Raw genomic sequence first — 113355 nt, 5'->3', positions numbered from 1 at the left:
CGTATGCGTCCGGTGACGGGCGATGCGCTGTTTCGGTATGAACGCATGGTATGCGGAAAATGGGTTTCATGTAACCACAGCCGGGCAACGGCAATTGTGGGGGTCTTTAACCGGAGGGTAAAAGCGTTGTGCGCGAAGTTAACCGAAAGTTCAGAGACCACTATGGCAAGCCCGTCAGAGTCATACGCTGGGAACGTGAGACGAATCGTGTCATTTACCTCAGGGAAGGCTATCCGCACGAGTGTTTTAGCCCACTCGATCAGTTTCAACGAAAATTCAGGGAAGTAGAGGGTAGCCATGAGCAGTAAATTACACGGTCTGGTATGGGAAGCCTGTGCTTTCAAAGGCCTGATCATATCTGAAATAGCGGTCATGGCCCGCCTGGCTGACTTCAGTAACGATGAAGGAATATCGTGGCCTGCGGTGACAACTATTCAGCGACAGATCGGGGCAAAGAGCGAGAACACTGTTCGAAGCGCCATTAAAAAACTTCAGGCGAAAGGGTGGCTGAAGAAGCAGGAGCGTCGCGTAGGCGGAAAGAACAATTCGAACGTCTACAAACTCAACGTCGATATGCTTGAACGTGCAGCAGCTGAAGCAAAACTCTTCTACGCAACCTCGCGTGAACAATCAAAATTTGATGCCTCAGAAATTGAGGGTTCAAAATTTGAGGGGTCAAATTCTGATGCCTCAAATAATGGGTCTGCATCCCCTCAAATATTGCGGGGGGACCCCTCAATGGTTGAAGGCGATCCGTCATTAGATCCGTCATTAGATCCGTCATCTAAAAAACCTTCTTGTCGGGCTCCTGCGGAACCCGACGATAAGCCGGATCCTGAAGTGGTGATCACTAACCATGCGATCGAAGTTCTGACGCATCTGAATCAGGTCAGTGGCTCCCGGTTTCAGAAGTCAAAAACTTCCCTCGAAAACATTCGGGCACGTCTACGTGAGGGGCATACCGTTCCAGATCTGAAACTCGTTATCGACGTTAAGCATGAGCACTGGCATGGCAACGACGAGCAATACCAGTACATGCGCCCCGAGACACTTTTTGGGCCTAAAAAATTCGAGGGCTATCTGCAGAGCGCTATCCGCTGGGATGCCAAAGGGCGACCTCCACGGGAATGCTGGGACAGAAGTAAGCCGCGGGATATCAACCAAATTGGTGCAGTGCAAACGACCATACCGAAGGGGTTTCGTGGATGAACATTACTCAAATGGCCTTTGAATTCATTGCTAAAAACCCAGATCAGAAAATGCGCGATATCATTGCCGCCTTTCCTGATTGCAAACCTGTTTCTGTGAAAAGTGCTGTATATCGCCTGTACACAGAAGGGCGCCTGGAAACCAAAGCAACCTCATGCGGTTTTATTTATCGAGTCATCAATGATGCATCCTGCTGCGATGTACAGGACGACTTTAAGTCCAGAGGCAACCTGGAACAGGAAAAAGCCGCTAAAAAACTCGAAGAGCGCAGCCTGTATCGCCGGGCCGCTACTGTGTGGCACCAGCTCAGTACCTCAAGCTGCAGCCAGAAAACTCTTGAGTATTACATTCGTCAGAAAAATGCCTGCCTCCGGAAAGCACGCATGGGGAAATCACACACTGAGTGTCTGTTAGCCGGGAATTACTGCGGAGGTGATCTGTGCATCGACTGAACGCGACCAGTGAAGGGGAAATGCTGGTGGATGAGGCCGAACTCCCTATCACCAGAAGCCAATACTGTGATGCTCTGGATGCATTACGTGCTGCACCTGCCCACTATCTCAAGGAGGTGGGCGACCAGTGGAGAACGCCCGATCTGTTGTTCTGGGGGGTTAACACTATGTATGGCCCGCTGGTGCTGGACCTCTTTGCAGACGAAAGCAACGCAAAATGCCCTGCGTGGTACTCAGCAGAAGACAATGCCCTGACGCAGGACTGGGCGGGGCGACTGATAGAACTCGGCGGCGCGGCATTTGGAAATCCGCCGTATAGCCGTTCTCAGTATCACGAAAAGCAGGCGATCACAGGCATGACCCACATCATGAGTTATGCATCCGCTCAGCGTGAAAAGGGTGGTCGTTATGTCTTTCTGGTGAAGTCAGCGACGAGTGAGACATGGTGGCCAGAAGATGCGGATCATGTCTGTTTTATTCGCGGTCGCATCGGTTTCGATCTGCCTACCTGGTTTAAGCCGGCGGACGATAAGCAGAAGCCGACCAGCGCCTTCTTTGCCGGGGCGATTGTTGTATTTGATAAGTCCTGGCGAGGTGAACGCTTTAGCTATATCGATCGTGTGGCTCTTGAAGCGAAGGGGCGCGCGAGTATGGCCCTGGCCCAGTACGCCGTGGGTAAACAGGCAACAGCTCCAGTAATGGAACTGCCCCAGACAGAGCAAGCCGAAACTGAAATACCGCTCCTTCAGAACGAAATCCTTGCGAAAAGCGGCATACGATCCTGGGCATGCGTGGTTGCTGCTTTTGGCGATAAAGCCGAGTACACCTTCGCCGAGTCGAAATTCGGTCATACCTGGGCGGCTGATTCAGTGGATAAACCGGAGTTTACGCCGGTTAACTCCGAAGTGATCGCCACAGCTCAATCCCTGATCATCAAACAAACTGCGAAACAAGCGCTGGTGGGCTGGCTAAACGGTATTAATCTCGGATCCACAATTGCACGTGAAGAAACCATAGAACGTATGAATTCGGTGTATGCAGAGTTTGTCGACACATGCTCGGTAACTGAGTTCATCGATATTGTCGGCAGCCTGGATAAAGCGAGCTGGTTCAACAGCAGACTGATCCGCACTCATGTTCGGGAAGCTCTCTCAGTTGCCAAACAGGCCTTACACGAAAGCCGGATATGGCCACTGGAAGTAGGCCTGGTGTTTGAGCGAGTCGAAGGGGTGAACGATCTAAACGAGTCTCAGCAAAATAAGCTGAAAGCACACATCAATCAGCTGTGGCTTGAGCGTACGCCCAGTTCCGAAATCATAACTATTGCCAGCGGGCTGGTCAGCAGCATGCAGGGGGTTAGCCATGCGTGAAATTATCGTTGATAACTTTGCCGGAGGCGGCGGCGCCTCTACCGGGATTGAGATGGCTATTGGGCGTAGTGTCGATATAGCCATTAACCATGACGAAAATGCTGTTGCCATGCACCGTACCAATCATCCGGATACCTTGCACTACTGCGAAAGCGTGTTCGATGTTTCTCCTGTCGCAGCAACAAGCGGTAAGCCTGTTGGCCTGATCTGGTTTTCTCCAGACTGTCGCCACTTTTCCAAAGCGAAAGGAGCTAAACCAGTTGAAAAAGCGATTCGTGGGCTGGCGTGGATCGTTATCCGTTGGGCGATGGATGTTGGCCCGCGGGTAATGATGCTTGAGAACGTGGAAGAGTTTAAAACTTGGGGGCCGCTGTTGGCGGCGGAAATGCGTCCGGATCCGGACCGCGTTGGCGAAACGTTCCTGGCATTCGTCGGCATGCTGACATCCGGAGTTCCAGCAGATCACCCTGCGTTGTTGGAATGCTGCGAATTTTTGGAGTTATCGCCGGATAGCGAACAGGCGAGGCGCTTGATTACCGGGCTGGGCTATGACGTCGATTATCGCGAGCTACGTGCCTGCGACTATGGTGCACCAACTATTCGTAAGCGGTTCTTCATGGTGATGCGCCGGGACGGGCAACCAATAGTCTGGCCGGAAGCAACCCACGGGGATCCGAAATCACCGGCGGTGCTGGCCGGCAAATTGGCTCCATGGCGCACAGCTGCAGAATGCATTGACTGGTCTATCCCCGCGCCGAGCATCTTCGATCGCAAAAAATCTCTGGCAGAGAATACGCTCAAACGTATTGCCCGCGGCATTCAGCGCTTTGTTATCGAAAGCGCTTCGCCGTTCATCGTGAAGTGCAATCACACAACGACACGCGGGAAATATGACTGTTTCCGGGGGCAGGCACTGGACGATCCGCTGCAGACGATTACAAAAACCCACGGCTACGCAATCGCGGTACCTCATCTGACAAAATTCCGCACCGGCGCCACCGGGCAGCCAGTTACCGATCCGGTACCTACAGTGACCGCTGGCACGTCCAGGCGCCCGGGCGGGAATGGTCATGCGCTGGGGATTGTTGAGGCGGGCCTTGTCCCGTTCCTCGCAGGCAACGGTGGCAGTGAGTACCAGGCGAAACCACGGCCGCTTGATAAACCTGCTCACACCATCCTGAAAGAGTCACGAGCCTGCGTCGTCGCTCCAGTTATCGCCCGGCAATTCGGTGCCAGCGTCGGCCACCGTGCCGACGAACCAAGCGCAACAATCACCGCGGGCGGCGGCGGTAAATCGCAGCTGGTTGTGCCAACGCTCATTCAAATGGGATACGGAGAACGGCCCGGCCAGGCACCTCGCGTGCCAGGACTGGATAAGCCGCTGGGAACCGTTGTTGCTGGTGGCGGGAAACATGCTTTAGTTGGTGCATTCCTGGCAAAACACTACGGAGGAAATTATCAGGGTGCCGGAGTGGGGCTGGATAAGCCAGCGCATTCAGTAACGACTGTCGATCACCACGCCTTAGTCGCTTCTCATCTGGTTAAACTGCGCGGTACTTGCCGTGACGGCCAGTCTACTGACGAGCCGATGCCGACTATCACTGCCGGCTGCCAGCACGTAGGGGAGGTTAAAACGACTCTGGCGATCGAGGACTATGACGAAGAACGCGCACAGCAGGTGCTGGCGTTCCTGCAGCAATACTGCGGGGAGGTTAGCACCGGGCTGGTGGATATCGGCGGAGTGACTTACCGCATTGTCGACATCGGCATGCGCATGCTGCAGCCACATGAGCTCTACCGCGCGCAGGGCTTCCCTGAGTGGTACATCATCGACCAGGATTACCGCGGTGTGAAGTATGCGAAGGATAAGCAGGTTGCGCGTTGTGGTAATGCGGTGCCTCCGCCTTTTGCTGAGGCACTGGTGAGGGCAAACCTTCCGGAATTGTGCGTAAACAGAGAGGAGTTTGCGGCATGATGAAGTTAACTATCAGGCAGCAGGAAGTTCTTAACCTGCTCATTGAGTACCAGCGCGCCCATGGATTCCCGCCAACCACCTATGAACTGACCGGCATGTTGGGGTGCCGGTCCCCCAATGCTGCGGCAAGTCATCTCAAAGCGCTGGAGAAGAAGGGCGCGATCAAAATCACCCGTGGGGTTTCCCGCGGTATAAGCATCGTTAATTTTCCCCCTCAGAGGGAACTTGTCATAAATTTTAATACCCTCGTTAAAGTCAAACTTAGTGATGTCGCCCTTGTGTTTTTGGAGCGTCAGCATGAAGAAAACCGTATTCGCCACCCCTCCATTTTTGGTGAGTTTGAACCACCGTCAAAGGATGAAAATGGGTTTACGAAAATGACGCTATGGAGCCTCATGTCCGAACTGGGGCAGATATGTTATTGCGGTGGGGAAGTCCCTTTCGTACTTAAAATTCCCCTGGAGGATGAATGAAATTTATTCTTCCTTTTCCGCCCAGCGTGAACTCCTACTGGCGGTCCCCAAATAAAGGGACTGCAAAAGGTAAATTGCTGGTCAGCGAAGCTGGCCGCAAATTCAAACATGCTGTAAGAGCAGCGATTATCGAACAGCTGAAAGCAGTCCCAAAACCCTCCGCTTCGCCAGCGGAGGTAGTCATTGTCCTGTATCCGCCTGATTACCGCCGCCGCGATCTGGACAACTACAACAAGGCGCTTTTCGACGCACTTACATACGCCGGTATCTGGGAGGATGACAGCCAGGTTAAGAGAATGACGATCGAGTGGGGTGAGAATGCAAAGGGAGGGAGAGTTGAGATCACCATAACGGCATTCAATAAAGTGCTGGATGTTTGTTCAGTGGTAAGTTGAAGACTATGCAATCAGGCATTAATCTCAAGGTGTGTAAACGAACCGGGCGTGCAGGCCCGATCGTCACGTTAAAGTGTATGGAGATAAGTATGGCTAACCATGTTATGGGCTATGGTGCGCCCAAAAACCACTCTCATTTGGCGATTGAAGGTATTTTCGTTCGCCGGGATGCGGCAGGTCGATTTTGTTTAAATGACTTTCAGCGCGCAGCTGGTGGAGAAGAACGTCATAATCCTAACCGCTGGCTTCGGTCCGAGATGGCAGCTCAGTTGATTGCTGAGCTAACGCCAGATATGGCGTTTGCTCCTGTCGATGTTGTGAGAGGAGGGATCAACCCTGGGACATACGCCTGCAAGGAATTGGTGTATGCCTATGCAATGTGGATTAGCGCCGCCTTCAATCTGAAAGTCATCAGAACGTTTGATGCGGTGCAAAATGCTATGACAACGCTGACCTCCGATCGTATTCAGGCTGGTGTCATTTTGCTGGAGTCAGCATCCCGAACATTAAACCTCTCAAATTCTTCCAAACTTGGTGCTTACCAGAAATTGCAACAGGCGGCCGGGCTTCCAGATTTAATGCCTGCTTATGCGATTGATGCTCCAGCCGGCGCCATAGATGGATCCAGTCGGCCAACACTCTCGCTTAGTGCTCTGCTTAAAACCCATGGGATACGGCTAACTGCAAACCAGGCATATCACTTAATGGCGCGTGCCGGGATCGTGGATCAGAAGGAACGGCAAAGCCGAAGCGGATTAAACGGAGTAAAAAAATTCTGGTCTGTAACAGCCAAAGGCTGCCTTTACGGGAAAAATATCACCAGCCCAGCGAATCCCCGGGAGACTCAGCCACATTTTTTTGAATCAAAATTTCCCGAGCTTCTGAGACTGCTCGGCATTGTCACGCAGTAGGGGGTGATCTTGCGCGGATTACTAACACCAGAGATTGTGCCCCGCCTCGGCGTAGTACTCTTTAAACCGGGAAAGGATCTGATGAGCCTCTTTGCTCAGGGGCGCGTTCTAATAACTCCACAGCCCGAGTACATGGCCGGTTTTCCGACGGGGAAAGTACCTGACGCTCGCCAGCCGTTATCCGTAGATCGCAGCCTTGTTCCTTTCTTTACCGATCCGCGTGTCATCGCAGCTGCGGGAGGTATTGAGGGACTGGAGCGATGGCTTAGCCTGGGTGTCAGACAATGCCAGAATCATGACGAGGGATATCACCACATCGAAACAGTCATCTTAAGGAAAAATCCAGGCTCCGTTTTATTATGCTGGCATTGCGACAATAAGCTTCGAGATGAGCCGGATCCGACGATCAAGGAAATAGCATGCCGTAATATTATTGACTGGGTCATCGATATGGTCCTGCTTTCGCTTGGATGCACCCGGGAAAGGACATTATCCCTGGCAGAGTTGTGCTGGTGGGCTGTTCAGTCTGGGATTTCTGATGCGATAACGGAGGCTATGGCTGAAAAGGCTTTGCGGATAGCTCCAGAGCCGCACCGTTCGGTATACAGGGACAGCGACATCATCCCGGCAATACCCGCGGCCGACATACTTAAAAGACGTCTGGATAAGAGGGAAAGCCATACCATAACAGGGGATCTGGAGACGGGAGAGCAGGATGCTGGGAAACCTATTCTCCGGTTGGGCGTGGATCCGGATTGCCCCGAAGCATTCATGTTGCGACCGAAGCGCCGGCGCTGGATTTGCCCTCACTACACCCAGTGGGTAAAAACACAGGAATGTGCCTGCTGTAGGCAACCAGCTGACGATCCACACCATATAATAGGGCATGGTCTGGGAGGTACCGCAACAAAGGCCCATGATCTCTTCGTGATACCGCTGTGCAGAGTGCATCACGATGAATTACATACCGACGTCTCAGCATTCGAACAGAAATACGGCACTCAGTTAGAGCTGTGGGCTCGTTTTCTGGATCGGGTTATGGGTATCGGCGTCATTTTAAAAGCATAAGTGTATGGAGAATATGAATGCGTGACATGCAAAAGGTTTTAGATTTATGGGGCGGCTGGGCGGCAGCTGACAGCTCCGGAATTGATTATTCCCACATTGCGGCAGGGTTCAAGGGATTGCTTCCGCCGGGTGGTAAAACGCGTTTGTGTTGTACCGATGATGATGCTCTGATCATTGAAGGCTGCTTGGCAAGACTTCGCGAAAAGAAACCATATGAACATAGTTTGCTCGTTGCTCATTATCTGTACGGTATCTCGAAACGCAAAATAGCTAAGGCACAAAAGAAAGATGAGAAGTTGATTCGAATAGAGATACAGATGGCTGAAGGTTTTATAGATGGTTGCTTATCTATGTTAGATGTTAAGTTAGACATGGATATTTGATGTGATTTAATCAAGCGGCCATATAGGTCGCTTGATTTATTAAGATGTCAAGGTTTGTTTTTAGTTTGGGTTGCAGTAGAATCAATGCTCTTTTTTCTTCTTATAAGATTTCCATTTTCTGTACTAATGTAAATAAATCCATCACGTTCAACTTCAGCACGACGAATTGCTATATCTTCATTATCTTGAGGTATGGTCTCACTAGTTATTGTTGTAAGTGTTTTATTTATGCTGTTAGGTTTTATATAAACTTCATATTCAAGTTTCCTTATTTTTTGTGTTAGTGCTCTAGTGTTGTTTAAAATTTCAGAAAGAATATCTTGTTCTGAACGGGGAGGGATGACTTCACCTATAGGATTATGTTCAAGAGCTTGTGAGAAATCATTTTCAAACTGAGGCCAATATGTATTGAAAACTTTTTCTAGTATTTTCTCATCAAGAGAGTTATCTGTAAGACTAGTATTTATTGTTCTTGTTAATTCCCATAATCCAGATTTATCTGGAAGGGTGTGGTTAAATTGTGCTAACGGATCTTGTAAATCAGCTGGTTGTAAATCAATAAGGAAGGTACATACTCTATTTGAGGTTAATCCTTTAGCTAATGCTCCGGTTTCAAATAAAATCCAGGGTTTGTCTTTATTTTCTTGTGTTAGAAAAACAACACCAACAGAGACGTCCCTTAATTTATCATTTATTTCAGAAAACCAGATTGCCCCACGGTCAATATCTCTAGTTGAGATCCATGGTTGTGAAACTTGGATAACACACTTTAACCAATCACTAAACAGCTCTGCCACGGCTTTACTACGGTTACCTGACCAACTAACAAATATTTTCACTATAGTCTCAACCTGTTGATGTGATAGTGGGAAACAGATTTTAAAATTAACTCAATACGCAGAAAAAATCTCTATCGCGGTCCGCATTTTTTCATCTATTGTGTTAAGAGTGGTCACTTAGACACACAGCTTAATCATCAAAACCCCGCATCTGCGGGGTTTTGTCGTTTCAGGAGCCTGAAATGTCCCAGCAGAAAACCGAAACATTGAGTTTCCGACCAGCAAGCGAAAAGCTAACCAAAGAACTTGATGGGCGCAGGGTCATTCTTCTGAACCCCTGTGATGGCTGGCATGTTGCCCATATTATTGCGCTTGAGGAAGATGGCGAGGTGTATCATGTTGGCTCATATCAGTTTGCTGGGGATGAGTTTGAGCCTCACGAATTCTATGTTGCATGGGCCTTATTAGCGGATTCTCTTTCCCTGGCTAACAATTTTGACGATCAGCGCTTAGGGAGGCGCGCTGGCGAGAATGGGTGGCGAAAATGAAGCAGTAAAGCGGCCGGACCGCAGCAGTCGATAGGCGGCAATAGCAGGGTAATGACTTGCTCCCGAGTCTCCGAGTAGAGTACCAGCTTTGCATCTGGTGAGGGTTAATAAGAAAAGAAGCACCGGCGTCGCCGTGCGATAGCTAATCGCGCACTGGTTAGAGCCAACGGGGAATAGAGATGAACTGGGGTGACTGACTCAAGGGCATGAGCGCTGACCACTGCGAGAGTGTGGCAAAAATTTGCTGGTTTAGCTCAACAGGTAGAGCACCTGCTTTGTAAGCAGGATGTCGGCGGTTCGATTCCGTCAACCAGCACCAAAATGGCAGCGGGGCCAGCGCCTGAAGCGAATCCCGATCATGATGCGAAATTACATGTCCCAGTCGCGTGCAAAGTGACTTCAAGGCAGGGCCACAATTTGAATCTGCGACAACTAAGGTTGGTCGCTCCGTATCAGTAAGCGGATCCAACAGGCTCGCATTCGCGGGCCTTTTTCGTATCTGCGCCACGCTCGGCGCTACATAACCACAGAGCCTTTCAGGGGTGAGCCATAGGGAATAGTCAGTGTGACTATCTCTGTGGGCTGATCATTCCTGAGCGCTGGCTCACCCGCTAAAAGGAAAGTCACTATGTTTGGTCTCTTCAAAAAGAAAGCACGTAAAGCCGTTGTTGAAGTTAAGAAAATGGAAAATCGCGATGCGGTTGAGGCGACTGTATGGGGCGCTTATTCCATTGCGTATGCCGATGGTACCTGCGACGCTAAAGAAATCGCCACGCTGGAAAAAACCATTTCGGCGCTGCCAGCCTTCGCGCCGTTCGCCGGTGAAGTCGCACAAATGAGCAGTAATATTCGTGCTCGTTACGAAGCTTCACCACGTTCTGCCAACGCTCAGGCGCTGCGTGAACTGGCTGATGTTGCGGGTACAAATGACGCTGTTGATGTTCTTTGCCTGTGCCTTGATGTTGCTGATAACGACGGTATCGGTGAAGAAGAAGAGAAACAGCTGAAGAAAATCGCTCAGGCTCTCCAGCTTCCTCTGGATCAGTACCTGTGATCGGCAAACTGCGCTGGGCGGCCGCCGGGGTTTTGTTGTTCCTGGTGGTTGCCATCGATTTCACCAGCAAAATGATGTCCATCCTTGCTGATGGCGTGCTAGTGGCTGGGGTTATCGCTTTACTCTGGCCGCTTATTAAATCTAGTGATTAACACTGTGCAAAAGGCATCTTCGGGTGCCTTTGACAGAGTGTTACATATTGACTAACACAAAGTTTACAAATTAGATTAACGGCATGGTGAATCCCCCTGTGCGGAGGGGCGACCAGTCACTTACAGTGATCTGTAAATGCAGCGCGGGCCATGTCGGCTGGGACATGCCCACCGGGAGGCACCCGGCACCATATGCAATGCTACTAAGCTATTTGGTAGTGGGGTTGCCGTTTCGGCTTCTCCAGCTATGTTTAAAAGGCAGTAACGGAATAATGATCACTCTCCTGGTAAATCGGTAGCTCGGACTATTAGGTGCGTATCGAACCGTTACAGAATCAGAATGCCTACCTTTCTGCCCGCCCGTTAGAGCGGGCTTTTTTTCGCCTGATTAAGGCACTTCAACTAACCAAAAACATTTAAGGGCTGCGCTATTGGCGGCCTTTTCTTTTTCCCCTCAATTCTGAGAGGACTCACAGCAATAAAGAGGGGGCTAAATGTCCGATCCTGTCTCTGGAACATCAGTTGCGGCCGGCGGCCTGATGGGGGCCAGTATGTTTGGCCTGGCCACCGGAATTGATTATGGCGTTGTGTTTGGCGCTTTCGCTGGTGCGGTCTTCTATGTAGCTACGGCAGCAAACATTTCACGCGGTAAACTGGTGGCATATTTTATGACGTCTTTCATCGTTGGTGTCTTGGGTGCCGGGCTGGTGGGCTCAAAGCTATCAGGCTGGACGGGTTATAGCGACCGCCCACTTGACGCACTGGGTGCTGTGCTTATCTCGTCGCTGATTATCAAAGTGCTGACGTTCCTTAACAGCCAGGACCTGAATAGCCTGTTCAATATGCTAACCCGGTTCCGGGGAGGAGGCTCAAATGGTAAATGATCCTTCAGCACTGGTTAACGCACTCACCTGTACTGTGATTGTTCTTGCTTTGATGTTTTACCAACGCGGCGGATCCCGACACAGGCCGGGAATATCATTCCTGGCTTATCTCATAGTGCTGGTTTACGCCAGCATCCCATTTCGTTTCCTATTTGGCCTTTACGAGTCATCCCACTGGCTGGTGGTGCTGGCAAACATCCTAATCTGCGCCGCCGTGTTATGGGCACGGGGTAACGTGGCGCGTCTGGTCGATACACTGAGGCACTAATGAATCAAACACAATTCCAGAAGGCGGCTGGTATCAGCGCCGGGTTAGCTGCGCGCTGGTTTCCGCATATTACAGCCGCGATGAAAGAGTTCGGCATCATTTCCGCTATCGACCAGGCAATGTTCATTGCTCAGTGCGGCCATGAAAGCCTCGGGTTTAACAGGGTGGTGGAGAATTTCAACTACAGCATCGCCGGGCTGGCTGATTTTGTTCGTTACGGCAGGTTAACGCAGGAGCAGGCCAATTCTCTCGGGCGCAGCCAGTCGGAAACAGTGTTACCTCTGGAGCGCCAGCGGGCTATCGCCAACATTGTCTATAGCAAGCGGTTGGGTAACAACAGGGCAACTGATGGCTGGGTTTTCCGAGGGCGCGGACTTATTCAAATAACCGGACTTTCTAATTACCGGGACTGCAGCGCCGGGCTGAAGGTTGATCTGGTGGCACAGCCAGAATTACTGGAGCAGTCCTCTTACGCGGCCCGTAGTGCAGCATGGTTCTATGTCTCAAAAGGTTGCCTGAAATATCCGGGTGATCTTGTCCGGGTCACGCAGATTATCAACGGCGGGCAAAACGGAATTAATAACCGGCGCGCCCGCTTCCTGAAAGCAAAATCGGTGCTGGTGGGGTGATTATGGGAATCGAAGCTATCGCGGGGCTGGTGGTTGTTATCCTGGCTGCTATCGCTGGTGCGTTTGGCATCGGCCATGCACGCGGAACCAGCAAGGCAGAAGCCAAAGCCGATCTGCAGCGTACTGAAGAGAACGCCGTCGCCACCGTCGCCGCGGCAGAACGTAAGGCAGAGGTCACGAAAGAGGCAAGCGATGTACAGCAGACTGTTAGCCATATGCCTGATGACGATGTTGATCGGGAGCTGCGCGAGCACTTCACCCGCCCCGGTAGTCGTTGATACGGCCTGCAGCTGGGTGCGGATTATCTACCTGACCGACCACGATATCGACGTGCTGGATATGCAGACCAAGCGCGACATCCTGGCGCACAACAAAGCAGTGCAGGCCAATTGCCAGAGCATTACCCCTACTCAGTGAGTTAAAAGAATGGCCTCATCCTTGAGGTCCACGGGTAAGTAAACGCAAGGTCTTTCATGTAATGGCTCTTTTAGCCTAGGAGCCAGCTCAGAAACAACAAGCGTAAGCGGTAGATATTTATGATTTTTTTTCTGCTGCTTATCCAAACCAACCGAAAAGGCTACGCAATGAGTGAAGCTAAACACCACAATAAAGAGTTACTGCAATTAGTTGGGAAGCTTAGCAACAATAAATGCCCGCATAGCGGGCATGAATGATTAGCGATTGTCCGGATGAACTCTAGCATTAAGTGTATCAATGAAAGATTGCATTGAAATTCCTGCACCGTGCTCCCAATTGTTGGCCCGAGCATCCAGGAATACATCCAGCATTCGTTTGTAGATTCCAGCTGAAGGCATGTGAGAGTTTTTTATTAAATCATCACTACCATTAAAACGCCCCATGGTCTTCAAAATACGGCCGATAGTGATATATTTGGTTTCATTGTTCCCATCAAATCCTGGGAAAAGTAGAGAGTTTTTACCATTAAAATTCCTGATCGAAGCAGCAACCTCCGCCTTGTCAGCCTCATTGAAGTTATCGTATGTATAATTGAGGATTTCATACATATCGAATGTATCGACAAAAAACGTGACTTCTTCCGGTGTATCTTCACCGGAGTCTAAGTCTGGGTATTCCCAGTCCAGAGCCCAATACTGGTCCGACTGTATGGCTTTATAAATTAAATCTGGATTAAAAGAATCTTTAATTTCTAATGCTTTGAAGATTTCACAGAGCATCAGGGTTTGAAGTTTTTCTTGCTGTGTATATTTCATTACTTTACCTCTAGAAATTAACCGCTTGAGCGGCTTAATAAGCAAATGTAAATATTCTGCATAAGTAAGTGGGGAGAGTAAAACCAAACCTAACTGGAGAGAGCTTTGGCAACGCTTCCTTTCCGAGCATGCAGCAACAAAAGTAAAGTATTACAGCAGCCATTTGTCGAGTGGCTTCGATAATACTCCTACATCGCACAGAGGTAACAAATGGCAGAGATCACACCAGCAGAACAGATTCGACTGAATCTGCTTTCCACCCTGAACTATGACACCGCGGCTGCTGCTAAGGCGATTGAGTTCGTCCAGGATAGCCAGCTCAAATATCAGCTGTTCATCCAGCAGTACAATCGCGTAACAACTGAATCCGAAGTGGTGGCGCGGACCATCAAAGCGGTTCAGGAGTCGACCGAAGCGCTGGCGCTGTTTGATACCGGCGCTGAACAGGCCAGCTAAGGCATTACAGCAGGCATTCATAGAGTGCCTGTTATAATGTAGCTTGCATCAGCTTGATTTAATTCATTTTCTCGGTTTTTCTGAATTAAATTTTTGATTTTGTTGGTTTAAATGTCGATTTGGCTGTGCTAGTTATGATATCAGTAAAGCCATAATCGAGGTTGTTATGTCAATAAGTACTCTGGTTAAAACGATCGTTGTATCAGACTCAGTCGCGGGTGAATATAAGTTTGAAATTTTTCAAAGTGAGAACGCTCATTTTTATGCTGATATTTTTTGGAAAAACCATGATAGAGTTTGGGTAATAGAAAGGGATGGGTATAGGTTTACGAGGGCTTTAGATATCGAGGATGCAGTGACGGGTAGCATAAGATTCGTCGAGAATCGAGCGACCGATCTTAAAGCAATAGAAGAACGAAAACGTACTTCGTGATTTAACCTATTAGTTAATTATTAAAAAGGCCACCGATGGGTGGCCTTTTTAATGGAGGTAATATGCGCCTGACTGTATTTGACGATGATCCCTGAGAGCGCATAGTTCCGGGACGTGAACGCATCACAATTTTTCTTGATGGTAATGAGGTTATGCACGTCTTCTCGGCTGATGATGATAAAGCCGAAATGATAGCCTCCGTGCTTGACAGCCGGGGTTGCCTCATTGCCAAGAACGGCGAGGTTTAGCGGCAGCCGCTGTTCGGTCAGGTGAGGATCGTACGTCCATCCAAACAATAGGACCAGAGCATGAACAAAGATCCCCGCATCTACGGCAGTAAGTGGGACCATGAGCGTCTTATCTTCCTTCGTGCGCACCCCTTGTGCGTCATGTGCCAGCAGCAAGGCAGGGTGACAGCGGCAACGGTGGTAGACCACATCATCCCGCACAAACTAAAAGAGGCTTTGCGCTCTGGCGACAGCCAGGCAATAGCTAAGGCGCAAAAGCTTTTCTGGAGCCGGAAGAACTGGCAAGGGCTGTGTAAGCAGCACCACGACTCAACGAAGCAGCGAATGGAGAAGCGTGGCACTGTGATCGGCTGCGATGAAAACGGGATGCCACTGGACCCGACTTCTCATTGGTTTAAGTGATAACCATTATCAATACACATCAAAAGTGATTGTCATTTGAAATCATTAGCATTCAAATGATATCGATTCTCATCTGAGGGGGAGGGGCGGGTCAAAAGTTCATAACCTCGAACCCAAATGACCGCCGCCAGTCCTTTTTGTGCACAACCGCGAAATGAAAAGTTTTTTTCCGGGAGGTTCCGATGGCAGGACGACGCCCGAAACCGACCCACCTCAAAGTGGTTACCGGCAACCCGGGCAAACGAAAACTCAACGATAAAGAACCCACGCCAGCTAAAGAAATTCCAAGCCCCCCAGCTCATCTTACCGACTGGGGTAAGGTGGCATGGGGTCGGCTGACTGTGCTTCTCGATGGTATGGGGGTTCTCACCGTTGCAGATACTTTGGCTCTTGAAAGGCTTTGCGATATTTATGCCGATATCCTGCAACTGCGCGACACCATCGCTGTAGAGGGCAGAACTTATACCGTCCAGACCGAGGGTGGTTTTCTGATAAAGGCCAACCCGGCAGTTTCAATGCTGGCTGATGCTGACCGTCGTTTTAAAAGTTACCTGGTTGAATTCGGTCTGACACCAGCGGCAAGGACGAAGGTGAAAGTGAATGGCGAAACCCCCGAAGAAGACACGCTCGACAAGTTCTTCGGTTGATCCGGCAACGCAGTATGCAAAGGATGTAACCTCTGGAAAAGAACTGGCCGGTCCTGACATTCGAAATGCCTGCCAGAGACACCTCAGGGATCTTGAATCTTGCCATGCACGAGGGCTCCATTGGGATGTTGAGGCAGCACAGCGCTCCATTGATTATTTTACGAAAGTCCTCAAACTTAACGGGGGCGATTTTGAAGGTGCGCCTTTTGTTCTGCTTCCATGGCAGTGTTTCATCGTCGGTTCGATTTTTGGCTGGAAAAATGCCAGAGGTTTTCGCCGGTTCCGAATGGTTTACGTGGAATCAGGAAAAGGATCTGGCAAATCCCCCCTTTCTGCCGGGATAGGTCTTTACTGTCTCACTGCAGATAAAGAACCTCGTGCTGAAGTTTATGCTGCTGCAACGAAAAAAGACCAGGCAATGGTCCTCTTTCGTGATGCGGTGGCGATGGTCGATCAGTCTCCGGCTCTTTCCGCACGCATACAGAAATCTGGCGGCGCCGGAAAAGAGTGGAACCTGGCTTTTCTTCAGGCTGGTTCATTCTTTCGCCCAATTAGTTCAGATGACGGACAGTCGGGTCCACGACCACATTGCGCTCTTATTGATGAAGTTCACGAGCATAAAAGCAATCAGGTTGTTGAAATGATGCGCGCCGGCACTAAAGGTCGCCGGCAGGCACTCATTTTTATGATCACCAACAGTGGACACGATAAAACCAGCGTCTGCTATGACTATCACGAATACGGTAGAAAGGTATCTGCTGGTTCGATAGAAGATGATAGTTTTTTCGCCTTTATTTGTTCACTGGATGAAGGTGACGATCCTTTCAAGGATGAGTCCTGCTGGAAAAAGGCTAACCCCTCGTTGGGTCACACCTTTGAAGAAAGCTATCTTCGTGAGCAGGTGACTCAGGCCCGGGGGATGCCTTCGAAAGAGAGTATTGTCAGGCGTCTCAACTTCTGTCAGTGGGTTGACGCGGCTAACCCGTGGATGAGCAGTGATGTCTGGATGGGATGTGAGGAAAACTTTGATCCAGATGAGCTGGAGGGTGAGGAATGCTACGGTGGCCTGGACTTGTCCGGATCCCGTGATTTGACTGCCCTGGCGCTGTTTTTTCCAAAACAACGCAAGTTGCTGGTGGAGTTCTGGACACCCAAAGATACCTTGCTCGAACGGGCTAAAACGGACCGGGTGCCTTATGACGCCTGGGAGCGCGATGGTCACATCCACACTACGCCAGGCAAAGCGGTGAAATACGGCTTTGTTGCCCAGCGTATTGCCGATCTGACGGAGAAGTTCGATATCAAGGCCATCGCCTTCGACCAGTATCGCATTAAATATCTTGAGCCGGAGCTTGAGGAAGCATCTGTTTCTGTTCCCTTAATCCCTCATGGGCAAGGGTATTACAAAGCGAAAGATTCCGGGCTGTGGATGCCTCACTCCATCGAATTGTTTGAAGAGTTGCTTGATGACAGCGTCATTATCATCAGGACGAACCCTTGTCTTCGCTGGAATGCGGCTTCAGCAGTGACGGAGGCTGATCAGAAAGAAAACCGAATTTTTGCCAAGAAAAAAAGTACCGGGCGTATCGATGGCATTGTAGCGGGCGCTATGGCAATCGGTGCCTCCGAAGGCTATGAGGATGATTCTGGCGATATCGACGACTTTTTCAGTAATCCCATCATTGTGTGAGTCACCATGAATAAAGAGAAGAAGCCAGGCCGGATAAAAAGCGCCGTTCGCCGGTGGCTCGGCGTACCCATCTCCCTTACCGACGGTGAATTCTGGGCTGCTTATGCTGGTGGGCAGTCCGCAGCAGGGAAATCCGTTACGGTTGATAAAGCCCTGCAGTTATCGGCAGTGTGGTCATGTGTAAGGCTGTTATCCGAAACCATCGCGACGTTGCCTGTTGGTTTTTACGAAAAAACGGCTGACGGTCGCCAGAATGCAAATGATCACCCGCTTTATGAGCTCCTCCATAATCAACCCAATGCTGATATGACTGCAGTGGAGTTCTGGGAAATGATCATGGCCAGCCTGCTTTTGTGGGGGAATGCTTATGCAGAAATCGATCGAACCGGAAAGCGCATTACCTCGCTGGTGCCTCTCAGGCCAGAAAGGATGAAGGTTGATTTAAGCAAGAGCGGAGATCCAATTTATACCTACCGTGACTGGCCTTCAGGTACATCCCGAAACATTGATGAACGGGACATCATGCACATCCGTGCGTTCAGCACCAATGGTGTCATGGGCCTGTCACCAGTCAGTTATGCCCGACAGACACTTGGTCTGGCAATGGCAACAGATGAAGCCAGCGCCAAAGTTTTTAAAAACGGTATGCGGCCCAGCGGCGTTCTCTCAATGGATCAGATCCTGAAAAAAGAGCAGCGCAATGAAGTACGTGAAAGCATGGTTGAACAATTTTCTGGATCCATGAATACCGGGAAAATGATGGTTCTTGAAGCGGGAATGAAGTTTCAGCCTGTTGACCTCAACCCGGAAGACGCCCAGATGCTGCAGTCCAGAGCCTTCAATATCGAAGAGATTTGTCGGTGGTTCAGAGTATGGCCGGGGTTGATTGGACATACCGCCCAGGGGCAGACGATGTGGGGAAGTGGCGTCGAACAGATGCTGATTGGCTTTTTAACGTTTTCACTTCGTCCATGGCTGACCCGTATTGAGCAGGCGATTCGTAAAAGTCTCCTGGCTCCGGGAGAAAGAAATAAGTACTTCGCAGAGTTTTCCATCGAAGGTCTCTTACGTGCTGACAGCGCCGCCCGTGCAGCTTTTTACTCAACGATGACCCAGAACGGTCTGATGACCCGCAATGAAGCACGGCAAAAAGAAAACCTTCAGCCAAAACCTGGCGCTGACCAACTAACCGTTCAATCCAACCTGCTGCCGATAGATCAGCTTGGCAAGTCCGGCGACAGTGAATCAGCCAAAAACGCACTGCGGGAATGGCTTGGCATTAAATCAGAGGAGACGCCGGAATGTACCGGAAAAACGCAGCCATGAAAGTAAAGGCATTCGACTTCGATATTAAGGCTGTCAACGATGACGGCCTTTTTTCTGGATACGGTTCTGTCTTCGATGTGGTGGATAGCTACAACGAAGTCGTGGCGCCGGGCGCATTCCTCGAAAGCATCGAGGAAACGCGGGCTAAGGGGAGGACGTTCCCTGTTCTCTGGCAGCATCGCACCGGTGAACCCATCGGGAACTGGGATATCTCAACCCTGAAAGAAGATAAGCATGGGCTTTTTGGTGAAGGCGCTTTGTGGCTGGACGACGCCGCCTACGCCAAAACTGCATGGAGAGGCATGAAAACCCGTGCCATTACGGGCCTTTCCATTGGCTATTACGTTCGGGAATCGAATTACGATGAGAAAACCCGGATCCGCACATTAACGAAGCTCGACCTGGTTGAAATCTCCATCGTTACCGTACCAGCCAACGACGATGCCCGCATCGACGTCATTAAGTCGAAATTGTCACACGGTGATCTTCCTTCCTTACCTGAATTTGAGAAGTTCCTGCGAGAGGCAGGTTTCTCGAAAAGTCAGTCCGCTGCGGTCGCCTCCCGCGGACTGTCCTATCTGCTTGACCGGAGTGAGTCCGGGGGCGAAGACGGCGAAACCAAAGCGGCTATTGCGGCGATGCGCCAGCAACTGAGCCAGTTTTCTCTCCCAAAAATTCTCTAAGGGATTTATATGTACCAGAAAAAATCGGCTGATGATCAGCCACAAAGTATTGGCGAAATCTCTACTCAGCTCACCATGGTGATTGATCAGGTCAAAAACTTTGGCGAAGACGTGAAGAAAAAAATGGAGGCAGGAGAAACCGTTTCGCTGGAACTGAAACAACGAACGGACGAAAGCCTTAATCAGATGAACGAGCTGAAAGAACGTCTCACTGAGCTGGAGCAAAAAGGCGCACGCCGCCCGAACGATGCACCTGCACAGCGAAAATCGCTCGGTGAGCTGGTGGTCGAAAGTGAAGAGTTCAAAGGCATGGACAGTTCGGCCCGTAAGAGCATCCGCGTCAAACTGGAACAGAAAGATATTATGAACGTGCCGGCCACTACGGGCACAGGCGTGAGCCCAACCAACAGCCTGGTGGTCTCCGATCGTGTTCAGGGCATTATCGCCCCGCCGGAACGTACTCTGACCATCCGTAATCTGCTTATCCCCGGCACTACCGCATCTAACGGTATTGAATTCGTTCAGGAAACGGGGTTTACCAATAATGCTGCAGCTGTGGCGGAAGGTGCCCTGAAACCAAAATCTGACATTCGGTTTGATCTGAAAAGTGCGCCGGTTCGTACTATTGCGCATTACTTTAAAGCGTCCCGTCAGATCCTGGACGATGCGCCCGGTCTGGCCAGCTATATCAATGGCCGCGCTCAGTATGGCCTTCGTTTCAAAGAAGAGCAGCAACTGCTGAGCGGCGATGGCACCGGTGCGAATATCCTCGGTATTCTGCCGCAGGCAACAGAATTTGCACCAGCCTTAACCCTGTCCAATGCAACGCCGATCGACCGTCTTCGCCTGGCTGTTCTGCAGGCCGTTCTTGCGGAATATCCGGCGTCTGGTTTTGTCCTGAACCCGATTGACTGGGCAGGCATCGAGCTGACCAAAGATAACGAAGGTCGCTATATCATCGCGCAGCCGGTCAATGGTGGTGTTCCTCGTATCTGGGGTCTCCCTGTTGTTGAAACACAGGCCATGGCGCAGAACAACTTCCTGACTGGTGCCTTCAACATGGCTGCGCAAATCTTCGACCGCATGGATATCGAAGTGCTGCTCTCCACTGAGAACGAAGATGACTTTATTAAAAACATGGTCACCATTCGTGCGGAAGAGCGTCTGGCGTTAGCGGTTTATCGCCCGGAAGCATTTGTCACCGGTACTGTAACCGCTTCTGGCGGCTGACAATTCAGGGCCGCTTAGCGGCCCTCTCTTTCTGAGGAGATAGTGATGGCCAGAAAAAATGTGGCTGAACCGTCTGTATCCGACGGTATAAATGCGGCGCCAGAACCCACAGAGTCCGGGACTATTCAGGTTCAGCCTGTCCGGCGTTTTATGGATGGCGACATTTTCAGGACGCCAGCTGATGATCCGTTTCATGTCTCTCGCTTACGTGCTGCCGAGCTCAAAGGTAACGGGCTGGTGACCATAGTTGGTGAAGTCCCTGATAACAAAATGAACCGCGCCCCCGAAGCCAAAGGGTAATGGTTATGACGGTAATCAACACTGAAACAGCCATGGAACATCTCAGGCTGGATGATGAAATCGATAAAACGATGGTGGAGGGGTATCTTGCCGCTGCGGAGGATGCTGCCATGCAGTTTCTCAACCGATGCTTTTTCGCCGACCAGGCTGCTCTGGATAGTGCTGTTGAGAATGAAAGCGCTGGCGATCGTCCGCTTATCATCACGCCCTCCATTCAGAGCGCGGTTCTTCTTATCGTGGGCTGGTTGTATGAAAACCGCGGGGATGATCTGAGTACTGATATTCCAGGGCCCGCACGCTGGTTGCTGAATCCCTGGCGAATTCAAATGGGTGTTTAGCCGGAGGGGATGATGAAAATTGGACCAATGCGGCATCGGATCACCATCCGTAATTTTATTACTACACGAACCCCGAGTGGTCAGCCAACAGAAGAGTGGTCTGACGGCGCCACTATCTGGGCCGAGGTTAAGGGGATAATCGGTCGTGAGCTGTTAGCCGCTGGCGCTGAGCGTGCCGATGCCACCATTCGAGTCTGGGTACGTTTTCGTACAGATATCTCAGCTTCTTCCCGCCTGAAAGTACGCACCGGCCCGTTTAAAGGTGCTGTTCTTAACGTTACCGGCCCTCCGGTTCCGGATATCAAAGGCACCCGGCTGGAAATTCTTTGCAAACAGGGGACCGAAAAATGATTGATGTGAATCTGGATTTTTCCGGGCTGCAGGATATTGCCCGCGATCTGCAAACTCTCAGCAAGGCCGAAAATAATAAAGTTCTCCGGGAGTCGACCCGTGCTGGCACCGAATTGCTCCGCCAGGAGGTTATTGATCGCGCTCCGGAGAAAACCGGCAAACTGAAGAAAAACGTTGTTGTTGTCACCCAGAAAAGCCACCGTCGCGGTGAAATTTCATCGGGGGTGCATATTCGTGGCGTTAACCCACGAACGGGGAACAGCGACAACACCATGAAGGCCAGCAACAAGCGGAATGCGTTTTACTGGCGCTTTGTGGAGCTGGGAACATCTACGGCGCCAGCACATCCGTTTGTTCGTCCTGCCTTTGATACCCGCATGGAAGAGGCTGCACAGGTGGCGATGCAGCGGATGAATCAGGCTATCGATGAGGTGCTGGCTAAATGACAGAAGATGATCTCTATGTCCTGCTGTCGCCGCTGGCAGACGGGCGGGTTTATCCGTATGTGGTATCGCTGGGCAGCGACGGCCTTCCCGATGTTCCCGCGCCTTACATCATTTTCTCGATACCGACTGATGTTGCCGGGGATGTTTTCTGCGGCCAGGCAGAGTCGACACTGCGCATTCAGGTTGATGTATGGGCTGAAACGAATGACGAAGCCCGGGCGTTACGCCTGGATGCCCTGGCACGCCTGCAGGTTCTTTCCCCTGTCGAGGTGACCAAAATTCCTGGCTACGACACGACAACCCATCTTCATCGGGCAACCCTCGAAATAACGGTTATTGCCTGACAAAAACCAATCCAATCCTACCGCCGCTGGCGGTTTTTTCATTTATGGAGGCTGCGATGTCAGCACTATTTGAACGTGCCCAAAAAACGGTAGTAATGATTACCTCTGTGCCGGTCACCGCGGCAGAGCTGGATACGGCAACCTGGTTAAACCTGAGTTGCACTATCAAACAGGCCAGCTTTACCGCTGGTCAGAAAAACGATATTGACGTGACAGCGCTGTGTTCGGATGAAACGGAAAATATCAACGGCCTTCCTGCTCCGTCTGAAATGTCACTTTCCGGTAACTTCTACCGCAACCCGGCGCAGGATGCACTTCGTGCAGCATACGATAACGACGGGGTTTATGGATTTAAGGTTATTTTCCCGTCTGGTAATGGATTCCTGATGCGCGCTGAGGTACGTCAGCACACCTGGGATTCTCAAACCAACGGTGTTGTTGCTGCAACGTTCTCGCTGCGTCTGAAAGGTAAACCCACCAATATTGACGCCCCAGGAGTTATGTCGTTTGCTACTGACCTTCCGGCGTCCCAAACGGTCGCGGCAGGAAGCGCTCTGACTATGGGCGTGGTCGTCCAGGGCGGTACGGCACCTTATACCTACGCCTGGAAAAAGGGCACCTCGACGGTCAGCGGCCAGACCAGCGCAACGTTTACGAAAGCCAGCGCTGTATCCGGTGATGCCGGGGTTTATTCCTGCGTGGTTACTGATGCCGATGGCACTGTGATCACTTCTTCTGATTGCACCGTCACCATCAATTAACGGAGCGCCGGGAGACCGGCGATAAACTTAATGTCAAAACCGAGTCTTAAAGCACTGGCACTGGCACCGATGGCGGGCTTTCGTAAAAAAGAAGTCTCCGTTCCGGAGTGGGATAACGCCAAAGTCATCATTCGTGAGCCATCAGCAGAAGCCTGGATTCGCTGGCAGGGGATCGCCAGCCCGGAGCAACCCAAAGCACCGGAAGGGCAGGAAGCACCAGAGGCGCCAGAACTGACCCCTTCAGAACGAGCCTTCCGCACGATGCGGGCCGACGTCACGCTTTTCATCGATATTTTGCTGGATACCGACCTGCAGCCCGTCTTTACTGTCGATGACACCGAACAGGTTGAAACGATCTATGGCCCAGTGCATTCCCGGCTGTTGAAGCAGGCACTTGATCTCATTCGTGACGCGGATGATGCTAAAGCAAAGTAAAAATGCCTGGCATGCAGTTCCTGATGGCGCTGGCGCTCCGGATGGGCCGCACGCTGGGCGAACTGCGACAAACCATGACGGTCGGCGAATTCAGGATGTGGGCTGAATACGACCGTATCAGCCCAATCGGCGATATTCGCGGCGATATTCTCAATGCTCAGCTGGTATCTGCGGTTTACGGAGCGCAGGGCGGTAAAGTCACCATTGAAGATGCTCAGCTTCAGTGGAGCGCAGAAGAGGTTGAGGTAAACGACGGCGGCGATCCCTTTGCAGGGCTGGAAGCGGCGCTGCTGGCTGCGTCAGCATAGCCAGTAATAATTCGTGTGGATGCCACTCATAACAGGTGTTATGTTGTTTTTTTGACACACGGAGTGCTTTAAATGACTACTACTGGCTGGATATTATTATTTGTTTTTGCTCGCCTTATTGATCTTGTTATCTGGTATTTCCTGAACAGAGGAAGCGTAAGAGCTAATGATCAGATCGCTATGCTTAAAGAAATCTCTGAAAAGCAAAGTGCTCAAATTGATCTTCTGATTGCACTTGCTCATAAAAAAGAGGAACCAGAAAAAGATTATCTGGAAGAAGCAAGGAAAAAAGCTGGTTTAATTTAATAATATTGAAATCATAAAAAAGCCCCACAATGTGGGGTTTTTTGTTTCTGAGGAAATGAAATGGCAACCCTGCGTGAACTTATCATTAAAGTTTCTGCTAACTCTCAGTCATTTCAGACCGAGATAGCCCGCGCGTCACGTATGGGGGCTGATTATTATAAAACAATGCAGAATGGCGGCAGGCAGGCTGCGGCTTCAGTTCGGGAAACTCGCCGTTCTGTTGCTGAGCTTACTGACCAGATGGAGTCAGCAAAGGCTACCGCACTGGGATTAACCGGGGCATTTGCTGGTGCTTTTGCTACGGGACATTTAATATCCCTGGCTGATGAATGGAATTCAGTAAACGCCCGGCTAAAACAGGCATCTCAATCAACTGATGATTTTACCAGCTCTCAAAAACAGCTGATGGATATCAGCCAGAAAACGGGCACATCTTTTTCTGACAACGCTAATTTATTTTCCCGTTCAGCAGCCTCAATGCGGGAATATGGTTACAGCTCCAGCCAGGTGCTGGATATTACTGAGGCTATTTCTACTGGTTTAAAACTTTCTGGCGCGAATGCTCAGGAGTCCAGTTCGGTCATCACTCAGTTTAGCCAGGCTCTGGCGCAGGGCGTGCTGAGAGGCGAAGAATTCAATGCCGTCAACGAGAGCGGCGACAGGGTTATACGGGCGCTTGCGGCAGGGATGGGGGTTGCGCGTAAAGACCTTAAATCTATGGCGGATCAGGGGCAGTTAACCATTGATAAAGTAGTTCCGGCCCTCATCAGCCAGCTTGGTAAGCTCCGGAATGAATATGGTGAGTTGCCGCAGACCGTTTCATCGTCGGCAACAAAAGTTGAAAACGCTTTTATGCAATGGGTCGGTGGAGCTAATGAAGCGAGTGGCGCGACAAATACCCTGACCGGATTACTTGATGGCGTAGCCAACAATATTGATCAGGTCGCCACTGCTGCCGGAGCGCTTGTTGCCGTTGGTGCTGCCCGATATTTGGGAAATATGGCTCTTGGTGCCAGCTCTGCAACGGCTGGGATTATTAACGCCGCAAAAAGCGAAGTAGCTTTAGCTGAAGCCCAGGTCAGAGGGACGCAGGTTTCGACAGCTCGTGCGCGTGCTGCAGTTTATCGTGCCCAGCAGGCACTGGCAGCGGCGCGGGGTACAGACGCGCAGGCCGCCGCAGAAAAACGGCTCTCACTGGCGCAGGAGTCACTTAACCGTAATATTCAGGCCAGAGTATCCGCTCAGACTGCACTGAACTCGGTTACTGCTGTAGGTTCCCGGCTCATGGGGGGAGCATTAGGCCTCGTTGGCGGTATTCCTGGGCTGGTTTTGCTTGGTGCCGGTGCCTGGTACACGATGTACCAGAATCAGGAGCAGGCCAGATTATCCGCTCAGGAATATGCAAACACCATTGATGCTGTCCGTGAAAAGACAAAATCAATGTCCCTGCCCGAAGTTTCTGATAATGAGACCAAAACCCGTCAGGCGCTGGAGGAGCAAAACCGTCTTGTTGATGCCCAGGCATCTAAAGTAAAAAGCCTGAAGGAAGAGATCGCTGGCTATCAGTATGTCCTGTCTAACCCCGGACCAACAACCAGTGGCGGTTTCATGATAAACCACCTGACTTCGGTCGAAACGGTCACCCGTGGTCTGGAAGAAGCGACTTCCGCTCTGGCCGTTGAACAGGAGAGGTTAGCTCAGATGCAGGCTAAGTCTGAGTCGATCCAGTCGGTACTGGAAGGGATAGAGAACAGGCGAATAGCATTAATCCGGCAGCAGGCTGCAGAACAGAATTCAGCATATCAATCGTTATTAATGATGAACGGTGAGCATACTGAATTTAACCGTTTGCTGGGTCTCGGAAATAATCTTCTCATGGCCCGACAGGGGCTGGTAAACGCACCAGCACGCTTACCACAGGTAGACCTGACAACCCAGCAAACGGCTGCACTTGAAAAAAGCCGTCGTGATCTGGCGCTTTCAAAACTCAAAGGTGAGGACAAGGAGCGCGCACGACTGGGTTATGCTGCGGATGACCTGGGGTTAACTAACGACCCACAGTTTCAGACCGGACGGCAGGAGTTGATTAATAACGGCCTGAATGAATGGAGAAACAACCAGGAAAATAAACCCAAGCCAAAAGGAAGGCATGGGAAAACCGAGGCGGAGAAAACCGAAGATACCTATACGCGGCTGATTAAACAGCAACGGGAGCAAATTGCTCTTTCCAGCCAAAACACTGAGCTGGCAAAGATGAAATATCAGGTTACTCAGGGGGAATTATCTTCGCTTGAAAAATCCAAAAAGGAAACGTTGCTGCACAATGCGGCGCTTATTGATCAGAAAAATATCGCTGAACAGTTAAAAACATTCCGCGAAGGTCTGGCCGACAGTAATACTGCCGCCCGGGAAAGGGGGAATATCGATTTCCTCGGCGCGGGACAGGGGGATAAAGCCCGTGACCGAATGAAGGAAATGGCGGATATTCGCGCTGATTTTCTCAGGCAGCAGCGGGATTTACAACGTGATTTCAGTCGTGGGCAGATTTCCGAAGACCTGTATAAAAAGCAAACGGAAGCGCTTAAAGCAGCGCTTGCCGAACGCCTGGATATTCAGGAGGAGTATTACAAAAAAACCGATGAACAGCAGTCAGACTGGCGGGCAGGGATCAGCGATTCCCTGATGAACTATGCCGATCAGGCTTCTGATCTGAGTTCAATGGCTGCTACTGCAACCAGCGAAATTCTGGATGCCACCACTAACTCTATCTCCAACAACCTGACAAACGTCCTGACAGGCGCTGCTTCTTTTAAAGATGGGATGTCGAATATCTTCAGCTCTCTGGGTGAAACGGTGATTAAGACGCTGATCCAGATGGCAACACAGGCGTTGATCACCAAAGCGATTATGGCGTCATTTAGCGGCGGAGCGGGTGGGTTGTTCGGTAGTCTTTTTGGCGGTGCCAGCGGTGCGGCAAGTAGTGGTACCGCTATTCAAAGCGCGGGAGCTAATTTTTCATTCAACGCTCTCGGAGGCGTTTACGATTCTCCGTCACTTTCTGCCTACAGCAATGGTGTTTACAGCACTCCCCAATATTTTGCGTTTGCGAAAGGGGCGGGTGTATTCGGCGAGGCCGGGCCGGAAGCCATCATGCCGCTTACCCGTGGCGCTGATGGTTCGCTGGGGGTCAAAGCTGTTGGGCGGGAATCGCCGGCGGTACAGAACGCTGCTAACCAGATCCAGGCACAGCCACGAATTGCTGTCAGCGTAGATGCCAGAAGTACGTTCACCGGTAAACCGGATGACATAACGATGCAGGCTATTGAGCGAAGGAATGACGCTCTGGAACAGCGGATAGTTAACACCTTAACCGCCGAAGTAAATAACCCCCAGAAGAAATTCGGTCGGGCTATTTATTCAAATCTCCAATCTAAAAAACCAAGATAGACCTGCCCGGAGGGAATATTCATGGCAGATATTTTCTACCCGGATGATTACCTGCCCATGCCGCTTATGGACGGGTACGGGTTTAAGCCCATATCACCTTTACTGCGAACGGAGATGACGTCCGGTCGCGCTCAACAACGAAGGCGATATACCTCAACACCCACCCAGGCATCGGTTAAATGGATTTTTAAAACTGATGCTCTGGCGCAGGTGTTTGAGGCGTTTTTCAGGGATGCGCTTAAAGATGGCCAGTCCTGGTTCTATCTGAAACTCAAGACTCCCATCGGGGTAAAGCCCTATAAAGCCAGGTTCGTGGATATTTACGAAGGGCCGACGCTGGTCGCGCCAAAATACTGGCAGTACAGCGCAACGCTGGAATTATGGGAGCGCCCGTTACCGCCTTCTGGCTGGGGGAGTTACCCGGAATGGCTGGCGGGCCAGTCGTTACTGGATATCGCGCTAAACAGAGAGTGGCCGAAGCATGACAATTCTTGAGCGGCTATATGCCAGCAGCGGATCGGAGGTTATTCACGATACGCTGCAGATATCGGCAGGCGATGATAACTACTGGCTAACCAGTGGATGGGATGACGTTTCCGTGATGCTGGAAAGTGGTCAGCCGGCGACGTTTGAAGCCAGCGCGATAGATATCGCCTTACCAGCCAGGAACGCCGACGGGACACAGGATTTAAAGTTTGCTATCAGCAATATTGACGGAAGGGTTTCTGAGGCGATCGATAAAATCCTGGATGAAATGAAATCAGCCACGCTGACATTCCGGCGGTACATTTCATCCGATCTGTCTGCTCCGGCATCATCACCGTATACGCTCGATATCAAATCCGGCTCCTGGACCCCGACAGCAGTTCAGGTCACGGCAGGCTATATGAATGTCCTCAAAACAGCCTGGCCCCGTAAACGTTACAACCTCGCCGAGCATCCGGGCTTACGTTACTAATCTGAGGCAAATATGTTTAACCCTGATAAATACCGTTCAGTCACCTGGCTGAAGGGCGGGCGCGTATATCCGCAGCTCGACTGCTTCGGCATTGTGAATGAGATACGTCGCGACCTGGGGCTACCTGAATGGCCGGATTTTGCAGGTGTGACCAAAGATGGCGGGGGCCTCGACCGGGAAGCGAGAAAGCTGATGCTTTCGCTGAAACGTTGTGAACCCTGTGAAGGTGCCGGAGTGGCTTGCTATTCGGGCTCAACAGTTTCCCATGTCGGGATCGTTGTGATGCTCGATAACCAGCTGCAGGTCGCGGAATGCAATCCAGGCTCGGGGGTTACGTTTCTGCCACTGTCGCGATTTATCCGTCGCTTTAACCGCGTGGAGTTCTGGCAATGACGATAAAGTTTTACCCGTCCCGGCTTCCGGGTGAACCCCTTGAAACGCACGAGCATGGTGTGCTTACGCTGCATGAGTGGATGAGCAGAAATGTCCCGAGCTATTCACAGGATAAAACTCATCCTGTCGTGATCGAGCTAAACGGCCAGGCAGTCCCCCCGGCGGAATGGCCGTTATGTTTGTTGCGGCCAGACAGCGACGTGCGGATATATCCCATTCCGTATGGCACGGGTCTTGAAATTGCCGCGTGGGTTTCGGTGGCCGTATCCATTGCGTCTACGGCCTATGCATTATTCTTTGCCCCAAAACCAGAGCTGGGCGGTTTTTCATCCAGTAACGCTTCATCGCTGGATCTGTCTCCGGCTAAAGCCAATACAGCGAAGCTTGGCGATCCCGTCAGGGAGGCTTTTGGGCGAAACCGGATTTACCCGGATTACCTGGTGCAGCCGGTAACGCGATTCGACCCCGCTGATCCCACCAGAATGACGGTAGAAATGTTTGTCTGCCTTGGATATGGGCGTTTCTCCTATACCGGTGGAGATTTTCGGGTAGGGGAAACTCCGGCGTTGACCTTAGGCGAGGGCTTTTCATATACCAGCTACGGGCCCGGCGATAATGTGGCCGGGGATCGTCGCAGTGAGATATGGTTCAACTCAACGGAAGTTGGTGGAACGTCGAGCGGCAGCGGCCTCGATATGGCTCAGACTGCCCCTGAAGCCAGTGATATCGTTGCTGATGCCATGACCGTCAGCGGTGCCTCTGTCTCGTTTTCTGGCCTCGATGTCGATGATGATAATGATGAAGACGAGGATGAGAACAAACTTCCTCCTGGCTGGATCGCCGGTGCAATTGTCACTCTGAAAGCGCCAGTGAATTATCAGGTATCCATCGAGGGCGGTTTTAACGTGCTGACAGGAGACGTCGTGTCAGAGATTGCGCCATTCAGCGGAATGCCTGTCACCCTAACGTTTAACGGTACTGACTATGACCTTCAGATCTCCACGTATACCCCTCACCAGGACGCCGTTCCGGGAACAGGGGGAGCGACTGCGGTATTACGCGCCAGTGCGTCGCCGTCAACGTATGACTTTACGATAACCAGCCAGACCTTTGCTCTGACCTGGCAGGGTATCACCTATACCATATCTCTGGTCGCCAACTACGGCACAATGTCTGGCTTGCTCGCAGCGATTAATGGCGGGTTGAATGGTTCGGGGCTCATTGCTCAGGATGATGGCGGCGTGATACGTATCGTCGAGATCTCCAGCCCCTGGCGTGGCGGTTCCATTACGTCATCTTTCCTGCCGGCGTCAGTATTTGGTGACAGCCCGGTATTTACTGCTGGTGCAGCCTCCAGCGGCGGAAGCCCTGCGGTAACAGCCAGCGTCACGCTGGCATACGATTCTGGCACTGCCTTTTCCGGATTGCCGGAAGGCACTCAGCGGATTTCCCTGGCGCATCGTGGCAACGAATACCAGATAGCGTCTACTGATGGCCCCTCTGCCACCGTACAGCGTGTGGTTAACGGTGTCGTTGACAGCACCTGGTCAGGCTTTATGACCCGTACCGTCGTGGATTTTGCCGCGTCTGGTATTAACGATAATGAAACCTGGCTAGGCCCCTTTCTGGCCTGCCCGCAGAATGAAGTTGTGGACGCCTTCGAGGTCAACTTTGCTTTCCCAAACGGAATTTGCGGGTTCCAGAACAACGGGAATAAGCGGGTCCGCCATGTCGAGTATGAAATCCAGTATCGCGTTTATGGTTCCGGATCAGGGTGGACGAGTAAGCCAGGGGTTTACGCGCTTAAAAACATTAATGGCCTCGGTTTTACAGAGCGTTTTGATCTGTCCTCTCCTGGGCTGGTGGAGGTTCGATGCCGCCGCCGTAACGAGCAGGGGAGCAACAACGCGAGAGACAGCATGTTCTGGCAGGCGCTCAGAGGTCGTTTGCTTTCCCGTCCGGCCTCCTACGCTGGGATATCAACAATAGGGATCACGGTTGAAACCGGCGGCCAGCTGGCGGCGCAGTCAGACAAGCGTGTGAGTGTTGTCGCCACGCGGAATTATGATGGCGGTGGTGACAGGACAATCAGCGGTGCGTTCCTGCATCTTGCCCGCAGTCTGGGATATCGCGACGACCAGATCGACATTGCGGCGCTCAGTACGCTGGAGGCGACCTACTGGACGCCAAGGGGCGAATATTTTGATCACCAGGCAAGCAGTGACAGCACGTCAGCAAAGGATATTTTCGACAAAATAGCCGAGGCTGGCATGGGGTATTTTCTGCTGTCTGACGGGTTGCTTTCTGTCGGGAGAGAGGGCGTCAAAAGCTGGACCGGAATCATTACTCCCCAGGATACCGTCGAGGAAATGCAGACGTCATTCAGGGTCCCGTCGGAGGATGATTTTGATGGCGTGGATGTGAAATATATCAACCCTGTGACCTGGGCGGAGGAAACCGTACAGTGCCGTACGCCGGAAAATCCTTTTCCGCGCAAAACGGAGGCATATACCATTGATGTTGCCATGACTGCAGATCGCGCCTGGCGTATCGGGATGCGTCGGTTAATGAAATATCTCCACCAACGCCGAACGTATACGGCTACGACTTCAATGCTGGGATGGTGTCATGACTTCGGTGATCACATCATTTTGTCCGACGACAGTCCAACCGGGAAAACCCAAAGTTGCCTGATTGACGCGATGATTTACGACTTCCAGGAAATCACGCTGCACGTCACGGAGCCACTGGACTGGAGCTACGCGAATCCTCGCTGCTGGATACAGTTTCAGGACGGTCGCCCATCATCGCGAATGCTCACGCCGCAACGGGTAGATGATTTCACGCTGACGGTACCGTACAACGACGACCTGCATCCCGGCGACTGGATTATGGACGACCCAGATATTGATCTGCCGAAGTTATTGTTCTGCGACAGTGAAAAGGGTGCGCGGCATGGGATAGTCCAGGAGGTTGCCCCATCAGGTGACAGCAACTGTCAGATTACTGCACCTGAATATAAAGAAATTTTCTACCAGTACGACGACGCCACATACCCCGGCGACGTCGCCTAAAACCACAAATTCCCCTAATTAACTCTTTTCGCTCAAACCCTCGTTTGGGCGAAGCCTCTTTTTGGAGCAAAAAACATGGCCTTTAACCCGGAGCTGGGGAGCACGTCTCCCGCTGTGTTGCTCGATAACGCCGAGCGTCTGGATAAGCTGGTCAATGGGTCTGAGCTGACTGAACCAGATCGCGCTGGCGATGATCTCGATACCTGGCGCGGAATGATGGCGAAAAACGATGAGATCAGGCAGAACCTGATCCCTCTCAGTAAGCAGTATATGAATGAGGCGGCAGCGCAGGCAGATATCGCGAATATCCCTGTGAACTCCACAACCTACGTGCGCAGTCAGGACGGCAGCGCGCTTGCTGATGAGTACATGAATGTCGCCGGAACGCTCCAGCCTACCGGGCGCCGGATGCCATCGCAGGCAACAATTTATCCTTTCCGGCTGGCAAATATGTTCGATGATGGTGGTTTTCATTCAGGTCAGCCGCCGAAGATGAAAAACGCCGGGTCATCCTATGTAACAGGTAAGCTTGTTGCCATTACGGATACCTACCTGCTCGGAATTGGTTGTAAAAATGGAGTCCGTCTTCCTGATGGTGATACCTATGCCAGCATGCTGGCATCGCCGGTAAAAATTCCTGAGGCACTGTATGGTAAGTATGTGCTGATGTCGGCGCTGGTATTCTCAGCGGATGGTTCTTTTGGTGCAGATTCAACGTGCTCATATCTGGCTGACGCGGGCCTGAATAACATCACCAGCCCGGCGGTTCCTTATGTCAATTTCCGTCGCGACATTTCTGCGAATGTCCGCTGCTATGGCACCCTGGCTTTTGTTCCTGCCGACGGTAGTGCCAGATACCTGCATATTGGTAAAGCAGGATTAGGGGCTCCCTCAGATTCGAGATTTATTACGGGTCTGTGCTATGTGTTCAGTGAATCTACGATGACACTCGACAGCGTGAAATGGGACGCGCCATACCCGGCCAGCGACTTTGCAATCAACCATCGCGAACTGGATAAGAAGTTCAATTACCACGGCAATATCATCAACTTCGGCGACCTCGATGGTGGTTCACTGAACCCGCTGATTCGCTCCGGCTCATCCGTTGTTGCCCTCACTACACAGCAGACGTTAATTGAGCGTGGCTATAAAAATGCCCTGCAAGCCCGTATCGGCGGAACAGAGTTCATTCGCAGCACCGGCAATGCAGACCTGCGCGGGAAAACGGTTTGCGGGTATTTTCTCGTCTATGCTGAGAATGCTGCTGATATTGATAACCTGGACTACGCGAATATATTTCAGAGCAATGATGGGAATCTCGCGCAGATCACCTACAGCAACGATATCGGTAAGCGTAAAGTGGGCGACTACCTGTGGTTGCTCTGGGCAAAGGGCACTGTCACCGCATATACCAACCCCGTTACCGAGCTTTGCCTTGGCTGGGCGACTGCACCAGTTACTGCAAACCGGTTTGCCACCGCCTTTTATCTTTCCGTGGGCGCAACGGACTACGATATTCAGCCGCTACTCTGGAGGTTGACTGAGCGTGGTGTTGCCAAGCGTGTCGTCAACGAACTGGACACATTGAACCAGGTCAGATTTGCAGGCCAGGACGTTCTCCAGTTTAACTTTGAGCGCAACCTGCTGACGTATGGAGACATGGATGGGGGAAGCCTGAATCCGCCGGTTCGTGGTGGGTCGGCTGTTGTATCCCTTACCACGCAGCAAGCGCTGCTGGACCGCGGATATACCAAAGCTATCAAGTGGCGTACTGACGGTTCCGCTACAGAATTTGTTGGTTACACCAGTACAACCGATCTTCGCGGGAAATACGTTGGAGCCTATTTCCTGATCTATGCTGAAAATGCTGCGGATGTCGCCGGTATCGCCCGTGCGCAGATATTCCAGGTTAATGGCTCGACTCTGGCGGAAATCGCATATACCACTGAGCGCGGGATTAGAAATGTTGGCAAAAACCTCTACCTGGTCTGGCAGGCTGGGCAGGTCAGCACCTATACGGACCCTGTCTATACCCTGTGGGTAGGCTCTGGTGTGGCACCAGCAACCTCCGAGCGCTATGCCACAGGGTTCTTCCTGATGGCGGCAGATGCCGCGATAACGATGGACCCGGTGCTGCGCCGCCTGACTGAGCGCAATATGGCCAAGCTGGTCACCGGGCAGTATTCAGTTTCCTCTGCGGAGTTCATCAGTGAAAAAATAACCGTCAAAAACAGCAGTAAAACTGTTTTTGCGGGAGACAGTTATACCGAATCGATGCATGCGCTGAAAGATAAGTCGTATGCCGCCGTGCTGTCTTCGTTGACAGACTGGCGGATCGAGCCATATGGCGTATCTGGGAACACCTATCTGATGATTAACGATCGCATCCTGAATAACAGCAAAACGTTCGGGTGGGGGATCGGAGACATGGGGGCCAGCCACGTGGTGATTATCAGCCAGACGAATGATGCGGCCATTCGCGCAACAAACTGGCGGTACTGGCAGGCCAGCATGGAGCGAGTCGTCCGCTCTGTACGTGCATTAGGGGCTAAACCCATCATTTGTACTGAGCATCCTCAGATCGAGCCGTATGCTTACGCACAGATGAGAGCTGTCGCGGATACGCTGGGCGCAGAATTCTGGGATATCACGACTGAGGCGCGAAATTTTGAGTTTTTCTCAGAACCACGCATATGGGCCGGTTCTCACCCAGGAACACGAACCAACTCCCAGCTCTGGTCTCCGATACTGAAATGTATTAATGCGATGCCGCGCCCGCGCAGTGGAATTAAAATATTCCGGCCACGGCCAGGCGTCACTATCAGCTCAGTGAGCGATCTGGTTTATGGAAATATTCTGGAGAGGGCGAAGAAGTTCAAAGAGATCACATTGGGCCATACCGCCATTCCGGATGCGAAACAGGCCTACTTCGATGATTTGACTGTATTGAATAACGATATCGGCGCAAACCGGACCCGTTACAACTCTGAATACGGTCAGCTGGCGCAGGGAAATTCCTTGTCATTCACGAACTTTGCCCTGGTGGAAGTTATTCTTCCGTCTGCCGGAGAGGGTGTATCGTCCGTGAATCTGGTGACAAAAGGTGATTCAGTGACGGTCTATGCGCTAAATTATCTTGTTGCACCTGACCAGAGCAGCCCGGAAGCCACATTCAACAGCCCGGTAGCTGCCTGGCAACAAATCAGTGGACCGCTGACGGGAAGCGCTGCAGTGAAATTTATGCAGGGGGATAAAATCAGCTTTTTACTGGTGGCTTCCGGGAATTTCAGCCTGTCGGACATCCATGTTGATTACACAGGGCGAGACAGCAAGCAGGTCAATAACTGGCAATCACAGGAAAAACGAGCCGGCGGGAGCGAGCTGCTTTCGCAGACTCGCTTTGGAGATACGGAAATCGCCGCATGGAATCGCATCGGCAGCGTACCGCGTTATGTGCCAGCAGGCGGGAATCCGCCGGCAGGATGCACAAAAGTTGTGGTAGTTGATGATGCAAATTATGTGTCTCAGGACTTTGCCGTACCAGCAGAGCAGGATGCTGTTGAACTGGAGATTAAAGTATGGTGCCGCCGATGGATCCCCTTGTTCAGTTCAGCGTCCGATTTTTCAACCTCCCCAATAACACCAGACTCTCAGGATTTTGCCGAGTTAAAGCTTCTTATCGGGCAGCAGGCTGACGGAAAAGAGATGCTGGCGATGCAGTACAGCCTGCCAGTGGGGCTGGGATGGATGGAGCACAAGGTAAGATACTGGGCTGTCGGCGGGAATGCTGCCGCTACAAAAGCATTGCGGCTTACACTTTTGGGAGAGACGGGAAAGCAGATCGATATAGCGTGGGCTTCCATCAGGGAGGTTTAACCAGTAACGACATAAAGTTTTAGAACATCTATTTTTGGAAATATCTGGAAATGTTTTGAATTATCCAGGAATATATCAACGCGCAAAGACGCACACAGCAATAATGTCATTCAGTTATTTTCCCCCGGCGTGCCTCCGGGGGATTTTTTTAAATGATCTCGTATGTGTCTGTCGCTACTCTCTGCAAAAGCGGTGTTGTACCACCCGCAGAAAGAGTCGCGTCTGCATTCACCGAACATGAAGCCAGGAAGACTGTTGGTGGCGCTCCGCTAAAAGCGATGTAGGTTTTATTGATATATCCTGATCCCTGAATCCTCCCCTGCACACCTGGTGCAATGTTCTCCAGCGCGATGCCTGCAATGGCTGAACGAGTATCGCTATTCGTTGCCCGGCGACCGTTCAGCTTTGAACCATTGAAGGCTACTGCAGTACCTTTCAGAATGACCGCACCACTGGTATTCGTCAGGATCACTTCCCTGTCACTCTGATATACCGGTGCCGAGTAGTTGTATGGCGTGATGACACTGAATGCGCGGCCAGCGCTGTCATTGAGTTGCGCATTCAGCGCCGACACAACAGCGTCATTCGACATTGCGGTGTAGTTTGCAGCCAGCGTCAGCGTTACCGGAGAACCGCCGTCAAATATTACCGTCAGGATTTTGTTAACCACCGTGCAGTCGCCCAGTCGCTGACCGATGAGGCCGCCAGCTACTTCACCTTTCACTGAGTGCGAACTGAGCACTCGAGCCGGATAACCAATCCCACCTTTTATGACCACCGGATTTAGCCCGAACAGTGCAGGAACAGCGGACCCGCTAACGCAAACTGCGCTGGAGGCACTGTCGATACTGATAAGTTGCAGCGCGCGGGCGTCGTTCGTTGAGCGGACAGCGACCGGTGAACAACCATGCAGGTAAATTCGCATTTCTGCATTCCTGTCTGCCAGCTGATTTTCCAGCTTCTCAGCGCGCCATGTGTTGCTGTCGACACTAATCGCCCCCTGGATAGTAACCCCCTCCATGTTCATAAAACTGACCTGACCCGAACCCAGATTCTGCACAGCCAGCGCTGATATCCCGTTAGGGTCACGATTCCGAAGACTACCGCCCCTGATGGTAATCCGGCATGGTGCATCAAAATCTTTATTGCTGTGGGAATAAAACGCCGTCGTCGGGCTGATGAAATCAGTATTCAGGCAGTTGATTTTCTCACCAGAATGTAATCCGCCGCCCCAGGCATGGCACGATGACCAGACGGTAACGCCGCTGGAAACAGAGTCCTGGTACGCCTGAGCCTCGGCATTACCATAATGCTCGATATGGCACCCCTCTAAATTCAGCACAGCGTTTTTTATAGACAGGTCAGGGTAGGCCTGCGCATCTGAGTGAATGGGGTATCTCATGTTTTTACATGTGATTTTCACGTTGCGGATTGTCGCTGTGTTATTCATCCAGATAGTCTGGTTTAGCGGTATCTGGGCCGGATCCACGTCGGCTGGCAACTCCCCTTTTATCCACGGATTTCCTATCCCGTCCACAGTGATGTAGGCCGGGAAATTAATATTCCGCTCCGGGTAAATGCCACTATGCAACTGATACAGGATCTGCGTTAACGCGGTGAACCCTCCACCATTTGCGGCTATAGCTGCCGCCAGCGATGTATAGTCGCCGCTTCCGTCCTGTTTAATCGTCACCGTCTTGTAATACGTTACTCCGCCAGTAGCATCTGATATCTCTTTATCAATAGCCGCTTTCAGCGCAGACAGGCGAAATGACAGCATCTGATCATTCAGGGTATCCCCCAGGGCGGTGATATCCATGAACTCAGCCCGGATGTCTGCCAGCTGGAAAACTGCGTCAGCTGAACGCAGGGTAGAGGATTTTATCTGGAGGTATGGCGCGAGGGTCGTTTCGGTGCCTGTCAGGGTATATACCAGTTCAGCCAGCAGCATTTTAGACGTCAGAGCCTTGACGCGTGTCATTTCCGCAGCGGTATTATTCTGACCTGCCGGGCTGTTTACGCGCAGATTCACCGAAACAGGGCTCTGGACAATCACATCATCTGACGTTGCAAACATTATTGACAGTTTTAGCCGTGCTCCGGGAAATTTCACCAGGCTGCTGTAATCAATAAATGGCTGGATATATGAATTATTCCCGGAACTGCCCGCAGGAACAGACAGCGTTCTGGTTCCCTTATTCAGCACGCCCCCATTAAAAACCTCACCGCCGACACTCAGCAGCGAATTAACCATATTTCCTGACGTTATCTTCCGCTGATTAATAATACGGGCGGAGTCACCACGAAAATCACCGTCAGAAACGAAAAAGTAGGATGCCGACAGCGAGGTGAAGTCACGGGCGGTTGCCGTATAGGTGCTGTCTTTCAGCTGAAAATAGACAGAAACCAGCTCCGATGTAGCGCCTGAAATGACGTAATCAGCACTGATCATGAACGTATTATCATCAATGACACGCAGTCGCTCTGATCCTGCCACCTGCGCACCAGTTGACTGAATACCATCCAGTTTTTTCGCCACGCCGATGGTGTATGAGCTTAGGGTCTGAATGAATTTCGTAGAGCTGTTAAAAATCGCTACCAGGCGGATAGTTTCACCGGCGCGATTACGGTTGTTATGGACGGCATCGAACCGGCCATAGTACGTGTTGTAACCCGTGGCCCCGACTGGCAGTGTAATTTTTCCCGTGGCTGCGTCGCGTGTGGCGCCGTTAAACAGTTCGATGACGGCTGGCATGATCACCACTGACCCACTATCCACCGGTGGAACGGCTTTGCTTCGGGACCATGCATCCAGCGCAGAAATAAAGCTCCGGGCATCCAGCACCCGGTAAAACGCGGAATGTGTAAAAAATGTCAGCTGTGCAGCGGCGGGCGCACTGACTTTATATTGCAGAGCAATAGCAATATCCGTCGTGCCGGAAGTAATATCCGTTTCGAACAGCACCACCGATTCGGTATCTGAGATAGCAATAGCCTGTAAAGCCGGATCAGTAACAGCAACCCCATTGATCCAGGCGTAAGGAGCTAACTTTGACGGGTTCTCAATTGCGCTTCTGAGCGCAGCAGAATGGGTGACGCCAAAAATGAACAACACGCGCTTGCCCGCCAGTCCGCTGGCGAGTGAAGGTGTCAGCGTGATTTTAGGTGAAACATAGGAGTTATATCCCGTCGCCCCGGCAGGAATCGACCACCCACCATAGTACTGGGACGGACAAATATTAAACCCATTCCATCCAGTAGCCCCGTTCAGTAGCTCGCCTGAAAATGTCACCGGAACAGGGGTTTTAAGAGAGCTGGAGGAATCAGCCATCAGGTGTAGCCAGGCCTGTTGTGACAGCATTTTCCGGCCAGTAGGCTGCAATGTCCCGCTAACGTTCATAACCTCAACAGCCAGTGCGCTATCGTCCGGGCTGCGGTAATACGTCGTAGAGCCCACCGGGATATTCGCAATGTCCGCCTGCGCCGCCGCCAGTGTCATGTACTGGCGACTCAGCGGGATCAGATTTTGATGGATTCCACGCCATGAGTACAGCGGATCACCTGCGCGGTCGGGAACGGTGGCCGCATCTCCATTGACCAGCTTATCCAGACGCTCAGCGTTATCGAGCAGCACAGCGGGAGACGTGCTCCCCAGCTCCGGGTTAAAGGCCATGTTTTTTGCTCCAAAAAGAGGCTTCGCCCAAACGAGGGTTTGAACGAAAGCGCGGGGCTTTTTACAATCAGCTATTTCAACGGGTTACAACATGCTGATTGGCTATGCACGGGTCTCTACAGGGGATCAAAATCTCGATTTACAGAAAAACGCGCTGATCCGCGCAGAATGTGAGCTGGTTTTTGAAGACACGGCCAGTGGGAAGAATGCCAGGAGACCAGGGCTAAAACGCGCGCTACGGCGACTCCGGGCGGGCGACGTGCTGGTGGTCTGGAAACTGGACCGGCTGGGCCGCAGCGTGCGTGATCTGATTACGCTCGTGTCGGAGCTGCAGGCTCGCGGGGTGAATTTTCGCAGCCTGACCGACTCGATCGACACTTCGACGCCAGCAGGGCGATTCTTCTTCCACGTCATGAGCGCCCTGGCGGAAATGGAAAGAGAGCTGATTGTCGAGCGTACACGAGCGGGTTTAGCCGCAGCGAGGGAGCAGGGGAGAGTCGGCGGCCGCCGCCGGGTAATGACTGAAGTAGTGGTGGAGCGGTGCCGCAGAATGCTGGAGAACGGCGCTACCCGGCAGCAGGTAGCCGATGTGACAGGGGTGGGAGTGAAGACGATCTACAAATACTTTCCTGCTGCCGTCCGCGATCAAGGATTCCTGCCCTTCCCGTGATATGTAACATTTGAGATAATAAGTTATTTCATTTTTGAAAACAGTTTGGTTTGTTCATGAACGGTAAGAAAACAATAAGTTTTGAGAAATTTTTAACTATTAACAGCAATCTTGTTTCCATCTCAGATACATGGGCTGACTTGTGGGCGTTAATTTTTCACACGGGTTTAAGCGCTGGAAGGCTGCTGAGTATTCGATATGATGATATTGATGGTGACTTGATACTGATACGAAAACAGGGTCACCTGAAGGAGCTACGTGTTGAATCAACCCCTCCAGTGGAGGCGATGATTGCTCGTAGAAGAGAACGCTATCCAGAAGATGTTTATTTATTTCAGAGTCATTCTAACCGTGTGAAGTACCATCGCCGGCCGGTCACTATAATTGCTTTCAACGCCGCTTTACGTCGCGCCGCTAGATCATTACCAGACGTTAACGTAAGCAGTAGTAGCGCGAGAAACATACCGGACTAAGCGCCTGTCCAGTAGCGCGCGGCCGATGTGACAGGCGTGGGAGTGAAGACGATTTACAAATATTTGCCAGTACAATACGGCGATAAAAAATCCCCTTGAGCAGGCACACTCAAGGGGAAAATACTACATAACATCATTGCTGTGTGCGTCTTTGCGCTCATCTATCTTCCAAGAAGATGCCTAAAGCTTCCAGATATTTCTGGTCTGAGCAGTTAAAACATTGGATCGGCGGCCTATGTGATAGGAGGGGGTGAAGACGATTTATAAATATTTTCCAGCCGGTTAAGTTTGCTCACCTGCGAACCGTATGCAAGAGATCGCAGGTGAACAATTTGCTATGAAGGCATTGCCATAGCTGAAAAATTTTAATCTCGCATTGTTCGCAAAACCATCAAACAGCTAAGGCCTGAAAACACTTTCAGACTAACCTTACTCGTTACATCAATGTGTTACGTCAATGGCGTAAATTGATAGCCAGAGCCTATATTGATATGTCGCCCTGTTAAAACTACTGTATATAAAAACAGTGTTAATGTGAGCGAGACTATTATGCAGTTCTACACTCCCGTTGAGTTACGTCAGATCATGCTGCTCCCGTTGTACAGCGACCTTGTGCAATGTGGTTTTCCAAGTCCTGCGCAGGACTACGTTGAGCAACGTATCGATCTGAACGAGTTGCTCGTTAACCACCCCAGTGCGACGTATTTTGTCAAAGCCGCCGGCGACAGCATGAAGGATGCCGGCATAGGGGAAGGTGATCTTCTTGTTGTGGATAGCTCAAGGACAGCAGTTCATGGCGATATAGTTATCGCTGCAGTGGATGGGGAATTCACCGTTAAGAAGCTGCAGCTGCATCCGCGGGTTCAGCTTAACCCAATGAACCCTGCATATTCGCCGATAGTCGTCGGTAGCGAGGATACTCTCGATGTGTTCGGGGTGGTTACGTACATCATTAAATCGGCTGGCTGAAATGTTTGCACTTTGCGATGTGAACTCATTTTACGCATCGTGCGAGACCGTATTTCGTCCTGACCTGAAGGGGCGGCCGGTGGTCGTCCTGTCAAACAACGACGGCTGCGTGATCGCCCGTTCGCAAGAGGCTAAGCCCTTCGTCAAAATGGGTGAGCCTTATTTCAAGCAAAAGGACATGTTTCGCCGGCACGGTATTATCGCGTTTAGCAGCAACTATGAGCTTTATGCCGATATGTCCAACCGAGTGATGACAACGCTGGAGGAACTCTCTCCACGCTGCGAAATTTACAGTATTGATGAGGCATTTTGCGATCTGACTGGTGTGCGTAACTGTCGCGATCTTACCGACTTTGGCAGGGAAATTCGCGAGACGGTACTGCGTAGGACACACCTTACTGTCGGAGTGGGCATCGCCCAGACTAAAACCCTGGCGAAGCTGGCCAATCATGCTGCGAAACAGTGGCAGCGGCAGACCGGAGGAGTGGTGGATCTGTCTAATCAGGAAAGGCAGAGGAAGTTGATGGCTTTGCTTCCGGTGGATGAGGTCTGGGGAGTCGGGCGCCGCCTCAGTAAAAAACTGGAGGCAATGGGCATTAAAACAGTGCTTCAACTGGCGGATACAGATATCAGGTTTATCCGGAAGCATTTTAATGTGGTTCTGGAAAGAACAGTACGTGAGCTGCGTGGCGAGCCATGCCTTGGTCTTGAGGAATTCGCGCCGGTAAAGCAGGAAATTGTGTGCAGCCGTTCTTTCGGTGGCCGCATCACTGAATATCATGAAATGCGACAGGCGATATGCAGCTATGCATCGCGCGCAGCCGAGAAACTTCGCGGCGAGCATCAGTACTGCCGGTTTATCTCCGCTTTTGTCAAAACCAGCCCCTTTGCGCTCAACGAGCCATATTACGGCAACAGCGCATCTGTAAAGCTGCTAACGCCAACCCAGGATAGCCGGGACATAATTACCGCGGCGACGAAATGCCTCGATGCTATCTGGCGAGACGGGCACCGTTACCAGAAGGCCGGCGTGATGCTGGGCGATTTCTACAGCCAGGGCGTAGCGCAGCTCAACCTGTTTGATGACAACGCACCACGAAAGAACAGTGAAAAGCTCATGGAAGTACTCGACCATCTCAATGCAAAGGATGGCAGGGGGACGCTCTATTTTGCGGGGCAGGGGATCCAGACTGCCTGGCAGATGAAGAGAGAAATGCTATCCCCGCGCTATACTACGAGGTTCTGTGACCTGCTCAAAGTTAGATGATTCGGCCATTAATGGTAATGGTGACGCTACTACAGTCCGCTTAGAGCGAATAGCGGAAGTTTACCGTTGATCTCGCCGTCCGTTGATGGCATTACTAATGTTACCATGTGTTAATCAACGTAGTGCAGGTCAGTAAGCTGAATTGAAGACATTGTTCACAAATATTAGCAATTATAGATTAAGGTTTTTTATGGAAAAAAATAAGAGCGGTGAAACTCCAGGTTTCAAACAATTTGAGAATATAGATATTCTCTTATCGCATAGGGAGTGCTACGGTAACCCAAAGACACCTGAAAAAATAATAGGAGATAACGTTAGCTTAGAGACATTATCGCAATTATCTATTTTATCATGCGTGAGTAACGAAGAGCGAAAGTTTAGGGAGTGGTCTAAAACAAATATTCCAGCTTGTAAAGGAAATGCTATCGACGAACGCCGTATATATGGAAGAGCGCAGATTATAGTGTGTTGGAAGCTCATGCTTATCAGCGCAAATAACTCTAACTTGTTAATTGAAAATAATGCAGACCCTACACATTCATTAAGTATACTGCATGAATTATTAACGCATATAAATGATTACAATATCTCAGAGAATGTCCATCAATATGTTATAAAATCGGCTATCATTCGTTCGAGAGATGATTTTAAATTCAAAATGTATCGTGCGTACAAGATTTTTATTGAAGGGGCGAATATCTCTCAGTACGTCCAGTTATTTCAAGAAAAATCAGGATTCTCAATAGAGAGTTATATTAATATCATTTACATGATAATTTGCCGGTACATCGTAAAACGAAGTTCTGTAAGATTTGACATTATGTTATGTAGTGACTGGATCATAGATCTGCGTAAGGCTAGCCAAGAAACTGGGATTAAGTTGCAATTACTAATAAATGTCATGAAATCAGTCTCATTCGACCTCAAGGAAGGCGCAGATTTTTCTGCATCTACCATCAATGAACCAACTAATTGTGATATATTTAGAAATAAACCTTTTCTACGACTATCTGAAACAGAATATTTACCAATAGAAGGTAGATTCATTGAGGAGCTTTTGTTTGACAATTTATTTCATAAAATTCACCTCTACTCAGGAAAAACAAAGGGATTTTTAGATGATTTTGGAGCCGACTTTGAACTATACGTACAATATATATGCAAAGAATCATGCGCTTTAGAAAGAACTGGTTTGTATGAATACATTCCTGAGTTTTCTTATGGTAAATCTAACTCAAAATCACCTGACGCAATGATTTTATGTTCGAAAAACAAAACACTTCTTGCATTTGAAGTTAAAGCGGCAAGGTATTTAGACTCAATACTTTCTTCCGAAAATAACAGTAATGCTATAGAAAAAAGTTTTAATAAGCTCAAATATAACCCTTGGAAACAAGCTCACACTGCAATACACCGGATAGTACTTGAAGGACGCCACCCGAAGATTATAGAAGGTCTTTCTTGTATGTTTGTTAGTATAACAATGAATGAGATTCCGCTCTCTTTGCATGATCACAAAATAACTATAGGAGACCGTGATATAAGTTATTGTTTCTATTCCCTTGGTCTTCATACATTTGAGCTTCTTTTATCTGTTATAACCCAAAAACATGATTATACGGCATATGATATTTTAAGAAATGCCTACGAACAAAGGCATAAAATTTCCACTAAAACGTATTTATTGAGGTTTTACAGAAATCAATCAAATACAAGTAACTTGGATCATAAAGTTGCACAGTTTATAAGTGTAAGGCACCGAAAATTTATGGAAAGCTGTAAGTATTCCACCCAAGTGGACCTAGATCTATGACTCAATAGCACTGCTATGTCCGCTTTTGGCACATTTCGGACGTTATCAAATCTATAGTCTTTAGATAGCCTCAATCAATTCAGGCCCCTGATTCTTCACGTTACCCACTGCGCGGGAAACCGGGTGCCATTTGAAATGATCTGCTGACAGAGCGCCATCTGCAATTATTTCCTCCGCCTCTTTCCCACCAACATCTTGCCGCATCCATTCGCGCGCTGCTTCCGGTACCAAAACCAGCGGCCGGCGGTCATGAATATCGACCAGACCTTGGTCGGCAGCTGCAGTCACAATCAAAAATCCCTCAGCTTCATCGCCGCGCTCGAAAGGCACGCTGCCGATCGCCGCCATAAAAATGGGCTTGCCGTCTTTACGGTGGATGAAATAGGGCTGTTTCTTGTCCCCTTCCTTTTTCCATTCAAACCAGCCATCAGCAAAGCAGATCGCTCGACCGTGCTGCCACAGCGGTTTAAACATTCTGCTTGTCGCCGCGGTTTCTACGCGAGCGTTAATGAGCGCTGGCTTATCCCACCACCCTGGCGCGTAACCCCAGTGAACTGGATCGAGGCGCAGTTGTTCATTACGTTCGCTCAGTAACAGAACTTTGGTTCCGGGCGCGACGTTGTAACGACTGATCGGTTCGGGATCAAAGGCGATATTCCGCTCGGCCTCTTCTACAAGATAAGCCAAGTATTCTTCGCGCGTCTGTGATTGGGCAAATCGTCCGCACATGGTTACCTCCAGTAGTCATACTGAAAGTATAGAAGACAGAAAATTGAGCATTTCTGAGGGAGGAAAATAACCCCGGAGAAGTTGTTATTGATGGGGTTTCACCCCAGTTTCACCCCACTAACTCCCCGCTCGAAAAACAGGCATAAAAAAACCAGCCTTAAGAGGCTGGTTTTACTGGGATTATTTGGTCGGCACGAGAGGATTTGAACCTCCGCCCCCCGACACCCCATGACACTGTTAGTAAAACGTTGTAAATCGCGCTATTGCTGGCGGTAGGTGTCACATGCAGGTATAAACAATCAGTACTTTTTCAGCAAAATCTGCTCTATATACATCAATGAGTTAAGGTGTAGTTTCACCCCATGAAGTTCGATGTTTGAAGGTGGCAACAATGATTGCCATTCATCCATCTTATTACAGTCTTGGAAGTTTTTTGTTCGTTTATGATACGATTAAGGGACAAAATGCTTTTCATCAATTAATCGTATTTTCCTTTACTTAATATGCAAACGCTGCCCCGAATCGTGGACCAAGTCTATGTCTTAGTAGTAGCGTTCGAATTGAACCCAACTGTATAAACGTAAGGTAAACATAAGCATGGCTGGCATCGGGTATTCTGTAAGAAAATCAATAGATGATTTTGAAATAGGTGATCTGGATGGTGCTATGATGCACGCATGTAATGCTTTTGATGGGACGTCAAGAAAGCTGCATCCTGAAATGCGAAAACATCATCGCAGATTCACTCAGTCACTTAGAGAGCATTACGACATTTTTGGGCCAATGGCTCTGCCTAACATAAATTTGGAAACAACGTTCTGGCCCGCCAAGGTGAGTGATCAGCAAAAGGCAACTGATCGACCTGATATTGCTGACTTAGTGTACTGTATACACAGATGCACTCATGGTCATGGGGACGAGCTTCCTGAAGGGTTTGAACTAATTCCTGATGCCACTAATAAGTTAACCACTACAAGTATTATTGCAAGCGCCGGTAAGATTCGCCTTTCTGATAGAACTATTTTTGGATTACTTGGCATTGCAGTTCTTTGCCCAGAAAACAGCGGACTACGAATTCCTGATGGATATAACCTCACATTTGCAGGAGAAGTACTGATGATTAATGACTGGTGGGGAAGGGCTGAAGACTTCAAAATATTAGTTGAAAAACAGAGGCTTATAAGTGTTAAACTTGATTTTGAAGATTGGTGTAATGAACTAAACTAGCTCATATCATCAATCACTGTTTATCAATTTTGAAGCGATTAAAGTTTAACGATAGATAGGATCAGCGAATTGCAGATTTTACGTGTTGGGAACTGAATAAAGGATAAAAAATGGCAGATATTGATGAGGATACTACTCCAGATGGTATCGAGTCTACTGAGCTCAGTCAGGATGTTCTATCTTTAATTAACAATGGATTGGATTTTTTAGATAAAGCCCGTAAAGAGCTTGAAGATTCAAAGCCCAAATACTCTGTGGTGAGTTTCTGGACAGCGGTAGAAATATTGTTGAAAGTACCGTTGGCACACGAGCACTGGTCGTTAGTCTGCAATCCAAAGAAACCAATAAAAAAGCAATCTTACTTGGCCGGTGATTTTCAGTCAGTTACCTACGAAGAAACTCGTGAAAGGTTAAAGGATGTGCTGGAAAAACCTCTTGATAAGGAAACGGATAGTGCTTTTGATAAAGTAAGAAAGCATCGTAACCGTTTGGTTCATTTCTATCATCCAACTTTTACTGCGGATGAACAACATAATATACTCAAAGAACAAGCTGATGCATGGTTTGCTCTTAATCGATTATTAAGGGATGAGTGGAAAGACATATTTCGCGCCAAACATAATTGGAAACTTGCATTTGGCGAAACACGCCTTATTAGGGGGAGTGAGTTTTATGCAAAAGTGAGGCTTAAACAAGTTCAACCTGAACTGGATTTACTTGATAAAGATGGTATTCAAATCGGTAATTGCAACGAGTGCCATCAGGATGCAACGGTAACAAAGACGGACGCTACCAGTAATGAAAACCGTCAACTTCAAGTTACCAGATGTAAGGTTTGCACCAGTATCGAGCGGAAAGTTACATTAATTTGCCCGGACTGCAATGAGTTTCAAATTTTAGCTGAGGGAGATTCTGATTTCGAATGTGGAAAATGCGGCTCGAATTTTAATAGATATGATCTGCTAGATGATGATTTGTTTCATAGTTCTGATGAGCATGTGTATTCCGTTTTACCAGCAGGATGTACCAACTGTATGGCTCATGAAAGTGTTTGTAAGTTTGGAGATGGTTATCTCTGTACTCAATGTTTATTATATTATTCAGAACTTCAAGCATGCAATTGCTGTGGCCATATGAGCGATAGCGTTCCTGAATTTAGCCATATTAAAGGATGTGAGTTTTGTGATGGTGATCAGCGATATATTGATGATTGAGGTCTCATGGTTTTTATTTAAACTATGCAGCTTTTTTGATTAATATTGACTGAGAGATAATAGATATGCTTCTGGCTCAGAGTTGCTTGGCTAATAAAACTCAGCTCTGTGCCAAAGCGTCGATGCTCAAATGACAGACAGCATAACAATGATAATTTAGCATTAGCTAGATTTAATTTCCCCATTAGGTACGACAACCCAATCGATATGGTTTTGCGTATAAATCTTGGTAGACTTCGCATCGCTATGCGCCATTTGCCCTTGTGGAGCTATACCTTGCAGATCGAATAGGTGAGCGGTCAGCGCCCGGATTTCGTGAAAGGCTGGCCTTTCATCCATCGCCAATTTGCCTCATAAACCTAGTTTGTCGCGCATAGCAGAGAATGGACCGACTCAGATAATCCGGCGCAACCTGTGTTGGGTGTGAAACTCAAAGGCTGTTTTATAGTGCAGTTAAACCAGAAACGGTATTTGCCATGCTTCATCCCTCTCGTCTATACGATGCCCAAAGAATTTAACTCAGGAAGCACATTGTACATTGGAGGAGGTATGAGCGAATGTGAATACCGTCAACTTCGTTTCCTAAAGTGCATTCCCCAAAACGAAGACTTAAATTAGCTAAATCAACAAGTTAAACAATGTGGTTTAAGGTAATAAAAATTCGATTAAATAGTGAAATGAACAATAAAATTAGTCACTTAAATACTTATGTCGTAGATATTGCTGCGCCACATGCAGTGGTTCGAAGCCGCAGACCTGATCGTTAAAGGCACCGAAGGCGCAATCGCCGCTAAGACCGTGACCTATGACTTTGAACGTCTGATGGAAGGCGCTAAACTTCTGAAATGTAGCGAGTTTGGCGACGCGATTATCGCGAACATGTAATCCAGTCTCTGGGTTAAACAAAAACGGGAGCCGATGGGTTCCCGTTTTTTTATTCTCCGGGGGGAATCGCGTCCGTTACGCGGGTCTAAAAGGAGGGGTATAGCGGTCTCTCGTCCAGTTTTACGCGGTGGTGTGACTGTCGACTCAATCCGCCTTCAACATCCCAAAGCTCACAATTCTCGACCGCCCCAGCTCTTTTGCCCGGTAGAGCGCTGCGTCAGCCGCGCGCAGCAGGCTATCGCTTTGCGTATGCTGCGGGTAGCTGGCGATGCCGATGGACACATCGACCTGACCAATTTCAGCCAGGCCATAGCGTAGCGTCAGCAGTTGAACGCTGTGATAGATGTCGGTCGCGCAGGCCATCGCGGCCTCTTCATCGGTTCCGCCCAGCAATACCAGGAACTCTTCGCCGCCATAGCGGAAGGCCATCCCAATATCGCGCACCGCACGTTGAATAATCGCCGCGACGTTTTTAATGACCAGATCGCCCGCTTCGTGACCATAACTATCATTAATCGCCTTAAAGTGATCGATATCGATCATCAGGCAGCTCAGCGGCGTACCGTTGCGTACCGCCAGATTCATTTGAGTATGCAGAGCGTCATCCAGGTGGTGGCGGTTGCGCAGGCCGGTTAATGAATCAAACAGCGCCTTTTCCAGCAGCGCGTTGCGTAAACGCTGGTTCGCCAGCGCCAGACCCAGGGCTTCGGCCATCAGTTCAAGATAGGCGCGGGACGGGGCGGTCGCGGAGGTGACGTTGCTGAAGGAGAGCAGACCAATCGCTTCTCCTTGCGCAATCAGCGGCACGCATAGCGACCGTTGAGCCTGCGATTCCGACAGGTGATAACAGGCGATATCCGGCTCACCGTTGACCGGCGGATGGCTCAGCCCGCGCCGCACGGCCCAGCAGTTATCCGGATGGAAGACGTCGGCTTCAAGCGGCGGAGAAAGCCACTGCGCCACGCAGCGCATCTGCCAGGGATCGGTATCGAGAATATACAGCCGGCCCGGGATCTCCGGGGCGATATTTGGCGCGAACAGTTCGGCAACCTTGATCACATCCTCGAACGATTCGCAGCCCTGCAAGCGCTGGGTCATCCTCGCCAGCAGCTCGCGGACCGCCCAGTCCGCATCGCGCTCTTGTTCCAGCCGCTGCCGCGCCAGCCCGTTCTCGCGAAAGATACGAATGGCCTGGGCCATATCGCCAATTTCATCAATCTGGGTAAACTGCGGCGTCTCAACCGCATAATCCTGCGATGCCAGCCGCTGCACCACGTCGCTCAGGCGAACGACGGGATAGAGCACCCGCCGCTTAAGAATAAACCCCAGCACAAACAGGAACATCAGCGCGGTGAGCCCAACCATGATCTCAGAAAGCGTACGCCAGATCCGTGATTTCTCCGTAGCCTCGGCAATGGTTTTATTCACCCGGCCTTCGAGCATCAGGCGAAAGTGATCGAGCTGCGTCTGGACCCGCTCAAGCTCCTGCTCATAGGCAGCGCCGTAAAGCAGGCTGACCGCCGCTTTTTCTTCTCCCCTGGCAACCTGCGCCAGCGCCGTTTGCTGCTCATCCTGAAGTTCATCGGCTATCTGTAAACCCTCGCGCAGCAGCGCCAGCTCTTCAGCGGTTGCGCCATTGTCTTTCAGCTTTTCCAGACGATGTTCAATGGCGGCGGTGGCCTGGGCTTGCTGCCGGTACTCCTGCAGCACATCCTGATTTTTTTGAATGATGTAAAGTCGCGCGAGATCGGAAAGCTCCCAGGCGCCGCTTTCTACTTCTTCGCTTAGCTGGTCAAACGCCTGGCGTTGTTCGACGGCGCGGCGTTCGGCATTATCCGCACTTGAGGCCATCAGCATGGCGATGCCTGAGGCGAGGGTCAGGGCGACGGTGATCCCGTAGGCCCAGTTAGTCATGGTGGCGATTCTCACCGGATATTCCTTGCGTGCAGATGAATTAATTATTTTTTATCGTCACACTCCGGCTTCACCGGAAAAAAAACGGTGATTACGGGTGTAGCGTGTGAGTAATAATAGCGTGCAGCGCTTCGGCATGGTGATGCAAAATGCGGTACACGTCTTTATCCAGCGCGCCATTTATAACATCACTCTCTATCAGCTGTAACGCTTGCTGACGGCTCATTCCGGGGCGATAGGGGCGGTCTTCGGTAAGCGCGGTGAAAATATCCGCGATGGCGATAATCCGATCCGGAAGCTGCAGGTAATGCTCATTGAGATGAAGCGGATAGCCGCTGCCATCCAGCTTTTCATGATGATTCGCGGCCCAGTTAATTATTTCGCCGAGTTCGCTGAAGGTGCTAAGAATTTCGCCGGTCATATAGCTATGTTCCCGCACCTGAAGCAGCTCTTCGTCATTCAGTTCGCCCTGTTTCTCCAGGATTTTCAGCGGAATGTGTACTTTGCCAATATCGTGTAAATAGCCGGCAATCTCAATTTTCTTACACTCCATCTCCGGCAGATTCATATAAGCGGCAAGGGTGCGCGAAATTCGCCCGACCTTCAGACTATGGCTGGCGGTGAAGCTGCTGTAGGTATCGACAATTTTGGCAATTAACAGGCAGATATCTTTCAGACCGTCGATATCGATATAAACATGGTTGATAGGGCCGATGATCTCCAGCATTCGCTGAATATGTCCGGGATTGAGGTGCAGCCAAAAATGCTCTTTTTGTGCGAGCTGGCACAAAGTCTGGCATAGCGGCGGATCTATCGCCTGGTAAAGCGCGCGAAATTTACCAATAATCATATCGGTTTGAAAGGTTGTCGCGTGCTTATCGCCAGCAAGCAGGCGTTCAAACACGTCGGCGAAATAGACGATATGCTGTTCGAGGCTGCCTTTGTGGTGTGGGCTAAAATGGTGATCGCGGATAATCGGCAGGATGGGGGCCAGGGTCGCTAACCCGGCCAGCATTTCTGCTCCCCGGTGCTGATGCGGGTCGTTAAGGTTATCGATGGCGTTCAGCGAGGAGAACACTCGTTTATCGCCCAGAACGCCAATGTCGTGCAGCAGCGCGGCGCAAAAGATCGTCTGCTGCTGCTGACGCGAGAGCCCTGACGCCTGCGCAAGCTCCAGCGCGATCAGCGCCGTTCGTTGCATATGCAGGTGTAATTCAGGGTTAATAATTTGTATGACGCGGGTGGTAAGCATCAATGCTGATTTTAAGGCGATATTATGCATCGTTTTTCTCCATCGCATTACCCGCACCGTTTTGCTCTATTTCGTTGATAGCGATGCCGACATGACAAAATAGATTGAATAAGTCCATTCGGGTTTCGCATTTTTATCCTGCCCATTTTTAGCGCGTCCCTGCACCAAAGTAGCGCTCCGGGCGAAGTAAAAATCCTTTTTTGTCCGATAGTTAATCATTTTTACCGAGTAAAATACATTAAATCCTGGCAAGCTGTTTGCATTCTCTCTGCGCGAATTTATTTAATATCTATTTTGGGATGAGTCATGATGAATTTTAGAGCATTACTGGCAATTACGTTACTGGCGATAAGCGCTTTCGCTTCGAGTGAGACGCGTCTGCCGCATATCGTAATCCTGGCGACCGGAGGGACGATTGCCGGTTCAGCGGCCAGCAATACCCAGACTACCGGGTACAAAGCCGGCGCGATTGGCGTACAGACGCTGATTAATGCCGTGCCTGAGATGAGCAAAGTCGCACGCGTTGACGGCGAGCAGGTCGCTAATATCGGCAGCGAAAATATGACCAGCGACATCATTCTCAAACTGTCAAAGCGCGTCAATGAACTGCTGGCACGCGATGATGTGGACGGCGTAGTGATTACCCATGGTACCGACACCCTGGACGAGACGCCTTATTTCCTCAACCTGACGGTAAAAAGCAATAAGCCGGTCGTTTTCACGGCGGCAATGCGTCCGGCCACGGCCATCAGCGCCGACGGTCCGATGAATCTGCTGGAAGCGGTGACCGTGGCGGCCGACCCGGAAGCGAAGGGCCGCGGCGTGATGGTGGTGCTTAATGACCGCATCGGCGCGGCGCGTTTTGTCACTAAGACCAACGCCACGACGCTGGATACCTTCAAGGCGCCGGAGGAGGGCTATCTGGGCGTTATCGTGAGCGGCAAACCGCAGTTCGAAACTCGCGTGGATAAAATTCACACCGTGCGTTCGGTTTTTGACGTCCGCAATCTTAACGCGCTACCGAAAGTGGTCATTATTTATGGCTACCAGGATGACCCTGAATATATGTATGACGCGGCGATCGCGCACCATGCCGACGGGATTATCTATGCGGGCACCGGCGCGGGGTCGGTCTCCGTACGCAGCGCGGCGGGGATCGAAAAGGCGGAAAAAGCCGGTATCGTGGTGGTTCGCGCCTCGCGTACCGGCAGCGGCGTCGTGCCTGTTGATGACGGCCAGCCTGGGCTGGTAGCCGATTCGCTCAACCCGGCAAAAGCGCGCATCCTGCTGATGACGGCGCTGACGCAAACTAAAAACCCGCAGGTGATCCAGCAGTACTTCCACACCTACTGATCAACTTCGGGTAGGGCGCAGCGCGCCTTACCCGGGTTATTTCACCACGCACATCGGGCGCTGCGACACCGGCTCCGGGTGGATCTCCGCCTCCAGGTGAAAAATCTCCCGCAGCATCTCCGGCGTCAGTACCGTTTCCGCCAGGCCCTGAGCCTGCACCCGGCCCCCTTCAAGCACCACCAGATGGTCGCAGTAGCGGCTGGCCTGGTTCAGGTCGTGCAGTACGGTGACCACGGTCTTGCCCATCGTCTGCAGCTCGCGCATCAGCGTCATCAGCGCCACCTGATGATGAATATCCAGCCAGGTCGTTGGCTCATCGAGCAGCACCAGCGGCGTATCCTGCGCCAGCAGCAGCGCCAGAAAAGCCCGCTGCCGCTGGCCGCCGGAAAGGGCGGTCAGCGGTCGTTCCGCCAGCGCAGCGATGCCGGTTCGTTGTAGCGCGCTGTCGACCTGCTGTCGATCCTGCGCGGAAAGCCGCCCCCACAGCGGTAGCCACGGACTCCGGCCGTAGCCGACCAGCTCGCGTACGGTGACGCCTTCCGGAACGTGATGCTGCTGCGGCAGCAGCGCCAGTCGCCGCGCCAGCTGACGGGCGGAGAGGCGGTTTAAGGGGACATCATTGAGCCAGACATCGCCGGCGATGGGCGTCAGGAGGCGAGAGAAACACTTCAGCAGCGTTGATTTACCGCAGCCGTTTGGCCCCAGCAGCGCGGTAATTTTCCCGCCCGGTAGCGTCAGATCGAGATTGTTGATAACGCGCTTGCCGCCATAGCCAGCGGTTAGCTTTTCTATTCGCAGTTCCATTTAACGCATTCTCACAAGAAGCCAGATAAACCAGGGGGCGCCGATAATCGCCGTCAGCACGCCTGCCGGCAGCTCAAGCGGCGGATGCAGCGTTCGCGCCAGCAGATCGGCGAGCAGCAGAACCAGTCCGCCCGTGAGCGCAGAGAGCGGCAATAAACGGCGATGGCGGCCGCCGAAGAGGCGACGCACAAGATGCGGCACCACAAGGCTGATAAAGGCGACAGGACCGCAGACCGCGACGCCGATCGACGCGAGGGCCACCGCCAACGTTAAGCCGTAGCCGTTAAGCCAGCGCACGTTGACGCCGAGCGTTCCCGCGCGCTCATGGCCTAGCGCCAGCAGGTCGAGATCGCGACTGAGGGCGAAGCTTAAGGGCAGCAAAATCGCCAGCAGGGGCAGGACGATGATGACGAATGCGCCGTCTCTGGCCCACAGGCTTCCGGTCAGCCACAGCAGCGCGTTATTGATCTCCTGCGGCCGCGACAGTAAGAGGTAGTCGGTCACGCTGGCCCAGCAGGCCGACAGCGCGATGCCGGTCAGCGCCAGGCGCATTGGTCGAGAAAAACCGGCAAGGGCGAGCGGTATTACCATCGCCACCATTCCGCCGATAAAGGCCAGCAGCGGCAGCCACGGCAGGGGCAGGGACGGTAAAAACCACAGTGCCGCCACCGAGGTCAGGCTCGCCCCGTGGTTAATGCCCAGAATGTCCGGCGAGGCCAGCGGATTATGCACAATACCCTGAACCAGCGCCCCGGAAACCGCCAGCGCGGCGCCGATAATCAGCGCCAGCACCACGCGCGGCAGGCGATATTGCATAAGGACGTAGTGATACTCGCTGTCCGTATGCCATCCGCTGAGCAGCGCTCGCCACGGCAGCGGGATCGCCCCCATCCGCAGCGAGAACAGGGTTAACAGCGTGAGCGCGAGCCATAAAAACACGATGCGTTGTTTCACCCGCGTCTCCTGACCAGCCAGACAAAACAGGGCCCGCCCGCCAGCGCCAGCACCGCGCCCGCGGGCAGTTCACCCGGCCAGGCCAACGCTCTGGCGAGCATATCCGCCAGCAGCATAAACAGGGCGCCCAGCAGGGCGCTGACCGGCAAAAAAGTACGATGATCGTGACCCGCCCAAAAACGCGCCAGATGCGGGACCAGCAGGCCAACAAAGGCAATCGGTCCGGCGACGCTGACGCTGGCGCCGGTAAGCAGCAACGCGGCCGCGTTGATAAGCAGGCGCAGGCGCGGCAAATTCACCCCCAGCGAATGGGCGGCGGTATCGCTGACGTTGAGCAGATTAAGCGCGTTGGCCAGCAGGAATACGCCGGGGGTGATCAGCGCGACAAAAGGGAAAAGCTGCCAGAACTCGGCCCAGCGTACGTGGGAAACGCCGCCCGCAAGCCAGGTAAGAATGCCCCAGGCGCGATCTTCCGCCAGCAGCAGGGTCATTCTGGTCAGCGCCATGCATAGCGCCGAGAGGGCAATACCGGCGAGGATCAACCGTTGGCGATCCTGCTGCTGACGCCAGCCGCCGCCGGCGCTCATCACCAGCAGCCAGCTTATTCCGCCGCCGCAGGCGGCAATCAGCGCCAGCGAAAAGCCCGCCAGCGGTGCCGGACTGAATGCGCTGGTCAGCGCCATCGCCAGCGCCGCGCCGCTATTAATGCCGAGCAGTGAAGGCGATGCCAGCGGGTTATGGGTAAGCGTTTGTAATAACGCCCCCGACATCGCCAGCGAGGCGCCGAGCATTACCGCCACCAGGCTGCGGGGCAGGCGCAGATTAAGCACCAGCGCCTCCGCAAGCGAAGGAGACTCAGGCGCCAGCAGGGCGTGAAGGGCGTTGAGCGGCGAAATCGGGATGGGCGAATAGCAGAACAGGCTCAGCCAGAACAGGCCGCTGAGGGCCAGCAGCGGCCATCCCCAGATAAAAAACGCGCGACGGAACGGTTTCATGGCGTGATATCAACCGCCCGGTGGTGGACAATTTTAACCATATCGCTGGCAATACGCTCGGCGGCGAAGATCCCGCGCATCCGCGCCCAGCTGTTGCTGTCGACGGCGGCGACCTGCCCTTTCTGCTCGGCCTGCAGCATTGGCCACAGGGAGTCCTGCTGCCATTTTTTCACGATACTTTCAGTACGGTAATGAGCGACCAGCAGCCATTGCGGATTCAGGGCCAGCAGCTGTTCGAAATTTATCGCCGCCATCGGCGCGCCGCCGATTGGCGGCGGAACCTTCAGGCCAAGCGCCGTCAGCACGCTACCGGTATAAGTTTGCGTTGAGTGAAGATTAAACTGCTGTTCGCGAGAGGTGCCAAACAGCACGCTGGCGCCAGCCGGCAGCTGTCGGGAAAACGCCGCCATTTTTTGCCGATGCAGCGCCAGACGCTGCTGCATCTCCTTATCCTTACCCACTACTTTGCCGATAATCGCCGCTGACTGCAGGTTCTCCTCCCAGGTTTCATTGCGCGATTTCAACAGCAGCACCGGGGCAATTTGCCTCAGGGCGGCGTAAATTCCGGCATGGCGACTGCTATCGGCGACGATCAGATCGGGATGCAGCGCGCTGATGGCCTCCAGTGAAGGCTGGGCGCGGGTGCCCACCGACTGCCAGGGCTTCAGACGTGCGCGTACGTCCGCCAGAATACGCGACGGATCGTTGTCATCGGCCACGCCTGTCGGGCTAACGTCAACCGCCGCCAGCGCGTCGACAAAGGAGAGTTCAAGCACGACGATGCGCTGCGGCGTTTTATCAAGCGTAAAGCGACCGCGCTCATCCTGTACGGTGGCGGCAAAGAGCGGGCCCGCCAGAAACAGCAGGCTGAAAATACACAGACGAACAAGGCTAAACATTATTCACTCCAGCTTGCCGGACAGGGCGCGAATAGCGCTGTCCGGCAACGCTCTATCATCAGAACTTCATTGATCCTTGCAGGTACAGCGTGCGCGGCTGACCGGCGTAAAGCCCTTTGTTGTTATCGTCGTACGAGCGGGTGTAATACGCATGGTCGAAGATGTTTTTCACCCCCAGCGCGAGGTTGAGATTGGCCATCTGCGGGCCAAAGTCATAGGCCACGCGAGCGCCCCACAGCATATAGCCGGGAATGCGGCCGGTGCTGCCATCGGCGCTTTCGGCAACGGTATTGGCGTTATCGGCAAACTGGCTCGACTGGAAGTCGCCGTTGAGGTTAAACGTCCAGCTGCCGGGCTTGTAATCGACGCCAAAGGTGCCTTTGTGCTTCGGCGAGAAGGGAACCTGGTTACCGTAGGTGTCGCCTTTCTCGCGGATTTCAGCATTGACGTACGCATAGCTGGCGTAGACAGAGAGATTATCAAGCGCGGGTGAAAGCTCGCCGAGGGCGTAACGGGTTTGCGCTTCCAGGCCGCTATGACGCGTTTTACCCCGGGCGGTGACCGTGTCATTGGTCTGGTTGGAATCGTACTGATTGTTGAAGTTAATCAGGAACAGCCCCATCTCTGCGGTCAGCGCGCCGTCATCGTAGCGGGTGCCGACTTCCCAGGTTCGCGCTTTTTCCGGTTCCACATTGCCGCTTTGCACAGCCTTGCCAATCTGGCTGTACTGTACGGTGCCGAATGAGCCTTCTGTGTTGGCATAAAGATTCCAGCTGTCGGTGAGGTGATAAAGAACATTCAGCGCCGGGAGCGGGGCGTTATAGCTGACCCGTTCGCGGGTGCCCAGCAGATTATTGTCCTGATAAGACTCAATGTGCTCAAAGCGCATACCTGGCGTAATCGTCCAGTTGCCGATATCCACGCGATCGTCGATATACCAGGCGTGGGCTTCGGTGCCGGAACGGGTATCGCGATCGTACGGACTGGCGGTGCTGGGCAGCTCGCCGCTGGTGGTCGCGGTGTAGTAACGCATCTCGTGGGTCGATTCGTTGACGTAGCGATAGCCGACGCCGACTTCGTGGGCGGATGGGCCGATCATAAAGCTTTGGCTGTAGCGCGGCTCGATGCCGCGGACCCAATATTCGCGCGGGGAGAGGGTAATGCGCTTACCCTGTTCCAGGTAGCCGCTGCGCAGGGTATGGGTATAGAACCCCTGAATATTAAATTTATGCTGCGCATCCGGCTGGTACTGGTAGCCGAGGCTGGCGAGCTGGCGGCGCCCCCAAAAGCGGTCATAAGGACGCGTGGACTGCCAGCGGTCGGCGTTGTAGTCGGCGCGGGAGAGGCCGCCGGGCATATCGGCTTCGCCGTCATAGTATTGCAGCAGGCTGTTAAAGGTATGGACTTCGTTGGGCGCGTATTTGCTTTTCAGCATCACATCATCAATCCGCGTGGCGCTGTGTTCGCGCCAGTCGCTGCCCCGGGTGCCGGAGTAAAGCAGGGCGGAACCGAAACCGTTGTCCGCCGTGCCGCCGATCGCGAGGTTATGCGTCTCTTTCGGGTTGTTTTGCGAAGAGGTGGGGCTGAGCTGCCCTTCAATGCCGCCCTGAATGCCAAAATCCTCGGGGATGGCGCGGGTGACGAAGTTCACCACGCCGCCGACGCTCTGCGGCCCGTAGCGCACCGCGCCGCCGCCGCGCACGACATCGATGGCGTCCATATTGCCGAGCGAGACCGGCGCCAGCGAAAGCTGCGGCTGGCCGTAGGGGGCAAAGGGAACCGGGATACCGTCCATCAGCACCGTGGAACGGCTGGCAAGCCGCGGGTTGAGGCCACGAATACCGAAGTTCATCGCCAGGTCGTGACTGCCGGTGCCGGTATTTTCCGGCGCGTTGACGCCGGGGATCCGGTTCAGCACTTCGCGCATCGTGGCGGCGCCGGTTTTGGCGAAATCCTCCCGACGGATCACGTCGCGGGCGCCGGCGTGCTCAAAGACATCGTTTTCGCGCGCGTCGCCAAGCCAGTCCCCGACGACGGTGAGGGTGGATTCTGCACTGACGGACGCGGGATCCAGCTCCAGGGTCCAGACGTTCTTGCCCAGCGGCTTGAGCCGTAATCCGCTGCCGTTCAGCAGCCTGCGTAAACCCTCTTCGGTTTCAAAGCTGCCGTGCAGGCCCGGACTATGCTTGCCGCGCGTCAGGCTGGCGTCGGCGGAAAGCGTGATACCGCTGCGGGCGGCATATTGGTTCAGGGCGTGATCTAACTCCCCGGCGGCAATATCATACTGCGCGGCGGCGAATACCGGCGCGGCAGCCAGCCCCGCTAGCGGCAGCAGGCTTAAACGGATTGCCATCACCAGAGGCATCGGTTTGCGTAAAACGCGTAAAGGCGTCATCTCTTCTCCACCATCGTTTTTGGTTATATTCATTAGATAAGTCGAACGAGCAGGGGAAAAGGGACAATAGAGAATGAGAATTTTTTCGATTTTTTTTCTCAGGCCGGAACGAGCGTGACCCAGTAGCGGGTGACAGACCGCAATGTAATCGGCAGCGTTTGCGCGATAACCTGCAGAATGGCATCAGGGTCGCCCAGCGGAAAGGTGCCGCTCAGGCGTAAATCGGCCACGGCGGGATCGCAGCGCAGCACCCCGGAGCGATAGCGGGCGAGGGTTTCGACCACTTCGCTCAGCGGGGCGTCGTGGAAGGTCAGCACGCCCCGGATCCAGCTATCCTCGCCGCCGTTGAGCTTAACCAGGGCGGCGAAGCGATCGCGGGTAAACCACAGGCTTTCCCCGGCGTTAACGCGTTGGGCGCTGCCGGACGGTAAAACCACTTCTACGGCATGCTGCTGTACCGCCAGCCGGGTGCCGCCGGCAAACTGACGGACGGTGAATTCGGTCCCGAACGCGGTGAGAGTGCCTTCCCGCGTTTGCACCCGAAAAGGCCGCTGCCGGCTGTCGTGAGCGGTCCTGATGGCGATTTCGCCGTAGCGTAAATGAACCATGCGCTGCCGCGCGTCAAAACGGACGTCGGCGGCACTTTCGCTATTCAGCGTCAGCAGCGAACCGTCGGCAAGCCGCTGCGGGCGCGGTATCCCTTTCGCCGTCCGGTAGTCGGCGCGGAGGCCCTCCGCCAGCTCGGACTCCCAGAGCCGCCAGCTACCTCCGGCCGCCAGCAAAAGCATCAGCCCTTTCAGCACGTGGCGACGCGCCAGACGGCTATCGTGAAGAGCACGGCTGGCCAGCCCGCCCGGCAGTTGCCCCATCTGCTGACGCAGGTTTTCTACCTGCTGCCACGCCCACTGATTTTCGTTGTTTTGCTCATACCACTGCTGCCAGCGGGCCTCCAGCTGCGGACTGACGCGCCCATCGCTGAGGACCGCGTACCAGTGCGAGGCGGAACGCAGCGCCTGACGACGGGATTCGCTTAGCGTCGGTTTCACAGGCCATTCTCCAGACGGAACAGCAGGCAGTGCTCGGTGGCTTTCGCGATATATTTCTTAACCGAACTGATGGAAACCGCCAGGCGGCTGGCGATATCGGCGTAGGTCAGCCCTTCAAGCTGCGAGAGCAAAAACGCTTCCCGGGCTTTTGCGTTAAGCCCGTCCAGCATGGCATCAATCTGCTGTAACAGTTCGAGCTGGCTCTGCCGTAGCTCCGGTGAGGGAGAGAGCTCTGGCGGTAGCTGAGAGAGCATGTCGAGCCAGGCGCGCTCCAGGGCGTTGCGGCGGAACAGGTCGATCATCACCCGTTTAGCAATCGTGCAGAGAAAAGATTTTGGATCGCGAATCGTCAACAGCGACTCGCCGGCCATAATTCGGACAAAGGTGTCCTGCGCTACGTCGTCGGCGTCATAAGCGGATTGCAACTTATGGGTAAGCCATTTTTTCAGCCAGCCATGATGGTCGCTATAGAGCGAGGCAAGCGTCAGCGGAGAGGCGATGGCGGAAGAAGGTGACATAGCCAGGTTCAGGAGAGTTAATCAATACGGCATATGTTAATATGAGAATGGTTATCATTTCAATAAAGCGCGGCAGGGATAAGGGCCATACAGCCCCATAGTAACGGTAAGTGATTGTTAAATATTGAATAGATTTTTCCCCTCATTGCATCATTTCTTTCCCTTTCTTCTTAATGAAAATAAAATTCATTATCATTATTCCCTCCTTAACCTTAATGTTGTATTTATAATGCATCTTATAGGGAGTGAGGAGAGACAAATGAACGCAAGCGAAAAAGCCGGACATACGTTTTTGGCAAGCCTGGGGAAAACCCGCTTACGCCCCGGCGGCATTGAAGCCACAGAGTGGCTATTTCAGCAGGCGGGTTTTACCGCCGACAGTAAAGTTCTGGAGGTAGCCTGTAATATGGGGACAACCTCTATTGAGCTGGCGCAGCGTTTTCACTGCAGCGTTTACGCCATCGATATGGATAAAGACGCGCTGGCGAAAGCCCGGCAAAATATCGTTCGCGAAGGTGTGGATCATCGGGTGATAGTGATGGAGGCGAATGCCGCTCGGCTGCCATTTGCCGATGCAACGTTTGATATGGTGATAAATGAAGCGATGCTCACCATGTATGCGGATAAAGCCAAAGAGAAACTGGTGGCGGAATATTTTCGCGTTCTTAAGCCCGGCGGTCGTTTGCTGACGCACGATATCATGTATACGCAGGATGCGCTGGGAGAGGACGCCCGGCGGCAGCTGCAGGGGGTGGTGAAATCCCACGTCAGCCCGCTGAGCGCCGCCGCCTGGCAGACGCTTTTCCAACGGACCGGCTTTGACGCCGTAAGCATTCATCATGGACCGATGTCGCTGATGTCGCCGCGAGGGTTGATGAAAGATGAAGGTTTTAAACAGGCGCTAAAAATTGTCGGCAATGGTTTGTTGAAGGGCGAGAATCGTCCGAGATTTTTATCTATGTTGCGTTTTTTTCAACGTCATAAAAGGCATTTGAACTTTATTGCCTGCTGTTCTGTTAAAGCAACGGAGGTAAAAAGTCTGAAATAGCCCACCGGCGATATGGATAATTGTCGATAAATATTAATTATTGTCAGGAAAGTAAAATAAGCTGATTCTTATTTTAGTCATTTCTCTGACACTCATTTTTAATATTGCTATTTTATGTCAGTGAGGCTTATGGAAGATAAAGGAATAGCCTGTCCGCAAACGTTGTGAAAAGGATAACAGAAAGCAGAGGCTACCCCGACCTCATCTGGATGCAGCCGTACCTCGACGCGGCTTCAGCTGCGGCCTGCGGGTTACCACAGCGACGTTCTGGTTGGAAAAGACGCATACTTTATGTTGAATGATTAGCGCGTTAATCATTCTTGCGGTGGATATTTGAGGTTTATTATTCACTTTTTTATTTACATTTTGTTACAAGTGTGCTGGTATTGTGTTTTTTTCTGTTGGCCTCTTTTTTTACTTGCCGGAGTGAATTTACCAGGATTATTATTGTCTGAACTGCTACACGTACCGCCTAATGACAGATGAAGGGACTCGTTTTTTCCTTAAGCGTTACCTCATGTTCTAATGTTTACAGGAAAAAACATGTCTTACGCTTTTAATAAAAAACTTCTTCATCCCCGTAATTGGGGGACCTGGTTTGGCCTGGGCGTGCTCTGGCTCATCGTCCAGCTTCCTTATCCCGTCTTGCATCTTATCGGTACCAGCGCCGGTCGCGCATCCCGGCGCTTCCTGAAACGCCGTGAGCATATCGCCAGACGCAATCTCGAACTTTGCTTTCCCACCATGTCGCCCGCGGCGCGCGAAAAGCTTATCGAACAGAACTTCATGTCGCTAGGGATGGGTCTGATTGAAACAGGGATGGCATGGTTCTGGAGCGATGAGCGTGTTAAGAAATGGTTTGACGTGGAAGGTATGGTCAATCTCAATAATGCTCTGAGCGAACAAAAAGGCGTGATGGTCGTTGGCGTCCACTTTATGTCGCTTGAACTGGGTGGCCGTACGATGGGGCTGTGTCGTCCGATGATGGCGACCTACCGTCCGCATAATAGCCCGTTAATGGAGTGGGTGCAGACGCGCGGTCGTTTGCGCTCGAACAAGGCGATGATTGACCGTCGTAATTTATCCGGTCTGGTACATGCCTTAAAGTCGGGTGAAGCGGTGTGGTTTGCGCCGGATCAGGACTACGGCCCGAAGGGGAGCGTATTTGCTCCGTTCTTCTCGGTACAGCAGGCAGCAACGACCAACGGTACCTACGTACTCTCTCGTTTGTCGGGCGCGAAAATGCTCACCATCAGCATGGTGCGTAAAGCGGACCGCAGAGGTTATAGCCTGCACATCAGCGACGTCATGAGCGACTATCCTGGCGAAGATAAACAGGATGCGGCAAGCTATATCAACAAGGTTATTGAGAAAGAGATCCTGCGCGCGCCGGAGCAATACCTGTGGGTTCACCGCCGCTTTAAAACCCGTCCGCTGGGCGAAACTTCGCTCTATTAAGCCCTCCGCACTCGCGGCGCTTTCAAAATGGTCCCGGTTGCGTTAACGTGCGCGGGATCATATTTTTTGTTGTAAGCGAAGGAGTGCGTTGTGTTCGCTGAGTTTGGTGTATTGAATTACCTGACCTATCTGGTCGGCGCTATCTTTATCATCCTGGTTCCCGGCCCGAATACCTTTTTTGTCCTCAAGACCGGCATCGCCCACGGCGTTAAAAAAGGGTATCTGGCGGCGGCAGGCGTGTTTATTGGCGATGCGGTGCTGATGTTTCTGGCTTTTGCCGGCGTCGCGACGCTCATCAAGACTACGCCGGTGCTGTTCAATATCGTGCGTTACCTGGGGGCGATTTATCTGCTGTGGATGGGCGGCAAGATGCTCTACGCGGTGTTAACCCAACGTGATGGTCATTCGTCTGCTGATTCCGAGCCGGGCAGCGCGATTCTCAAACGTTCGCTGACCCTTAGCCTGACGAATCCAAAAGCGATTCTTTTTTATGTCTCATTCTTCGTGCAGTTTATTGACGTCAGCGCCAAAACGCCCGGGCTGGCGTTCTTTATTCTGGCGCTGACCCTGGAGATAATCAGCTTCATCTATATGAGCTTTTTGATCCTCTCCGGCTCTTTCGTTACGCGTTACGTGAAGACGAAAAAGAAGCTGGCGAAAATCGGCAACAGTCTGATAGGCCTTGTGTTTGTCGGTTTTGCCGCCCGTCTGGCGACGCTCCAGTCGTAATCGTTGGGGGCCGGTACGCGGGACCGGCCCTATAGTGACTGTCACTGCCTCGTAACAAAATCCCTTCAATTTTGATTGCATTGGTGTTACATATACAGCCGATTATCGCTCAGAAAAAAGGGAACCCGGATGATTCTGCAGAAACTCACCAGCAATAAAAACAGCAAGAAGTTCTTTTTGTCGATCGCGGCGATCTTTGCCATCGCGCTTATCGTGGTTGGGCGCACCACCTTTGGCGGCGTGGTGAGTGAATACAATATGCCGTATTCAGAATGGACGACGTCAATGTTCTTCCTGCAGGGGGCGATGGTCACGGTTTACAGCATTGTGTTTACGCTGCTGTTTTCCATCCCGCTGGGTTTCCTCTTTTTAGGTTCCGACCGCCGGGACTAATTTCATGCAATAAGGCGAACTGAAGTTCGCCTTATTATGTTTCCACGGCTATCGCCAGTCTCTGTCGTCATGATGATGGTGGCGGTGTTGATGGTGATAGCCTGGGTCGACAATACATCCCGATAACAGCGTGCAAAGCGCGAGAATCAACGGCAACACGATCGGTTTTTTCATTTCTCACTTCTCCAGTTAAATCCGTGCGCAAAAACGGGCATGCGCCATCGGCTGATGAGGTGAGTGTATGCTTTTAACTTATTGAGTAGATGAGATAATTCTGCAATCCTTGCCGGAAAGACGCGCGAATAATCCTGGATTTACCACCAGCCCAATTGCGTACCCGCCACGGCGACGATGGCGACAATAAGCATAATTATGGTGCTTTTTTTCATTACGCTCCGCCTGGTGCCGCATAGCCGCCGACAAAAAACCAGCCCAGAAAAACCACGGCAACGATAAAAATAGCCACCGGAAATAGAATACCCAGTCTCATTATTGAGCCCCTGTAAGTGCGAGTCGTGTCGACTATGATACGGGATTTCACCGTAGATTAGTCAATATGAAAAAAACGCCCCTGACGGCGAGACTGCTTATCCTGATACATCGCCTCATCGGCGGCGCGCAGCGCCAGTTCTACGTCGATCTGCCAGGGGTCGGCTTCAATCACCCCAAAACTGGCGCCGGGGTAGTTAATCCGGTGTTCGCCAAGGAAATAGATCCCCGCCAGCGCTTGACGTAACGCGGCGATATACTCCTGCTGGTCGGCTGAATCGGGACCCGGACCGACAATTAAAAACTCATCGCCGCCGAGACGACCTACAATATCGCCGCTGCGCACGCGTGCGGCCAGGCGTTCTCCGATCTGAATCAAAAAGCTGTCGCCGCACGGGTGGCCGAATCGATCGTTGATTGCTTTGAAATCATCGAGATCGATAAAAATCAGCAGCACGCTGCGCTGCTGTTCCCGGGCCTGCGAAAACTGCGCGGCAAGATGCTTAAACAGCGAGCGGCGATTCGGCAAACCCGTAAGCTCGTCGGTATACGAATGCATCTCCAGCGCGACGTTAGCCGCCCGAAGCTGCTGTACCAGCGTCTCTTTCTCAACGTAATGGGAGATGAGGTTGGCAAACAGATTCATCACCTGCTCACCCTCAATGTTATAGGGCTGTCTTGCCCGGCTGGTGGCGCACAGCGTGCCGAATAATGAGCCGTCGGTCAGGCGCACGGGAATGCTGAAAAAGGTGGCGATCCCCAAATCCTGGGCGGCGAGACACGAACGCCAGCGCTCGGCGACATCGTTGCTAAAAATGCAGCGGTCGTCCAGCGCGCGTTTGCACAGCGAGTCGTTCCACGGGACGGAGAACCCTTCGGGGATCTGCATTTCGCTGCTGTTGTGCGCGTACATAATATGCTGGCGCTGCGCGTCGAAGTCGATACGAGTCAGGTAGGTAGATTCCATTCGGGTAACCAGCTCCAGCATCTCAAGCAGCTGTCGCACCAGGGTTTCGAGGGAGTGTTCATTAGCGAGCGTTTGCGACACGCGAGCGAGAATAAAATCGGACATGAGAAATACGGCTCCCGAATGCTAATCGTCACTACCAGCAAATGATGCTAAAAAACAATCAGCGCAGAATTAACAGAGATACACAAAATTTAACACATCTGGGGGGAGAATACCTGCATCCGCGGCGGGAAAAAAAGCCCCGTCGGGTGCGTTAGCCACCCCAGATTCTACGGCTTTCAACGGTGCAATGCGGGGTTGCGCGGCACGCAAGACCATTGAAAGCCATATTTACCTACCTAAGTGTGGACATAATGTGGACATTTTCCGCATCAGCGCCACCTCTCAGCGGGTTAAGCGAGATTGCGTCCTGGAGGTATTCGGGCGCAAAGTGAGCGTAGGCCATAGTTTGCTCAATTCGCGCATGCCCAAGGATCCTCTGTAACGTAATGATGCTTCCCCCATTAATCATAAAGTGCGTCGCGAAACTGTGGCGTAGTGCATGCGTCGCCTGGCCGGTCGGAAGATCAGGTTTTACCTCCCTGAGTATCTGCCTGAAGTCAGAATACGACGCCTTACCAAATAACAACCCTCGCTTACCATCTGCTATGAGTTTTGCCACTTCCGCTGATACTGGAACAGTCCTCTGCTTGTTACTCTTGGTTTTAACGAACGTCACACGGTTCTGTATGATGTTTTCTGCCTTGAGTCGAGCCGCTTCACCCCAACGAGCACCTGTACTTAAACAGAGAACGGCTATCTTCTTGTTGTCGCCATCCAGTCTAAAGAGCAAGTGCTTGATTTCGTCCTCTGTCAGATAGCCAGTTTCGGGGACTTCTTCTTTCAACTTCTTCCTGCCCCTGATCGGATGTTCACCCGAAAACAACTCGGCCTCGATAAGCGCTGTGAACATACCACTGATGCTGTTGAGGTCACGGTTAATGGTAGAAGCTTTAATGCCCTGACTTCTTCTTGCCGCGTAATACTGACTAATCAGCGCTTTCGTAATCTGAAAAGCACAAGGATCGTCGGTAATCCTGCAAAACACGTCTAACTTGTTGCGGTTTATCCGACCATGTTCCTCATGCTTACCTTTCAAATTCCACCAAAGCTGTATCAGTTCAGACAGATGCCGCTTATCCGTCGGTTTTGATAACCATTCTTTGGTGTGGTGGTTGAACTGCGTGTGCTTCTCGAACGCTACAGCTTCACTTTTCTTATCAAACTTCCTGCGGATACGCTTTCCATTGCGACCAGCAGGCCTGATGTCCACTTCATATCGACCATCATCAAGTTTCTTAATAGTCATAAGAAAACCCTCCGATGGGTGCGTTTACCTTTAGGTCTTAACGCGTTGCAATAATGTGATGAATACTTTTCGACCAATAATAGACATTTGAAATGTATGTAAGCCTGGTTAATTGTTAACCAGTCTTTTGGTCTGAGTGCTGCGAGGTTGTTAAGTCTTGCCCAAAGTGTGCGAGGGCCGGTGCGATTTGACCGGATTCAGGCGAAACCTGATCGGTCATAAACCACAGTGTGTATTTGATAAAGCGGGGGTGCTGAAGGATTTTCATAATTGGTTCTATCCCTGGCTTTTTATCTCCAGCCTCGTAGCTACAAAATGAACCATATACAAGGCCTGTTAAGTCGCTGAATTGCCTTCTGTTTAACCTTTCTGACTCTCGAATGAGCTTTATCTTTTCATGGATCGGTGTTGACATGAAATCACCTATAGTAGAATATTAAACCTATCGATGATATTTTTAATCGATAGATGAATAACCAATAGGAGCAACTATTGCCCATTAAGAGCAATTAATTACCCCAAAGGAGAATGTAACAGATGAGCAAACAGCTTGTAAGTAGCACGGATGCTGTGCCTTATCAGGAGTTCGCCAGACTCATCGGGAAAACCCCTGCTGCGGTGAAGGGCATGATCGAAAAAGGGAAGCTACCTGTAATCGAGATGACCGATCCTCAGTCAACTTCTGGCCGTGCGGGAGAGTACTGGGTTTACCTTCCAGCCTGGAACAACGGCATGAAACTGGCCTACGAAAGTCGTCCAAAGGAGATCAGGGAAGGGTGGTTGATGTGGCTTGGTCTCGGTGAGCCAGGTCGATAGCTGGTTTCAGGAGAGGAAACATGAAGAACGGTAGCCGCGGATCAGTATCACAGCTCAATAGCAAAACCAGCCTCTACTGTGGTTTTACTATTCTGAAACTCCCACGCAAAAAACCGTACAACCGCCAGCGCTATCAAATTACGCACACAGGCCATTATTACGGCATTGACTTTGCTTTATCCGAAGCATGCCGAACGATTGACAGAATCATGAGTAAAAAGCGGTTTATTGCTTTTTAATCTCTGGGGGCGAAAATGAAACTCGAATATGCAGACAAAATTAACTCGCTTTTACAATGCTTCCATTTCAATAAAGAGTTTCTGGAATGGAATCATGATTACTCTCTCCAGCTTTTACGCCACGGCGTATCCCACCTCTATCATTTCGCGATGCTTCAAGGCGAGAATGATGAATGCACTCTTGAAGAACTCCGCAACATCATTATTGCCGTGACCGATGGCGACATCCCTAAACCATACGACCTGCTATCCCTCGACGCTGAGCAACTGAAGAAGGCTATGGTGTTTGCCAAGACGCCGGCGGTAACCGTAGAAGTTACACCGGAGATCTTGCAACACCTGAAACTGGGAGCTAAAGCCTCCTGGCGGCTCGAGCCACCTCGCTTTAACTGATCATCGGAGTACGCCATGTTCACCGAAGAAAAAACATCTTGGGAACAGGAAATGCTGATCCGAGAGGCAATGGAAAGTGCAGAGCATGGGTTCACTGTACATCTAAAAAACGGTGCTCGTATCACCATTACTTCAAAAAGCCCGACTAAAGATTTAATAATTTTTGGGCTAGAAAAGGCAATTCGCGGTAATCACGAACGCGCTCGAATGACCTTTATTGATTTCATGTATTACTGGCATGAAAGAATATTTAAGCAGATTAAAAGAAAACCGCGTTCAAACAATTAACTAACCCGCCTTAAAAATAACGGCATTCACTTTGCCGGGGATTCGTTTTGCCTTAATCAGGAGGTTGCATGTCGGTTACGTCAATAAAGCCGGAAGGCGGAATAAGCGATCCAGAGTTTATGGGAATCAGCACCAATGCGCGCAAAGGCGAGCGCGCCCATTTACTCGGATTGCTGCGCATCCGTATGGGCCTGCTGAAAGAGCAAGGCCTTACCCCCGAAGAGATTTATTCAGCACTTGAGCAGTGGATAGCCAACCACGAAACAATCACCAGCGAGGGCAGTAGACCATGAATCACTTAATGATCGATTTGATTAACGTTAATAAGAAACCGTCATCACCTCTGTGTGCCATTGAAGCTGTGTTTTTTGAGCCCTCAACAGGGCAGATCGGAAAGGTTTTTTATTCTTCGATAGACATTCGTAAATCTGAAAGCTTGAAGGGCCGTATCAGCATTAGTACGGCATTCGATTGGATGAAAAAAGACTCTCACTGGCGCGCCGAAGTAATGAGCGCAACCGAAGCTGAAGAAGATGCACTTTGCAGCCTTGCTGCTTTCATCGCCGACAATACCTGTCCCCGGAACGCGGCGTTATTCGTATGGTTCAAAGATGCCCCGGAAAAACTGGTTTCACTTCGTTATGCCGTGGATCGCTCAGAGGTGTCTGGCATCTTTCCTGAAGGTACAAAATTCCGCTGCATTCGTTCACTTCTCGACCTTGCCGCTGCCACAGATTATGCACCTCACGCGAGGAGCGCACTTGCACGTTACACGCTCACTGACGCGCTCTATCAAGCGGAGCAAGTCTGCGAAATCTGGCAGCGCCTGACCTCACCACACATTGAATCACTCTGAGGGCTGCTATGCATTCGCATCTGTCAGTTGTTTGCAACGCGCCGCTGCCGGTTTGTAACAGGGCGCTTGCCGCCCTGAAATCCTTTTCTCGCGGCCAGCGTAATTACTCTCGCGTCAAGCCACACGCCTATCTCGTGATCCGTATTGGCCTCCGTTGGCGTTTGCTCAGTAAAAACGGCGGTAAGCAGTGGCGACTGATGACACATGAAACCTACAACCAGGAGTGTCGCAAATGATTAAGTCACCTTTGAAATGGGCGGGCGGCAAAACCCGAGTTATGCCGCAGTTGCTGAAGTACCTGCCGAAAGCTGATTGCCTGATTGAGCCATTTGTTGGCAGCGGTACTGTATTTATGAATACGGAATACCGCCGCTATGTGCTTTGTGATAGCAATCGAGCACTGATCAATTTCTTCCTCGCGCTCAGGGAAGACCCAGAAAGATTGATACTGATCGCCAGGAACGTATTCAGAAATGGCAATAACGAAGATAGCTATTACGAAGAGCGCAAGTTGTTCAACCACCTGTCGTGGGATGACGAGTGTGCAGATGATTACGTTGTACGGTGGGCGGCCTCATTTTTATACCTGAACCGCCACTGCTTTAACGGGCTTTATCGCACCAATAGGGATGGCGGTTTCAATGTCCCTTTTGGCAGCTATAAGGAGCCTTATTTTCCAGAAGCCGAAATGCGCTTGTTTGCCGAAAAGGCGCGGGATACTCACGCGCTCTTTCTTTGTAATGATTTTCGTACTTCTATTCCGTACGTTGCAAGGAACCGCTTGGACTCCGTGATTTACTGCGATCCGCCGTACATCCCGACTAGCAAAACAGCCAATTTTACCGCTTACGGCAAGCCATTTACCCTGGACGATCACCGCGCTTTGGTTACGGCGCTACTGGACGTTAATCGCCGGCATGGCATGCGCTCGGTCATCTCAAATAGCGACACACCAGAAACCCGCGAGATCTACTCCGCTTTCAATCTCCACGCTTTCAGGGTTCGCCGTTCCGTTAGCGCCAAAAGCCGCGATATGGCCGGTGAAGTGATTGGCGTACTTCGTGTGTGTGGTGGTTGCGGTCGTTCTGGTAGTGGAGGTTGTCCGGACTGTGGGGCGGTGATGGGTGATGCGACTTATGCCGAAGTGTTTGCTGCGCCAGCTTGTTGAGGCGTTGACCTGGCAAAATAAGATAACGACGGTGAGCTATGCCTGATTCCACAGCCCTGGCATGGAGCTGGAATGCCCCACGGCGGGTTATTAATCCAAGCGACGCCGAAGAGCCTGCAATTGAGTATCTCACCCCCAAAGGCGAGCGTAAGGCGCTTGCCTATAGCGAACTTGTTGATGTTGTTTATCGGGTACCGTTGCGCCCTCGTGATGAGGAGGCGCGCAGGGCATTTGATCGCGCAAGACTGGCGCGTCATCTGCGGCGCCGCGTCCAGGCTCTCCCTACGTTTATCCGCAAGCGTTTTTCAATGCACCTGGAAACTCTGGACCGTAGGGACCCGAAAGAGGCTGTACGCTGGTTATTCAACACGTTCGAGCGTCATGTATTGCGTCGTGTTGATGCGGTAAACGCACAATATCTGCCACAAAGTAATCTGCCTGCAATTCTCTTTCCGCTACGTGATGATTTTCATCTGCTGCCATGGGCAGATAAAAAGCGCCTGAAACGACTGGCCTATAGGCTCGCCAATCTGATGAAAAGCGAGTTTATGCGCGAGTTTGATTTTCGGTACGAGAAAACGGCAGATGTGGAGTTTTCCACGATCTACGCTTACGGCGCCATTGCCAGTAAAGCGACCTCACTCAACATTGCGATCCCTGGCTGGAAACAGTATTGCGATGAAGTACTGACAGCAGAAGATGCATTACGTGTCATTGCCAGACTTCAAAAGGAAAAGTGGTGGCTAGTTAAGCTCCGCAAAATTCATGACCGCTGGCGTGAGCACCTCATGATCGCCACTAGCTACGTCAGCAAAGTGGCATCCCCTTATTGCTCTGAACCTTGCCTCAGGGAGTGGGTAGCTCAAAAAAAAGCCAACTTTGAATACCTTCAGGCGATGGAACTGGAAGACCAGGACACTGGCGAGCGTACCTCCTTGCTCGATAAGGTCATGGGCAGCGTTTCCAACCCGAAGATCGCCCGTCATGAATTGATGGTGCGCATGCGCGGTTTTGAGGATATGGCTAACGAGATGGGACTGGTTGGCATGTTCTACACGTTGACCGCACCGTCACGTTATCACGCCACGCATGTGCATTCCGGCAAGCGCAACGATAAATACTGCAATGCCAGCCCACGCAAAACTCAAAAGTACCTTTGCAACGTCTGGTCACGTGTACGCGCCAAATGGGGAAGGGAAGGCATCCGCACATTTGGTTTTCGTGTAGCCGAACCACATCACGACGGAACGCCGCACTGGCACCTGCTGTTATTTCTCCACCCTGAAGAGGTGGCGCTTGCCACTGAAATTTTTCATGAGTACGCCCTCCAGGTGGATGGAAGCGAACCCGGCGCGGCTCAGTATCGTTTTACTGGCAAACCAATTGATGAAGAGTTTGGATCGGCAACGGGATACATCGCGAAGTACATCTCAAAAAATATCGACGGTTATGGCATGGATGGCGAGTTTGATCACGAGTCAGGCAAGCCCGTTAAAGAGATGGCAAAGCGTGTGCGGGCGTGGGCTTCGCGCTGGAGTATTCGCCAGTTCCAGCAGATTGGCGGCGCGCCTGTATCCACCTGGCGGGAGCTGCGGCGGCTAGGAAGTCGTGAGCTTGTCTTACACCCGGAACTTGAAGCTGCCCGCGCTGCTGCTGATGCGCCCGACTGGCCGGGATACATCAACGCCCAGGGCGGCCCGTTTGTAACCCGTGATTGCCTGCGCGTGCGCCTCAATTACGAATACACCGAAAACGGCAATGATTATGGTGACACGGTCGCCAAAATTACTGGCGTTTATTGTCCTTTTACGATCAGTGAATCGGTCATTTATACCCGTACCAACGATTACAAAATCGTACCGAAGCATAAGCCATCGCAGGTCGAGAATTTGACCTTAGAAGGCCGCGACGCGGCCCCTTGGAGTTCTGTCAATAACTGTACGGGCCGCTCAGAATCGGATGAAAAGCCTCCGTCAGAAAGGACAGAAATTCCGCAGAATATCGAAGAGTTAAGACGATATTCACGCCTGCAAAGGCAGGAGATCACCGACAGATTGAGGAAAGAGCCCCGCGACAGCTCAGATAAAGCATTTGTGCGCGTCTCACGAGAGTTGCGCACGTCGGTTTATGACGGATCCGCACTATCGTGGGGACCGAAGGTTACCGCTGGTAAAGACATGAGTATGGCACCGGAAGAAGCAGATCAGCGCTGGCGTGAGCAGCTACAACTTGAAGCGAAACAGCGGGCAGAAAACTATACCGCCGCGGCTGCTGAATATCTGAGGAAAAAGGCAGCAGCAGATTTGCAGTCGCCAAGACAGAGAGATACGGAGCTAAATGACAAAATCACCGAAGAAGCAATCGTCAGCGTTGGCGACCAGCTGCGCAACTGCCGGATCTTCATCAGCGATAAAGTGGTAAGGTCGATTGCTGACGGCGCTCGCATTCGCCACGGCGGCAAAGTTTACGCTATCAGCAACGGGATTCTGCGGCAGACAACAGTGGATGACGCTGGTAATAAAGACCGAGCAACAACTGAACATATGGCAGCGCATGATCTGGTCACGCGTTGGAAGAAAGCGGCTAGACAAAAAACTGAAGCAAGGGGGAAAGAATGAAACCAGGATGAATCAGCTACTTCGAAGGGTAAGACGCAGCATAACACTATATCTACAACGGAAATGGAGCGGTAACCGCAGAGCACGGTAATGATGAGTGTATCGATCCATCAGAGCTAACAGATCAGCATCGCGACTTTTTTCTGAAAAAGGCTAAAGAGACCAATAGTCTCGTTACCTGGAGTGTCATCAAAAAAATATGAAATTGTGACATGGTGGCCAGTACTGCAAATTTTGACGGTGCTGATCATTTAATCGGGTATGATCAGCCAGCTAAGTGCTTGGCGATCATAGTGGCATTAAGTGCGGTCAAGCGTAAATTATGACCCTGTTAGGTGGCTGCTGCATGTAATGACCGTCCCAAATGTCACGAAATCTTTAGTAAAACAGAATAGTGATGGTATAATGTTTGGTCATCAGTTTAAAATTTAGCATGGTTATTCGAAAATGAATGTGGTTGATTTATACTCAGGGGTTGGCGGTTTGAGTTTAGGTGCTTCAAGGGCGGGTTTTAATATAGCTGGAGCTGTTGAGCTAGATGCGCATGCTATTTTTTCACATTCACTGAATTTCCCAAAATCTAATCATATACATAAAGATGTCAGTAAACTTTCAGCCCAGGATATTTTATCAGCATGTAACATAAATGAAATAGATTGTGTAATAGGTGGTCCTCCTTGCCAGGGATTCAGTTCTATTGGCAAAGGAAATGCTGATGATAGCCGTAATGAGTTATACATCCATTTTTTTAGGCTTGTCAGCGAACTAACCCCAATTTGTTTTTTGGCTGAAAATGTGCCTGGTATCATGAGTGAGAAGTATAATTCAGTAAGAGCTAAAGCATTTTCGCTGGTAAATGACCGTTATTTTTTGTTACATCCAATTAAAGTTAATGCCTCTAATTATGGTGCACCAACTACAAGAACACGTATTTTCTTTATAGGCATTAGAAAAGACTTTTCGCAGCAATTAAAAGAATCGGATTTTTTCCCAAAACATACAGTAGAACAAACATTAGTTAAAGAAGCATTGTATGGTTTACCTCGTGTAATAAAAAAGGAATGGCAGGAAGAAAGTCAGGGTTGGCGCAGTGTGAAAATGGATAAGACGGGATACTTTTTCGATCGCCTTTGGGGGCATATTCCTAAAAATGTGGGAGATATTGAATCACTTAATAATTTGAGTAAAGGATTGGTTTCTGGTTTTCTTGGCACAGTGCATAGTGAACAAATCATTGAAAGATATGGAAACCTTTCATTCGGAGAAACCGACAAAATCTCACGATCTCAGAGATTAAATCCTAATGGCTTTTGCCCAACGCTTAGGGCAGGTACTGGTAGCGACAAGGGAAGTTTCCAAGCTGTACGACCAATTCATCCAACTCAACCGAGAGTTATAACCCCACGGGAAGCCGCTAGATTACAAGGGTTTCCGGACTGGTTTCGATTTCACGCAACTAAATGGCATAGTTTTAGGCAGATAGGTAATAGCGTTAGTCCACTAGTTGCCGAGGCAATGCTATTACCCTTATATCATTTCTGCGCCAATGTCAAAAGAGAACCTTCGAATACCATGGAACAACCTTGTAGTATTCGATGAAATTACTTAGATCTACATTGGCTCCTGAAGAGTTAGAGCCAATGTAGTAACCAAGATTTTCATGGATATTATCTACAGAAGCTTCAGGTAATAGTGATTCGATATGAATCCTTTCTTTTAACGACATTGCCGGAACATTGATATTTTTCGGTGCTCTCCATTCACCAGCATAGAAGGGCCAATTTTTTATTCGGGATGAATTTAAAAAAATGGCCTCTTCTTCATTTGAGTTTTCAAGAACAATCGCTGTTAAAGTGACCATTTGCTGCCCATCTTTATAAACAAATGATGTTAAGGGATGAATTCTTATATCAGGTCGTCCTTTCAGACCATTCTCGACCGCTCGTTTCATCGCTTTTACAAGTAATGCTGGATACTTTTTAAAAGATACATCTCCTTCTTCCATATTTGTTGGGGTGAAGTTTTCTGTAAGAATATCAGAAATTCTACGATATCTATGGGGTCTTGGATCGAGTTCTTCAGGATTTTTACCTAAAAATTCCGGATTTGCATTTAAAGTAACTTTAAAAATATCTTTTGGCTTAAGCTTAGTTATCAGATTAACCAGTTCATTTAATTGCGAATTAAGCTCTGAGGGCATTGCATAGTCGAGCCAAATGATGGTTTTATCATCAAAGTTATAGCGGTTAATAAAGTCGCCACTCATCTCGGGAGCATTGCCTAAGTCAATACAGGATAGTGGTTTATTGAATTCTTGTCGGCGATGAACATTTTCATCACCCTCAATGGAAATCATCTTATTTACTTTTAGCAGGTTATGAACTTGTTTGAAATCCTCAAGAAATGGTCCACCAAAACCTATATAAACGTATTCGGAAATATTTGTGTAATTATTCAATCTCCTTAATGATTCCATAAAGAGATTCCTTTCTATGGCTTTGTTCTGCCTTAAATGATATGGAATGCTTCCGCCACTACTCATTTTTTTGCCTTTTTCAGAAATGCATCGAAACAGAACTGGCCAACTTCAGTCGGCGGCTGAGTTGCATCATCAAAAAGAAATTCTGATACTAATTTTATTTCGCTATGACGACGGCTAAATTTTATCTGACGTACTGGGTCTGTATCACGCGGTAATGGTAGTTTTGGTTTGAATACTTCTCCACCAATAGATCGGCGTACAGTACTCCATTTTTCCTTCGGAATGGATTTTGTAAAATCAGTTTCCGTTGTAGAAACCATATTAGATGCCGTGCTTACGATCTGTTTTCTTTCATCAGAGTTGCTTTTCCACTTATTTGTGAAATCTGTAAAGAATTTAAGCCCCTCTCTCATAAAATCTTTAGTCGAGAGATATATTTCAGAGTTGCCATCAACACCACGTTTAGTTGTTGTAATAGGGAGCAATTCGGCATTTGAAGATGTGAAAATTACTACTCCGGAAATACCAATGAACTGTGTATGGTATTGAGGTACACCAGCTTCTCCCCATCCGGTAAGCTTTGATTTATCAGCATGAAGTACAACACGGTCATTACATATAATGGTCCAACCAGCTTTTTCGGTTGTTGAACGTCCAGATAATAAATTATCCTCTTCCTCTTCACTTGGTAAATTACGATAAAAACCTACAGCGACTTTAATAGATACGCCATTAGTCGTATTTTTATAAACGTATGGAGCGATACCGTCAGTGTTATTTTTTATTGAATCTTCATCAAGTATTAAACTTGTGCTGTTTGCTTTTACGATTATACCGTTAACTTTAACTTCAAACCCTTTTTTTATTATTAAGCTATAGTGGTTTGCTATGATGTTAATTAATTCCGCTTCGAATCCACGATCTTTTGAAAGTGAAGCTTTAATATCTTTCCTTAAATTTTGTATATTAATGCTTACACCTGATTCATCAAGATTCACTTCGTTTCTTTCTAATTCTAAAGACCAATTGTTATCATCAGACATCCATTCTGGCGTGATATTAACCGAAAATTGCTCACTATCTGTTTTACTCAGTATTTGTGCAGAGGTTCCTATTTTAAAAATTGCGCGCTTCATTCCTATGCCATAGACTCCAATTGTTGGTAACTCTTCAGCTTCTCTTTCTGAAGGTCTTCCTAGTCTAAATGCATAATTTTCAGCAAGTTTCCCTGGGATACCACCGCAGTTATCAGTTATTTTGAAACTATTCTCATCGAATTCAATATGAGCATAATACCCATCGTAAACATTTGATTTTCCGAATGTTTGTTCTGGGGTGAAGTTATTTTTCCTCAAAACTCCATCCAAACAGTTATCCAGTAAATCTAAGATAGAGTCAGATAACTCTATATCCCTGGTAAGCATCTCAACAAAAAATCGTTTTGCCGGGAATGCTGTGATTGTAACGTTTGGTGAAACCATAAGTTATCCTTTTATACTATAACTCTAATATCCATCAACACGGCTTTGTACAACAGTTTGAAGTGATGGTGCTATGCTAAAAGCTGCTTAATTGTGCAACAAAACACATACAAAAAAAAGAAGTTTATGTGCAAAATTTTTCTGCATAACGAGTTGATATAATGGGATATTATGACGGCTGTTATATCTGGGTTGTATGCTAAATGTGCTGATTGGATAGTTAATGTGTCCTGTAATTGTCGATTTTAGCCAACAAGTGTAACCTTATACGGGAAGCGCCTTGATTGATCATAGTATGCGCATGCATAGATAATCCATACGGTTTCTTTTGAGCTCATCATAAAGCGTCAGTAAGAAATGTTGTATAACCGCTGTATTGAAAAAATCCGTGAGAAACTTAACATTTTTAACTATACATTTTCCCTTCTTAGCTCCTTACTAAATTTCTGAACGAAAGAGCCCAATAGTGAACATTTTTTTTTAGTTTATATCCCCCTTCATATCTGGTTGTACGGCGTATTAGACAGATATTGTGCATGCACGAAAAATGAAAGGATTGTTGCGCGCAGGTGACGGGGGGCAAGCCCCCGCAAACGGGTCTGGGTAGGGAAGGCGGCAGAATACGCATTTTCACGGTTTCTGCGTCACGGTGAGTGGTCGTTTTGGGGGGAGGCATGCCCCTTGTGCAGGGAAAAAGCAGCGACGTGCAGAGAGGCGCTGATGCGGGATTCTTTAAGCAGAAAAGATGAGGCCAGCGAAAACGCTGGCCTGTTATAAATGGCTGATGTTGTTTAAAGAAACTGAATTTTCTGGCGGTTATTTCTCAGGGGTAAGCAACGCGTAAGGGTTAAAGCGGATCACTTCTTCTCCGATCCACTCGTTCACCACCTTCAGCGCCTCCATCACGGGTGTCAGTTCGTTGATAGCGTACACCCGGGCGGCTTTCTCGATATCCCCAAATGATCCGTTTCCCTCTGGCATGGCGCCCATCAACTGCGGCGGGATACGGTGCGCTGCGAGTATGTCGTCACGTGTGGCATTCTTGATATTAATAAACTCATCTTTCGCCGTGATCTGCTGGAAGGGGAGGATTTGCACGCCGTCTTTGCCGCCGCCTGGCGCATGCAGCAGCAGGTTTTTAAATGCGCCTTTACCGCGCGCACCGGTCAACGTTTCTTTGACTGCTTTCATGCTTTTATCGTCAACCTGTCCCGCGCCGATATAGACAATGCATCCAGCATGCGATCCGTTGTCGTAGTATAGCTTACGGAACATGTCAGCGGAGTGGGCCAGGCTGGCGGCCAGCAGTGCTGCCATATATTCCGGCATACCGTAGACCTCCTGATTAATATCAGGGTTCAGAACGTGACAAACCGTTCCTGATTTGAACGCGTGCTCTTCTTTCCAGCGCCGGATAAACCAGTATTGATCGAGATCTGTGCTCCCACGCCGGGTGTACTTCGCAAGAGAGTGTTTGAAGGGAAGCGGGCCGCCCAGGCGATTACGCGGCAATTCGAGATAGGCATTGCCAAACGTGAACCAGTCCAGCGCAAACGCGGAAAAGGTCTGGCGATTGAGCAGTCTGTGCGGGATAAAACAGCCGGTGAGCACATTACGTTTGAAGTACAGGGCTGACTCATGCCAGGCGCTCTGGCGCGGAGCTTTAGCCAGCCCATAAAAATCTACCGGTGTTTCATAGTATCGCCCGTTATCCAGGCAATAGAGATTGTCCAGCAGGTCGGCCATATCACGTACCGGATAAGGCCCGTCAAAGCTGAATGCAGTTAACTCAGGATCGGCCTTCAGTGACTCCGCAATGTCAGAACCGGCGGTGCTGGTTATCGGCTTTTTACCGTATTTCTTTTTCACAGTTACCATCCCATTGCGAAACCACCGCCGCCACTTTCCTGGCCCAACGGTTCATTAATTATCGAAAGCATGGTTGCCCACGCCATATCACCATGGCTTACGCCGCGCGATCGGTCCGTTTCGTAAGTGATGAAACCGCCGGGCGTAACAACTTTACGAACAGCGTTAAAGGCTCTGACCAGGCCCTGCTCGCTGCGGTCATATTCCCAGCGGCCGGCGCGGATGACCTGTAACATTTTGAGGACAAGGGCGCGCTTGGAAGAGAGGCTCATCTGGTAGCAAATAGCCGCCGGGAACCAATTTTTAACAATCTGCCAGACCGCCTCCCCGACGCCTTGTCCATCGATGGCGATGTGAGTGACGTTGTAGCGCTCGGCTGCCTCTTTGATGACCGCCGCCTGCTGCTCAAACTCCAGCCCTCGCAGCTGCTTCAATTCAACCGTGCGAAACCGGCCGCCAGCTACAAGGGGAGGGACCGTCACGGACAGAGCACCGGCATCACCATTGCCGCTGCCGCCGTTGGCGTCGTAGCCCAGCCACACCTCACGTTGGCCCATAGGGCGACTTGCAAACGGTTTCCAGTCTGGCCAGTCGTCATACCCGTCAGCGCCGCACCCCAGTAACTGGCTAAGATTGAACGCGCTCTCGCCGTCTTTGACGAACTCGCACATGTACAGATTTTCAAATTCATCAGGACTGTTTTCGTCCCTGATTTCATCAATGTCGGTGTAATCCCAGCCGTTGTTGATAGCATCCTGAATAGTGACGATCTGCCGCCATGTCTTGTCCGGGTATAGCAAGCCGCTATGGGTTTTCTTCCAGGACACATCAAATTCAACGCGCTGTGCTTTAGGTCGCTTCGCGTTCCACCGATCGCCGGTCCAGAACTGATAGGCTTCATGGCTTTCGCTCGATGGCGTGGAGAAGTACGTACGCGTTAAGCCTTTTAGCGTTGCCATGGCGCCGGCAACCTTACGCAGATTGATAAAGTTTCCGGTCCAGAAAAACTCATCAAATCGCAGGTGGCCGGTGTAAGACTGTGCTGTCGCCGCGGATGTCCCAAGAAAATGCAGCTCTGCGCCGTTCGATAGCGTGATCTGCTCGCCGCCTTTAAGTTCGACGTCCACCTCTTCAGCCGCTTTGCGGATAAAGTTTCGGAACTGGAGCGCCTGCTTTCGTGATGCTGAAAGAAAGATTTGGTTGCGCTGGTAGTCGTGCTTAACGTCTGTCCTCAGCGCTCCCAGCAATGCCTCGCGGGCAAAGTACCAGGTTGCTCCAATCTGCCGTGATTTGAGGATCATCCGGTTACGCTGATCTTGTTGTTCGTACCAGCCGCGCTGATGCCAGGCGAGGGAGTCGAGAATTTTTAAGCGCAGCGCCTCGATCTGCTCCTCGGAGAAGTGATTTTTCTTCTTGCGACGACTAGATGTTTTAACCCCGGCAGTAATGGAGGCCTGCCCGGTATCCAGCTTTTTCAACTGGCGGGTTAACAGATCAATCTCTTTGAAATCGCCACTGGTTTTGTTGTCTTTCGCACTCAGTTGGCAGAGGCGGGTATCAATGGATTGCGTCACCCGTTTGATAGGCGTTGTGTCGTCCCATTCGTCGCGTTTTTTCCACGAATAAACCGTGTTTGAGTTGATACCCATTAACCGCGAAATTTCGGCAGGTGGATATCCCTGCCAGTAGAGCTGCTTTGCTCGTAATCGAATAAACGCATCCTGAATCATCACTTCCCCCTTTTGAGCAGGGAGATTACCCGCGCGCGATCACGGCGGCGCGGGGTTTCAGGTCTGGGCGTTCTCCGACAACAAAACCGCGTGGCGCGGGGCTTTTACGCTCTGCGATGATGCTGCGACTGACATAAACCAACAGGATAAAACGACATGGCCAGCACCACTAAACCAGCCCGTAAAAAATTCCGTGTAGCGGTTTCTGGCGCGACCGTTGATGGGCGTGAGATACGCCCGGAACACCTTCGCGACGCTGCGGCTAATTACAATCCCGACGTTTACGGCGCCCGTGTGAATGTTGAGCACTACCTTTCCCCTTATCCGGGAAGTGACTTTGGCGCCATGGGGGATGTAGCTGCGCTGAGCGCCGAAGATATCACCGAAGGACCGCTCTCGGGCCGTACCGCGCTCTATGCCGAGATTGATGCATCTACCCGCATGAAGCAGCTCACTGATGACGGGAAAAAAGTTTATTCCAGTATTGAGCTGCACCCGCAATTTGCCCTTAACGGTAAGGCGTACGTGGTCGGCCTGGCGATGACAGACACGCCGGCGAGTCTGGGAACAGAGCGCCTCAAGTTTGCCGCACAGCAACGCGCGCAGGTGATGGCCTTCAACAACCAGCAGGTTGAGGCGCCACTGTTCTCTGATGCGCTTGAAGCTGAAGTGATTGAACTGGCAGCCCAGCGCAGTGAAGAGGGTACCAACTGGTTTAACCGCATGATGGGCATTCTCAATAAAGGCCAGAAAACGGACGATCAGCGATTCAGCCAGCTGCATCAGGTTGTTGAAGCAGTAGCGCAATCTCAGGCCGATCAGATTGACCGATTCAGTGCCCTGGAGCAGGAGCGCCAGCAGGACAAAACCATCATTCAGCAACTGACCAGCGAACTTAACGAGCTGCGCGGTCAACTTCAGCTCCAGCCAGCAGAAAATTACAGCGCACGACCGGCGGCGACCGGTAACAGCAGCGCGCAGCTTGCAGACTTCTAAGAGGTAACCATGGAAAACCAGACCCGCGAACTATTTGATCATTACATTGCGCGACAGGCGCAGTTGAACGGCGTCTCACCTTCAGCCGTTGCTAACCGCTTTAGCGTCGATCCGACTATCCAGCAAAAACTGGAACAGGCCGCCATGGAGTCGGATGACTTCATGAAGCTGGTTAACCACTTCGGGGTTAAAGAGCAAGAAGGGCAGAAAGTAAAAATCGGCAGTAAAGGACCGATGGCGAGCACCAATAACAGCTCGGACGGCACCAACCGCCGAAATCCGGCACCGAACCATAACAAAGAGCCGCAGAACTACCACTGCCGCAAAACCAACTATGACTATGCGCTTTCGTATGCGGAGCTGGACGCGTGGGCCGGTCATCCTGAATTTCAGTCATTAATCAGTAATGCGATGGCTCGTCAGCTGGGGTTGGATCGCCAGATGATTGGCTTTAATGGCACGCATTACTCTGAAAACTCCGACCGCACAACCTATCCGTTATTGCAGGATTGCGGCGTTGGCTGGCTGCAAAAAATCCGCAATGAGGCGCCGCAGCGCATTATGCCGGGTATCACGCTGACCTCCCGCGATGAGAATAACGCAGTGATTGCGTCAGGCACCTACGGCAATATTGATGCCGCCGTGCTCGATGCACGTCACAGCCTTATGGATCCCTGGTTCCGCCGCGCTCCCGGTCTGGTGACTGTGCTCTCGTCCGATCTGCTGCTGAAAGTGAACCTGCCAAAAGTGAACGCGCTCAGCCAGACCAATCCGAATACCGAACTACTGGCCGCGCAGCTCATTGTCAGCCAGGAAAAGATCGGCGGCCTGCCGACGGTCTTTGTGCCGGGCATTCCTGAAGACGTGGTGTTAATCACCAACCTGAAAAACCTCTCTGTGTACTACCAGAAAGGCTCCCTGCGTCGCTCGATCCGGGAAGAGCCGCACTACAACCGTATTGCGACTTACCAGTCCAGCAATGACGACTATGTCATTGAAGAGTACGGCATGATTGCCATGATCGACGGCGTGACATTCGCCTGATAACAACCCCTACCAGGCGGGCAGCAAGCCCGCCCAGGAGAATGAACGCATGCTGACACCGGCACAAAGACACTTCCAGCAGGTCATGGCAGAGCGGCGAGGCGGCAGCGATCAGCGTGATGCAGAAACACGCACCGCGCATGAGCAGATCCTCTTTCGCCTGCATATGCATAAATCCTCGCTGAGCCAGATCCAGTCCCGACAGGCGAAGGCCGCCGTAAAAGCCAGCATCCTGCCGGAATTTGAGGGATGGATTGACGGAACTATCGAGGGCGACAGCGGGCGCGCGGATCCGGTTATCACCACGCTGATGGTTTGGGCGGTGGACTGCTCCGATTATGCGCTGGCGCTGCGTATCGGGCGCTACGTGGTGAAGCATGGCCTGAGTATGCCGGAGGACAACTATCGCCGCCCGGCGCCCACGGTGCTGACCGAAGAAATCTGTAACCCCATTCTGAACATCGCCACCACGGATGCCGGGGCCGAGCTGGCAGGTTATATCGCCATGCTGGACGAACTTGCCGAAATTGTGGCTGACAGTGATATGCCGGATGAGGTCCGCGCGAAGCTGTGCAAGGTGAGGGCATTTTGCCGCCGCGACACGGAAGACGCGGAAACCAAAGGCGAAGCGCTGAAACTCTTCCGGGAAGCCATGAGCCTGAACCCGGGAGCTGGTGTGAAACGGGAGATCGCCTCTCTGGTCAGTGCTTTGAAGAAGGCACCGCAGACCAGCGCGGCGGGGAGCGATGCGGAAGATGAGACTTCATCCAGTGATGCAGCGGCAATCGAAACACCCGTAGCAGAAAAAGCAACACGAACACGCAAGCAGACGAAAACGGCGGCCGGCACCCAAAAAGCCACCCGCAAAACGGCGGTAAAAAAGACAACGAAAACCGCCGCCAGAGAAAACGCCTGACTGTAACGACTTGGCCCTGCGCCGCAGGCGGCGCGCTCGGCGATCTGCCCGTAATGCGGTCTTTTTACCGGACGCCCACCGCCTGACCTACCGGAGAAACGACGATGAGTTTTATCGCACAGCGCCCCGTCAGGTCCGCAGAGAGTGATGTGACGGATGTGGACGACGGCGGCGCACAGATTGCCGTCGGCACTTTCTGGCCGACAGTGAAGCTCCACGATCTGCGCCTCGCGGCCCGCATCGCCGGTGACATTACAACATCCCGGTTAATGCATATGGCAACGGAGGCCGCGCTGCATGTCGCGGATCAGCTGAAGGACTGGCGCAAGCAAAGGGAAGCTGAAGGCGCGGAATCGCTGGCTTCTGTACTGCTGACTTCCACCGGTGAATCTGTCGAGCAGATTAACGGAGAAAGCGCAAAAGTCTATCGCTTCCGGCGTGCGGTCTACTCCTTCACGCGCGCCAGCGTACTGGAAGGTTACAGGGACGTTGGCACCACGCCTAAGGGCGACAAGGATGCGGAGGCTCTGGACAGGCAGATCGATGATCTCTGGCGGGACGGGCGCTGGAGTATCGCGGACATTCGGGAAGAAGCCCGTATTTATGCGGAGCTGTTCTGATGAAAGTCAGGGCGCTGCAAAACGACACGGTTGATCAGCTCTGCTGGCGTCATTACGGCAAAACCGCAGGTGTCACGGAGAAGGTGCTCGAAGCTAATCCGGGACTGAGCAACCAGATTTTTTTGAATGCCGGGCAGGAGATCGAAATGCCCGTGATAACCAGCGAGGTGGAACGGGTAACCGTCCAGTTATGGGAATGACTCTGGATCGTATTAACGAATATTTTGCGTTTGCAACATCCGCCCTGGTGACCGGCGTGGGCGTCATGACCGTCAGCGAAAAGCTGGCGCTGGCTGGCCTTCTTCTGGGGATTGTTTCCGCCGTCCGGCTGGCGATTCACCGCCGCCGCATTGAGCAGGCCAGCCAGCGCCGTAACGATTTGATAGAGCAGATTCTCCGCCAGGCGGAAACCCGCAACCTGTCGGACCGCGAACGGCAGTTGCTGGAGCAACTGCACGGGGATAACTCGACATGAAGAACATCATCAAAAAATGTTCGATTGCGGTGATTGTGGCCCTGGGCATTTCACTGGCACCCGGAAGCGTCAGAACGACGAAAGTAGGGCAGCAGAAAATTGCCGGTTGGGAAGACTGCCGCAACACGCCTTATTACTGCACGGCGGGTGCTCTGACCATTGGTATCGGTTCCACGGGCGGCGTGGAAAACCGCGAATACAGCAACCAGGAAATAGCGCGGCGCTGGATCAACGATCTGCAACGGGCAGAAAACTGCATCAATAACAATTTCCACGGCGCCGACATGCCGCAGCTCACCTTTGAGGCCATGACGGATGCCGCCCTGAATCTGGGCTGCACCGGGCTGATGTGGTTCACCGATAAAAACGGACGCAAGCAGAGAACCACGATCTGGAAACATGCTCAGGCCAGGCAATGGCCGCAGATGTGCAACAGGCTGACTGATTTTGTCAATGCGGGCGGTAAGCGCTCCCCCGGACTGGTTAATCGGCGCAACGATTTTAAAGCCTGGTGCCTGTTGGGCCTGAGTACGCCGTCATGAGGGCGGGCAGCGTGATTGTGATGCTTGTCCTTTTGGCTGCTGTCTGGTGGCAGACCGACCAACTGAGCGAGGCCCGGACCCGCAACAAGCTGCTGACCGAAACGGCGACCGGCTACGACCAGGTTATCCAGGAAGTGAAGGCGACCGCCATACAAACCCATAAGTTACTGGCAGAGGTGAAAGTCCGTGAGCAACAGCGTAATGCAGAAGGGGAGCGTCGACGTGAAGCAATGCAGGCCGCGTTCAATGGTGACACGTGCGCTGTTACTGCTGTGCCTGACGCTGTCAGCCGCCGCCTGCAAAAACACACCGCCCGCGCCGATCATTCAACTGGTCCGTGAACCCGTCCCGGAGAGCCTGCTCGAAGAGACGCCACGCCCGGCGCTGGATAAGCCAGTGACCTGGGGCGCGGTGGCGATATTCAGCGACAGGCTGATGGATGCGCTTGATGCCTGCAATGCTGACAAAGCGGCGATCCGCCAGTGGGACAGTCTACGCCAGAACACCCGAAAGGAGCCATAAATGCTGAAGATAAACACACTCCGCGCCGCCATAGAGAAAGCAAACACCTGGTGCCGGGCGAACCCGGAAGCCTGGACGGTGTTTGTTGAAGAGGGTGGCATTGAAACGACCGGTGAAACGCCGTCTTTCATGTACCGCTATTCTCTGGTGCTGTTCGTCATGAACTACGCCGGGAGCATTGACGACTTCACGCTGCCGCTGATGGCCTGGCTCTGGTTTAATCAGCCCGATCTGCTGCTGAACCCGGATAAAAACCAGCAGATTAAATTCACCACGTTGATTAACAGCGATGACACCGCCGATCTTATGTTTGAGCTGCCGGTGCGTCAGCGGGTACTGGTGCAGCTGGATGAAAACGGGGTGCCGTATGCCGAGCATTTGCCGGAGCCGCGCCCGCGCGTGCTGGCACCCCACGCCGCAGGCTGGGGGCTGGTATTTGAAGGCATGCTTCAGGAGGCCGGAGCGTGAGCGATCGCATGTTCAGCGAGCTGGATCAAGTCTTTCAGGACATCCTCGACGGCGTCAGCCCGGCGGGGCGCACCCGTACCGCGCGCAAAATTGGCCTGGCAGTGCGCCGCAGTCAGCAGCGCCGCATCGCCTCACAGAAAAACCCGGACGGTAGCGGCTATGCCGTGCGCCGTCGTAAAGTTTACCGCACCCAGCAGGGGATCAAGTTCTTCTGGAATAACGAGGTGCGGGCGCTGAAAAACTGGCGGGGCGGGCGCGGTAAATATGGCCGGACGATCACGGGATTTGATGAGAAGCGCCGTGATATACGTACCTTCTACCGGGCCGATATCGAGCGCTATCTGGAAATCAAAACACAATCAGCGACGCATTCAGAGACAAAAAAAGCGCCGATGTTTACCCGCCTGCGCACCCTGCGTTTTATGAAGGTCAGACCGGACGCGGGCGGCGTCACTGTTGGATTTGACGGCATCGCTGCGCGCATTGCCCGTATTCACCAGTACGGCCTCAAAGACGAAGTTGGTCCGGGCGCTTACGCACAGTACCCGGTGCGCGAACTGCTGGGCATGACTCCGGCAGACCTGATCGCTACGGAAAACGCCGCTATCAGCAGTCTGGGCGGCGCGTCATGAATGCCGAGCTGATGCGCCTGCTGGAAAACATTCTGCGCCAGGGTGTGGTGGAGCAAATCAGCGCTGACAAGAAAGCGGTGCGCGTTCGCTCCGGCAGGCTGCTGACCACTTGGATCCGCTGGAATGTCACCCGCGCCGGGGCGTTCAGCATCTGGCTGCCGCCCTCCATAGGGGAGCAGGTCTGGATCGGTTGCCCGGGCGGCAACCCTGAAAACGCGTTTGTGATTGGCTCTGCATACAGCGCAGATAATCCGCCAACGGGCAGCAGCCTGCTGGAAATCATCATCACCGCACCGGATGGCGCTCGCCTGCATTACGACGCAGCCGACGATGCCGGAGCGCTGGCCGTGACCGGCATTAAAACCGCGCATATCCAGGCAGAAACCCGCGTCACGCTGGACGCGCCCGAGGTGGTATGCACAGAAAAACTTAAAGCGCGCACTTTCGAACTGACCCACGGCGGCACGATGGCCGGTGATGTAACTCACAGCAACGGTGCGTTAACGTCCAACGGTGTCCAGGTTGACAGCCACGGTCATGGCAGGGTTCAGACCGGCGGAAGCTGGACGGAGGGCACGCGATGACAGCCAGTTACACCGGGATGAACCCGGAAGGCACCGGCGCGCTGACCGATCACGATCAGCTCTGGCAGTCCGTGACAAAAATCCTCACCACGCCAACAGGCTCGCGTGTGATGCGCCGGGAGTTTGGCAGCGCGATCCCTGATTTGCTCGATGCGCCGCAGAACGCCGTCACCCGCATGCAGCTGATGGGCGCCGCCGCTATCGCGCTGGCGCAGTGGGAGCCGCGGATCAGCCTGACCACCGTCAACGTGGTGTTTTCAGAAACAGGCGCAGTGACCGCCGAGCTGAGCGGGACCATCACGGAAACCATGACAGAAACCAGCAACACCATCAGGTTAAGGAGCTAGTGTGCAAACGTCCGTCGATTTATCTCAGATCCCGCAGCCTGATATCGTCGAGGTGCCCGATTTTGAAACGGTGCTGGCTGATATCCGGGCGCTTATCGTGGCGGCCATGCCTGCGGAACTTCAGGCTTCTGTGTCTGCTGCGCTGTTGCTGGAATCTGAACCGATGGCGGCACTGGCTCAGGCCTTCACCTATCGCGAGATCCATCTGCTGCAACGCATCAATGAAGCCGTTCGCGCGGTACTGCTTTCCAGCGCCCTGGGGGCGGATCTCGATCAGGTCTCGGGTAATTTTGACACTGAACGTCTGCTGATTACTGAAGCCACCGACGAGGCGGACGCCGTATACGAAAGCGACGAAGAGCTGCGCGCCCGCACGCTGCTCTCATGGGCGCGCCTGAGCACGGCGGGCGCCCGTAATGCCTATCACTATTTTGCGCGAGGCGCAGATGCGGATGTGCTCGACGTGCGCGCCTATGGTCCTGAAACTCATAATCAGGAAGGCCGCGTTTTCCTCTACGTGCTGTCACGCACCGGGGATGGATCCGCCCCGCAGGCGCTGCTCGATAAAGTCCTTGCGGCGGTAAACCCTGAAGACGTGCGCCCGATTACGGATTATGTGGCTGATTACGTCCGTTCCGCTGTGATAGTGAATTATCAGGTGGTTGCTGACATTTACGTCCCTTACGGCGTGGACACCGCCACGGTGCTGGAAAAAGCCACCGCAGCACTGAACGAATACACCGCCTCAGTGCATCTTATCAACGCCACCGCTGCACGGTCGGGCATAGACGGGGCTTTGCATCAGGACGGCGTTGTCACCGTCGATTTGCATTCACCAGCCGCCGACGTCGTTGCGACGATGGGCGAAGCACCTCATTGCACCTCTGTGAAAATCAATCTTGTGGTGATGGACTATGACCGCTAATTATCCCGCCAGCATTCTGCCACCCAACGCAACCGCCGTGGAGCGGGCCATCGACAGGGCCAGCGCCGCCGCACTGGAGAGGTTGCCGGTATATCTGATCCGTTGGGTGAAGGATCCTGACAGCTGCCCGCTGGCGCTTCTGCCGTGGCTGGCGTGGGAATACCAGGTTGATACCTGGAATATTAACTGGTCAGAACAAAAGAAACGCGATGCGATCAAGCGCGCCCACTATATCCACCGCCATCGCGGGACGGTCGCCGCCGTCCGTCATGCCCTGGTAGACAGTCCTTTTGGGACGGATATTGTTGAATGGTTCAATCAGAACCCGAAAGGGGATCCGTATACCTTTCGCCTGAACGTTTATCAGAACGATTTGCCGGTGACGGAATACGACCAGCAGGATCTGAAACTGGCGGTGCTGCGCGCCAGGAACCTGCGCAGCTGGTTTTCCGTTCATGTATTTGGCCGACTTCAGGGAACCTCATATGCGGCCGGTTACATGTACGCCACGGAGAAAATCACGCCGCGCTTTGTCCCGTTGCAGGTGATTTTATCCCGCTACGAGCTGAATCTGGCCCCTGGTGACGCGGAAACGGTCACGGTGACCATCCTCCCTGAATACGCGGAAGATAAAACCTTTACGGTAACCACGTCGGATAAAACAATCGCGACTGCCCGAATTGTCAACGGCGCTATTCTGGTTACGGGCGTGAAGCGGGGCACCTGTTCGGTCACCGTCACGACGACTAACGGCGTCAGCGCGGTGATCAACGTGAAAGTGGTCGCGGTGATGAAGTTCATCACCCGCATCGACAATGCAAGCCGTCCGTTGTTCTACGTGCGCATGGATGAGGATTTCACTATTGATTATGGCGACGGAACAGACAGCCGGGAATACCGTTTTGATGCAGCCAGTGCTTTATACGGCTGGGTTATTCCGACGCGTGACGTTGTGGAGGGAGAAGAGTACACAGTAACGGTCAAGAACACAGAAACCGCCAGTTTCCAGCGCACGTCGGGTAACGTTTCAGTGACGTTGAACCCTGTGCAGGAAATCATTCTTCTGACGGGAGAAAGGGACAATCTTGTTTCTTTCGCGAGCGGTGCAACCGGTCTTTACAAGGTTCATTCCGGGGCTTTTGACGATCTGCCGAATATTCAGAATTGTAACTCTGTTTTCCGGGGCTGCTCGTCGCTGACTGAACTGCCAGAGGGTTTATTCGCGCGGATTACTGGTGCCACAAATTTCTCGTCGGCTTTTTATGGCTGCACGGCACTGGCTGCTGTTCCTGATGGGCTGTTCAGCGAATTATCTCAGGTGACGCTATTCACCTCAGTGTTTGAGAACTGCACGCGGCTGCTGAGTGCTGGCAAAAACACATTCCGGAGCTGTGCTGCTGCGACGAATTTCACCAGTGCGTTTTCGGGATGTATATCCCTTATCGATACCGGGACGGGCATTTTTGACGGGTGTGTCAGTGGAAATGGCTTCGGTTATACCTTCGATGGATGCCGCGCGCTGACAACATTGTCACCAGATTTATTCAGCGATGTGCCTGGTGGCGTCTTTACGGCGATTTTCAGGAGCTGCACGGCGCTGACGCAGCTACCGCCGCGCCTGTTCCGCAACTGCCTGAAAGCCACGCATTTCGGCGGGGCATTCAGTGGATGCACACAACTGCTTTCTGTGCCCGATGAGTTCTTTAAGGATTTACCTCTGGCTAACTATTTTGGAACGGTTTTTTCCGGCTGCTCTTCACTGGTAAAAGCGGGAAAAGCCGTGTTTTCTGGCTGTGCACTTGCGCAGACATTTTCCTCCGCTTTTTACTATTGCCGTGTTCTGGAAGAAGTGGGCGATGATATTTTTGAGGGGTGTGTCAGTGCAACTACCTTTGCCAGCGTCTTCCATAGTTGCACAGCATTAAAAGCGCTACCGTCGTTTGTGGACTGCAACAAGGTAACGAGCTTTGACCGGGCTTTTTATGCCTGCTCTTCCCTGACGACCGTCAGAGCAGAGGCCTTTGCAGGTAAATCACTGGTCACGACGTTCTATTATGCATTCACCCAATGTACATCCCTGAAAAGCATCGGGGCCGGGGCATTCCGTGACTGTAGTTCACTGACTAACCTGACCTATACATTTACGGGCTGTACGGCGCTGGTATCGCTGGCCGGGGATATGTTTGCAGGATGCAGCAAAGTGACGAATGTCACCGGCCTGTTTAACCAGTGCTCCAGCCTTGCCGTACTACCTGAAAAGCTGTTCAGCGATCTGACTGCTCTGACGGCAATGGGGAGCACCTTCCAGGACTGCACCGCGCTGGCCGCGCTGCCGTCCGATCTGTTTGCGGGTTGTGTCAACCTGACTTCCCTGACGCTGACGTTCTCCGGCTGTACTGCGCTGGCGGTATTGCCTGCTGATTTACTGAAACATAACACCCTGCTGATCAGTGCCGGTTCTACGTTCTACGGCTGCGCGGCGCTGGTGAGCATTCCGCCGTCGTTGTTTGCATCGTGCCCGCTTATCACCGCATTCGGCGCAACGTTCCAGAATACCGGCGTGGTGGAAATACCGGAAAATCTGTTCAGTGGTAACCCGCTGGTGACGGCCTACGGCCAGACCTTCAGGGGATGTAAAAACCTGCGCTCAGTGCCTGCCGGTCTTTTTGTCGCCAGTATCAACGCCACGACATTCACTAATGTGTTTGCCGAGTGCGTCGCACTGGAAGAGGTCGGGCCCGGTCTGCTGAATAACTTACCGGCCACGACAATCGGCTACCTGTTTGACGGCTGCGTGCAACTGAGAACTAACGTCAGCACGATATTCAATCTCGACAGTTATTCGACGATTGTCACCACGACGGCCACATTCAGGGGATGCTCTGCCATCACGGGTAAGGGCCTGGAATTTATGGGCAAGGTGCCAAACGTCACGGCGCATTATTACGCGTTCTACAACTGCACAAGCCTGGACGATTTCGCAGATTTACCCGGTAACTGGATAACGAATAAATTATGAAAACATTCAATCAAATTAAAAGCCTGATCGGATTTTGCCAGACCGATGAATTTTTCCTTGAATACCTGCAAATGCTCCAAGCTGCGGGGGTTATTCATCCCGGTGAAAGCGATATTGATGCCGACAGCAAAACTGTCAGTGAAGATTTTTATGATCGTCTTGCCAGTGTGTATGGCATTGAAGCAGAGGAAACACTATGGCAACAGGACTGACACTAACCACGGCAGGCGCCGCCGAAATTGAAGCTGCATATCAGGCGGGAGAAGTCGTGGATATTACCGCCGTGCTGATCGGTGATGGTGGCGGCGTGACTTTACCAAACGATCCCGACGACCTGGCGGCGGTGACGGCGCTTTTTGGTCAGTTTGGCCGTGAAACCTTTGATTCTGATTCAAGCTATGAGGGGTTTATCAGCGGTCAGATTGTTATCAACTGCCGGGATTATCCGGGTAAGACGCTCAGAGAGGCGGGGCTGGTCAGTGCGAAGGGAACGCTCATTGCTTACGGCGCTTATCCGGCGACATACCTCCCGGCGCAATCGGATTCAATCATCAAAGAGATCATTTTGACGCTGGTGCTGACACTGACGCACAGCTCAAGTGTGCAGCTCATTATCGATCCGGCGCTTGCCACACTCACGCAGGAAACGGGTGATAAACGCTATCTGCGGCGAGCACAAAATCTTTCTGATTTAAACGATACCGAAGAGGCCCGGGATAATCTTGAACTGGGTAACTCAGCCACGCGGGACGTGGGCACCGAGGCGGGAACGGTAGCTGCGGGGGATGACTCACGCATTACCGGCGCACTGCAAAAAGAGAGTAACCTATCTGATTTAACCGACGTTGAAAATGCGCGCGAGAATCTGGGGATGAACTGTGACGGTGAGGGGTTTAAGGATATCGTCGATGCCATTCTTTATCCTGGAATCATTATCCCTGGTGAAAAAAGCCCGGCTGAGCGCTTCCCGTGGCAGACGTGGGAGAGTTTAAGCGATACCTTTGCCGACAGGGTAGTGCGCATTGGTTCCGGGCACGGTGCGACCGGTGGCAGCAATAAGGTAAAAATTGCAGCCAGCAACCTCCCTCCACACTGGCACAAATCGGGTGACAGATCACCCGGTGAGACCTGGGATCCGACCACGACACATGGCACGGACAACCAGAAGAGCGGGCCGCTCAATATGACAGCAGGAACCTATAGCGACGCGGCGGGCGAACGAGAAACCGCAAACGATGCGATCGATGTGACAAACGAATATGTCACCCTCTGCCTGTGGAAACGTATAGCATAAAAAGACACGGTCAAGAATGACAGTGGTTGCCGGTATCGAGTAAGTGTATTGGCTCAAACTTGACCTGACAGTTTCACCTTCAGTACACAATCAAATTTGATAGTCTGCTACGAGCGAGAACCAGACCTTACGACATCATTAATCAGTGAAGGTTCTTTTGCCTTACTAACTCAGAAAATTGTAAACGGGTATAGACAAATATGTTAGTGTCACAAAGCAAAAATCAAATAGTTTTCATGTAATGTTTGGGAGATAAAAATGGCAAGAAATATAATGATGGATTATCCAATCCCCGCCTACTGGCAGGACTTTGAAAGACTGACATGCGAATTATGCCGTGAGCTATGGAAAGATCCAAACACTCATCGGCATGGAAGAGCTGGGCAGGCTCAGGGAGGAATTGATATATCTGGCCGTGATAATACCTATAATGGTCAAAGAGTTGTAGTCCAGTGTAAAAAAAGAGTGTGGAAAACTACAGCTTCAAAGGAAACACCTGCTAGTTCTCTTTCAATTCAAGAAATCGATGATGAAATAAGAGAGTTCATTGACTCAGGAAAAAAAGTTGATCGTTATATTATTGCAATTACTGGAATGCGGGATAAGGTGCTTCAGAATTACATTGACTCTATAAATGACTCTAACATTTATACTTTTGAAGTAAGTATTTGGTTCTGGGATGAATATTGTGAATGGTTAAGTGAAAATCCAAAGATAGAAGCAAGTTATTATTACGATATTGTTAAGTTTCGTGATGCATATAGTGTTGAAGAATTGTTTTGCGATATGCTCTATTCTGCTTTTGATCGACCGGCCTTTCATACGAAATTCTGTTTTGAAAACAGTATAGACAAATTTTTGCAGTCGCTTGAGGCTATTCAACAAGCATTAACTACAGGTAATCTTGTAAACAGAGAGGGGCATGTACAAAAGCAGGTACGCATCCCTGAAAGGAAAAGCTTACCTCCTGAATATAAAGAATTGAAGAAGAAAATTCAATATTTAAGAGATTACACAACACAGGAGGTACGTGCAGGAAAAATCACGCAGCAGAATGAATGGTTAATCATAAGTGATAATGTCACTGAAAGAAAAATGAATGAATTTAGAGTTGAAATCATAAATTTATTAAACAATATTCTCGACCATTATGGTTTTGAAAAATTTTCATTGGAAAACTATTAATTTGTGAATAGTTTTTACATTAGGCAGGCCTCAGTAATAGCAGCTTCAGGTGCAGAGCTTCCTGTCAAATTAGGTTTGGCTCTGGGCGATAGATATGTCAGGACAAATCTAAGCTAATAGCAGTATCTTCATTGATGACTGTGTTGCAGCTCAGGAAGTCATATCGCCGAGTGTCTCCTGAGCTGTATTTAATGCAGTCTCTGCACCTTGTTTTAGTGTTGCCAACAGATCGCTGGCAGAGGTGCTTTGCAGCCGTTCCCGGATATCTTCATCAACCCGCTGCAACGAGAGCGTGAACTCAATTTTTTTCGCCTTACCGTAGCGATCAAACTCCTGATGCGTTTCCTGCAAACCCGTGATGACATACGTCCCGTAAATAGAGCCGACGCCATCAATCAGCGGCCAGGCCAGCCCGGTGTAGGCCATTGTCGAGACAGCACTCAGCGACAGGTTGCCGCCAGTGATTTCAGGATACAGCAATCCACCTAGCGTCAGTTGGTTCTCGCCTGCGCCGACGTACTGCCATTTTGCGCTCCGGCCCACACGGTCATTCTTAACGTGCCGCCAGTTACGGGACAGCTGCAATTGCTGATAGGGCAGTGTCCTGAGTTCAAATACAAAGAGCCCGAATACCATCATCATAGTTATTACTCCAAATTAATCGTTATCCCGGAACGAACCCCGGGCAGCGCGTTGCTGTTTGTCAATTTCCGCGCGGACAGCCTCGCCAACAAGTCGCGCCAGTTCGCGCGGATTGCTGCTCTGAATGCCATGCAGATGGATGTGAATATCACCGGAAAAGCTATTATCTGAAGCCGCAGCCGCCGTGTGGGTGTTTTGATTTCGGCGTACCGGTTGCCATGCCTGCGTCTGTTTTATCAATGGTTCGCCAGCGGCAATAACCGGGCGAGCGCTGACGGACTGGCGGACAAGCCTCGACTCCTGCCATTCACCACGCACTGCAAAGGCTGGAGGGAGGTTTTTAAATACAATGTCACCCGGCCCGATACGTTTGCGCTTTTCCTCATCTAAAAGGCCTTTGGTGTTATCCGCGATTTGGCCCAACCGCCGCTCTGTTCCAGAGTTGCCCCCGAGCACATTGGGCGGCGGTGCGCTGCCTTTGCTTGCAGGCTTTTCAGACGACCATTGCCACTCCCTTTTAACCATGCGTCCGGATTTTTCATCCCATTCCCACATAACCGGAATAGCCCTGAGTCTGGCTGCTTCTAGCCTGGCTCTTTCAATGCCATCGGGGATGAGATCGAGCTTCTCCAGTAACCAGCCAACACCTTCCATTAACTTCTGAAGCGGCCAAAGCAGTACGCTAAGTGCAGTCCCCAGGACCTCTCCAAATGTCTGCCCGGCGCTGGCGCATTTGTTTAGCGCCTCGCGACTCTCCTCGACGGGGGTTAATACTTTTTTAAACCAGTTCCAGACGTTTTTAACGCCATCCCCAATGGCACCGAAAACGGGCGCCAGCCGGGAAAATGCGTTATAAACAGGCGCTAACCCCTGGATGACGCCTGTAAAAAAACCGCTAAAGAAGGCCTTAATTGGTCCCCAGTATTTCCAGAACAGTACCCCAGCAGCTACAAACGCAGCACCCACTAAACCGATTGGGCTCAAGAGCAATGATAATCCGCCGCCCAGTGTCGTAATTCCACCTTTCACAATACCGAGCAGAGCAGGGATCCCGGTTAGCCGCAGCGCCAGCCCGCCAACGCCTTTTGACAGGGCGCTTATCGCCGTCCCCGGAGAGGAAAAGGCGCCAAGTAACGCGCCGCGCAGGGTTACCATCAACCTGGTTAATACGCTGGCGCGTCCAGCCAGACCGCCGAGTAAGGCACGCCATCCGCTGATTTTTGCCAGTGAACTGCCGCCCACAGCACTCAATATGCGGAACGCTGATACCGTACCTCCGATGCCGCTCCCGCCGGACAGCAGTGCAAACCCCAGCCTGAGCTTTGCAAGCGGCCCTAAAAGTAGACCAGCAGCTAATGACATACCGCCAATTACTGCGGTTAATGCCAGTGCAGTACCACCGGCGAGTAACAACGTTCGTGAAAGTCTGGGGTTTTCTTCTATCCAGCTTTGAATAGTGCCAATAACCCGGCTAAGCCCCTGTGTCAGCCTGCGTAATGGGCCGTCTACTGTCTCAGCCACAGAAATGCGGAACGCCTCCCACGCGCTGTCCAGCTCCTTCAAATCGCCGCCCAGGTTGTCTTTCTTCTTGTTAGCGACGGCGAAGGCCTCCTGATTTTTATGTGCTTCTGCAATTTGTTCATAGAGTGACTGGAGGTAGCCATCACCTGCGCCGTTGACCAAAGACTGGAGGCTCGTAAAACCCTCTTCTCCGGCGATATCTTTGAAAAATGAAACCTGATCCACCTCGCCAAAGCGGGAAACGCGTTTTTGTAGATCGAGAAGAATATCGAACGGACGTCTCATCTTTCCGCTCGCGTCGGCAGTTTCCACTCCCAGCTCTTTGAGCGCCTTTTTGGCTGCCGTAGTGGGGGAGGCCAGGCGGGAGAGGGAGCGACGCATTGCCGTACCGGCCTCGCTACCGCGAATACCCACGCGCGCCAGCGTGCCAGTCATGGCTGCGGCTTCTTCCAGGCTAATCCCAAGTCCCGCCGCTACCGGCCCGACAACTTTCATTGTCTCGCCGAGGCTGCTAAGCGTGGTGTTGGTACGGGTAAATGTACCTGTCAGCACATCGCTGACGCGGTCCATTTCTCCGGCGTCGAGGGCGAACTGTGAAAGAATATTTGAGCCGATGTCTGCCGTTTCACCCAATTCCATACTGCCCGCTAGTGCCATATTGAGCACGCCGGGCAGTGCGGCACGGATAGCATCTGGCGTGAAGCCCGCCATTGCCAGAAAGGCCTGGCCGCTGGCGGCGTCACGTGTGGTGAAGGCGGTTTCAGCACCGAGTTTTTTTGCCTGAGTGCGCAAGGCGGCCAGCTGCGAATCGCTTTTATCGAGCCGCGTCAGCGCCTGGACGTTTGACATTTCCTCATCAAAACCAACCGCAGGCGACATGAAGCGTCCGGCGCCATACCCGGCAGCGGTTGCTGTACCTAATGCTATGGCACCGCCAGAGCGCAACTTCCCGGCCATCTGCTGCGCACCCTCGTAACGTTTACGAGCTTGAGTGACCGCAGCAAGTTGCCGTTTTTCCCGTTCAAGGGATTGGTTGTATTGTTCTGTGCGGCGTATCGCGTTACCGATGGTGGCACTACTACCGGAAAGCATGACGCCATGCTGACGCAGGGCTGATGCACTCTCACGAAGGCGGGCCACTTCCGTCACACGTTTTGCGGTCAACCGATCAAGCCGCTCACCCAATCGGGACATCAGTATTTGCTGTTTTTCTGTCAGCGTCCCGTTTTTACGTTGCGCTTCTGACAAGCCATCAAAGCGGGCGCGGGCACGTGAGATGGAACGATCGGTTTTGCCGACGGCCGCGGTCATTCGCTGAAAAGTGGCACTGCTCTTATCGAGCCCTTTCAGGGTGGATTGTGTTTTTCCGAGGGAGTCGGAAAGGCCGCCCGCACTCTGGCGGGCAGCATTAACGGGGCGGGTAAATCTGTCGATAGCGCTGAAAGCAACGCGTATATCAAGACTCTTCATCACTGGCACCACTTCGAAGCGCCGCCCGCTTGCGCCAGGCTATCACCTCGCCAAGAGCCATGCCGAAAACTTCAGAGGGCGGCCAGTTAAAAATAACGGCAATATCAGCAACCAGATCATCGATCTGGTCAAACGCAACGGTGATTACTCGCTCTCCGTCTCCGCCACGTTCGACGCTCCAGGCTCCGGCGGATTCAAGAAAGGGACCAGAAGCTCTGCCAGCCCGATAAAGTCCAGAGTGTGCATTTCGTTGATTTCTTTTTGCGTCAGCGCAGGCGCGGTCACCCGCGTCAACAGCGTGGCAATTGAGTCTGCATCCATATTGGCAACGCGGATAAGATTCAGGCCGCGCAACGATCCGGCCTGACTGATGGCGCCGGTGATTTCCACCTGACCGATCTCACTGTCTTTACGAACTACCGGCTGCATCAGCGTGAACAGGTTTTTAGTTTTTTTAGCCATGTTAAAAATCTCCGGGTGGCATCTTTGCCACCCTCTGAAAGGTTATTAATTGCCCATGCCAAGGGCGGAGGTGATGCGGTCCGGGAACATGTTCTGACCGTTCTTTTTGTAGATGAAATTCAGCAGATCGATTTCGATAATGGGCTGATCATCAATGGAGAATTTGTAGTAGGTGGATTTAAAGGTGTAGCTTTCCTCCGTGTCTTCTCCCTGTTTTGAGTCTCCACCGTCGAGTTCAGTAAATCGCCCGCGCAGCTCTACCTCGACAAGCTGGCTTTCGCCATCAGTGAAATATTCACCCGCAAAGCGCAGCCGCGTGCCGTCAATTTCTGCTCCGTATTCGAGAAACAGTGCTTTGATGACACCACCAAATACAATGGTGGAATCCAGCGCGCCAGCCTCAAGGCCGAGATCAACACCGACCGCACCCAGCATGCCACCGCCCTGATAGTCCTCTATCTTTCGTGACAGTTTGGGGCGAGTGAATGAGGTCACTTTTCCCAGATAGTTGTCGCCGTTAACAAAGCAGCTAAAAAGCCGCAGTTTGTGAGGAACAGCCATTATTCACCCCCGAGCGACGCGAACGCCGGTTCGTAAAAATCATCAGTAAAGGTCTGGTATAGCGTCAGATCTTCAAGCGGCGGGACCGGGCTGTAGCTATAGCGCACAATCAGTTTTCCCTGGCGCAAATCCGTGGTGCCGTTGTCCAGCGTGTCATACCAGCAGTCAGCGCCGATAAGCTGGCCGGCAGTGACTTTTTTGCTGAGCGCAGAGCGGATGCCGCTTACCACATCTTTCACGTTGGCCGGAGTGAGCGGGCTGTCAACAGAGGCAAATTGCGCCTCCGCGATACTGTCCGCCAGGATCTGCGCGGTACGGGTGAACACCTCGAAAGTGTAGGTTTCGGTATCCGTGGTGCGGTTGCCCCAGAAGTGGAAACCGTCACGCTTGATAAGCGTCGTGATTTCGTTGTTGTTAAGCTCGTTCGCGTCGCTGTCTTCTGCCTGTAATGCCCAGAAAACATCCTTCGAAATACCGAGAACGTTATTCACCACAACATTCGACAGCGATTTGTGCCAGCCTTGGCTGTTATCGATAGCGGCGCGCAGGCCGCAGGCGTAAGCCGGGGCGGGAAACGTTTCGTTAACATCCGTCAGGGGGTTGTAAGCGATAAAGTCAGGCCAGATCAGCATCAGCTCGCGGTAAGCGAAGGTTTTGCGATAAGCAATAGCCTCCGCCATGGTCGTGCAGCCGTTACAACCGGCATAAACAAAAGCCCGAAGATTCTGGGCAATCACGCAAAGCTGTGACGTTACCTCCTCGGTGTCGTAGTCCGGTACCGCCAGGATGCGCGGACGATAGCCGGTTTTGGCTTCCGCTGTCAGCAGGGCATACATTCCCGTATAGCTGTCGCCATCTGTTCCGCCAATAACGGCCTGGGACTGGCTGGCGCCGTTACCGGAAGCCTCTTTAACCCGGACAATCACAACGTGCGGGCTGCACTGATCGGAAATGGCTTTGAGGGTTTTGTAAAGTGACCCGGTTTTACCTGCCTTGCCGAGGACGTTACGCACCCGTGTCAGCAGAACCGGCGTATTTAGCGGGAAAGTTTCCGGATCGGCGTCATCAGCAACTGCAACAATACCGATCACGCTGGAATCAATGTCATTGATTGCCTGCTGTAGGTCGGTATTTTCGCGAGAGCGGACGCCGTGAAAACGAGTTTCAGACATAAGTTCACCATCATGTTTCTCTTTGAGTTCAGGGCAATATTCAACGTTAAGTCTGCTGGCGTCGCCTGGTTGCCGGTCTGCCCGTTCGCTGACAACAAAAAGGGATTCAGCCCCGCGCGCGGGCATGGAATCATCAGCAAAAAACGGGGGAGTTATGTCGATAGCAGACACGCTGACAACAGCAGCCGAAGCGTATGTAGAAAAATTAAGTGAGGTCGTAAAGACACCGGATTTTAGTATCACGTTGGGTGGGGTCGTCCTGACTGAACTGGCCGACCGAATCACCTCGCTATCTGTTACAGATAACAACGGTTTTGATGCTGACCAGCTAACTCTGTCAGTAGATGACTCTGACGGAGTAACGGATTTACCCCCACGCGGTGCGGAGCTGGCGGTGTCCATCGGCTGGCTGGGTGAGGCGTTGATCTACAAAGGCCTCTACACCGTTGACGAGGTGGGGCATAGCGGGCCGCCGGATGTTATTGACATCACCGCACACAGCGCTGATTTTCGCGAAGAGATGAACGTCAGGCGGGAGGTGTCCTGGCATGATGTGACGGTAGAGCGGGTGGTATCGGCCATAGCCCGGCGTTATGACCTGATGCCGATGATTAGCGAGGCCCTGATCGACATTGAGATCGACCATGCGGATCAGACCGAAGAGAGCGACATGTCGTTTTTAACGCGCATGGCGGAGATGTTGGGGGCTATTGCCACCGTGAAAAATGGCTGTCTGCTGTTTATCCTGCCTGGGGGCGGCCTCAGTGCATCCGGTAGGGCGCTGCCATCGGCTGAGATCACCCGTGCCAGCGGAGATCGTCACAGGTTCCGCATTGCCGATCGTGATGCTTACACTGGTGTGCGGGCGTACTGGCTGGATCTTAATTTCGGTAAGAAAAAACCGGTCAAGGTCACTAAGCGAAAAACAAATACTGCCAGAAAAAAGGCTGAGGAGAAAAGCAGCCGCCCGGAAGGGGATTACATGGAGGGCGCTGAAGGTAACGTGTATGTTTTGCGTAAAACCTATCAGAACGAAACGGCGGCCAGGCGCGCAGCTGCGGCAAAATGGATACAGCTCCAGAAAGGCGCGGCACAGTTTTCGATAACCCTGGCGCGCGGCCGCGCCGATTTATATCCTGGTATGCATCTGAACGTGTCGGGCTTTAAGCCTGAAATCGATAATCAGGATTGGATCATAGCCAGAGCGGAACATGTGATCGGTGATAATGGATTTACCACGAAAATGGAGCTTGAGGCGAAAATAAGCGACTGGATTGCAGAAACTGAACGGTAGCGGCCATAATAGGTGTGAGTTCAACTCCCTATGGGAGATCATCATGTTTGTTTGTCCCTACTGCGGCGCAAACGCCCGTACCCGCACCAGCCGCCGGTTAAGCGAGTTCACCATCCGGCAATATCATCAATGCCAGAATCTTGAATGCAGCGAGTCATTCACAACGCTGAACACCGTAGAGCGCAGAGTGACGAAGCGCTCAACCAGCGCAGATCCTTTGCCGCCAGGATTTATCCCCGGCGACGCTTTCCCGGCTTCTCATTACGGGAACAGTCAACTCAGTCTTGCAGTATAAAAATAGCCCCCTAGAAAGGGGGCTATTCTTGTCAATGTGGTCGATATGTGGACATTTTTGAAATAAATCCTTTTATTTCAATTTATTAAATCCCAAAAAAAAGCCCCGTCGGGGGCGACGGGGAAAACTCATTGATTATGGAATGATCTGTTCTCTGGTCAATTCGAGAACAGGGCTACTCTACGATGCAAAAGTGCAGCTAAAATGGAGAAACCGTGGAGATTCAGGGTGAAAGACCGTTTTAATCGATTAAGGAGGGGAAATGAAGGGGATGATAGTCATGCTACCTCTGGCGCTTGCCGGATGCGCGCAGAGTCAGCCAGCGCAGCAAGCACACCCGATAGGGATGGCTAACCCGGCTTCGGTATACTGCCAGCAGCTGGGAGGGAAACAGGTTCCTGTCCAAAGCCCGCAGGGCGTGCGCACCGAGTGCAAGCTACCCAGTGGTGAAACGTTAGATGAATGGGCGCTCTGGCGGCGCGATCATCCGGCTAAGTCATAGCGCTTTCAGCCAGTCAGCCAGCACCTGGGCATGGTTTTGCCGGGTATTTTTCGCCGCGTAGAGCAGCGTCAGCGGCTGCTGCCTGGCAAGCGCGGCCAGGCGCTCGCCTTCATCGCGGTGGGCTTCCAGCTCCTGGCGATAGCGCTGGCTAAAGTGGGCAAAATCAAGCGTCTCGCCGTGAAAAGCCTTACGCAAATCAGTCGATGGCGCCAGGATTTTGCACCACTCATCGTAATTCAGCGCCTCTTTTTTTATTCCGCGCGGCCACAGGCGGTCTACCAGTATCCGGTAGCCGTCGCTCGCTTCCTGCGGGTCATAAACCCGTTTACATTGAATCATCGTCACTCTCCCTCTGTTCCATCCAGGCAAGCAGCTGCGGCAACTGCTGCTCGGAAAATACCGTTATCCCGTATTCGCGAAGCAGGGCGGCGGCAACGCCGGCACCGGGCTTGCGCTGTCCGTTAAAGGTACCATCATAGATAAACTGACTGCCGCAGGTTGGGCTGCCGTCGGTGAGCAATGCTGCGGTACAGCCTTCCTCCTGCGCTGCTTTTAGCGCCAGCCAGGCGGCCAGCTGATAGCGCGCAGTGACGTCCTGGCCGTCACTTTCAACAATTTTCGCACGGTTTTGCATGACATCCCCTCCCTGCGCGCCAAGGATTTCCGCCGGTAGCCTGGGGATGGGCAATCCGGCAGCCAGCTCCGGGCAGTGGGTGACCAGCCGCCCCTCGCTCTGCCAGCGAGACAGCGCGTTAGCCAGCCGGGCTTTGTGACTACCGTTATAGCGAACCTGAAAGCCCATCAGGCAGGCGCTAACCAAAATTTTGTCCTTCATCATGCATCCATAGCGATTTGTCTGCCCTATACCATAGCGCCAGTCAGGCTAAATTACCCGCGTTCAGAAGCAGACAAAATAAGGATTGTGTTCTGCCGTTGAGATCGCTAACCTGAGGCTCCTTGTGTTGCCTGATATTCGCTCTGACATAAGGATCCTGCTATGAACTCCCCCCTGCGTATTGCCCTGGTTGGTGATTACAACCCTGATGTAGTTGCCCATAAAGCGATTCCCCTGGCAATTGATGATGCCGCCGCCGTACTGGAGCTGCCGCTGCGTTATGACTGGCTGGCCACCAGCGAAATAAAGTCCGCTGACGATCTCGCTGATTACGATGCTATCTGGGTGGTTCCCGCCAGCCCCTATAAAAACGCCGAAGGCGCGTTTATCGCTATACGCCACGCGCGGGAAAACAGCATTCCGTTCCTTGGCACCTGCGGAGGATTCCAGCACGCGATTATCGAATACGCGCGCAACGTTATGGGCTGGCGGGATGCCGCACATGCGGAAACCGATACCGAAGGCCGGATGGTTATCGCGCCGCTTAGCTGCTCGCTGGTAGAAAAGTCGGACAACATTGAACTGCGGGCCAATACGCTGATCTCTCGCGCCTATGGCCGCGACAGTATTGAAGAGGGTTACCACTGCAGCTACGGGATTGCCGCCGATTTTGCCCGCGAGCTGGAGCAGGGCGACCTGCGGGTTACGGGCTGGGATGATGACGGTGAGATTCGGGCGGTAGAACTGGTGACGCATCCGTTCTTTGTCGCCACGCTATTTCAGCACGAGCGCAATGCGCTGGAAGGCAGACCTGCGCCGCTGGTTCACGCGTTTTTACGCGCGGCAAGTCAGTGAGCGAACGCCCGGCGGCGGTTGCCGGGCGTCGATATCGCTAGCCGTTGATCTCCCGATCGCGACCGGCCAGCGCGCCAAATACCGCCATCGCAACGGAAATCAGCGCCACGGCGATCAGCGGGATATGCCAGTCGCCGTTGGCATCATGAATTTTTCCCATCACCGGCGGCCCGCAGGCGGCCAGCAGATAGCCCACCGCCTGCGCCATTCCCGACAGCGCGGCGGCCTGGTGCGCCGAGCTGGCGCGCAGCCCGATAAAGGTCAATCCCAGAATCATGGTCGCGCCGGAACCGAAGCCAAAGATAAGCGTCCACAGCACCGCCTGAGCGGGTAAAAACCATAAACCGAGCGCGCTGACTGCACACATCAGGGCGACCAGCACCGCAATGCCGCGCTGATCTTTCAGCCGATGCAGTATTAACGGGATCGCCAGCCCCGGCGCCGCGGTGGCCAACTGGAGCAGCCCGTGCAGGGAGCCCGCCTGCGCTTCGCTGTAGCCTATGCTTTGCAAAATGGCGGGCAGCCAGCCGATGATGACGTAGTAGACCAGCGAGTTAATCCCGAGAAACAGCGTCACCTGCCAGGCCAGCGCCGAGCGCCAGATCCCGCGGTTGTGGATGGCGCCCGACCCCGTCAGCGGCGCGGTGACTTGCCTGCGCGTCTGCGGTAGCCAGATAAACAGCGCCAGCAGCGGAAATGCCATCAGCATCAACAGCGCGCCGCGCCAGCCCAGTCCGGCGAGCGCCAGCGGAACGACCATTGCCGAACCCAGCGCCGCCGCGCCCCCCATGGTGAGAGAGTAAGCGCCGGTCATTTTGGCGACGTGCTGCGAGAAGTCACGTTTGATCAGTCCGGGCAGCAGAACGTTTCCCAGGGCGATGCCGCAGCCGATAATCGCGGTTCCGATAAACAGCAGCGAGACGAAGGGCAGGGAGCGCAGACCCACGCCGAGGCAAATCAGGATCATCGCCAGCAGCAGGCTACGTTCAATGCCGAATCGGCGGGCGACACCCGCCGCCAGCGGCGAGACCAGGCCAAAGGCCAGCAGCGGCAGGGTGGTTAACAGACCGGTTTGCGCGGTGGTGAGGCCATATTCGCTGCGAATGGCATCAAGCAGCGGCGCGGCGCCGGTAAAGGTGACCCGCAAGGTGGTGGCGATAAGCAGAATACCGGTAATCAATAGCAGATTACGGCGGCCGGCAGAAGGTGAAACAGAATTCATGGCTATCTCAAACAAGAATACGTGGCGCTTACCATAGCCTGTTTGCCGCCTGTTTAAATCAAGCTAAAATGACAGATTATCGCTAAAATCGGACAATATCATGATCGGACTCGGCCTGGACGGCTACGACCCGGACAGCGGCCACGAAGCGGCGGCGGCTTTTCGTATTCAGGTGGTCGCGGACGAGCAGTACATTCCGCGCCATCATCACCGTAAAGGTCAGCTCATCCTCGCGCTGCACGGGGCGCTGACCTGCGAAGTGGAGAACGCGATGTGGATGGTGCCCCCGCAGTACGCGGTGTGGGTACCGGGACAGGTGCCGCACAGCAATCGCGCGACGCCGGAGGCGCAGGTCTGCTTTTTATTTATTGAACCCCACGCGGCGCCGATGCCGGATTTCTGCTGCACGCTAAAGATTTCGCCGCTGGTGCGCGAGCTTATCCTCGTTATGGCCGAGCGCGGCAGGGCCGAACTCGCTAAACCGGCAATGAACCGCCTGGTGCAGGTGCTGTTCGATGAACTCCCGCAGCAGCCGCAGGAGCACCTGCAGCTCCCGGTCTCCGGGCATCCAAAAATTCGTCAGATGGTGGACATGATGGCCGTCGACCCGGCCCGCTGGCAAACGCTGGCGCAGTGGGCGGCGGAGTTTGCCATGAGCGAACGCAATCTGGCGCGGCTGGTGGTGCGTGAGACGGGCTTAAGCTTTCGCCGCTGGCGACATCAGCTGCAGCTGATCCTCTCCCTGCAGATGCTGATCCGCGGGCAGACGGTACAGCAGACGGCGCAGAGCCTGGGCTATGACTCGACCACCGCCTTTATTACTATGTTTAAAAAGGGCCTCGGGCAAACCCCGGGGCGCTATCTTGCCAGCCTGGCTACGACTTCCCAATAAACAGCGAAATGATCCCGGCGGCGATCAGCGGGCCGACCGGGACGCCGCGGAAGAGGGCGACGCCGAGCACGGTGCCGACTAGCAGTCCGGCTACCAGCTGCGGCTGCGAGCCCATCAGCGCCACGCCGCGCCCGCCGAGCCAGGAAACAAAAACCCCCACGGCAATCGCCAGCAACGATTTCCAGTTCACGAAGGAGTGCAGCAGCGTAGAGGGCGGTAGCGTGCCGCTGGCAATGGGCGCCATCACGCCGATGGTGAGAATAATAATACCGATGGTCAGCCCTTGCTTTTCAATCCACGGAAAGAAGGCGTTGAGCGGGGTGACGCGGACGATAATTAATACCAGGATTGAAATAGCTACGGTGGTGTTATGGCTAATAAAGCCGAGCGCCGCCAGGCCCAGCAGTATTAACAGGGTGGTGTCGAGCATGTGCAGAGGTCCTTGCCAGAATATAAAAAAGAACAGCCCGTTTACTCTACGCATAATCGCGTAAGTAAACAGGTTTTTTATCGCAGACTCGCGATTTGAGGCATCTGCACGATCGATTTTCCCCCGCGGCACAATGCGCGCCCTGGCGCAGGAGAGGGAACAATCAGGCTTCGCGATGAAACGCGATCAGTTCCGGACGGGCAATACGCAGATAGTCGGCGGTATCAAGGATGATGGACTTATCAAGCTGCCCGGCGTTGAAGGCGATTTCCGGGAAGCGCTCAAACAGCAGCGGGTCGGCGACCAGGCGTAAAGAGGGGTGGAAGCTGAAAGGGGGAATGGCGCCAAAGACGCAGGCGGTCAGGGCGTCAACTTCCGCCGGACTGGCCAGAGAGGCTTTGCTGCCGCCGACGTATTCGGCCAGCCGGGCTAAATCCGCCTGCAGATCGGCGGCAAGGATAGCCAGAACGTGCTGATTAACCCCATGTCCTTTAATTTTACATACCAGCGCTTTTGCTCCCTGACCCAGCGCGGTGCCGCGGATCTTCGACACGGCTTCACACTTTCCGACGGCTTCATGTTCCACGACCCGGTAACGGGCGTGGTCGCGGTTAAGCAGCGCCAACAGCTGCTGATGAATACTCACTTTTACCGGCGCGTTCATGTCGTTTTTTTCCTTAAAAATAAAACCTCAAGATTAATCCTCTCGCCCCGGGTAAGCGTGTTTTTTTTGCTTTTTATTTTCGTACAGCCGGGCATCCGCGATTTTCATGACGTCGGCCAGGCTATCCCCCGGCGCCATGCTGCAGGCCCCCCATGAGAAATTAACGCGCTGGTTAATGTCAATTTCCTTCAGGTGCTGGCGAATACGCTCGGGTATATTTTTCGCCTCCTGTTCCTCATAATCGATCAGTATCAGGAAGAACTCATCGCCGCCCAGCCGGATGCCGTAATCGCTTTTACGTATGGCGGCGGAAATGGACTGGGCGAGCAGCACGATGGCGCGGTCGCCTTCATCGTGTCCCCAGGTGTCATTAAGGTATTTTAGCCGGTCGCAGTCCAGCGCCATAAACACGATATTCACGCCTTGCTCGGTGAGCTTTTGCATACGCGATTCCAGCAGCGAGGAGAGAATTTTTCGGTTGTACAGACCGGTTAAAGAATCACTAATGTTTTCTTTAAAAACGTCGGTATACAGGCGAAAGTGCATGCGTACCAGGTGCAGCAGAACGCCGGTAGATATCAGGTAAAACAAAAATAGCTTCCAGGAGCTAAGCAGAAAATAGGACATATCCAGCGACAGCGAAATGTGCAGGTTTTCCGCCACCTGCTGGCTATGGTGGGCGTAGCTGAAAAAATGCGTGTTGCTGCGGTGAACGCGGATTTCAGACGTTGAGTCCGAGTCCGTTAAGGTGATGTCGAGATAGCGCCAGACCAGGGGGCGGTCGGTGGTATAGAGCAGCTTCTCAATATCGTGACGAGTGACGTCCACCATCACAATGCCCTTCAGCCGATCCCGATGATAGACCGGGGTTAAGAACGACAAAATATTCTGTCCGGTTAATGCGTCAGCATAGATGCTGGAAATTAGCGTACGCCCGCGAAGTAAACCGTTAAGACTGAACTGAGTGATGCCCAGTTTACTGTCGTGAAGAAAGTTCCAGTTATCAACGGGGCTGCTATCTATCTCAATCGGCGAATAGAAATACGCGTATTTATTGTCTAAATCGAGGTAATAGCGGAAGCGTTTATCGGATTTGAAGGTTGCCGAATTCAGCGCGGCGATAATATCGCTTTGGGCGATAGCGGCATCAAAAGCCTGCAGCGCCGGGAGATCGTTAATCCACGGCTCGCACGAAGGCTGGGTGGTGCTGAGCGTACCGTGAAGCCCGGGGAAGGTATGCCCGGCGATATTGAGCCCGTATACGTTGCCATTGGTCTGCACGCCAGCGCAGGCCTGTTGGGCCTTTTCGGCAGTGGGATGCGTATCCAGCTTTCGCGAGACCTGGGAGATAACCAGCTGATTTTGATATTTATCGTACAGAAAGGCGGATTCGCCCTTCTCGACGATGTAGCGCATGTATTCCGACATATCCCGATGGCTGGCGACTAATTCATACACCAGAAATGAAGATGTCAGGACAACCACCCCCGCAGAAATGAAATGACGGAGTAATTTATTCTGTAATTTCATGATGATAATTTCGCCAGCACAATTAAGACAATTCTACCATGTGCGGCGCAGGGACGCCACGTTCGGTGGCAGGCAGACTGTTTATCTATCCAGTGCCGGAATCGGGCACCACCGCGCGGCAATGAAAATAAATAGTTTATTAAATATGAGGGCGCTAATGAATATTGCTGTCGTAAATATCCTGCAAAATCCATTTTTCACTCATTTTATCCTCAATGAAATATGCTGCAATGACGCTGCTATGGCTATCCTGGTGCAGCTAAAAATGAAATAATGTTAATTATCAAGCGAACTTTTCTTATTTTTACCAGTCCTTAGCAGGGTTACAGGCAGTACTATTGAAAGCGGCAATGAGGTTATGATGATGGAAAACGCAGCGGTGCAGGGAACCCCTCGAAAGTTTAAAAAAATAAGGGCGCTAAACAGGCGTCGAAATTATTTTTTTAAGAAAATACGCAATGATCTGCGAGTCTATATCGCTAAAGCGTTCTGGGATAGTCGCGCGCGCCACGAAGCTGATTTAACCTCCGCGAAAACGGTGCTGTTAATGCGTAATGAAGGTGCGATCGGCGATGTAGTTGTTGATTCAGCGCTGGTTAAATGTCTTCACGAGGCGGGAATGACCGTTGACTTTCTGTTGACCAAATCCAATAGTCAGGTCATGCGCTATAATCCTCGTATTCGCCATATCTATGAGGCCGAGAATGTCGACTCGGCGGATTATTTGCACAAATTTACCCATAACGTTCCTCAGTCAGTTATTACTGAGCTTGCGAATAATAAGTACGATATTGTAATCGACCCGTCGTTGTTTGATATTCCGGTACACAGGATGCTGCTGTTACGACAGATAAAGCCCAGAGCGGTACTGGGTTTCAATAAGTGGCCTTCTATTAAACACTACAGCAAGTCTTTTGATTTTGACTGTGAAAACTGGCACGTCAGTAAGACATTTTCTTTTATCGCTGATTATCTGCAGCTGGATAAAAAATCTCTGCAATCTTATGATCTGCATATACCACAGGATATCTGCCAGCAGGTTCGTGATTATCTGGCGGCGCTCAACGGGCGTAACGTGGTGATTAATATTTTTGCCGGGCATCAGGACCGCAGCATGTCGCAGGCGCAGCTGGCAACGCTTCTGGTCAGACTGTGTGAGGATTATCCGGACGTCAATATCATATTGCTCGATCATCGCAATGAAATCCGGATCCCCCTGCCGGAGAAGGTCTGCGTGAATCCGTTTAAAACGCTGCACCACTGCATGGCGCTTATCGCCGAGGCCGACTTAGTTATCTCGCCGGATACCTCGGTGGTCCATATGGCGGCGGCGTGGAAAAAACCGCTTATCGCGGTCTACAAAGATGTGCGGATGAATAATCGACTCTGGGCTCCGGGGTACGACAACGCGCGGCAGATTATCGTTAAATGCGGCAAGGTATACCAGCTGGAGAGCTTGCCCGACCTGATAATGTCGGAGATTGATCCCGTCACCCTGCAACAGGCGCGAGCCGGGTAAGGTGGGGTAAAAAAACAGCCAGCGTCTGTGCTGGCTGTCCGGAAAGGCTTAACCGTCCGCTTTTGAGGTTTGCTTATGAAACAGTTCACGGAACACCGGATAAATATCTTCCGGGTCGCGAATATGCTGCATAGCAAAGTTTTCGAAGGTTGACTGCAGGTGTTCATATTCCCGCCACAGCGTCTGGTGCGCGCGCCGGGTTATCTCGATATAGCTATAGTAGCGCACCACGGGCAGGATTTTCTTCGCCAGCAGTTCGTGACACAGCGGTGAATCGTCCGCCCAGTTATCGCCATCCGAAGCCTGCGCGGCGTAGATATTCCACTGCGCCGGGTCATAGCGCTCTTTGACCACTTCATCCATCAGCTTCAGGGCGCTGGAGACAATGGTGCCGCCGGTTTCTTGCGAATAGAAGAATTCGTGTTCGTCGACCTCTTTCGCCTGCGTATGGTGGCGGATATAAACCACATCAACGTTTTTATAGGTCCGGCTGAGGAACAGATACAGCAGGATGTAAAAGCGTTTTGCCATGTCCTTTGTCGCCTGGTCCATGGAGCCGGAAACGTCCATCAGGCAGAACATCACCGCCTGACTTGACGGTTCTGGCCGTTTTTCGTAGTTCTTGTAACGCAGATCGAAAGTGTCAATGAACGGCACGCGGTCAATTTTCGCCCGCAGTTCGGCTATCTCTTTACGCAGCCGCTCCTCTTCCAGCAGCTGCGCCGGTTCGCTTTTGCTAATGGTGTCCAGGTCTTCTTCCAGCGCGTGCAGTTCCCGGCGTTTACCGGCGGTCATCGCCGTGCGGCGCGCCAGCGAGTTTTGCAGCGAGCGAACGACGCTGATGTTAGCGGGCACACCGTTAGCGGTATAGCCCGCGCGATGGGTTTTATACTCCGTCAGCTGACGCTGCTGGTTTTTCTTCAGGTTCGGCAGGGCGAGATCTTCAAAGAGCAGATCGAGATATTCGTCTTTCGAAATCTGAAAAACAAACTCATCCTGGCCTTCGCCGTCGGCGCTGGCCTGGCCCTGACCGCTGCCTCCACCGCCTCCGCCGCCCTGAGGGCGCTCAATGCGGTCATTCTGTACGAAGTGATCGTTACCCGGGTGTACGCGATTGCGCAGGCCGCCGCGCCCCTGATGAAACATCGGTTCGTTAATATCGTCCGTTGGGATGGAGACGGACTCTCCGCTCTGAATATCGGTCACCGAGCGCTTGTTTATGGCCTCGGAGATCGACTGTTTTATCTGCGCTTTATAGCGGCGCAGAAAGCGCTGCCGGTTGACGGCGCTTTTATTTTTCCCGTTCAGGCGTCGGTCTATGAACCAGGTCATATGCCCTCCTGTACTGCATTTGCCAACTTATGCCCCGGCCATTCAGGCGCAGAAATATGCCTGGCGCTGAATGTCATTGGGTCTTCGCAGTTATTATTAGCCCGGCAGCCGCTGCCTGCCGGGCTGGTCTATCAGGATGATTTACGTACCCGCAGATACCATTCGCACAGCAGGCGAACCTGCTTGCGGGTATAGCCTTTCTCCATCATGCGGTCGACAAAGTCATCGTGTTTTTTCTGCTCATCGGTTGACGTTTTGGTGTTGAAGGAAATCACCGGCAACAGCTCTTCGGTATTGGAGAACATTTTCTTCTCGATAACCGTGCGCAGTTTCTCGTAGCTGGTCCAGTTTGGATTACGCCCGCTGTTGTGCGCTCTGGCGCGCAGCACGAAGTTGACTATTTCATTACGGAAGTCTTTCGGGTTGCTGATCCCGGCGGGCTTCTCGATTTTCTCCAGTTCCGCATTCAGCGACTCGCGGTCAAACAGCTGGCCGGTATCCGGGTCGCGATACTCCTGATCCTGAATCCAGAAGTCAGCGTAGGTGACATAACGGTCAAAAATGTTCTGCCCGTACTCCGAGTAGGATTCAAGGTAGGCGGTCTGGATCTCTTTCCCGATAAACTCGGCGTATTTCGGGATCAGATAGCCTTTGAGGAACTCAAGGTAACGCTCTGACTGCTCCTGCGGGAACTGCTCGCGCTCGATCTGCTGCTCGAGGACGTAGAACAGATGCACCGGGTTGGCGGCGACCTCGGCATGGTCAAAGTTAAATACCCGCGACAGGATTTTGAACGCGAAGCGGGTAGACAGGCCGTTCATCCCTTCATCAACGCCGGCATAATCGCGATACTCCTGATAGGATTTCGCTTTCGGGTCGGTGTCTTTCAGGCTTTCGCCGTCATAGACGCGCATTTTTGAATAAATGCT

Annotated in this window: 120 protein-coding genes, 1 tRNA gene and 3 pseudogenes (1 of these 124 only partly in view); 86 read left to right on the top strand and 38 right to left on the bottom strand. The window is 52.0% G+C overall.

Features of this window, described 5'->3' with window-relative positions:
• The first annotated feature begins 128 nt into the window (after positions 1–128).
• From ABLU96_RS26090 to ABLU96_RS26045, 10 genes are all read left to right on the top strand, one after another.
• Positions 129–308, top strand: a complete 180-nt coding sequence (locus tag ABLU96_RS26090; RefSeq protein WP_023322342.1) for a DUF4222 domain-containing protein — start codon at positions 129–131, stop codon at positions 306–308.
• The gene (locus ABLU96_RS26085) at positions 298–1209 is read left to right on the top strand and encodes a conserved phage C-terminal domain-containing protein (protein ID WP_038808207.1); all 912 of its coding nucleotides are present in this window, start codon (positions 298–300) and stop codon (positions 1207–1209) included. The genes ABLU96_RS26090 and ABLU96_RS26085 overlap by 11 nt, the downstream gene beginning before the upstream one ends.
• Positions 1206–1661: a PerC family transcriptional regulator gene (locus tag ABLU96_RS26080; protein WP_042920228.1), complete on the top strand. Its 456-nt coding sequence runs from the start codon at positions 1206–1208 to the stop codon at positions 1659–1661. Before ABLU96_RS26085 ends, ABLU96_RS26080 begins: the two co-directional genes overlap by 4 nt.
• Positions 1649–3031, top strand: coding sequence for a phage N-6-adenine-methyltransferase (locus ABLU96_RS26075; protein ID WP_064735406.1), 1383 nt, complete (start codon positions 1649–1651; stop codon positions 3029–3031). Before ABLU96_RS26080 ends, ABLU96_RS26075 begins: the two co-directional genes overlap by 13 nt.
• Positions 3024–5006 carry a DNA cytosine methyltransferase gene (locus tag ABLU96_RS26070; RefSeq protein ID WP_348862938.1) on the top strand — a complete coding sequence of 661 codons (1983 nt, stop codon included), beginning with the start codon at positions 3024–3026 and terminating at the stop codon, positions 5004–5006. Before ABLU96_RS26075 ends, ABLU96_RS26070 begins: the two co-directional genes overlap by 8 nt.
• Positions 5003–5479, top strand: a complete 477-nt coding sequence (locus ABLU96_RS26065) for an SOS-response repressor and protease LexA (RefSeq protein WP_136085592.1) — start codon at positions 5003–5005, stop codon at positions 5477–5479. The genes ABLU96_RS26070 and ABLU96_RS26065 overlap by 4 nt, the downstream gene beginning before the upstream one ends.
• A complete protein-coding gene (locus tag ABLU96_RS26060; protein WP_136085593.1) occupies positions 5476–5874 on the top strand; it encodes a RusA family crossover junction endodeoxyribonuclease in 399 nt (132 codons plus the stop codon). The genes ABLU96_RS26065 and ABLU96_RS26060 overlap by 4 nt, the downstream gene beginning before the upstream one ends.
• Positions 5875–5963: 89 nt before the next feature.
• Positions 5964–6785: a KilA-N domain-containing protein gene (locus tag ABLU96_RS26055; RefSeq protein ID WP_082227879.1), complete on the top strand. Its 822-nt coding sequence runs from the start codon at positions 5964–5966 to the stop codon at positions 6783–6785.
• A 9-nt stretch (positions 6786–6794) separates the two neighbouring features.
• A complete protein-coding gene (locus ABLU96_RS26050; protein WP_168432420.1) occupies positions 6795–7853 on the top strand; it encodes a DUF968 domain-containing protein in 1059 nt (352 codons plus the stop codon).
• A 17-nt stretch (positions 7854–7870) separates the two neighbouring features.
• Positions 7871–8236 (top strand): antiterminator Q family protein, encoded by a 366-nt coding sequence (locus tag ABLU96_RS26045; protein WP_136085595.1) that lies wholly within the window; start codon positions 7871–7873, stop codon positions 8234–8236.
• Positions 8237–8283: 47 nt separating this feature from the next.
• Here ABLU96_RS26045 and ABLU96_RS26040 read toward each other — a convergent pair whose 3' ends face one another.
• Positions 8284–9075: a toll/interleukin-1 receptor domain-containing protein gene (locus ABLU96_RS26040; protein ID WP_136085596.1), complete on the bottom strand. Its 792-nt coding sequence runs from the start codon at positions 9073–9075 to the stop codon at positions 8284–8286.
• Between the two features lie 182 nt (positions 9076–9257).
• On the opposite strand from ABLU96_RS26040, the gene ABLU96_RS26035 reads away from it, so the two are divergent.
• From ABLU96_RS26035 to ABLU96_RS25995, 9 genes are all read left to right on the top strand, one after another.
• Positions 9258–9563: a hypothetical protein gene (locus ABLU96_RS26035; RefSeq protein ID WP_225208026.1), complete on the top strand. Its 306-nt coding sequence runs from the start codon at positions 9258–9260 to the stop codon at positions 9561–9563.
• A 243-nt stretch (positions 9564–9806) separates the two neighbouring features.
• Positions 9807–9882, top strand: a tRNA-Thr gene (locus ABLU96_RS26030).
• A 309-nt stretch (positions 9883–10191) separates the two neighbouring features.
• On the top strand, positions 10192–10617 hold the full coding sequence (locus tag ABLU96_RS26025) for a TerB family tellurite resistance protein (protein WP_101998647.1): 426 nt from the start codon (positions 10192–10194) through the stop codon (positions 10615–10617).
• Positions 10614–10769 (top strand): DUF3927 family protein, encoded by a 156-nt coding sequence (locus ABLU96_RS26020; protein WP_049106554.1) that lies wholly within the window; start codon positions 10614–10616, stop codon positions 10767–10769. Before ABLU96_RS26025 ends, ABLU96_RS26020 begins: the two co-directional genes overlap by 4 nt.
• 494 nt (positions 10770–11263) lie before the next feature.
• Positions 11264–11653: a phage holin family protein gene (locus ABLU96_RS26015; protein WP_080819815.1), complete on the top strand. Its 390-nt coding sequence runs from the start codon at positions 11264–11266 to the stop codon at positions 11651–11653.
• Positions 11643–11921, top strand: coding sequence for a phage holin family protein (locus ABLU96_RS26010; RefSeq protein ID WP_080819813.1), 279 nt, complete (start codon positions 11643–11645; stop codon positions 11919–11921). Before ABLU96_RS26015 ends, ABLU96_RS26010 begins: the two co-directional genes overlap by 11 nt.
• On the top strand, positions 11921–12550 hold the full coding sequence (locus ABLU96_RS26005; protein WP_080819811.1) for a glycoside hydrolase family 19 protein: 630 nt from the start codon (positions 11921–11923) through the stop codon (positions 12548–12550). Before ABLU96_RS26010 ends, ABLU96_RS26005 begins: the two co-directional genes overlap by 1 nt.
• A 2-nt stretch (positions 12551–12552) precedes the next feature.
• Positions 12553–12828 carry a hypothetical protein gene (locus ABLU96_RS26000; RefSeq protein WP_080819809.1) on the top strand — a complete coding sequence of 92 codons (276 nt, stop codon included), beginning with the start codon at positions 12553–12555 and terminating at the stop codon, positions 12826–12828.
• A complete protein-coding gene (locus ABLU96_RS25995) occupies positions 12779–12967 on the top strand; it encodes a hypothetical protein (RefSeq protein ID WP_080883135.1) in 189 nt (62 codons plus the stop codon). The genes ABLU96_RS26000 and ABLU96_RS25995 overlap by 50 nt, the downstream gene beginning before the upstream one ends.
• Before the next feature lie 257 nt (positions 12968–13224).
• On the opposite strand, the gene ABLU96_RS25990 is transcribed toward ABLU96_RS25995, so the two are convergent.
• Positions 13225–13782, bottom strand: a complete 558-nt coding sequence (locus tag ABLU96_RS25990) for a YfbU family protein (RefSeq protein WP_080883136.1) — start codon at positions 13780–13782, stop codon at positions 13225–13227.
• A gap of 210 nt (positions 13783–13992) precedes the next feature.
• Here ABLU96_RS25990 and ABLU96_RS25985 point away from each other — a divergent pair, with 210 nt between their 5' ends.
• Positions 13993–14238: a DUF2560 family protein gene (locus tag ABLU96_RS25985; RefSeq protein WP_080883137.1), complete on the top strand. Its 246-nt coding sequence runs from the start codon at positions 13993–13995 to the stop codon at positions 14236–14238.
• 453 nt (positions 14239–14691) lie between these two features.
• Here the strand turns inward: ABLU96_RS25985 and ABLU96_RS25980 are convergent, their stop codons facing one another.
• Positions 14692–15021 (bottom strand): hypothetical protein, encoded by a 330-nt coding sequence (locus tag ABLU96_RS25980; RefSeq protein ID WP_162550801.1) that lies wholly within the window; start codon positions 15019–15021, stop codon positions 14692–14694.
• Here ABLU96_RS25980 and ABLU96_RS25975 point away from each other — a divergent pair.
• The 21 genes from ABLU96_RS25975 to ABLU96_RS25875 all read left to right on the top strand — a co-directional run bounded on the left by ABLU96_RS25975 (position 14980) and on the right by ABLU96_RS25875 (position 36234).
• Positions 14980–15321 carry an HNH endonuclease signature motif containing protein gene (locus ABLU96_RS25975; protein WP_080883138.1) on the top strand — a complete coding sequence of 114 codons (342 nt, stop codon included), beginning with the start codon at positions 14980–14982 and terminating at the stop codon, positions 15319–15321. The genes ABLU96_RS25980 and ABLU96_RS25975 overlap by 42 nt on opposite strands.
• Positions 15322–15503: 182 nt before the next feature.
• Positions 15504–15968, top strand: a complete 465-nt coding sequence (locus tag ABLU96_RS25970; protein ID WP_025713390.1) for a phage terminase small subunit P27 family — start codon at positions 15504–15506, stop codon at positions 15966–15968.
• Positions 15922–17658 carry a terminase TerL endonuclease subunit gene (locus ABLU96_RS25965; protein WP_108996581.1) on the top strand — a complete coding sequence of 579 codons (1737 nt, stop codon included), beginning with the start codon at positions 15922–15924 and terminating at the stop codon, positions 17656–17658. Before ABLU96_RS25970 ends, ABLU96_RS25965 begins: the two co-directional genes overlap by 47 nt.
• A 6-nt stretch (positions 17659–17664) precedes the next feature.
• Positions 17665–18984, top strand: coding sequence for a phage portal protein (locus ABLU96_RS25960; protein ID WP_032423087.1), 1320 nt, complete (start codon positions 17665–17667; stop codon positions 18982–18984).
• On the top strand, positions 18960–19667 hold the full coding sequence (locus ABLU96_RS25955) for an HK97 family phage prohead protease (RefSeq protein WP_025713387.1): 708 nt from the start codon (positions 18960–18962) through the stop codon (positions 19665–19667). The genes ABLU96_RS25960 and ABLU96_RS25955 overlap by 25 nt, the downstream gene beginning before the upstream one ends.
• A 9-nt stretch (positions 19668–19676) precedes the next feature.
• Positions 19677–20897 (top strand): phage major capsid protein, encoded by a 1221-nt coding sequence (locus tag ABLU96_RS25950; RefSeq protein WP_047666511.1) that lies wholly within the window; start codon positions 19677–19679, stop codon positions 20895–20897.
• Positions 20898–20942: 45 nt separating this feature from the next.
• Positions 20943–21197, top strand: a complete 255-nt coding sequence (locus ABLU96_RS25945) for a hypothetical protein (RefSeq protein ID WP_082225687.1) — start codon at positions 20943–20945, stop codon at positions 21195–21197.
• Between the two features lie 5 nt (positions 21198–21202).
• Positions 21203–21535 carry a head-tail connector protein gene (locus ABLU96_RS25940; RefSeq protein ID WP_082225876.1) on the top strand — a complete coding sequence of 111 codons (333 nt, stop codon included), beginning with the start codon at positions 21203–21205 and terminating at the stop codon, positions 21533–21535.
• A 12-nt stretch (positions 21536–21547) separates the two neighbouring features.
• Positions 21548–21886, top strand: coding sequence for a phage head closure protein (locus ABLU96_RS25935; RefSeq protein ID WP_082225688.1), 339 nt, complete (start codon positions 21548–21550; stop codon positions 21884–21886).
• Positions 21883–22332 (top strand): HK97-gp10 family putative phage morphogenesis protein, encoded by a 450-nt coding sequence (locus ABLU96_RS25930; protein WP_348862930.1) that lies wholly within the window; start codon positions 21883–21885, stop codon positions 22330–22332. The genes ABLU96_RS25935 and ABLU96_RS25930 overlap by 4 nt, the downstream gene beginning before the upstream one ends.
• Positions 22329–22676, top strand: a complete 348-nt coding sequence (locus ABLU96_RS25925) for a DUF3168 domain-containing protein (RefSeq protein ID WP_348862928.1) — start codon at positions 22329–22331, stop codon at positions 22674–22676. Before ABLU96_RS25930 ends, ABLU96_RS25925 begins: the two co-directional genes overlap by 4 nt.
• A 56-nt stretch (positions 22677–22732) precedes the next feature.
• Entirely contained in the window at positions 22733–23437 is a 705-nt protein-coding gene (locus ABLU96_RS25920; protein ID WP_047666514.1) for an immunoglobulin domain-containing protein, read from the top strand.
• A gap of 30 nt (positions 23438–23467) precedes the next feature.
• Positions 23468–23872: a phage tail assembly chaperone gene (locus ABLU96_RS25915; RefSeq protein WP_064147544.1), complete on the top strand. Its 405-nt coding sequence runs from the start codon at positions 23468–23470 to the stop codon at positions 23870–23872.
• Positions 23873–23874: 2 nt separating this feature from the next.
• Complete coding sequence (locus tag ABLU96_RS25910; RefSeq protein WP_023317588.1) at positions 23875–24180, top strand: DUF4035 domain-containing protein; 306 nt, start codon at positions 23875–23877, stop codon at positions 24178–24180.
• A 72-nt stretch (positions 24181–24252) separates the two neighbouring features.
• On the top strand, positions 24253–24486 hold the full coding sequence (locus tag ABLU96_RS25905; protein ID WP_016530182.1) for a YebO family protein: 234 nt from the start codon (positions 24253–24255) through the stop codon (positions 24484–24486).
• Between the two features lie 60 nt (positions 24487–24546).
• On the top strand, positions 24547–27933 hold the full coding sequence (locus ABLU96_RS25900; RefSeq protein WP_348862926.1) for a phage tail tape measure protein: 3387 nt from the start codon (positions 24547–24549) through the stop codon (positions 27931–27933).
• A 21-nt stretch (positions 27934–27954) separates the two neighbouring features.
• Positions 27955–28428, top strand: coding sequence for a hypothetical protein (locus ABLU96_RS25895; protein WP_064184694.1), 474 nt, complete (start codon positions 27955–27957; stop codon positions 28426–28428).
• Positions 28415–28891, top strand: a complete 477-nt coding sequence (locus ABLU96_RS25890) for a DUF1833 family protein (protein WP_064147542.1) — start codon at positions 28415–28417, stop codon at positions 28889–28891. The genes ABLU96_RS25895 and ABLU96_RS25890 overlap by 14 nt, the downstream gene beginning before the upstream one ends.
• Before the next feature lie 12 nt (positions 28892–28903).
• Positions 28904–29284, top strand: coding sequence for a nitrite transporter (locus tag ABLU96_RS25885; protein ID WP_031592495.1), 381 nt, complete (start codon positions 28904–28906; stop codon positions 29282–29284).
• Positions 29281–32358: a host specificity factor TipJ family phage tail protein gene (locus ABLU96_RS25880; RefSeq protein ID WP_348862924.1), complete on the top strand. Its 3078-nt coding sequence runs from the start codon at positions 29281–29283 to the stop codon at positions 32356–32358. The genes ABLU96_RS25885 and ABLU96_RS25880 overlap by 4 nt, the downstream gene beginning before the upstream one ends.
• A gap of 75 nt (positions 32359–32433) precedes the next feature.
• Positions 32434–36234: an SGNH/GDSL hydrolase family protein gene (locus tag ABLU96_RS25875; RefSeq protein WP_348862969.1), complete on the top strand. Its 3801-nt coding sequence runs from the start codon at positions 32434–32436 to the stop codon at positions 36232–36234.
• A gap of 3346 nt (positions 36235–39580) precedes the next feature.
• Here ABLU96_RS25875 and ABLU96_RS25870 read toward each other — a convergent pair.
• A pseudogene (locus tag ABLU96_RS25870) lies at positions 39581–39907 on the bottom strand (hypothetical protein); the annotation flags it as partial.
• Between the two features lie 91 nt (positions 39908–39998).
• Between ABLU96_RS25870 and ABLU96_RS25865 the strand changes: the two are divergent.
• The 5 genes from ABLU96_RS25865 (at position 39999) to ABLU96_RS25845 (ending at position 45099) form a co-directional block, all read left to right on the top strand.
• The gene (locus ABLU96_RS25865; RefSeq protein ID WP_114505940.1) at positions 39999–40577 is read left to right on the top strand and encodes a recombinase family protein; all 579 of its coding nucleotides are present in this window, start codon (positions 39999–40001) and stop codon (positions 40575–40577) included.
• A 50-nt stretch (positions 40578–40627) separates the two neighbouring features.
• Complete coding sequence (locus ABLU96_RS25860; RefSeq protein WP_348862922.1) at positions 40628–41050, top strand: hypothetical protein; 423 nt, start codon at positions 40628–40630, stop codon at positions 41048–41050.
• A 549-nt stretch (positions 41051–41599) separates the two neighbouring features.
• Positions 41600–42019 carry a translesion error-prone DNA polymerase V autoproteolytic subunit gene (locus tag ABLU96_RS25855; protein WP_004179627.1) on the top strand — a complete coding sequence of 140 codons (420 nt, stop codon included), beginning with the start codon at positions 41600–41602 and terminating at the stop codon, positions 42017–42019.
• Between the two features lies 1 nt (position 42020).
• The gene (locus tag ABLU96_RS25850; protein ID WP_032422836.1) at positions 42021–43286 is read left to right on the top strand and encodes a Y-family DNA polymerase; all 1266 of its coding nucleotides are present in this window, start codon (positions 42021–42023) and stop codon (positions 43284–43286) included.
• 190 nt (positions 43287–43476) lie between these two features.
• Positions 43477–45099 (top strand): hypothetical protein, encoded by a 1623-nt coding sequence (locus tag ABLU96_RS25845; RefSeq protein ID WP_139789877.1) that lies wholly within the window; start codon positions 43477–43479, stop codon positions 45097–45099.
• A gap of 60 nt (positions 45100–45159) precedes the next feature.
• Here ABLU96_RS25845 and ABLU96_RS25840 read toward each other — a convergent pair whose 3' ends face one another.
• On the bottom strand, positions 45160–45828 hold the full coding sequence (locus ABLU96_RS25840) for an SOS response-associated peptidase (RefSeq protein ID WP_038808429.1): 669 nt from the start codon (positions 45826–45828) through the stop codon (positions 45160–45162).
• A 597-nt stretch (positions 45829–46425) separates the two neighbouring features.
• Here ABLU96_RS25840 and ABLU96_RS25835 point away from each other — a divergent pair.
• On the top strand, positions 46426–47055 hold the full coding sequence (locus ABLU96_RS25835; RefSeq protein WP_038808428.1) for a hypothetical protein: 630 nt from the start codon (positions 46426–46428) through the stop codon (positions 47053–47055).
• Positions 47056–47165: 110 nt separating this feature from the next.
• Complete coding sequence (locus tag ABLU96_RS25830) at positions 47166–48269, top strand: hsdR (RefSeq protein ID WP_071703939.1); 1104 nt, start codon at positions 47166–47168, stop codon at positions 48267–48269.
• 162 nt (positions 48270–48431) lie between these two features.
• On the opposite strand, the pseudogene ABLU96_RS25825 reads toward ABLU96_RS25830, so the two are convergent.
• Positions 48432–48699, bottom strand: a pseudogene (locus tag ABLU96_RS25825) (recombinase); the annotation flags it as partial.
• A gap of 272 nt (positions 48700–48971) precedes the next feature.
• On the opposite strand from ABLU96_RS25825, the pseudogene ABLU96_RS25820 reads away from it, so the two are divergent.
• Positions 48972–49154, top strand: a pseudogene (locus ABLU96_RS25820) (NADP-dependent isocitrate dehydrogenase); the annotation flags it as partial.
• A gap of 144 nt (positions 49155–49298) precedes the next feature.
• On the opposite strand, the gene ABLU96_RS25815 reads toward ABLU96_RS25820, so the two are convergent.
• Entirely contained in the window at positions 49299–51083 is a 1785-nt protein-coding gene (locus ABLU96_RS25815) for a sensor domain-containing diguanylate cyclase (protein ID WP_025106933.1), read from the bottom strand.
• 76 nt (positions 51084–51159) lie between these two features.
• A complete protein-coding gene (locus tag ABLU96_RS25810; RefSeq protein WP_014228927.1) occupies positions 51160–52350 on the bottom strand; it encodes an HD domain-containing phosphohydrolase in 1191 nt (396 codons plus the stop codon).
• Positions 52351–52629: 279 nt separating this feature from the next.
• Here ABLU96_RS25810 and fraE point away from each other — a divergent pair, with 279 nt between their 5' ends.
• Complete coding sequence (gene fraE / locus ABLU96_RS25805; protein ID WP_009653379.1) at positions 52630–53673, top strand: fructose-asparagine asparaginase; 1044 nt, start codon at positions 52630–52632, stop codon at positions 53671–53673.
• Positions 53674–53709: 36 nt separating this feature from the next.
• Here fraE and fecE read toward each other — a convergent pair whose 3' ends face one another.
• The 7 genes from fecE to fecI form a co-directional block, all read right to left on the bottom strand.
• Positions 53710–54477 carry a Fe(3+) dicitrate ABC transporter ATP-binding protein FecE gene (gene fecE, locus ABLU96_RS25800; RefSeq protein ID WP_032749547.1) on the bottom strand — a complete coding sequence of 256 codons (768 nt, stop codon included), beginning with the start codon at positions 54475–54477 and terminating at the stop codon, positions 53710–53712.
• On the bottom strand, positions 54478–55431 hold the full coding sequence (fecD, locus tag ABLU96_RS25795) for a Fe(3+) dicitrate ABC transporter permease subunit FecD (protein WP_025106936.1): 954 nt from the start codon (positions 55429–55431) through the stop codon (positions 54478–54480). It lies immediately after the preceding gene.
• Positions 55428–56426 (bottom strand): iron-dicitrate ABC transporter permease FecC, encoded by a 999-nt coding sequence (gene fecC / locus ABLU96_RS25790; protein WP_025106937.1) that lies wholly within the window; start codon positions 56424–56426, stop codon positions 55428–55430. The genes fecD and fecC overlap by 4 nt, the downstream gene beginning before the upstream one ends.
• The gene (locus tag ABLU96_RS25785; protein ID WP_014838166.1) at positions 56423–57325 is read right to left on the bottom strand and encodes a Fe(3+) dicitrate ABC transporter substrate-binding protein FecB; all 903 of its coding nucleotides are present in this window, start codon (positions 57323–57325) and stop codon (positions 56423–56425) included. Before ABLU96_RS25785 ends, fecC begins: the two co-directional genes overlap by 4 nt.
• Before the next feature lie 58 nt (positions 57326–57383).
• Positions 57384–59720, bottom strand: coding sequence for a TonB-dependent Fe(3+) dicitrate receptor FecA (gene fecA, locus ABLU96_RS25780; protein ID WP_064405301.1), 2337 nt, complete (start codon positions 59718–59720; stop codon positions 57384–57386).
• Positions 59721–59818: 98 nt separating this feature from the next.
• The gene (gene fecR / locus ABLU96_RS25775; RefSeq protein ID WP_064405303.1) at positions 59819–60766 is read right to left on the bottom strand and encodes a ferric citrate uptake sigma factor regulator FecR; all 948 of its coding nucleotides are present in this window, start codon (positions 60764–60766) and stop codon (positions 59819–59821) included.
• A complete protein-coding gene (gene fecI, locus ABLU96_RS25770; protein ID WP_032749540.1) occupies positions 60763–61284 on the bottom strand; it encodes a ferric citrate uptake sigma factor FecI in 522 nt (173 codons plus the stop codon). The genes fecR and fecI overlap by 4 nt, the downstream gene beginning before the upstream one ends.
• A gap of 259 nt (positions 61285–61543) precedes the next feature.
• Between fecI and ABLU96_RS25765 the strand changes: the two genes are divergently transcribed.
• The 4 genes from ABLU96_RS25765 to ABLU96_RS25750 all read left to right on the top strand — a co-directional run bounded on the left by ABLU96_RS25765 (position 61544) and on the right by ABLU96_RS25750 (position 64912).
• Positions 61544–62332: a class I SAM-dependent methyltransferase gene (locus tag ABLU96_RS25765; protein WP_064405306.1), complete on the top strand. Its 789-nt coding sequence runs from the start codon at positions 61544–61546 to the stop codon at positions 62330–62332.
• Between the two features lie 543 nt (positions 62333–62875).
• Entirely contained in the window at positions 62876–63790 is a 915-nt protein-coding gene (lpxP, locus tag ABLU96_RS25760; protein WP_004138325.1) for a kdo(2)-lipid IV(A) palmitoleoyltransferase, read from the top strand.
• Positions 63791–63880: 90 nt separating this feature from the next.
• Positions 63881–64519, top strand: a complete 639-nt coding sequence (leuE, locus tag ABLU96_RS25755; protein ID WP_025106941.1) for a leucine efflux protein LeuE — start codon at positions 63881–63883, stop codon at positions 64517–64519.
• Positions 64520–64648: 129 nt separating this feature from the next.
• Positions 64649–64912: a DUF2534 family protein gene (locus tag ABLU96_RS25750; RefSeq protein WP_064405309.1), complete on the top strand. Its 264-nt coding sequence runs from the start codon at positions 64649–64651 to the stop codon at positions 64910–64912.
• A 48-nt stretch (positions 64913–64960) separates the two neighbouring features.
• On the opposite strand, the gene ABLU96_RS25745 is transcribed toward ABLU96_RS25750, so the two are convergent.
• The 5 genes from ABLU96_RS25745 to ABLU96_RS25725 all read right to left on the bottom strand — a co-directional run bounded on the left by ABLU96_RS25745 (position 64961) and on the right by ABLU96_RS25725 (position 68134).
• On the bottom strand, positions 64961–65086 hold the full coding sequence (locus ABLU96_RS25745; RefSeq protein ID WP_086074258.1) for a hypothetical protein: 126 nt from the start codon (positions 65084–65086) through the stop codon (positions 64961–64963).
• 214 nt (positions 65087–65300) lie between these two features.
• Positions 65301–65402, bottom strand: a complete 102-nt coding sequence (locus ABLU96_RS25740) for a YoaK family small membrane protein (protein WP_004101234.1) — start codon at positions 65400–65402, stop codon at positions 65301–65303.
• 57 nt (positions 65403–65459) lie between these two features.
• Positions 65460–66473 (bottom strand): sensor domain-containing diguanylate cyclase, encoded by a 1014-nt coding sequence (locus tag ABLU96_RS25735; protein WP_025106942.1) that lies wholly within the window; start codon positions 66471–66473, stop codon positions 65460–65462.
• Between the two features lie 232 nt (positions 66474–66705).
• Positions 66706–67719 carry a tyrosine-type recombinase/integrase gene (locus ABLU96_RS25730; RefSeq protein ID WP_031593607.1) on the bottom strand — a complete coding sequence of 338 codons (1014 nt, stop codon included), beginning with the start codon at positions 67717–67719 and terminating at the stop codon, positions 66706–66708.
• Between the two features lie 115 nt (positions 67720–67834).
• Positions 67835–68134, bottom strand: a complete 300-nt coding sequence (locus ABLU96_RS25725; RefSeq protein WP_038423230.1) for a helix-turn-helix transcriptional regulator — start codon at positions 68132–68134, stop codon at positions 67835–67837.
• Between the two features lie 122 nt (positions 68135–68256).
• Here ABLU96_RS25725 and ABLU96_RS25720 point away from each other — a divergent pair, with 122 nt between their 5' ends.
• From ABLU96_RS25720 to ABLU96_RS25680, 9 genes are all read left to right on the top strand, one after another.
• The gene (locus tag ABLU96_RS25720) at positions 68257–68535 is read left to right on the top strand and encodes a regulatory phage cox family protein (RefSeq protein WP_020806130.1); all 279 of its coding nucleotides are present in this window, start codon (positions 68257–68259) and stop codon (positions 68533–68535) included.
• A gap of 20 nt (positions 68536–68555) precedes the next feature.
• Entirely contained in the window at positions 68556–68774 is a 219-nt protein-coding gene (locus ABLU96_RS25715) for a hypothetical protein (protein ID WP_004131515.1), read from the top strand.
• A 15-nt stretch (positions 68775–68789) separates the two neighbouring features.
• Positions 68790–69167 (top strand): hypothetical protein, encoded by a 378-nt coding sequence (locus ABLU96_RS25710; RefSeq protein WP_023287455.1) that lies wholly within the window; start codon positions 68790–68792, stop codon positions 69165–69167.
• Positions 69168–69182: 15 nt separating this feature from the next.
• Entirely contained in the window at positions 69183–69455 is a 273-nt protein-coding gene (locus tag ABLU96_RS25705) for a hypothetical protein (protein WP_023287456.1), read from the top strand.
• A 68-nt stretch (positions 69456–69523) separates the two neighbouring features.
• The gene (locus tag ABLU96_RS25700; RefSeq protein ID WP_004213098.1) at positions 69524–69748 is read left to right on the top strand and encodes a hypothetical protein; all 225 of its coding nucleotides are present in this window, start codon (positions 69524–69526) and stop codon (positions 69746–69748) included.
• Positions 69749–69756: 8 nt separating this feature from the next.
• Positions 69757–70311, top strand: coding sequence for a 3'-5' exonuclease (locus ABLU96_RS25695; protein ID WP_348862917.1), 555 nt, complete (start codon positions 69757–69759; stop codon positions 70309–70311).
• A 232-nt stretch (positions 70312–70543) separates the two neighbouring features.
• Positions 70544–71479 (top strand): DNA adenine methylase, encoded by a 936-nt coding sequence (locus ABLU96_RS25690; protein ID WP_118859995.1) that lies wholly within the window; start codon positions 70544–70546, stop codon positions 71477–71479.
• A gap of 38 nt (positions 71480–71517) precedes the next feature.
• Positions 71518–74097: a replication endonuclease gene (locus tag ABLU96_RS25685; protein ID WP_348862915.1), complete on the top strand. Its 2580-nt coding sequence runs from the start codon at positions 71518–71520 to the stop codon at positions 74095–74097.
• A gap of 447 nt (positions 74098–74544) precedes the next feature.
• On the top strand, positions 74545–75696 hold the full coding sequence (locus ABLU96_RS25680) for a DNA cytosine methyltransferase (protein ID WP_142478012.1): 1152 nt from the start codon (positions 74545–74547) through the stop codon (positions 75694–75696).
• On the opposite strand, the gene ABLU96_RS25675 is transcribed toward ABLU96_RS25680, so the two are convergent.
• The 4 genes from ABLU96_RS25675 to ABLU96_RS25660 form a co-directional block, all read right to left on the bottom strand.
• The gene (locus ABLU96_RS25675) at positions 75647–76639 is read right to left on the bottom strand and encodes an O-methyltransferase (RefSeq protein WP_142478013.1); all 993 of its coding nucleotides are present in this window, start codon (positions 76637–76639) and stop codon (positions 75647–75649) included. The two genes, ABLU96_RS25680 and ABLU96_RS25675, sit on opposite strands and share 50 nt — an antisense overlap.
• Complete coding sequence (locus ABLU96_RS25670) at positions 76636–78060, bottom strand: ATP-binding protein (protein WP_142478014.1); 1425 nt, start codon at positions 78058–78060, stop codon at positions 76636–76638. The genes ABLU96_RS25675 and ABLU96_RS25670 overlap by 4 nt, the downstream gene beginning before the upstream one ends.
• Before the next feature lie 816 nt (positions 78061–78876).
• A complete protein-coding gene (locus ABLU96_RS25665; RefSeq protein WP_348862913.1) occupies positions 78877–79938 on the bottom strand; it encodes a phage portal protein in 1062 nt (353 codons plus the stop codon).
• Positions 79932–81659 (bottom strand): terminase family protein, encoded by a 1728-nt coding sequence (locus tag ABLU96_RS25660; RefSeq protein WP_348862911.1) that lies wholly within the window; start codon positions 81657–81659, stop codon positions 79932–79934. Before ABLU96_RS25660 ends, ABLU96_RS25665 begins: the two co-directional genes overlap by 7 nt.
• A 156-nt stretch (positions 81660–81815) precedes the next feature.
• Here ABLU96_RS25660 and ABLU96_RS25655 point away from each other — a divergent pair, with 156 nt between their 5' ends.
• From ABLU96_RS25655 to ABLU96_RS25575, 17 genes are all read left to right on the top strand, one after another.
• Positions 81816–82655, top strand: coding sequence for a GPO family capsid scaffolding protein (locus ABLU96_RS25655; protein WP_126509793.1), 840 nt, complete (start codon positions 81816–81818; stop codon positions 82653–82655).
• Positions 82656–82664: 9 nt separating this feature from the next.
• A complete protein-coding gene (locus ABLU96_RS25650) occupies positions 82665–83699 on the top strand; it encodes a phage major capsid protein, P2 family (protein WP_348862909.1) in 1035 nt (344 codons plus the stop codon).
• Between the two features lie 49 nt (positions 83700–83748).
• Entirely contained in the window at positions 83749–84615 is an 867-nt protein-coding gene (gpM, locus tag ABLU96_RS25645; RefSeq protein WP_348862907.1) for a phage terminase small subunit, read from the top strand.
• A gap of 104 nt (positions 84616–84719) precedes the next feature.
• Positions 84720–85235 (top strand): head completion/stabilization protein, encoded by a 516-nt coding sequence (locus tag ABLU96_RS25640; protein ID WP_048261645.1) that lies wholly within the window; start codon positions 84720–84722, stop codon positions 85233–85235.
• On the top strand, positions 85235–85435 hold the full coding sequence (locus tag ABLU96_RS25635; protein WP_004131559.1) for a tail protein X: 201 nt from the start codon (positions 85235–85237) through the stop codon (positions 85433–85435). The genes ABLU96_RS25640 and ABLU96_RS25635 overlap by 1 nt, the downstream gene beginning before the upstream one ends.
• On the top strand, positions 85426–85710 hold the full coding sequence (locus ABLU96_RS25630; RefSeq protein WP_103468831.1) for a phage tail protein: 285 nt from the start codon (positions 85426–85428) through the stop codon (positions 85708–85710). The genes ABLU96_RS25635 and ABLU96_RS25630 overlap by 10 nt, the downstream gene beginning before the upstream one ends.
• Entirely contained in the window at positions 85707–86252 is a 546-nt protein-coding gene (locus ABLU96_RS25625; RefSeq protein WP_348862905.1) for a lysozyme, read from the top strand. The genes ABLU96_RS25630 and ABLU96_RS25625 overlap by 4 nt, the downstream gene beginning before the upstream one ends.
• 186 nt (positions 86253–86438) lie before the next feature.
• The gene (locus tag ABLU96_RS25620) at positions 86439–86774 is read left to right on the top strand and encodes a peptidase (protein ID WP_224235274.1); all 336 of its coding nucleotides are present in this window, start codon (positions 86439–86441) and stop codon (positions 86772–86774) included.
• Entirely contained in the window at positions 86775–87242 is a 468-nt protein-coding gene (locus ABLU96_RS25615) for a phage tail protein (protein WP_032720044.1), read from the top strand.
• Positions 87239–87874 carry a phage virion morphogenesis protein gene (locus tag ABLU96_RS25610; RefSeq protein WP_348862903.1) on the top strand — a complete coding sequence of 212 codons (636 nt, stop codon included), beginning with the start codon at positions 87239–87241 and terminating at the stop codon, positions 87872–87874. The genes ABLU96_RS25615 and ABLU96_RS25610 overlap by 4 nt, the downstream gene beginning before the upstream one ends.
• Positions 87871–88458 carry a phage baseplate assembly protein V gene (locus tag ABLU96_RS25605; protein WP_048261655.1) on the top strand — a complete coding sequence of 196 codons (588 nt, stop codon included), beginning with the start codon at positions 87871–87873 and terminating at the stop codon, positions 88456–88458. Before ABLU96_RS25610 ends, ABLU96_RS25605 begins: the two co-directional genes overlap by 4 nt.
• On the top strand, positions 88455–88805 hold the full coding sequence (locus ABLU96_RS25600) for a GPW/gp25 family protein (RefSeq protein ID WP_017898624.1): 351 nt from the start codon (positions 88455–88457) through the stop codon (positions 88803–88805). The genes ABLU96_RS25605 and ABLU96_RS25600 overlap by 4 nt, the downstream gene beginning before the upstream one ends.
• 1 nt (position 88806) lies before the next feature.
• Entirely contained in the window at positions 88807–89730 is a 924-nt protein-coding gene (locus ABLU96_RS25595) for a baseplate J/gp47 family protein (protein WP_048261656.1), read from the top strand.
• Entirely contained in the window at positions 89720–92749 is a 3030-nt protein-coding gene (locus ABLU96_RS25590; RefSeq protein ID WP_348862900.1) for a phage tail protein I, read from the top strand. The genes ABLU96_RS25595 and ABLU96_RS25590 overlap by 11 nt, the downstream gene beginning before the upstream one ends.
• Positions 92746–92961, top strand: coding sequence for a hypothetical protein (locus ABLU96_RS25585; RefSeq protein WP_061154995.1), 216 nt, complete (start codon positions 92746–92748; stop codon positions 92959–92961). The genes ABLU96_RS25590 and ABLU96_RS25585 overlap by 4 nt, the downstream gene beginning before the upstream one ends.
• Positions 92946–94043 carry a phage tail protein gene (locus ABLU96_RS25580; protein WP_348862898.1) on the top strand — a complete coding sequence of 366 codons (1098 nt, stop codon included), beginning with the start codon at positions 92946–92948 and terminating at the stop codon, positions 94041–94043. The genes ABLU96_RS25585 and ABLU96_RS25580 overlap by 16 nt, the downstream gene beginning before the upstream one ends.
• A gap of 258 nt (positions 94044–94301) precedes the next feature.
• The gene (locus ABLU96_RS25575; RefSeq protein ID WP_004131582.1) at positions 94302–95228 is read left to right on the top strand and encodes a hypothetical protein; all 927 of its coding nucleotides are present in this window, start codon (positions 94302–94304) and stop codon (positions 95226–95228) included.
• A 150-nt stretch (positions 95229–95378) separates the two neighbouring features.
• Here ABLU96_RS25575 and ABLU96_RS25570 read toward each other — a convergent pair whose 3' ends face one another.
• From ABLU96_RS25570 to ABLU96_RS25545, 6 genes are read right to left on the bottom strand one after another with little or no spacing between them, the layout of a single operon-like run.
• A complete protein-coding gene (locus ABLU96_RS25570) occupies positions 95379–95870 on the bottom strand; it encodes a phage tail protein (protein WP_135685137.1) in 492 nt (163 codons plus the stop codon).
• 15 nt (positions 95871–95885) lie between these two features.
• Entirely contained in the window at positions 95886–98861 is a 2976-nt protein-coding gene (locus tag ABLU96_RS25565) for a phage tail tape measure protein (RefSeq protein ID WP_348862896.1), read from the bottom strand.
• Positions 98848–99006 (bottom strand): GpE family phage tail protein, encoded by a 159-nt coding sequence (locus tag ABLU96_RS25560; RefSeq protein ID WP_071839164.1) that lies wholly within the window; start codon positions 99004–99006, stop codon positions 98848–98850. Before ABLU96_RS25560 ends, ABLU96_RS25565 begins: the two co-directional genes overlap by 14 nt.
• On the bottom strand, positions 99006–99323 hold the full coding sequence (locus tag ABLU96_RS25555) for a hypothetical protein (protein WP_004131585.1): 318 nt from the start codon (positions 99321–99323) through the stop codon (positions 99006–99008). The genes ABLU96_RS25560 and ABLU96_RS25555 overlap by 1 nt, the downstream gene beginning before the upstream one ends.
• Positions 99324–99368: 45 nt before the next feature.
• The gene (locus ABLU96_RS25550; RefSeq protein ID WP_004131586.1) at positions 99369–99884 is read right to left on the bottom strand and encodes a phage major tail tube protein; all 516 of its coding nucleotides are present in this window, start codon (positions 99882–99884) and stop codon (positions 99369–99371) included.
• Positions 99884–101056 carry a phage tail sheath family protein gene (locus tag ABLU96_RS25545; RefSeq protein ID WP_348862894.1) on the bottom strand — a complete coding sequence of 391 codons (1173 nt, stop codon included), beginning with the start codon at positions 101054–101056 and terminating at the stop codon, positions 99884–99886. Before ABLU96_RS25545 ends, ABLU96_RS25550 begins: the two co-directional genes overlap by 1 nt.
• A gap of 154 nt (positions 101057–101210) precedes the next feature.
• On the opposite strand from ABLU96_RS25545, the gene ABLU96_RS25540 reads away from it, so the two are divergent.
• The 3 genes from ABLU96_RS25540 to ABLU96_RS25530 all read left to right on the top strand — a co-directional run bounded on the left by ABLU96_RS25540 (position 101211) and on the right by ABLU96_RS25530 (position 103147).
• Positions 101211–102350, top strand: coding sequence for a phage late control D family protein (locus ABLU96_RS25540; protein ID WP_265825016.1), 1140 nt, complete (start codon positions 101211–101213; stop codon positions 102348–102350).
• Between the two features lie 43 nt (positions 102351–102393).
• Entirely contained in the window at positions 102394–102645 is a 252-nt protein-coding gene (locus ABLU96_RS25535; RefSeq protein WP_004213128.1) for an ogr/Delta-like zinc finger family protein, read from the top strand.
• Positions 102646–102907: 262 nt separating this feature from the next.
• Positions 102908–103147, top strand: a complete 240-nt coding sequence (locus ABLU96_RS25530) for a DUF333 domain-containing protein (RefSeq protein WP_025106943.1) — start codon at positions 102908–102910, stop codon at positions 103145–103147.
• On the opposite strand, the gene ABLU96_RS25525 is transcribed toward ABLU96_RS25530, so the two are convergent.
• Both ABLU96_RS25525 and ABLU96_RS25520 read right to left on the bottom strand, forming a co-directional pair.
• Entirely contained in the window at positions 103142–103486 is a 345-nt protein-coding gene (locus tag ABLU96_RS25525; protein WP_014228940.1) for a DUF488 domain-containing protein, read from the bottom strand. The two genes, ABLU96_RS25530 and ABLU96_RS25525, sit on opposite strands and share 6 nt — an antisense overlap.
• Complete coding sequence (locus ABLU96_RS25520) at positions 103473–103982, bottom strand: DUF523 domain-containing protein (protein ID WP_049101338.1); 510 nt, start codon at positions 103980–103982, stop codon at positions 103473–103475. The genes ABLU96_RS25525 and ABLU96_RS25520 overlap by 14 nt, the downstream gene beginning before the upstream one ends.
• A gap of 162 nt (positions 103983–104144) precedes the next feature.
• Between ABLU96_RS25520 and ABLU96_RS25515 the strand changes: the two genes are divergently transcribed.
• Positions 104145–104837 (top strand): CTP synthase, encoded by a 693-nt coding sequence (locus ABLU96_RS25515; RefSeq protein WP_049070256.1) that lies wholly within the window; start codon positions 104145–104147, stop codon positions 104835–104837.
• 37 nt (positions 104838–104874) lie between these two features.
• On the opposite strand, the gene ABLU96_RS25510 is transcribed toward ABLU96_RS25515, so the two are convergent.
• A complete protein-coding gene (locus ABLU96_RS25510; RefSeq protein WP_064405355.1) occupies positions 104875–106059 on the bottom strand; it encodes a CynX/NimT family MFS transporter in 1185 nt (394 codons plus the stop codon).
• Between the two features lie 97 nt (positions 106060–106156).
• Here ABLU96_RS25510 and ABLU96_RS25505 point away from each other — a divergent pair, with 97 nt between their 5' ends.
• Positions 106157–106951 carry a helix-turn-helix transcriptional regulator gene (locus ABLU96_RS25505; protein ID WP_162557342.1) on the top strand — a complete coding sequence of 265 codons (795 nt, stop codon included), beginning with the start codon at positions 106157–106159 and terminating at the stop codon, positions 106949–106951.
• Here ABLU96_RS25505 and ABLU96_RS25500 read toward each other — a convergent pair.
• The 3 genes from ABLU96_RS25500 to dgcJ form a co-directional block, all read right to left on the bottom strand.
• Positions 106935–107381 carry a DUF441 domain-containing protein gene (locus ABLU96_RS25500; protein ID WP_004138309.1) on the bottom strand — a complete coding sequence of 149 codons (447 nt, stop codon included), beginning with the start codon at positions 107379–107381 and terminating at the stop codon, positions 106935–106937. The genes ABLU96_RS25505 and ABLU96_RS25500 overlap by 17 nt on opposite strands.
• 163 nt (positions 107382–107544) lie before the next feature.
• Positions 107545–108045 (bottom strand): YbaK/prolyl-tRNA synthetase associated domain-containing protein, encoded by a 501-nt coding sequence (locus tag ABLU96_RS25495; protein ID WP_004850011.1) that lies wholly within the window; start codon positions 108043–108045, stop codon positions 107545–107547.
• A 33-nt stretch (positions 108046–108078) separates the two neighbouring features.
• Entirely contained in the window at positions 108079–109575 is a 1497-nt protein-coding gene (gene dgcJ, locus ABLU96_RS25490) for a diguanylate cyclase DgcJ (RefSeq protein ID WP_046878577.1), read from the bottom strand.
• 361 nt (positions 109576–109936) lie between these two features.
• Between dgcJ and ABLU96_RS25485 the strand changes: the two genes are divergently transcribed.
• Entirely contained in the window at positions 109937–111094 is a 1158-nt protein-coding gene (locus tag ABLU96_RS25485; RefSeq protein ID WP_064405357.1) for a glycosyltransferase family 9 protein, read from the top strand.
• A gap of 48 nt (positions 111095–111142) precedes the next feature.
• On the opposite strand, the gene ABLU96_RS25480 is transcribed toward ABLU96_RS25485, so the two are convergent.
• Together ABLU96_RS25480 and yeaG are read right to left on the bottom strand one after the other, a co-directional pair.
• Positions 111143–112426 carry a YeaH/YhbH family protein gene (locus ABLU96_RS25480; protein WP_004138302.1) on the bottom strand — a complete coding sequence of 428 codons (1284 nt, stop codon included), beginning with the start codon at positions 112424–112426 and terminating at the stop codon, positions 111143–111145.
• Between the two features lie 131 nt (positions 112427–112557).
• Positions 112558–113355, bottom strand: partial view of a protein kinase YeaG gene (gene yeaG, locus ABLU96_RS25475; RefSeq protein WP_004121478.1) — the 3' portion only. Its footprint extends 1137 nt past the window's final position; 798 of the gene's 1935 nt are visible here — the last part of the coding sequence; its start codon lies off the right edge, out of view — the gene reads right to left on this strand; its stop codon occupies positions 112558–112560.

Source organism: Klebsiella sp. CN_Kp106, assembly GCF_040064575.1.
GTDB lineage: Bacteria > Pseudomonadota > Gammaproteobacteria > Enterobacterales > Enterobacteriaceae > Klebsiella > Klebsiella michiganensis.
The sequence above is the reverse complement of the archived record's forward strand: the minus strand, read 5'-3'. Positions and strand labels throughout refer to the sequence as shown.

Coding starts and splice junctions, on each gene's coding strand:
- ABLU96_RS25900 (WP_348862926.1), top strand. CDS start 24,547: ATGGCAACCCTGCGTGAACTTATCATTAAAGTTTCTGCTAACTCTCAG.
- ABLU96_RS25995 (WP_080883135.1), top strand. CDS start 12,779: ATGTTGATCGGGAGCTGCGCGAGCACTTCACCCGCCCCGGTAGTCGTT.
- ABLU96_RS25600 (WP_017898624.1), top strand. CDS start 88,455: ATGACAGCCAGTTACACCGGGATGAACCCGGAAGGCACCGGCGCGCTG.
- ABLU96_RS25720 (WP_020806130.1), top strand. CDS start 68,257: ATGAGCAAACAGCTTGTAAGTAGCACGGATGCTGTGCCTTATCAGGAG.
- ABLU96_RS25585 (WP_061154995.1), top strand. CDS start 92,746: ATGAAAACATTCAATCAAATTAAAAGCCTGATCGGATTTTGCCAGACC.
- ABLU96_RS25740 (WP_004101234.1), bottom strand. CDS start 65,402: ATGAGACTGGGTATTCTATTTCCGGTGGCTATTTTTATCGTTGCCGTG.
- ABLU96_RS26005 (WP_080819811.1), top strand. CDS start 11,921: ATGAATCAAACACAATTCCAGAAGGCGGCTGGTATCAGCGCCGGGTTA.
- ABLU96_RS25865 (WP_114505940.1), top strand. CDS start 39,999: ATGCTGATTGGCTATGCACGGGTCTCTACAGGGGATCAAAATCTCGAT.
- ABLU96_RS25615 (WP_032720044.1), top strand. CDS start 86,775: ATGCTGAAGATAAACACACTCCGCGCCGCCATAGAGAAAGCAAACACC.
- ABLU96_RS25655 (WP_126509793.1), top strand. CDS start 81,816: ATGGCCAGCACCACTAAACCAGCCCGTAAAAAATTCCGTGTAGCGGTT.
- ABLU96_RS26085 (WP_038808207.1), top strand. CDS start 298: ATGAGCAGTAAATTACACGGTCTGGTATGGGAAGCCTGTGCTTTCAAA.
- fecC (WP_025106937.1), bottom strand. CDS start 56,426: ATGAAACCGTTCCGTCGCGCGTTTTTTATCTGGGGATGGCCGCTGCTG.
- ABLU96_RS25565 (WP_348862896.1), bottom strand. CDS start 98,861: ATGAAGAGTCTTGATATACGCGTTGCTTTCAGCGCTATCGACAGATTT.
- ABLU96_RS25855 (WP_004179627.1), top strand. CDS start 41,600: ATGCAGTTCTACACTCCCGTTGAGTTACGTCAGATCATGCTGCTCCCG.
- ABLU96_RS26045 (WP_136085595.1), top strand. CDS start 7,871: ATGCGTGACATGCAAAAGGTTTTAGATTTATGGGGCGGCTGGGCGGCA.
- ABLU96_RS25670 (WP_142478014.1), bottom strand. CDS start 78,060: ATGGTTTCACCAAACGTTACAATCACAGCATTCCCGGCAAAACGATTT.
- ABLU96_RS25750 (WP_064405309.1), top strand. CDS start 64,649: ATGATTCTGCAGAAACTCACCAGCAATAAAAACAGCAAGAAGTTCTTT.
- ABLU96_RS25735 (WP_025106942.1), bottom strand. CDS start 66,473: ATGTCCGATTTTATTCTCGCTCGCGTGTCGCAAACGCTCGCTAATGAA.
- ABLU96_RS25875 (WP_348862969.1), top strand. CDS start 32,434: ATGGCCTTTAACCCGGAGCTGGGGAGCACGTCTCCCGCTGTGTTGCTC.
- ABLU96_RS25925 (WP_348862928.1), top strand. CDS start 22,329: ATGACAGAAGATGATCTCTATGTCCTGCTGTCGCCGCTGGCAGACGGG.
- ABLU96_RS26065 (WP_136085592.1), top strand. CDS start 5,003: ATGATGAAGTTAACTATCAGGCAGCAGGAAGTTCTTAACCTGCTCATT.
- ABLU96_RS25550 (WP_004131586.1), bottom strand. CDS start 99,884: ATGGCTGTTCCTCACAAACTGCGGCTTTTTAGCTGCTTTGTTAACGGC.
- ABLU96_RS26015 (WP_080819815.1), top strand. CDS start 11,264: ATGTCCGATCCTGTCTCTGGAACATCAGTTGCGGCCGGCGGCCTGATG.
- ABLU96_RS25950 (WP_047666511.1), top strand. CDS start 19,677: ATGTACCAGAAAAAATCGGCTGATGATCAGCCACAAAGTATTGGCGAA.
- ABLU96_RS25700 (WP_004213098.1), top strand. CDS start 69,524: ATGTCGGTTACGTCAATAAAGCCGGAAGGCGGAATAAGCGATCCAGAG.
- ABLU96_RS25905 (WP_016530182.1), top strand. CDS start 24,253: ATGACTACTACTGGCTGGATATTATTATTTGTTTTTGCTCGCCTTATT.
- ABLU96_RS25730 (WP_031593607.1), bottom strand. CDS start 67,719: ATGACTATTAAGAAACTTGATGATGGTCGATATGAAGTGGACATCAGG.
- ABLU96_RS25480 (WP_004138302.1), bottom strand. CDS start 112,426: ATGACCTGGTTCATAGACCGACGCCTGAACGGGAAAAATAAAAGCGCC.
- ABLU96_RS25535 (WP_004213128.1), top strand. CDS start 102,394: ATGTTTGTTTGTCCCTACTGCGGCGCAAACGCCCGTACCCGCACCAGC.
- ABLU96_RS25485 (WP_064405357.1), top strand. CDS start 109,937: ATGATGGAAAACGCAGCGGTGCAGGGAACCCCTCGAAAGTTTAAAAAA.
- ABLU96_RS25725 (WP_038423230.1), bottom strand. CDS start 68,134: ATGTCAACACCGATCCATGAAAAGATAAAGCTCATTCGAGAGTCAGAA.
- ABLU96_RS25960 (WP_032423087.1), top strand. CDS start 17,665: ATGAATAAAGAGAAGAAGCCAGGCCGGATAAAAAGCGCCGTTCGCCGG.
- ABLU96_RS25940 (WP_082225876.1), top strand. CDS start 21,203: ATGACGGTAATCAACACTGAAACAGCCATGGAACATCTCAGGCTGGAT.
- ABLU96_RS25580 (WP_348862898.1), top strand. CDS start 92,946: ATGGCAACAGGACTGACACTAACCACGGCAGGCGCCGCCGAAATTGAA.
- gpM (WP_348862907.1), top strand. CDS start 83,749: ATGCTGACACCGGCACAAAGACACTTCCAGCAGGTCATGGCAGAGCGG.
- ABLU96_RS25660 (WP_348862911.1), bottom strand. CDS start 81,659: ATGATTCAGGATGCGTTTATTCGATTACGAGCAAAGCAGCTCTACTGG.
- ABLU96_RS25525 (WP_014228940.1), bottom strand. CDS start 103,486: ATGATTCAATGTAAACGGGTTTATGACCCGCAGGAAGCGAGCGACGGC.
- ABLU96_RS25500 (WP_004138309.1), bottom strand. CDS start 107,381: ATGCTCGACACCACCCTGTTAATACTGCTGGGCCTGGCGGCGCTCGGC.
- ABLU96_RS25710 (WP_023287455.1), top strand. CDS start 68,790: ATGAAACTCGAATATGCAGACAAAATTAACTCGCTTTTACAATGCTTC.
- ABLU96_RS25590 (WP_348862900.1), top strand. CDS start 89,720: ATGACCGCTAATTATCCCGCCAGCATTCTGCCACCCAACGCAACCGCC.
- ABLU96_RS26010 (WP_080819813.1), top strand. CDS start 11,643: ATGGTAAATGATCCTTCAGCACTGGTTAACGCACTCACCTGTACTGTG.
- ABLU96_RS25955 (WP_025713387.1), top strand. CDS start 18,960: ATGTACCGGAAAAACGCAGCCATGAAAGTAAAGGCATTCGACTTCGAT.
- ABLU96_RS25890 (WP_064147542.1), top strand. CDS start 28,415: ATGACAATTCTTGAGCGGCTATATGCCAGCAGCGGATCGGAGGTTATT.
- ABLU96_RS26000 (WP_080819809.1), top strand. CDS start 12,553: ATGGGAATCGAAGCTATCGCGGGGCTGGTGGTTGTTATCCTGGCTGCT.
- ABLU96_RS25885 (WP_031592495.1), top strand. CDS start 28,904: ATGTTTAACCCTGATAAATACCGTTCAGTCACCTGGCTGAAGGGCGGG.
- ABLU96_RS25705 (WP_023287456.1), top strand. CDS start 69,183: ATGTTCACCGAAGAAAAAACATCTTGGGAACAGGAAATGCTGATCCGA.
- ABLU96_RS25840 (WP_038808429.1), bottom strand. CDS start 45,828: ATGTGCGGACGATTTGCCCAATCACAGACGCGCGAAGAATACTTGGCT.
- ABLU96_RS26055 (WP_082227879.1), top strand. CDS start 5,964: ATGGCTAACCATGTTATGGGCTATGGTGCGCCCAAAAACCACTCTCAT.
- ABLU96_RS25675 (WP_142478013.1), bottom strand. CDS start 76,639: ATGAGTAGTGGCGGAAGCATTCCATATCATTTAAGGCAGAACAAAGCC.
- ABLU96_RS25650 (WP_348862909.1), top strand. CDS start 82,665: ATGGAAAACCAGACCCGCGAACTATTTGATCATTACATTGCGCGACAG.
- ABLU96_RS25785 (WP_014838166.1), bottom strand. CDS start 57,325: ATGTTTAGCCTTGTTCGTCTGTGTATTTTCAGCCTGCTGTTTCTGGCG.
- ABLU96_RS25830 (WP_071703939.1), top strand. CDS start 47,166: ATGGCAGATATTGATGAGGATACTACTCCAGATGGTATCGAGTCTACT.
- ABLU96_RS25520 (WP_049101338.1), bottom strand. CDS start 103,982: ATGAAGGACAAAATTTTGGTTAGCGCCTGCCTGATGGGCTTTCAGGTT.
- ABLU96_RS25975 (WP_080883138.1), top strand. CDS start 14,980: ATGAACAAAGATCCCCGCATCTACGGCAGTAAGTGGGACCATGAGCGT.
- fecE (WP_032749547.1), bottom strand. CDS start 54,477: ATGGAACTGCGAATAGAAAAGCTAACCGCTGGCTATGGCGGCAAGCGC.
- ABLU96_RS25640 (WP_048261645.1), top strand. CDS start 84,720: ATGAGTTTTATCGCACAGCGCCCCGTCAGGTCCGCAGAGAGTGATGTG.
- ABLU96_RS25515 (WP_049070256.1), top strand. CDS start 104,145: ATGAACTCCCCCCTGCGTATTGCCCTGGTTGGTGATTACAACCCTGAT.
- ABLU96_RS25555 (WP_004131585.1), bottom strand. CDS start 99,323: ATGGCTAAAAAAACTAAAAACCTGTTCACGCTGATGCAGCCGGTAGTT.
- ABLU96_RS26060 (WP_136085593.1), top strand. CDS start 5,476: ATGAAATTTATTCTTCCTTTTCCGCCCAGCGTGAACTCCTACTGGCGG.
- ABLU96_RS25810 (WP_014228927.1), bottom strand. CDS start 52,350: ATGCATAATATCGCCTTAAAATCAGCATTGATGCTTACCACCCGCGTC.
- ABLU96_RS26025 (WP_101998647.1), top strand. CDS start 10,192: ATGTTTGGTCTCTTCAAAAAGAAAGCACGTAAAGCCGTTGTTGAAGTT.
- ABLU96_RS25530 (WP_025106943.1), top strand. CDS start 102,908: ATGAAGGGGATGATAGTCATGCTACCTCTGGCGCTTGCCGGATGCGCG.
- fecI (WP_032749540.1), bottom strand. CDS start 61,284: ATGTCACCTTCTTCCGCCATCGCCTCTCCGCTGACGCTTGCCTCGCTC.
- ABLU96_RS25510 (WP_064405355.1), bottom strand. CDS start 106,059: ATGAATTCTGTTTCACCTTCTGCCGGCCGCCGTAATCTGCTATTGATT.
- ABLU96_RS25605 (WP_048261655.1), top strand. CDS start 87,871: ATGAATGCCGAGCTGATGCGCCTGCTGGAAAACATTCTGCGCCAGGGT.
- ABLU96_RS25915 (WP_064147544.1), top strand. CDS start 23,468: ATGTCAAAACCGAGTCTTAAAGCACTGGCACTGGCACCGATGGCGGGC.
- ABLU96_RS25540 (WP_265825016.1), top strand. CDS start 101,211: ATGTCGATAGCAGACACGCTGACAACAGCAGCCGAAGCGTATGTAGAA.
- ABLU96_RS25930 (WP_348862930.1), top strand. CDS start 21,883: ATGATTGATGTGAATCTGGATTTTTCCGGGCTGCAGGATATTGCCCGC.
- ABLU96_RS25895 (WP_064184694.1), top strand. CDS start 27,955: ATGGCAGATATTTTCTACCCGGATGATTACCTGCCCATGCCGCTTATG.
- fecA (WP_064405301.1), bottom strand. CDS start 59,720: ATGACGCCTTTACGCGTTTTACGCAAACCGATGCCTCTGGTGATGGCA.
- ABLU96_RS25495 (WP_004850011.1), bottom strand. CDS start 108,045: ATGAACGCGCCGGTAAAAGTGAGTATTCATCAGCAGCTGTTGGCGCTG.
- ABLU96_RS26035 (WP_225208026.1), top strand. CDS start 9,258: ATGTCCCAGCAGAAAACCGAAACATTGAGTTTCCGACCAGCAAGCGAA.
- ABLU96_RS26070 (WP_348862938.1), top strand. CDS start 3,024: ATGCGTGAAATTATCGTTGATAACTTTGCCGGAGGCGGCGGCGCCTCT.
- ABLU96_RS25680 (WP_142478012.1), top strand. CDS start 74,545: ATGAATGTGGTTGATTTATACTCAGGGGTTGGCGGTTTGAGTTTAGGT.
- lpxP (WP_004138325.1), top strand. CDS start 62,876: ATGTCTTACGCTTTTAATAAAAAACTTCTTCATCCCCGTAATTGGGGG.
- ABLU96_RS25575 (WP_004131582.1), top strand. CDS start 94,302: ATGGCAAGAAATATAATGATGGATTATCCAATCCCCGCCTACTGGCAG.
- ABLU96_RS25765 (WP_064405306.1), top strand. CDS start 61,544: ATGAACGCAAGCGAAAAAGCCGGACATACGTTTTTGGCAAGCCTGGGG.
- ABLU96_RS25690 (WP_118859995.1), top strand. CDS start 70,544: ATGATTAAGTCACCTTTGAAATGGGCGGGCGGCAAAACCCGAGTTATG.
- ABLU96_RS25980 (WP_162550801.1), bottom strand. CDS start 15,021: ATGGTCCCACTTACTGCCGTAGATGCGGGGATCTTTGTTCATGCTCTG.
- ABLU96_RS25845 (WP_139789877.1), top strand. CDS start 43,477: ATGGAAAAAAATAAGAGCGGTGAAACTCCAGGTTTCAAACAATTTGAG.
- ABLU96_RS25910 (WP_023317588.1), top strand. CDS start 23,875: ATGCCTGGCATGCAGTTCCTGATGGCGCTGGCGCTCCGGATGGGCCGC.
- ABLU96_RS25935 (WP_082225688.1), top strand. CDS start 21,548: ATGAAAATTGGACCAATGCGGCATCGGATCACCATCCGTAATTTTATT.
- ABLU96_RS25630 (WP_103468831.1), top strand. CDS start 85,426: ATGGGAATGACTCTGGATCGTATTAACGAATATTTTGCGTTTGCAACA.
- ABLU96_RS25945 (WP_082225687.1), top strand. CDS start 20,943: ATGGCCAGAAAAAATGTGGCTGAACCGTCTGTATCCGACGGTATAAAT.
- ABLU96_RS25715 (WP_004131515.1), top strand. CDS start 68,556: ATGAAGAACGGTAGCCGCGGATCAGTATCACAGCTCAATAGCAAAACC.
- ABLU96_RS25695 (WP_348862917.1), top strand. CDS start 69,757: ATGATCGATTTGATTAACGTTAATAAGAAACCGTCATCACCTCTGTGT.
- ABLU96_RS26080 (WP_042920228.1), top strand. CDS start 1,206: ATGAACATTACTCAAATGGCCTTTGAATTCATTGCTAAAAACCCAGAT.
- ABLU96_RS25625 (WP_348862905.1), top strand. CDS start 85,707: ATGAAGAACATCATCAAAAAATGTTCGATTGCGGTGATTGTGGCCCTG.
- ABLU96_RS25850 (WP_032422836.1), top strand. CDS start 42,021: ATGTTTGCACTTTGCGATGTGAACTCATTTTACGCATCGTGCGAGACC.
- ABLU96_RS25985 (WP_080883137.1), top strand. CDS start 13,993: ATGGCAGAGATCACACCAGCAGAACAGATTCGACTGAATCTGCTTTCC.
- ABLU96_RS25545 (WP_348862894.1), bottom strand. CDS start 101,056: ATGTCTGAAACTCGTTTTCACGGCGTCCGCTCTCGCGAAAATACCGAC.
- ABLU96_RS25685 (WP_348862915.1), top strand. CDS start 71,518: ATGCCTGATTCCACAGCCCTGGCATGGAGCTGGAATGCCCCACGGCGG.
- fraE (WP_009653379.1), top strand. CDS start 52,630: ATGAATTTTAGAGCATTACTGGCAATTACGTTACTGGCGATAAGCGCT.
- ABLU96_RS25665 (WP_348862913.1), bottom strand. CDS start 79,938: ATGGTAACTGTGAAAAAGAAATACGGTAAAAAGCCGATAACCAGCACC.
- ABLU96_RS25965 (WP_108996581.1), top strand. CDS start 15,922: ATGGCGAAACCCCCGAAGAAGACACGCTCGACAAGTTCTTCGGTTGAT.
- dgcJ (WP_046878577.1), bottom strand. CDS start 109,575: ATGAAATTACAGAATAAATTACTCCGTCATTTCATTTCTGCGGGGGTG.
- ABLU96_RS25970 (WP_025713390.1), top strand. CDS start 15,504: ATGGCAGGACGACGCCCGAAACCGACCCACCTCAAAGTGGTTACCGGC.
- ABLU96_RS25570 (WP_135685137.1), bottom strand. CDS start 95,870: ATGATGATGGTATTCGGGCTCTTTGTATTTGAACTCAGGACACTGCCC.
- ABLU96_RS25880 (WP_348862924.1), top strand. CDS start 29,281: ATGACGATAAAGTTTTACCCGTCCCGGCTTCCGGGTGAACCCCTTGAA.
- ABLU96_RS25745 (WP_086074258.1), bottom strand. CDS start 65,086: ATGAAAAAACCGATCGTGTTGCCGTTGATTCTCGCGCTTTGCACGCTG.
- ABLU96_RS25635 (WP_004131559.1), top strand. CDS start 85,235: ATGAAAGTCAGGGCGCTGCAAAACGACACGGTTGATCAGCTCTGCTGG.
- ABLU96_RS25990 (WP_080883136.1), bottom strand. CDS start 13,782: ATGAAATATACACAGCAAGAAAAACTTCAAACCCTGATGCTCTGTGAA.
- ABLU96_RS25835 (WP_038808428.1), top strand. CDS start 46,426: ATGGCTGGCATCGGGTATTCTGTAAGAAAATCAATAGATGATTTTGAA.
- ABLU96_RS25920 (WP_047666514.1), top strand. CDS start 22,733: ATGTCAGCACTATTTGAACGTGCCCAAAAAACGGTAGTAATGATTACC.